Genomic DNA, 114,551 nt, shown 5'->3' with positions numbered 1-114,551 from the left:
CACCATATCAGCCCCGGCCTGCCACTTTTCAATAAGGTGCGGAATAACCTCGATAGGATCCTGCAAGTCGACGTCAATTGGGATAATCGCTTCTCCGGTGGCACGATCAAGACCAGCGAATAGCGCAGGCTCTTTCCCAAAGTTGCGAGTGAACGACAACGGAACCACAAGCGGATCGGCAGTAGCAAGCGCGTTAATAATTGACTCTGTCGCGTCTTTACTGCCGTCATTGATGAAGACTATCTCTACTTCATGCTGCTGAAGCCCTTCAAATTCCCGAACCGTTTTATAAAAAATAGGTATCGCGTCTTCTTCGTTGAAGACAGGAACGACCAGAGAAATTTTCATTTCGCATCCCTAAAGACAATGAACTTTGAATAGATAAATCCGCACACCAGACTGATTGCGGAGAACACGATTAATGTGATGATAGGAGCCATGCCAGACTTATCAGCGCACCATCCAACAATCGCACTCAGTGAGCCCATGAACCCGACGTAAAGCATGTATCTCATGGTGGTTGTGGAGGACTTAAACGTGAACCTGGCGTTTGCAAAGAAGCTGAATGAAACCGCCACGACAAACCCGGCGAAGTTGCCAAGTGCCTGACCTGTATGGAATGCGTAAATGCAAACGGCGAACACCACCCAATGAATGAGCGTGTTGATAACACCTATTGATGTGTACTTGGCGAATAACTTTAACATGATAAAAATCAGTGAATTCGGAAAGGTCTGAAGTGTAGCACCACAAACGCTATTGATCGATACCGCCGATCGATAATACTGTATGCATATACAGTAACTATCGGAGGTGAGTTATGGGATTCCCGAGCCCGGCTGCTGATTACGTTGAGAACCGCCTGTCGCTTGATGAGCGCTTCATCCATAAACCGGCAGCTACGTACTACATGAAAGCGTCAGAGACTATCTACCGCTGCGGCATCATGAAAGATGCGCTGCTGGTAATAGACTCGTCACTAAACCCTTGCGATGGCTCGTTGCTGGTTTGTGAGATAAGGGGTGAGTTCAAGGTGAAGATTTACCGGACATATCCTCAGCCTCACCTTGAGAACGCACTCAACGGACGCAAGGAAAAGTTACCTGGTCACTTTGACGGGATAGAGAGTCCGGTATTTGGGGTAATTACGTACATCATCAATGATGCGCGGACGGGTGAGTTTGATGACTGCCCGGTGATGTGAAGAAAACTACACAGCTATACCTGAGGCATGGCTGTGTACTCTCTGTGTCACAGTTGTGTCATGCATGGATGAATCAGAAGGAAATACGACGGCATGTAATGACACGTTATGACACAAACGCGGTGCGAGCGCGGAAAAACTAATGATATTACAGTGTGTTAAATAGTACTCTACGTTCTTCTAAGCCGTAGGTCGTAGGTTCGAATCCTACAGGGCGTGCCATTAAATTTCACAGATTGCCGCCTGCGCGACGTCCTGCTGATTTTCTCCATGAAATACCCCTCGCGAAAGTAGCGTTAACGCACATTTTTCACAGCACAATTGACTGTTATAACAGTATTTTTCTTACCCTATGGCAATTTTGCTATTCCTCTACCATGCTCATATCACCTCACTCTTACTCGTGGGGCTTTTCGTAGTTGCTGATTAATCTCAAGGAAAAAGGTTATGAAAAAAACGACTGCTATTTTGATGGGCGCTGCATTTCTGTTTACCACCAATACCTTTGCGGCTGAACTGCTGACGAAAAACGAGTTTGAGAAAGTGGAATCACAGTATGAAAAAATCGGTACGGTTAGCACTTCCAATGAAGTCTCGGTAGACGACGCGAAAAAAGAGCTGATCGAGAAAGCCGATAAAGAAGGTGCTGATGTGCTGGTGCTGACTTCCGGCAACACCAACAACAAAATTCACGGTACCGCCGATATTTTCAAGAAAAAATAATGCCTTAGCAACCACCCCTGTTTCGGGGTGGTTGCGCGCCATACCTCCCGCCAGCCTTGTTTCTTGTCTCTTCTCGCTCAGAGATGTCCGTTGACACTTGATTACGCATTCATAATGCGTATAGTTCTCATTTGCATTTCTTTTAATAACTTTTAAGGCCCGACAACGGGTCATTTTTGCGCGCACGTTAAGAGCTCATTATGAACAACACCACAATGCACAAAACGCTGCTGGCGATTGCCATCGGCGCGGTTACACACTCCGCTTTTGCGGCGGATGAGAAAAAAGAGGACACCATCGTGGTCCAGTCCACGGCGGGGAGTGATTTCAAACCCGGTGGTGACCAGCTGCTTCCAGCCTTCCTCGACGGACAGGTGGCGAACGGCGGGCGCATGGGTATGCTCGGTCAGCAGAACGCCATGGACGTGCCGTTCAACATCATCAGCTACACCTCGAAGCTGGTGGAAGATCAGCAGGCAAAAACCATTGCTGACGTGGTTGCCAACGACGCGGGCGTACAATTTGTTCAGGGTTACGGCAACAGCGCTGAAACCTTCCGCATTCGCGGCCTGAAGTTTGACGGCGACGATATGACCTTTGGCGGATTGTCCGGGGTGCTGCCGCGTCAGGTGGTGGATGCCCAGATGGTCGACCGTATCGAGATCTTCAAAGGGGCCAACTCCCTGATGAACGGCGCCGCAAGCTCCGGCGTGGGCGGGATGATCAACCTTGAGCCCAAACACGCGGGCGACACCCCGCAGGCGAAAGTGGGCGTTGACTACACCTCGGATTCCCAGATTGGCACCACGCTGGATGCGGGTCGTCGCTTTGGCGATAACGACCAGTTTGGCGCGCGCGTGAACCTCGTGCATCGCGAAGGGGAAACCGGCGTGCCGAACGACCGCCGCCGCACCACGCTGCTCTCCACCGGCCTGGATTACAAAGGCGACCGCTTCCGCACCTCGCTGGACCTGGGCTACCAGAAAAAAACCTTCCACGGCAGCCCAACCAGCGTCAACATCTCGGCGGTGGACTTTGTGCCTGAGCCGCCGAAGAACGATCGCAACTTCTCGCAGAAGTGGGCCTACAGCGATATCGAAAACGAGTTCGGGATGTGGCGCAGCGAGTATGACATCACCGATAGCTGGACGGCATATACCGGTCTCGGCGCGCAGCACGCGCACGAAGAAGGGATCTACAGCGCGCCGAAGCTCCTCGATAAGAGCGGTAATGCGACGGTCAGCCGCCTTGATACCAACCGCATCAGCGATTCCGTCAGCGGCATGGCGGGCATTCGCGGTAACTTTGACACCGGTTTTGTCTCGCACAAGGTGAACGTCGGGTATTCGGCGATGACCAAAAACGAAAAAATCGCGTGGAAAATGTCGGCGGCGGCAGATAACCCGACCACCAACATCTATCACAACACCGGCGTTGATATGCCGGACAGCACTAACTTCAACGGCTCAGGCGGGAAATACAGCGATCCGCTGACCAGCGGGCGCACCCGTACCCAGGGCTGGCTGCTGAGCGATACGCTGGGCGTACTGGACGACAAGCTGCTGTTCACCGCAGGCGCACGTCATCAGAAAGTTGTCATCCGCGGGTACAACAAAATCACCGGCGCGGAAAACGACGCGGACGGTTTCGACGGCAGCCGCTGGATGCCAACCTACGGCGTAGTCTATAAACCGTGGGAGGAAATTTCCCTCTACGCCAACCACACCGAGGCGTTACAGCCCGGTGAAACTGCGCCGAACACTGCTACTAACTACGGCCAGAGCACCGGTATCGTGCACTCTAAGCAGAACGAAGTGGGCGTAAAGGCGGACTTTGGCCGCGTGGGCGGCTCCCTGGCGCTGTTTGAGATCAAAATGCCGTCGGCGATCCTTGACGACAGCGGTCACTACGGCCTGGATGCAGAACAACGTAACCGCGGCGTGGAGCTGAACGTCTTCGGCGAGCCAATGCTTGGGATGCGCCTGAACGCCAGCGCCACCTGGTTGCAGGCCGAGCTGACCAAAACCAAAAACGGCGTCAATCAGGGCAACGATGCGATCGGTATTCCGAGCTTCTACGCCGTGCTGGGCGCAGAGTACGATATCAAGCCGATTGAAGGCCTGACGGCGACCGCGCGCGTTAACCACTCCGGCACGCAGTATGCCGATCTTGCGAACACCAAAAAGCTGGACAGCTACACCACGCTGGATCTGGGCATGCGCTATCGCTTCGCGGTGAACCACAATGAAAACCAGATGACCGTGCGGGCAGGCATCGACAACGTGACCAACGAGAACTACTGGTCAAGCGTGGACGATTCCGGTACTTACATCACTCAGGGCGAGCCGCGTACCTTTAAGGTCTCGGTTGGCTACGAGTTCTAAGCGTTCCACCTCGTTATCCGGGGCAGGGACGCCCCAATCCCTTCGTTGTCGTGTTATAAAATTGTAATAAAAGCTTCTTACACTGGTCGCCACATCCTTACCTCTTGGCCAATGACAGGAAGCCGCTATGGGCAGACCCCTCAAATCCGTATTTAAAAAAGAACATCGCGACGATATCAGTAACCGCAGCGCTAACCCGGTATTCTCCGAGGTTGCAGAGGTGTTCCTCTCCCGCCGCCGTTTTCTCCAGATGGGGGCCGTAGCGGGGGCCGCCGTATCATTCCCGTATCTGATCACACCCGAAAATGCCATTGCCGCGGTATCGAAGCCTTCCGCGCTGGCAAAAGCGGTTTCCCTGGGCTTTACCAGCATCGACGTCTCCACGGAAGACACGGTCAGGGTGCCAGAAGGCTATATTGCCCGCCCGTTCTATCGCTGGGGTGATCCGACGGGAATCAAAGACAACATGCCGGCATTTAAGCCGGACGCCAGCAATACCACAGACGAACAGGCTGTGCAGGCGGGCATGCACCACGACGGCATGGCGTGGTTTAGCCTGCCGCAGGGGGCGCAAAACCCGGAGCATGGCCTGCTGGCGCTGAACCATGAATACATCGATAACGGGATGCTGTTTACCGACGGTACGGCGAACTGGAGCCTCGATAAAGCCCGCAAGGGGCAGAACGCGATGGGCGTGTCGGTGGTGGAAGTGAAAAAAACGGGCAGCGGCTGGGAGGTGGTGCGTCCGTCTTCCTTCGCCCGGCGTATTACCGTCAATACGCCGATGCAGCTTACCGGCCCGGCGCGGCATCAGGATTTAATGAAAACCGCCGCCGATCTGCAGGGGGAACGCGTTCTGGGCACCATGCAGAACTGCGCCAACGGCCACACGCCTTGGGGCACCTATCTCACCTGCGAGGAGAACTGGTCGGACATTTTTGTGAAAAAAGCCGATCTCAATCCGCTGGAAAAACGCTACGGCATCAGCGACAGCGATGAGTCCTACCGCTGGAACGAGGTGGATGAGCGGTTCAGCGTCGATAAAACCCCTAACGAACCCAACCGTTTCGGCTGGGTGGTGGAGATCGATCCCTACAACCCGACCTCCACCCCGCGCAAGCACACCGCGCTGGGCCGCTTCAAGCATGAGGGGGCCGCCGTCACGCTCGCCGCCGATAATCGCGTGGTGGTCTACATGGGCGACGACCAGAAGTTTGAGTACATCTATAAGTTTGTCTCCGACAAAAAATACGATCCCGCGAACCGGGAAGCCAATATGCAGCTGCTGACGTCCGGCACGCTGTACGTCGCCAGGTTCAACCAGGACGGAAGCGGCGACTGGCTGCCGCTGATCTTCGGGCAAAATGGCCTGGATAAAAGCAACGGGTTTGAAAGCCAGGGCGATCTGCTGATCAAAACCCGCCTGGCGGCCGACGCGGTGGGGGCAACGAAAATGGATCGCCCGGAGTGGATTGCCGTCGATCCGCACGCCAGCGGCAGCGTCTACTGTACGCTCACCAACAACAGCGATCGCGGTAAAGAGGGCAAGGCGCCGGTCGATGCCGCTAACCCGCGCGCCAACAACGTGTTTGGTCACATCATGCACTGGCACGAAGAGGGTGCCGATCCTGCCGCCGCACGCTTTAAGTGGGATATTCTGGTTATGGCCGGGCGTACCGACGGCGACGATCCGAAGGCCAAAGGCTCCATGCAGGGCGCGGCATTCGGCAGTCCGGATGGGTTGTCGTTCGATCACCAGGGCGTCCTGTGGATCCAGACCGACGTCTCCTCCAGCACCATCAATAAGAAAGCGTACGAGGGGATGGGCAATAACCAGATGGTCGCCACCATTCCGGGCACCAACGAGTATCGCCGTTTTCTGACCGGGCCGCGCGGATGTGAAATCACCGGCATTGCGTTTACGCCGGACAACCGCACGCTGTTTATCAACATTCAGCATCCGGGGGAGGGCGGGGATGATATTACCGACCCGGCCAATCCGCGCGCTGTTTCCAACTGGCCAGACGCCAGCCCGAACGGGCGTCCGCGATCGTCAACGGTGGTGATTACCAAAGCGGACGGCGGGATCATCGGGTCGTGACGTTTATCCGCCGGGCGCATGCGCTGGCCCGGCGTTAAGCTTGCTACCACCAGCATGAAGTGTTAAAACGTGCCCCTTCTAAAAAAGAGACAGGGGTAGGGCGTGAAAGACGCGTCATCCGCTTCAGGCCATGGTAGCGCTGAAGCTTCGTCGGATCAGAGTCCGACGCTGCAACGTGGTTTGCAAAATCGACATATTCAGTTAATTGCCCTTGGCGGCGCGATCGGTACCGGGCTGTTTCTCGGCATCGGCCCCGCCATTCAAATGGCTGGCCCGGCGGTTCTGCTGGGTTACGCTATCGCCGGGATTATCGCCTTCCTGATCATGCGCCAGCTCGGCGAGATGGTCGTTGAAGAGCCGGTGTCCGGCTCCTTCGCACACTTTGCCTATAAATACTGGGGGCCGTTCGCAGGCTTCCTCTCCGGCTGGAACTACTGGGTGATGTTCGTGCTGGTGGGCATGGCAGAGCTGACCGCCGCCGGCATCTATATGCAGTACTGGCTCCCGGACGTGCCAACGTGGATTTGGGCCGCGGCCTTCTTCATCATCATTAACGCCGTTAACCTTGTGAACGTGCGCCTGTATGGCGAGACCGAGTTCTGGTTTGCGCTGATCAAGGTGCTGGCGATTATTGGCATGATCGGCTTTGGCCTGTGGCTGCTGTTCTCCGGTCACGGCGGCCAGCGTGCAAGCATCGACAACCTGTGGCAGCACGGCGGCTTTCTGGCGACCGGCTGGAAAGGGCTGATCCTGTCGCTGGCGGTCATTATGTTCTCCTTCGGCGGGCTGGAGCTGATTGGCATCACCGCGGCTGAAGCGCGCGATCCGCACAAAAGCATTCCGAAAGCGGTCAACCAGGTGGTGTACCGTATCCTGCTGTTCTATATCGGCTCGCTGGTGGTGCTGCTGGCGCTCTATCCGTGGGTAGAAGTGAAATCTGACAGTAGCCCGTTCGTGATGATCTTCCACGATTTGAACAGCAACGTGGTGGCTTCGGCGCTCAACTTCGTCATTCTCGTGGCGTCATTGTCGGTTTACAACAGCGGGGTTTACTCCAACAGCCGCATGCTGTTTGGCCTCTCCGTACAGGGCAACGCGCCGAAGTTCCTCACCCGCGTCAGCCGTCGCGGCGTGCCGATCAATTCGCTGTTCCTTTCTGGCGCTATCACCTCGCTGGTGGTGCTGATTAACTATCTGCTGCCGAAAGAGGCGTTTGGCCTGCTGATGGCGCTGGTTGTCGCCACGCTGCTGCTGAACTGGATCATGATCTGCCTGGCGCACCTTCGCTTCCGCGCGGCGATGCGACGCAAGGGGCGCGAGACGCAGTTTAAAGCGCTGCTCTATCCGGCGGGGAACTACCTCTGTATCGCCTTCCTCGGCCTGATTCTGGTGCTGATGTGCACCATGGATGAGATGCGCCTGTCAGCGATGCTGCTGCCGGTGTGGGTGGTGTTCCTGTTTATCGCGTTTAAGCTTTCACGCAAAAAGTAGCGCGGTTTTCTCCCTCTCCCTGTGGGAGAGGGCCGGGGTGAGGGCACCAGACCGCACCAAACCAGACCGCACCCGCCTTCACGCCCGGTGGCGCTGCGCTTACCGGGCCTACATGTTCGGGGACGTTATTTAGTAGGCCGGGTAAGGCGCAGCCGTCACCCGGCACCTCCCCTTCACCTTTATCGTGACTCCCCTCCCAATTCTGTTTTGATCCAGAGGATCTTTGTTTTGTAATCGATTACTTTTCATTTGAACGAATTTGTAATCGATTACTTTTTCCGGGTGAGGCTTATCATGGTGTCAACTGAGAGTAGTGAAAAGGCGATAACGCAGCACCGGCTGCTGGTGCCGCGTCTGTCGCTGATGATGTTTCTGCAATTTTTTATCTGGGGTAGCTGGTCGGTCACGCTTGGCCTGGTGATGACCCGGCACAACATGTCTTTGCTGATTGGCGACGCGTTCTCTGCCGGACCCATCGCTTCCATTCTTTCGCCGTTCGTGCTCGGGATGCTGGTGGACCGCTTCTTCGCCTCGCAGAAGGTGATGGCGGTGATGCACCTCGCGGGCGCGGCGATCCTCTGGTTCGTGCCGGGGGCGTTGATTGCTGAGAACGGCGCGCTGCTGATTGGCCTGCTGTTTGGCTACACGCTCTGCTATATGCCGACGCTGGCGCTGACCAACAACATTGCGTTTCACAGTCTGGCGAACGTGGATAAAACCTTCCCGGTAGTGCGCGTGTTCGGCACCATCGGCTGGATCGCGGCGGGCATTTTCATCGGCGTCACCGGCGTGGCGTCCAGCGTCACCATCTTCCAGGTGGCGGCGGTCAGCTCCGTGTTGCTGGCGATCTACAGCCTGACGCTGCCGCACACGCCCGCCCCGGCGAAAGGCCAGCCGGTAAAGGTGCGGGATCTCTTCTGCGCGGACGCCTTCGCGCTGCTCAAAACCCGCCACTTCTTCGTCTTCTCCGTCTGCGCGATGCTGATCTCCGTCCCGCTCGGCACCTATTACGCCTACACCGCCTCGTATCTGGCGGATGCCGGCATTGCCGACGTCAGCACCGCCATGTCCTTCGGGCAGATGTCTGAGATCGTCTTCATGCTGGTTATTCCTCTGCTGTTCCGCCGCCTGGGCGTGAAATATATGCTGCTGATCGGCATGCTGGCGTGGTTCGTGCGTTATGCCATGTTCGCGCTGGGAGTCAGCGAGGAGGGGCGCATTCTGCTGTATCTCGGCATTCTGCTCCACGGCGTCTGCTACGATTTCTTCTTTGTCGTTGGCTTTATCTACACCGACCGCGTGGCGGGCGAAAAGGTCAAAGGCCAGGCGCAGAGCATGATCGTGATGTTCACCTACGGCATCGGCATGCTGCTCGGCTCGCAGATTTCCGGCGCGCTCTACAACCGTCTGGTGGCAGGACAGACCGTGCCGCAGGCGTGGGTCACATTCTGGTGGATCCCGGCGGTGGCTGCCGCGGCGATCGCGCTGATTTTCCTTCTCACGTTTAAGTATGACGATGACAAGGCGTAACGTTCAGGAGGTGGTATGAGGACAATGAAAGGACCGGGCATTTTTCTGTCGCAGTTTATTGGCGGGGAAGCGCCCTTCAACACGCTCGACGGGCTGGCAGGATGGGCGGCGGGGAAGGGTTACAAAGCGGTGCAGATCCCCTGCAACCATCCGCATATTTTTGATGTGGAGAAAGCCGCAGAGAGTCAGGCCTACTGCGACGACATCACCGCCAGGCTGGCCGCGCATGGGCTGGTCATCAGCGAGCTGTCGACCCATCTGGAAGGGCAGCTTGTTGCGGTAAACCCGGTTTACAGCGAGGCGTTTGACCACTTCGCCCCTGCTTCCGTGCGGGGTAACGAGGCGGCGCGTCAGGCGTGGGCGACGGAAAAGCTGAAGCAGGCGGCGGTCGCCTCGGCCCGATTAGGCCTGAAAGCACACGCCACCTTCTCCGGATCGCTGGCCTGGCCGTTTTTCTACCCGTGGCCGCCGCACAACGAGCAGCGTTTTCAGGATGCATTCGGGGAGCTGGCAGCCCGCTGGCGGCCGATTCTGGATACCTTCGACGAGCAGGGCGTGGACGTCTGCTTTGAGCTGCATCCGGGGGAAGATCTGCACGACGGCGTCACCTTCGAGCGTTTTCTGGCGCTGGTCGATAACCATCCGCGCTGTAATATTCTCTACGATCCAAGCCATATGCTGCTCCAGCAGATGGATTACCTGACCTTTATTGATATCTACCATGCGCGCATTAAAGCGTTCCACGTGAAGGACGCCGAGTTCCGCCCCAGCGGGCGCAGCGGCGTCTACGGCGGCTACCAGCCGTGGATCAACCGCGCCGGACGCTTCCGCTCGCCCGGCGACGGACAGATCGACTTTAAGGGCATTTTCAGCAAGCTGACCCAGTACGACTACGACGGCTGGGCGGTGCTGGAGTGGGAGTGCTGCCTGAAGGATGGCGATACCGGCGCGAGTGAGGGCAGTGAATTTATCCGCCGTCATATCATCCCGGTTTCCGGACGGGCGTTTGATGATTTCGCCGCAGGGGGCTGCCATGATTAACGTCGGGATTATCGGCAGCGGGTTTATTGGCCCGGCGCATATCGAGGCGCTCAGGCGTCTCGGGTTTGTGCAGGTGGTCGCGCTCTGTGACGGCTCGCTCGTTAAGGCGCAGGAAAAGGCGCACCAGCTCAATGTGCCGCACGCCTGTGCCAGCGTGGAGGAACTGCTCGCGCTCCCTAATCTGCACGCGGTGCACAACTGCACGCCGAACCACCTGCACGCGGAGATTAACTGCCAGATCCTGCGTGCGGGCAAGCACGTGTTTTCCGAAAAGCCGCTGTGCATGACGCCGGACGAGGCGCGCGAGCTGGTGGCGCTGGCGGAGCAGGCAGGCGTGGTGCATGGCGTGAGTTTTGTCTATCGCCAGTTTGCGATGGTGCGCCAGGCGGCGAGCATGATGCGTGCGGGCAGCCTCGGGCGGCTGTTTGCCTCGCACGGCAGCTATTTACAGGACTGGATGCTGCTGGAAACCGACTACAACTGGCGGGTGGATGCCGCGCTCGGTGGCGCGTCGCGGGCGGTGGCGGATATCGGCTCCCACTGGTGCGATACGGTACAGTATGTGACCGGCAGGCGTATTACCGGGGTGATGGCTGATTTATCCACCGTCTGGCCGACGCGCAAGGCCAGCGCGGGCGGTCATCAGACCTTCTCCCATGACGAGCAGGCGGAGTATGAAGACAAACCGGTCACCACCGAAGACTTTGGCTCGGTGCTGTTCCGCTTTGACGACGGCAGCAAGGGCAGCTTTAGCGTCTCGCAGGTGAGCGCGGGGCGAAAAAATCGCCTGACCTTTGAAATTAACGGCAGCGAGCAGTCGGTGGCGTGGGATCAGGAAATCCCGCAGCAGCTGTGGGTCGGCCATCGCGCCAGGGCAAACCAGATACTCTGCGACGATCCGGGCCTGATGAACCGTGACGTGGCCGACAGCGCCCACTTCCCCGGCGGGCACATTGAAGGCTGGCCGGATGCCTTTAAAAATATGATGGCGCAGTTTTACCGTGCCGTGCAGGCGGGCGCGATGCCGGATAATCCGCAGTTTGCCACCTTCCACGATGGCGCCTGTGTGATGTATATCATTGATGCGATTATGAAAAGTCATCAGCAGCAGCGCTGGGTGCGCGTGGAATACTGACGCATTGCCCGGTTCGCCGGGCAATCAATTTATGGTAGCCTGCACAAAACGCTAACCGCAGGATGTATCGTCGCTATGTCAATTCAGAAAATCGCTCAACTGGCCGGGGTATCCGTGGCAACGGTCTCCCGCGTACTGAATAACAGCGATACCGTGAAGGCGAAAAACCGCGAGCGCGTTTTGCAGGCGATCCAGGAGAGTAACTATCAGCCCAATCTGCTGGCGCGTCAGCTGCGCACTGCCCGCAGCTATATGATCCTGGTGATGGTCTCGAACATCGCCAACCCGTTCTGCGCCGAAGTGGTGAAGGGCATTGAAGCCGAGGCAGAAAAGAACGGCTATCGCATTCTGCTGTGCAACTCCGGCTCGGATATTGAGCGCTCCCGCTCGGGCTTAAGCCTGCTCTCCGGCAAAATCGTCGACGGCATTATCACCATGGATGCATTCTCGAAACTGCCGGAGCTGGCCGCGCTGATTGGCAACGCGCCGTGGGTGCAGTGCGCTGAATACGCCGATGCGGGCGCGGTCTCCTGCGTGGGGATTAATGATGTTGATGCCTCCCAGCACGTTGTCAGCCAGCTTGCCGACGGGGGACGCAAACGCATTGCGCTCATCAACCACGACCTCAGCTACAAATATGCCCGTCTGCGCGAGCGCGGCTATAAGAGCGTCATACACCTGCGGGATCTGGATTATCAGGCGGTGGAGTACGCCAGTGAGCTCAGCTCTGGTGCGGGCATGGCGGCGATGCAAAACCTGTTAAAAGCAAACCCGCCGGATGCGGTGTTTGCCGTTTCCGATACGCTGGCGGCGGGGGCGCTGCGCGCCATTCAGCAGGCAGGGCTGCGGGTGCCAGAAGATATCGCGGTGGTAGGCTTTGACGGCACTGAGCTGGCGGAGATGATTTCACTCACCACTATTGAACAGCCGTCGCGGGATATCGGGCGCAAGGCGGTCAATCTGCTGTTAAATAAGATCGACAACCCGGATGCGCCCACGGAAAGGGTCATGATGGACTGGCGCTTTATTTCCCGCGCCAGCTCCTGATTATCTGGCGATGACGCCAGCCAGCGAGCGAATATCGTTTCCGGTTGGCGACTGGTGAATACGCAGGCCAAATTCATCTACCACCGCGAAAATATGATCGAAGATGTCGGCCTGAATATCTTCGTATTCCGCCCAGATCACCGTGTTGGTAAAGGCATATATTTCAATTGGCAGCCCGTTGGCATCCGGCGCGAGCTGGCGCACCATCAGCGTCATATCTTTGCGAATGCGCGGGTGGTTACGCAGATATTCATTCAGGTAGGCACGGAAGGTGCCGATATTGGTCATCTTGCGCAGGTTTAATACCGATTCCCCTTCGCCGTTCTGCTGATTCCACAGGTTAATTTCCTCATGACGCGCCGCCAGATACGGCTTCAGCAGTTTCGCCTGAATCAGTTTCTGCTGCTCCTGCTCGTCGAGGAAATGAATGCTGGTGGTATCGATATTCAGGCTACGCTTGATGCGGCGGCCACCGGAGGCGGACATGCCGCTCCAGTTGATGAACGCATCGGACACCAGCGCCCAGGTCGGGATGGTGGTGATGGTGTTATCGAAGTTGCGCACTTTAACGGTGGTCAGGCCGATGTCGGTCACCGTGCCGTTGGCGCCGTACTTCGGCATCTCCAGCCAGTCGCCGAGCTTGAGCATGTCGTTGGCGGAGAGCTGAATGCCCGCCACTAAGCCCAGTATCGGGTCTTTAAAGACCAGCATCAGAACGGCAGCCATCGCACCCAGGCCGCTTATCAGAATGGCGGGTGACTGACCGATCAGCAGGGAGATAATCAGTATCCCCACCAGAATGGCACTCACCAGCTTAACGCCCTGGAATATCCCCTTCAGCGGCAGCTGCGAGGCGGTAGCCATTTTCTGCGACAGATTGAAAATCACGTCCAGCAACGAGAAGAAGGAGAGCAGGGCATAAACCATCACCCACAATTTCGCGCAGGTGGTGAGTAATTCCGCCGCTTCGCTGCCTTTTTGCAGCCACAGAACCGCCTGAACGTTGACGATTATCCCCTGGAGGGTAAACGCCAGACGGTGAAATAATTTGTTCTGCGTAATGATCTGCAACCATAAATGGCTGCTGGCCTGGGCGCGTTTCTCGAATGCGCGCAGCACCACTTTGTGCAGAATAAAATGAACAATAATGGCTGTAAGAAAAATAATACCAAAGATAATCACTAAAGAGGTGGTGTGATTAATTTCAATCCCTAACTCTTCAACCTGAGCAATTAATTCCTGCATAACGTCTCCTGTATTGATGCAGCCCCATAATGGCGGCTGCGGATCTATTATGCAAATTCAAGCAGTTTTATTTTGTCGCCGGACAAGCCTTGACGACCGGTAAACACAGACGATGACGCATACGCAGCGTGACCAGCGCCAGCACCACCATCATGGCCGTTTCCACCATCAGGAAGACGTTGACCGCCTGGGTATAATCTCCGTGATGATTTTGCAGCCCGTGCAGCAAAATCGCGCCGAAAATGGCCGGGCCAAGCCCCAGCGCAGCCTGTTGCAGCGTGCTTAAAATCGCGCTCGCGGCCCCCGCGTCGTCAGGCTGAATATCGCGCATCCCGATACGGTAGAAGCTGTTTACAATCAGCGCCTGCCCGTAACCCACCAGCCCGGTGGCCGGGGCCAGCGTCAGCGCGGTATTCTGCATTCCCCAGTGACGGAACGTGGCGATCAGCGCCACCAGGCCGACAAGCTGAATCGCAAGCCCGGTCAGCAGGATGGCGCTGGTGCTGTAGCGGGCAATCAGGCGTGGGGCGAACCAGGCAGAAATAAAATAGGTGACGCCAAGCGCGATAAAGCTGTTCCCGGACTGCCATGGCGCCATCCCCAGACCGCTTTGCATGGTCAGCGCCATACAGAACATGAACCCGGACCAGACGCTGAAAAAGAGTATCCCAATCAGTACGCCAAAGCGGATGCTGCGCAGCTGCAACAGGCGCGGGGCGATGAGCGGGTGGGCATTCTCACGCTCTTTTTTGCGCGAGTTCAGCACCATCAAACAGGCCAGCGGCACAATCGCCAGCAGTGCGGCCTTCAGCGGCCACGACCAGTGCCACTGCGGGCCGAGCGCCATCGGGAACAGCAGACAGCACAGTATTGCCGTCAGCAGGACAGTCCCGGTCCAGTCAATGCGCGACGGCGTGTCGCGGCGGGTTTCCGGCACGTAGCGACGGCTCAGCGCCAGCACCACCAGACAAATCGGCACGTTGATAAAGAAGGCGTTGCGCCAGCCCAGCCCGGCGATGTCCGCCGACACCAGCCAGCCGCCACCCATCTGGCCGACGATAAACGCAATTCCGCCGATACCCCCGAACAGGCTGATCGCTCTGGCGTGTGCCGTTCCTTTTAACGTCACATGCAACGTCGCGAGAATTTGCGGCATGATCAGCGCGGCGCCCGCGCCCTGAAGAATGCGCGCGCCAAGCAACTGTTCGATATTGCCCGCCATGCCGCACAGCAGTGAGGCCAGGCCAAAACACGCCACGCCCCACATAAACAGGCGACGGCGGCCAAGGTTATCGCCCAGCTTGCTGCCGGGGGTCAGGCAGACGGCAAAGGCCACGCCGTAGAGGGCGACGATCAGCTCCAGTTCGGTGGCGGTGGCGTGTAACGAATGGGTGATGGAATCCAGCGCCACGTTGGTGATTGAGGTATCAATCAGCGGCAGCATCTGGCCGGTTAACAGCAATATCAGGCCCGCACGACCCGGTGAAACAACTGACGTATTCATGGTGACTCCATTGCGTCAAACAGCGTAGAGTCGTAGCATCAACCATCTGATAAACGGGTACCAGTTCTTGCTTATACTGGTACTGACACTACCATGCAGGAGATGTTATGGCGCTGATGTCTGAACCTGTCACCTCTCTCCAGGATGACACCCGAAAGCAGCTGGGCGCGTTTTTGCGTGCCCGGCGCGAAAGCCTCGATCCGCAGCGGCTCGGCTTACCGCGCAGCGGCCGCCGCCGCACGCCGGGCCTGCGGCGAGAGGAGGTGGCGATGCTCGCGGATGTCGGCGTGACCTGGTACACCTGGCTGGAACAGGGCCGGGACGTCAATCCGTCCAGCGCGGTGATGGCCGCCATCGCAAAAGCGCTGCAATGCACCCCGACCGAAGCCCGACATCTTTTTGTGCTCGCCGGTTTGCCGCCGGGCGAAGCCCCGCAGGCGGTGTGCTGCGAGGGGATCAGCGAAGGCACGCGTCGCCTGCTGGATACCCTGATGCCGAAACCTGCCAGTATTCAGAAACCGAATTTCGATATCGTGGCGTGGAACGACAGCTTCGGCCACCTGATGGGCGTCGATTTCAACGCCATCCCGCCGGAAGATCGCAACTGTATTTACCTGTTCCTCACCCATCCGGCGTGGCGCGCGCGGCTCGGCAAACGTGACGACGTGCTGCCGATTTTCGTCTCCTACTTCCGCGCGGCCATGGCTGAGCACCGTGGCGACCCGCTCTGGGAAGCGAAGCTGGCGCGTTTTTTTGCGGTGTCCGAAGAGTTCAAAACCCTGTGGCACCAGCGTAACGACGTGCGCGGCGTGGAGAACCAGCTCAAGCTGTTTACCCATCCCGAGCTGGGGGATTTTCATCTCCAGCAGATGTACTGGTACTCTGCGCCGCGAAACGGATCGCGGCTGCTGGTCTATTTACCCGTGGATGAGGCAGGGGAGAGGGCGATGGCGTGGCTGGAGGAGCAGGGGAAGTAAGTGTTTTGCGAGGGGCTTTGAGGGAATCAACGCGGATCCGGTCCTGCCAGGAATAAGCTGGTAAGGTGAATCACGAAAGGCAAAATTAGCCTTTAATGCAAATTGCCTTACATGCTAATATTATCAGGGATGAAATACAGTGTTCAGACTTATCGTTCATGCGGCAGTCAGGGAGGAGATCCTCTCATTGCCTGCGGGAGTACAGGCGAAGCTGATTCGCCAGCTTGATAAATTACGCAACAACCCGACAGTATTGCGTGAACCTGACAGCAAACCCTTACCCAATGGTTTGTTCGAAATCCGAACCGTCGGGCTGATCCATACTCGTGGGATCTACGTTTATCAGCGGGAAAGAACCATTTTTCTGCTGCGGGTGTTTATCAAGAAGACGCAAAAAACGCCCTCTGCTGAACTCCGTCTGGCACTGAAACGACAACAGGAGATGTTGGATGAGCAAAAAGATTATTGACTGGGACGAACTCAGAGCTGAACTGTTAAGCGATTCAGAAGTTCAGGCTTCCTTTGATGCAGAAGAGCGCAAGGAGCGTCTGCGGGAGATGCTGGCGCAATGGCGCAATCATGCTGGTCTGACGCGCGCCCAGGTGGCGGAGCGGATGGGCGTCAGCGCCCCGACGGTATCACGAATGGAAGCAAATATTACCCGGGCGAGTCTCGATACATTAACGCGTTATGCGCTGGTGTGCGGGGTAAAGCATCCGCAGATAACGCTTTACTGAAAACGGGCACGCCGATAGCCGGCGTGCCAGAAGCGCTTAGCATTCAGTCACAATCGTGCTCAGCGGCAGGCGAGATTTCGGCAGCGTGGCGTTGAAATCTTCCACGCTGTGATGCCCGACCGGGACCACCACCAGGCTGGTGAAGCCTTTCTCTTTCAGGCCAAACTCTTCGTCGAGGATCGCGGCGTCAAACCCTTCGATGGGTACCGCATCCAGGCCCATAGCGGCCACGCCCAGCAGGAAGTTGCCGACGTTCAGGTAAACCTGCTTCGCCATCCACTGGTCGTCATCTTTCAGATCCACGCGGTGCATGTCGGCAAAATAGCAGCGGCCTTTGTGGTTCGCGGCTTTTGCTTCTGGCGTGGCGAAACGGCCGTCAGCCTCTTCCTGATCGACAACGCGCTCAAGCCAGGCATCGTCCATCGCGGTTTTCGCGCAGAACACCACCACGTGAGAGGCATCCAGCATTTTGCGTTCGTTAAACACATAGGTGCCCGCCGCGGATTTTGCCACGCGCGCTTTACCCTCTTCAGTGCTGGCAACAATAAAGTGCCACGGCTGGGAGTTGGTGCTGGACGGGCTGTATTGCAGCAGCGTTTTGATTTTTTCCGCTTCTTCTGCGGTCAGTTTTTTGGCTGGGTCGAACGCCTTGGTAGAGTGGCGTTTCAGGGCGACAGAAATAATATCCATAACAACTCCTGGTGATGAAATTAGCCCGCGGGCGGGCGTGAAAGGAAAGCAGATTACCGCGCGAAGCGGGAAAAGATAAGTGCGATTCGAGCGCTTATTCTGTTCGTCTCAGACGAACAATCAGGCTGGCCGGATCCACTTCTGATCTTTTTTCGGCAGTTTATCAACGACCAGATTCCACGAATCCGTAATCAGGTCGGTGACCAGTTCAGGCGTGATGTCGTCCGTGCCATAAAGTGAGATCCAGTGTTTTTTATTCAGATGGTAACCGGGCTCCACGCCACGGTAGATCTGCTGATTGAGCAGCGATTTTTCCGGATCGGATTTCAGGCTGACGTGGGCCCGACCGTGTGCGGTCGCCATCAGCATAAAAATTTTCCCGCCTACCTTAAACACGTCATACTCCGGGCCAAACGGCCAGCAATGTTCGGTAAAAGGCATCTCCAGCGCGACGCATCTGGCATGTTCCTGCAAGGATTTACTGTCCATGGTTATCTTCCTCAGCAAGCCCGCGCCACATGGCTTCAAAGCCCAGCGCTTTAAAATCGACGGCACGGGACGGATCGCGCGCGGCAAACTCCATGGTGGTTTCAGCCAGCGATAAGAACATTGCATCACCGAAGGTCTTAAACTCGTCAGACATAAACACCGGGCGGATCGAACGACGACACAGTTCATGCAGCTCCGGGAACATGTCTTTCACCGCCTGCTCGGTTTCGGCGTTCAGCTTTTCACTGACGCCAATCTGGCGGATAGCCGCATGCGCCAGGGGGTTACGAATGCCCCAGTCTACATAGCTGTTCCAGATATTGCGGGTATGCTCTTTTGGCTCGGTGATGGTGCGATCGAGATTCGCCAGCATGGTCTGGCAGAAATCCTGCTTCAGATGCAGGTAGAGGGCATTCAGCAGATCGTCTTTGGTAGCAAAGTAGCGAAACAGTGTCCCTTCAGCGACGCCCGCATTACGGGCAATTAACGCCGTTGAGGCGGCAATACCTGACTGCGCAAACGCAGCCGTTGCTGCTTCCAGTAAGGCCTGTTTTTTATCTTCACTCTTCGGACGTGCCACTAAATTTTTCCTCCCGTCAATTGTAAAAGCCCTGATTGAAACACGAGCCTTGATACGCTGCAACGCGGAATGTCAAAGAACGAAAACCTTCTTGACGGCGTAATCATCCTATCTATAATGAGTGCTTACTCACTCATAATCAAGTGTCACCCGCGCAAACCATCGGATGGGGCGCGTAGGCGGGTCAGGAAATGAAAAAGCCTCTATTCATCTGCGTGGTGTTAGTCATGATTATTGCTTCAGCTGCCAGTTTACCGTTTGTACTGAATGCCGGATTTGGCCAGCCACCGCAGGGTGCGCAGCTCTCTGAAGTGGAAGCCTCTCCGCACTATCGCGACGGGCAATTCCATAACACGCTCCCTACGCCGGGCTTTACCGGGCAACAAAATATGCTGGTGGCGTGGTGGCAGTTCCTTACCCGTAAAACCGAAAACGCCCGTCCTGCGCAGCCGCTGCCGCTGGTGAAAACCGATCTGGCGAGCCTGTCGCCTGAACAGGACACGCTGGTGTGGCTCGGCCACTCCTCCTGGTATATGCAGCTGGCGGGGAAACGCATCCTGATCGATCCGGTTCTGAGTAGCTACGCCGCACCGTTCTCCTTCCTCAATAAAGCGTTTGCGGGGGAGTACCCGTGGCGTGCGGAGAGCATGCCGGAGATCGACCTGCTGATTATCTCCCACGATCACTATGACCATCTGGATTACGCCACCATCAAGGCGCTGCTGCCGAAGGTTAAGCGCGTGGTCACCCCGCTGGGCGTGGGGTCGCATCTGCGCTACTGGGGGATGAACCCTGAGATTATCGACGAGCGGGACTGGAACCAGTCGGTGCATATCAGCGATACGCTGACCGTACACGTTCTGCCGGCGCGCCATTTTTCCGGGCGCGGCATTAAGCGTAACCAGACCCTGTGGGGCAGCTTTATGTTTGTCACCCCAGAGCGAAAGGTCTACTACAGCGGAGACTCCGGTTACGGCCCGCATTTCAAAGCGATTGGCGAGCAGTTTGGCGGAGTAGACTTAGCCATCATGGAAAACGGCCAGTACGACCAGGACTGGAAGTACATCCATATGCACCCGGCAGAAACGGCGCAGGCCTCGGCAGATCTCAATGCCAAAGCGGTCGTACCGGGACATAACGGGCGTTTTGTGCTGGCGAAACATACCTGGAACGATCCACTGATCCAGCTGGCGAAAGCCAGTAAGGATAAAAACTACCGGCTGCTGACGCCGGAGCTGGGCGAGCCCGTGCGGGTGAGTGATACCACGCAACAATTTCGCGAGTGGTGGGAATAATGTTTAAGCGAGAAGCAGAGGGGGAGAGCAGTATGACGATTTCCGCTCAGGTCATTGATACGATTGTCGAATGGATTGATGACAATCTACACCAGCCGTTACGCATCGAAGAGATTGCCCGCCATGCGGGTTACTCAAAATGGCATTTACAGCGGCTGTTTATGCAGTACAAAGGCGAAAGTCTGGGGCGCTACATCCGCGAACGCAAGCTGCTGATGGCGGCGCGCGATCTGCGTGAGTCAGACGAGCGCGTGTACGATATCTGCCTGCGCTACGGGTTTGACTCGCAGCAGACGTTTACCCGCATCTTTACCCGCACCTTCAACCAGCCGCCCGGGGCGTATCGCAAAGAAAACCACGGTCGGGCGCACTGAAAAACATCCCCTCACCCTAACCCTCTCCCCAAAGGGGAGAGGGGACGATTACACCCTCGCCCCTTTGGGGAGAGGGCCGGGGTGAGGGGATCAGACAGCACCATGCTTACCAGCTGTAATTCACCGTCGCCGTCACCGTCCGGCCAATCCCGTAGAAGCACGCCGTATCGCTTGCGCATGACGCCACATACTTCGTGTCTGCCACGTTATTGACGTTGAACTGCACGCTTGCCCCTTTCAGGCTGCGGTTCATCTCGCCCAGATCGTAGCGCAGCATCGCGTCATATAGATCCACCGATGGCACCTTGAAGGTGTTCTTCGCATCGCCGTAGCTGGTGCCGATGTAGCGCATCCCCACGCCAGCGGTCAGGCTCTTCAGCGCTCCGCCCGGAACGGTATAGCTGGCGAACGCCGATGCCATATGCGCTGGAATGCGCGCAGGCGTTTTGCCTTCAGTTCCCGCCACCGTGGTGCTTTTGGTTTTCGCATCGGTGTAGGTGTAGGAGCCAATCAGGTTGATGTTATCCATCAGCGTGGCGTGGATTTCCGCTTCGGCGCCTTTCGAACGCACCTTGCCCGCATTTTCGAACCAGCCTTCAGCGCTGTTATAGGTCGCGACGTTGTCCTGAGTTAAATCGTATAGCGCGAGGGTCATCAGCGTGGTGTCGACCGGCTGATATTTCACGCCAATCTCGGTCTGCTCCCCGGTAGTAGGCCTGAATGGCGCAACGCCCGGCGCACGGTTGGTTTGCAGGTTCGGTTCAAACGAGGTGCTGTAGCTGATGTACGGCGACAGGCCAGAATCAAACGCGTACAGCAGGCCAGTGCGCCAGGTAAATTTGTTGTCGTTCTGCTGGGTTAAGCTGTTATCGGTGAAGTCGTTGGTACGCACTTCGCTCCAGTCGTAGCGCCCGGAAACCAGCCACTCCCAGTTGTTCCAGCTCATCTGATCCTGAAGATACAGGCCCATCTGGTCGAGATTTTGCTGCTCGTCGGTGGCCGTTTTGAAGGTACTTTCATCCACGTTCACGCCGTAAACCGGGTTTGTCCAGTCGAGGTCATACTGTGAGCCGCTCCCGCGCGCCAGCAGCTGTTTATCCTTACTGGTCTTGTAATCAAACCCGCCGAGCAGGGTGTGGTTGACGCTTCCGGTCTCCAGCAGATATTCCAGCTGGTTATCAAGGCCAAATTCGTTGGTCGTGCGCTCTTCACGCTGGGCGCGACGGGTCAACACCGTGCTGTTGGCCGCGCTGTTGGCGTAAACCAGATAACGATATTTCTGCTTGATGGTGGCGTAACGGGCGTTCTGGCGGAAGGTGAGGTTGTCGGCGAACTGGTGTTCCAGCTCGTAGCCAATCATCGTCTGCTCGCGCCAGGATTGATTGTAATTCGGATCGCTGACGTTAAAGTCGCGCGGGATGTACTTCCCGTCGGCGCTTTTCACCGTGCCATACGCGGGCAGGAAGTTGCGGTATCCGGCATCCGGATCTTTCTGGTAGCTGGTCAGCAGCGTAAAGCGGGTCTGATCGTTCGGGTACCAGGTGATCGCCGGGGCGATCGCCATCCGCGTCTCTTTATAATCGTCCACCTGATTATGCTGCGTACGGGCGATACCGTTCACGCGATACAGCACGCGGCCGTCGTCGCTCAGCTTGCCGCCGAAATCAAACGCACCTTCGGCGAGATCGTTATTGCCGGTGCGGAACTGCACGTTGTGAATGGCCTCCGCCGTCGGGCGCTTGCTGGTCATGCTGATTAATCCGCCCGGATTCACCTGTCCAAACAGCACCGACGCCGGGCCGCGCACCAGCTCCACGCGCTCCAGCAGCCACGGGTCAACTGTGCCCGTCTGTGAGGAAGCCGTTGCGCCAAAGCTTAAGCCGTCGAGGAATTTCGGCACGTAGCTAAAGCCGCGCACAAACACCTCGTCGTTACGGTTAGACGAGCCCCGGTACTCGGTAAACACGCCCGCCGAGTAGCGCAGCGCCTGCGAAACGGAGGTGACGTCCTGCATGTTCATCTGATCGCGGGTGATCACCGATACCGACTGCGGCGTCTTCACGATCTCCGCGCTGGTCTTGGTGGCGGAGAGCGTTTTCGTCGCCACAATGCCTTTTACGGGCGCAGTGGGCTCTTCACTCACGCCCTGCGTCACCGTAATCGTTTCTTCTTTCGTTTCTGCCTGAGCCGCGACGCTGGTCGTCGCCAGACTCAGCAGCCAGAGCTGCATTATCTTATTATTTTTAAACATTTTTATTGAACGTCCTTGGTTGCTATCGCCATAAAAACACCGGTAAAACGCCGTTGATGATATTGCAAATTATTACCATTTGCATTAGCGTTGTTAACAAATTTCGTTGGGGAACAAGCGGTAATGAAGAGGGTATGGAGTGGGTTGCTGCTGGGGATCGGCGCGCTGCCCGCCGTGGCGGCAACGTGCGAGCAGTCGTCCCGGCAGGGCGATGTTCAGGGAAAGTTTGATGCCAGCGGCGAAGTCTGCTTCTCCCTGCCCGAGCTGGATGAAAATTACGTTTCCGCCACGCTGCATGGCGTGACGGATGCGCGCCTGCTGGATGGGCAAAACCGCCGCATCCGTACGCTGATCGAAAACGGTCCTGCGGACGGGGAACACACGCTGCTGTTTGCCCTGCCGGTGAAACAGAACACCTCGCTGGTGCTACACGGCGAAGCCGGCAAGCCGTGGCGTTTTCAGTGGCGGATGAAAGAGACCTCTCCGTTACCACGCGTGCAGATGATGGCGCCAGAAAGCCCGACGCTGAAGGCGCTGGCAAACGTCATTTCTGCCGGTGGAAGTACCGAGGCGTTCTGGCAGGCGCAGCGTCGACAGGGAACGCCGATGGTGGAGCCGGTAGATGCGAGCCATAAGCGGGTGACCTTTCTGTGGCGCGGCGCGCGGGATAACGTCTTCATTCTCGGCTCTCCGGCGGGGGATCACGATCCGCTGTTCCGTCTGGGCAACAGCGACGTCTGGTTCCGCAGCTACGTGGTCCCCGCTGATACGGTGATGCAGTACAAGCTCGCCCCCGATGTGCCGATCGTTGAAGGCTCTGCCCGCGATCAACGCCGCGCCATCCTGGTAAGCGCGCAGGCCGATCCGCTTAACCCGAATAGCTTTGGGGAGCAGAAGACCGATCGCTGGAATCGCTATTCTCTGCTCGATCTCAGCCCGGCGCGCTACTGCTCCGTTCGGGCTACGGCACAGCCGCTGTTACACGGGACGTTGAGCCGCCAGAGGCTGAGCAGCAACATCCTCGGCAATGCCCGCGACGTGATGATCTACCAACCGCGCGGCGCACAGCCTGCACGCTGGACGCTCATCCTTTTCGACGGACAGGTTTATCAGGACGAATACCATTTTGCCAACGTGCTGGACGGTCTGATTGCCCGACATCACCTGCCTCCGATTAACGTGGTGTTTATCGACAGCCTCGATCACGCCCGTCGCGGCAACGAGCTGCCGCCGAACCCGGATTTTGCTGACTTTATGGCGCACGAGCTGCTGCCGTGGCTGCGGGGGAAGGGCATCGGCATGCAGCGGCAGAAAACCGTACTGGCAGGATCAAGCTACGGGGGAATTGCCTCTTCATGGGTGGCGCTGCGCTATCCGCGCCTGTTTGGCAACGTGCTGAGCCTTTCCGGTTCTTACTGGTGGGCGCCGGAAGGTGACGCTCCCGGCTGGCTGACGCGCCAGTACCAACAGTCTCCACCGTATCCGGTGCGTTTCTGGTTACAGGCCGGGAAGTTTGAAACCACGGGACCGGGCGGCGGCATCTATCGCACCACGCAGGATTTTGAACAGGTGCTGAGGAATAAAGGCTATCGCGTCAGCTTCCACCCCTCATCCAGCGGCCACGACTACGCGGCCTGGTGTGAAGCGCTGATCCACGGGATGCGCGATCTCACTGGCTTACGACGCCAGTGAAAACCAGCGGCGCCAGATGAAACGCAGGATAAAGAATTCGATGGCGCCGAGCACCAAAAACCACAGACAGAACAGAATGGTGTACAGCTGATTCAGATCGACCATATGAAAGGTCTGAACCAGCTTCTGCGCCAGCACCAGACCCAGCGACGGCGCGGGTAACAGCAGGCAGGAGAGCAGGGCCATCAGCAAAATGCCCCCTGCGGTGAGCAGCGATTCTAACGGGTGTTTCATCGTAATGTTAATCGTCAGTTAAAAATGTCATTGTCCGGCATCCTGAAACGTAAAGCAATATCATCCCCGCTGGCAAAATTGGGTAAAAGGCCACCGTTATTCTGCGAATTAATAACAGAAAATAGATAATATTTTCGGGGCGATTAAATTAATATCGCGTTATGTAAATAAACGTCTTTCTCACGAAAATAATTTTACAAAGCTATAGGTGCTATATCCAATTAACGTCGCAATAACAATGGCTGCGACAATGTATAACGCCAGACGCCGTCCGCGATAAATACCAAACATGCTTCCTCCTCGTTTAGTGTTGGTTTAGAAATATTTTGTAAAAATCAACGCGTCGAAATAATTTTAATCAGTTTTGAATAACCGGGTAGTCAATATATTGCGGTAGATCAATTTAACCCGCAAGACTTAAAAATGAATTATTTAAAGCCAGAAAGGAATTCCGGCTTCCGTCCACCGGATATTGAAGGAAAAATACCATGACCAAAAAAAATTTCTCGCAGAATATGCCACCCGCAGGCGGGCTGGCGTACCAGCAGACCGTAGAGCAGGTGCTTGCTCAGGCGCAGAGCCAGGCTAATGGCCTGGACCGTGCCGAGGCGCAGGCGCGTTTACAGAAGCATGGCCCGAACGCGCTGCCGGAGAAAAAAGGCAAGCCGGGCTGGCTGCGTTTTCTCGCGCATTTTAACGATGTCCTGATTTACGTCCTGCTGGCAGCCGCCGTATTAACGGCAGTAATGGGACACTGGGTTGATACGCTGGTTATTCTGGGCGTGGCGGTAATCAATGCCTTAATTGGCCACATTCAGGAAAGTAACGCGGAAAAATCCCTGAAGAGTATTCGCAATATGCTCTCCAGCGAGGCGCGCGTTATTCGTAACGGCAACCATGAAACTATCCCGACGACGGAAATCGTCCCGGGCGATATTATTGTGTTGCGCGCAGGAGATCGTATACCGGCGGATATGCGCTTAATCGAAGCGCATAATTTACGCGTGGAAGAGGCAATTCTGACCGGTGAATCCACCGTGGTGGATAAACACACGAGCCCGCTGAACGGCGAATTACCGCTGGGCGACCGCACGAACCTGGTCTTTTCCGGTACGACGGTAAGCGCGGGCGGCGGCGTTGGCGTGGTCATTGCCACGGGCCAGGAGACCGAACTCGGCCACATCAACCAGATGATGGCGGGCATTGAAAAACACCGCACCCCGCTGCTGGTGCAGATGGACAAGCTGGGCAAAGCGATCTTCGCCATCATTCTGGCGATGATGGCCGCGCTGTTTGTCTTCAGCCTGGTGTTCCGCGAGATCCCGATGGGCGAGCTGCTGCTCTCCCTGATTAGCCTGGCGGTAGCCTCCGTACCGGAAGGTCTGCCAGCGATTATCTCCATTATCCTCTCCCTGGGCGTGCAGGCGATGGCGCGCAAGCGGGCGATTATCCGCAAGCTGCCGACGGTTGAAACCCTGGGCGCGATGACCGTGGTCTGCTCGGATAAAACCGGCACCCTGACCATGAACGAAATGACGGTGAAAGCCATCATCACCGCCGACACCTGCTATCGCGTGGACGGCAACAGCTACGAGCCGGTGGGCAACATCTACCTCGAAGGCAGCGACGAGCCGGTGCAGATCCAGCCGGGCACCGTGCTGGAGCAGTACCTGCGCACCATCGACCTGTGTAACGACAGCCAGCTGATTCAGGACGAGCGTGGCCTGTGGGGCATCACCGGCGGGCCAACCGAGGGCGCGCTGAAGGTGCTGGCGGCCAAGGCCCACCTCGAGCCGGTCGTGACCACGCTGGTTAACAAGATCCCGTTCGACTCTCAGTACAAGTACATGAGCACCCACTACCAGATTGGCAGTGAGGAGCAGATTTTGATTACCGGCGCGCCGGACGTGATTTTCGCCCTGTGTGAGCAGCAGCAGACCCGCAACGGTGCGCAAGCCTTTGACCGCGCGTACTGGGAAACGGAGATGGAGCGCTATGCGCGTCAGGGGCTGCGCATGGTCGCCGCGGCGTTCAAGCCAGCGAACGGCGAGCAGGCATTAACTCACGACGACCTGAGCCACGGTCTGATCTTCCTCGGCATTGCCGGGATGATGGATCCGCCGCGTCCGGAAGCGATTGAGGCGATTAACGCCTGCCAGCAGGCGGGGATCCGCGTGAAGATGATCACCGGGGATCACCCACAGACGGCGATGAGCATCGGCCAGATGCTGGGGATCACCAACAGCGAGCAGGCGGTTACCGGCTACCAGCTGGAGAAGATGGACGACGCCGAGCTGGCGGAAGCGGCGGTGAAGTATGACATCTTCGCCCGTACCAGCCCGGAGCATAAGCTGCGCCTGGTGAAAGCGTTGCAGGACAAAGGCGAAATCGTCGGCATGACCGGTGACGGCGTGAACGATGCCCCGGCGCTGCGCCAGGCGGACGTGGGTATCGCGATGGGCATCAAAGGCACGGAAGTGACCAAAGAGGCGGCGGACATGGTCCTGACGGACGATAACTTCGCCACCATCGCCAGCGCGGTAAAAGAGGGGCGTCGCGTTTACGACAACCTGAAGAAGACCATCCTGTTCATCATGCCGACCAACCTGGCGCAGGGGCTATTGATTGTGATTGCGCTGCTGGCGGGGAACATCATTCCGCTGACGCCAGTGCTGATCCTGTGGATGAACATGGCGACCTCCGCCACGCTCTCCTTCGGCCTGGCCTTCGAGGCCGCCGAGCGCAACATTATGCGCCGCCCGCCGCGTCAGACCGGGCAGCACGTGATGGACGCCTACGCCGTCTGGCGCGTGGCCTTCGTCGGCACCATGATTGCCATCGCCGCCTTTGCGCTGGAAGCCTGGCTGGCCCCGCGCGGCCACAGCGCGGAGTTCATCCGCACCGTGCTGTTGCAGATGCTGGTCTGCGCCCAGTGGGTATACATGATTAACTGCCGCAACACCGACGGGTTCTCCCTGAACCGCGGCCTGCTGGCGAACAAAGGGATCTGGCTGGTAACGGGCGTACTGTTCCTGCTCCAGGCGGCGATTATCTACCTGCCGTTTATGCAGATGCTGTTCGGCACCGAAGCGCTGCCGCTGCGCTACTGGTTCGTGACGCTGGCGGTGGCGGGCGTGATGTTCTTCGTCGTCGAAATCGAGAAGCGACTGACCCGCAGGTTCCGTAAGGCTGCATAACCTTTTGCCCTCACCCTAACCCTCTCCCACAGGGAGAGGGAACTCTGACCGCCCTCTCCCTGTGGGAGAGGGCCGGGGTGAGGGAAAACAACGCCGAGGTACTCCCATGAAATTCCCACTCCTGTTCGCGCTCCTCGCCTGCACCCTGCCACCCGCATTCGCCGCGGCCATTCCCGTGCGTGTCGCCACCGTGGAGCAGACCGCCCACGCCGCCGAGCGTCAGATCCCGGGTCGCATTGAAGCTATCCACACCGTTGAACTGCGCGCCCGCACGGAAGGCGTCATCACCAGAATCCACTTCCGCGACGGGCAGTACGTGAAAAAAGGCGACGTGTTGTTCGAACTGGACGACGCCGAGCCGCGCGCCGCCCTGCGTCTGGCGCAGGCCGAAGTGAGAAGCGCCAAAGCCACGCTGCGTCAGGCGCAGCAGCAGCTGTCACGCTTCGAAAGCCTGGGCAGCAGCAACGCCATCAGCCGCCACGACGTGGACAACGCCCGCATGCAGCGCGACGTAGCGAGCGCCGCGCTGGAGCAGGCGAAAGCCCGGCTCGACACCCGCAGCGTCACCCTGAACTACACGCGCATTGCCTCGCCGATTGACGGACGCATAGGGCACAGCAACTTTCACGTCGGCAGCCTGGTGAATCCTGCCAGCGGTGTGCTGGTGGAAGTGGTGCAGCTCGATCCCATCCGCATTGCCTTTGCGCTGGAAGAGGGCACGCTTGCCACTAAAGCCGGACAGCATGCGGATATCAGCGCCATGAAGCAGGCCTGGCAGGCGCTGATTGACAGCAACGGCCAGCGCATCAGCGGGGAACTCACTTCCGTGGACAACCGCATCGACCCGCGCACCGCCAGCGTGATGCTGCGCGCCGAGTTCGCCAACCCGCGCCATCAGCTGCTGCCCGGCGGCAACGTGAACGTCTACCTGCGTCCGTCAAGTGAGCAACCAGTGCTGACTCTGCCCGCCGCTGCCGTACAGCAGAATGGCCACGGGTTCTTCGCATGGGTGGTTAACGCCGAGAATAAAGCCGAAATGCGTCCGCTGAAGGTCGCCGGACAGATCGGCCAGCAGTTCCAGATTGCCTCCGGCCTGAAGCCCGGTGAGCGAGCGATTACTGACGGTGCGCAGCGTGTGCAGCCAGGCGTTGCCGTCCAGATACTGAATTAAGGAGCCATCATGCTGACGTTTTTCATCAAACGCCCGCGCTTTGCGATGGTGATTGCGCTGGTCATCACCCTGCTGGGGGCCATCGCGCTGAGGATTATTCCGGTGGAGCAGTACCCGCAGATCACCCCGCCGGTCGTGAATGTGTCAGCGTCATGGCCGGGCGCCAGCTCGGCTGACGTGGCGGAGGCCATCGCCACGCCGCTGGAAACCCAGCTGAACGGGGTGGATCATATGCTCTATATGGAGTCCACCAGTTCGGACGAGGGTAGCTATAGCCTGAACATTACCTTTGCGGCAGGCACCGACCCGGATCTCGCCGCCATCGACGTGCAGAACCGCGTGGCGCAGGCCGTGGCGCAACTGCCGACCGAGGCACAGCAAAACGGCGTGCAGGTGCGCAAGCGCGCCACCAACCTGATGATGGGGGTAAGCCTTTACTCACCGAACAACACCCACACGCCGCTGTTCGTCAGCAACTACGCCAGCACCCAGGTGCGCGAGGCGCTGTCGCGTCTGCCGGGCGTCGGGCAGGTACAGATGTTTGGCGCACGGGACTACAGCATGCGCATCTGGCTGCGCCCGGACCGCATGAACGCCCTGAACGTGACCAGCGATGACGTGGCGCAAGCGCTGCGCGAGCAGAACGTGCAGGGGGCGGCAGGCCAGGTCGGCACGCCGCCGGTGTTTAACGGCCAGCAGCAGACCCTGACCATTAACGGGCTGGGGCGCTTAAATCAGGCCGACGACTTTGCCAACATCATTATCCGCGCCGGGGATATGGGGCAACTGGTGCGCCTGAAGGACGTCGCCACCATCGAGCTTGGCTCGCGCAGCTACAGCTCTGGCGCGCAGCTGAACGGGCACGACTCCGCCTACCTCGGCATCTACCCGACGCCGTCCGCTAACGCCCTGCGCGTGGCCGATGCGGTGCGCGCGGAGCTGGAACGGTTATCCACGCGCTTCCCGGACGATCTGGTCTATGAAGTCAAATTCGACACCACCTCGTTTGTGGCCGCCACCATCAAAGAGATTGGCGTCTCGCTGGCGCTGACGATGCTGGCGGTGGTGGTCGTGGTGTCCCTGTTCCTGCAAAGCTGGCGCGCGACGCTGATTGTTGCCCTTGCCATTCCGGTGTCGCTGGTGGGCACCTTCGCGGTGCTCTATACGCTCGGCTACTCCGCCAATACGCTGAGCCTGTTCGCTATCATTCTGGCGCTGACCATGGTGGTGGATGACGCCATCGTAGTGGTGGAGAGCGTCGAAACGCTGATGGCGGAAGGGCAGAGCCGGACGGCGGCGACCGCGCTGGCGCTGCGCCAGATTGCCGGGCCAGTGATTGCCACCACGCTGGTGCTGCTGGCGGTGTTTGTGCCGGTGGCGCTCCTGCCGGGGATTGTGGGCGAGCTGTACCGCCAGTTCGCGGTGACGCTCTCGACTGCCGTCACGCTCTCAAGCCTGGTGGCGTTGACCCTGACGCCCGCGCTCTGCGCGATGCTGCTGCGCCCGCGTCCGGTACAGCCCGCCGCGATCTTCCGTGGGTTTAACCGCGGGCTGGACGCCACGCGCACGCTTTACACCCGGATCGTGAGCGTGCTCAACCTCCGTCCGTGGCTGGCGCTGCTGGCCACCGCAGGCGCGGCGGCGGTGGTGGTATTCAGCTTTATGTCGATGCCAAAGGGCTTCCTGCCGCAGGAGGATCAGGGCTACTTCTTCGCCAGCGTCCAGTTGCCGGAGGCAGCCTCGCTGGAGCGCACCGAAGCGGTGATGACCACCGCGCGCGAGCTGATCGCTAACAACCCGGCGGTAGAAGACGTGATTCAGGTCTCCGGGTTTAACATCCTCAACGGCACCAGCGCATCGAACGGCGGGTTTATCTCCATCATGCTCAAAGACTGGAGCGAGCGTCCGCCGCTGGATGAGGTGATGGGCACCCTTCAGCGCCAGTTGCTGGCCCTGCCGGAAGCCACCATCATGACCTTTGCGCCGCCGACGCTGCCGGGGCTGGGCAACGCCTCCGGCTTCGACCTGCGCATTCAGGCGCAGGCGGGGCAAAGTCCGGCGGAGCTGGAGCGCGTGACGCGTGAGGTGCTGGCGAAAGCCAACCAGCACCCGCAGCTGAGCCGCGTGTTCACCACCTGGAGCAGCAACGTGCCGCAGATGACGCTCACCGTTGACCGCGAGCGCGCGGCCCGCCTCGACGTGCCGGTGTCACGCATCTTCAGCAGCCTGCAAACCGCCTTTGGCGGCACGCGCGCCGGGGATTTCAGCGTCAACAACCGCGTCTACCACGTAGTGATGCAGAACGAGATGCAGTGGCGCGAGCGCGCGGAGCAAATCAGCGAGCTGTTCGTGCGCAGCAACAGCGGCGAGCGGGTGCGTCTGAGCAACCTCATCACCATCACGCCGACCGTCGGCGCGCCATTTATACAGCAGTACAACCAGTTCCCGTCGGTATCGGTGAGCGGCTCGGCAGCGGAAGGGGTGAGCAGCAGCACCGCAATGGCGGCGATGGGCGAGATTCTGGCGGAAAACCTGCCAGCCGGGTACGACTACGCCTGGAGCGGCATGTCGTATCAGGAGCAGCAGACCGGCAATCAGGCGATATGGATCGTGCTGGCGGCGGTGGTGATGGCGTGGCTGTTCCTCGTCGCCCAGTACGAGAGCTGGACGCTGCCGGCGAGCGTGATGCTCTCGGTGCTGTTCGCCATCGGCGGGGCGCTGGTCTGGCTGTGGCTGGCGGGCTACGCCAACGACGTGTATGTGCAGATTGGTCTGGTGCTACTGATAGCCCTCGCCGCCAAGAACGCAATTCTTATCGTGGAGTTTGCCCGCGCCCGGCGCATGGATGGAATGGCGATTGTCGATGCCGCACGGGAGGGGGCATCGCGCCGCTTCCGCGCGGTAATGATGACCGCCGTGTCGTTCATTATCGGCGTCCTGCCGATGATGCTGGCGACCGGGGCGGGTGCCCAGAGCCGCCGCATCATCGGCACTACGGTGTTCAGCGGCATGCTGGTGGCGACCGTGGTGGGGATAGTGTTCATCCCGGCGCTGTTCGTGCTGTTCCAGCGCCTGCGCGAGTGGGGCCACGGCCTTACGGACTCGTCGCCCACAGCTCACAGTGCTTCTGCACCAGAGAAATCAGCGAGCCGCCATCGGCGATAAAGTCCCGCATGCGCTGCGCCTCGCTCTTGCCCTGCTTTAACAGCAGGGCAATCTCATTGATTGCGCTTGTCGCGCCGAGCTTCTCGGCCGACGGCGCAACCTGCTCGAGCAGCCAGGCGATATCTTCCGCCACGGTTTTGTGCTCGCCGGTATGTACGTCCGTCAGAATGCCTTCCAGCCCGTAGCGACAGGCCTGAAAACGGTTAAAGCGATAGAGCAGAAAATCCCGTTCCTGATGCTTATACGGCCGCGCGGTCAGCAGCCAGTGCGACGTCGCCTGAATAAGCCCGGCGATGTTAATGGCGTGGCTGAGCGTTAGCGGCGTATCCATCACCCGCACCTCGACGGTGCCGAAGTGCGGGCTGGGGCGGATGTCCCAGTGCAGATCCTTAATGCTGTCGATCATGCTGGTGGAGCTCAGGCGGCGGAACAGCCCCTCGAACTCCTGCCAGCTGTTGACCCACGGCATCAGACCGTTATCCGGGAAGCCCGAGAAGATGTTGAGACGCGATGAGGCGAACTTCGTGTCCGTGCCCTGCATATACGGTGATGCGGCGGCCAGGGCGATAAAGTGCGGCACAAAGCGCGACAGGCCGTGCAGCAGGTAAATGGCGTCGTCCCCGGTCCGACAGCCGACGTGTACGTGCTGGCCGAACACCGTCGCCTGCAAAATCAGATAGCCAAAGCGCTCCAGCGTGACGTTATAGCGCTCGTCGTCGCACACTTCCTGCCGCTGCCATTTCTGGAACGGATGCGTCCCACCGCCGCAGATCTGGATATGCTGATCTTCCGCCGCGCGCAGGATGCTCTGCTGCATCACTGAAAACTGCGCCGCTGCCTGGTCGATGGTCTGGCACACGCCGGTGGCGATTTCGAGCATGCTTTCGGTGATGTCGTGTTTGACTTCCCCCCCTTTGATGTCGTCTTTGACGGCGGCGATGAGGGCAGAGGAGTCCTGGCTCAGATCGTAACCCGGCGGGTTAACCACCTGGAGTTCGAGCTCAATGCCGAGGGTATAAGGTTCAGAGGATTTGAAGTCGGGTAAAGGCATGGCGCACTCCGTTGTCTGTTATGAGTTGAGTATAGACAATGGGCGTGGCGCGCTCGTCTCAGGGTGGTATAACTGATAGCAGGCTTAGCAAAAGGGGAGTGACCCATGTCTGACTATCCAACCATTGCGCTGACAGGACCCGGTGCGATTGGGACCACCATCGCCGCGGTGCTGCATGAAGCGGGCCGCACGCCGCTGCTGTGTGGGCGCACCGCGCATCCGGAACTGCGCCTGCGTCATGATGAGGGTGAAATTGTGGTGCCCGGTCCGGTACTCACCGATCCCAGCGTCATTATGCGCCCCGTTGACCTCGTTTTTTTGGCGGTCAAAACGACGCAAAATGCCGACAGCGCCGGGTGGCTGCGCGCTCTGTGCGATGAAAACACCGTGGTCTGCGCGCTGCAAAACGGCGTGGAGCAGAAAGCCCAGCTTGCGCCTTTGGTCAATGGCGCAACGGTGCTGCCCTCGGTGGTCTGGTTCCCTGCCCAGCGCGAGCCGGATGCCTCCGTCTGGCTGCGCGCCAAACCGCGCCTGACGCTGCCGGACGTGCCGCAGGCGCAGCGGGTGGTGGAGGCGCTTCGCGGCACGCGCTGTGACGTTGAGCTCTCGACAGATTTCACTACCGTCGCCTGGCGCAAGCTGCTGCAAAACGCGGTCGCCGGGCTGATGGTGCTGGCCAATCGCCGCGCCGGGATGTTCAGGCGCGAGGATATCAGCGAGCTGGCGCTGGGCTACCTGCGCGAGGGGCTTACCGTCGCCCGCGCCGAAGGGGCGAAGCTGGACGATGCGGTGGCCCAGGAGATCCTGGCGAACTTCCAGCGCGCGCCAGTGGATTTAGGCACGTCGATCCTTGCCGACCGTCAGGCGGATCGCCCGATGGAGTGGGACATCCGCAACGGCGTGATCCAGCGCTACGGCTGCAGGCACGGGATTGCGGTGCCCGTCAGCGATGTGGTGGTGCCGCTGCTGGCGGCGGGGAGCGAGGGGCCGGGGTGAGAGATATAGTGGTATTAACGTCTGGGGAATTGGTCTGGGTGAAAACTTCGCATCAGTTCCCCACAAATGCGCTCACCGGCAAACCGAAACGCTTCGCCAGCGCTCGCATATGATCTAGCGTTAACGTGCGCTGTCCGTTAAGGATCCGACTTACCAGAGACTTCTTACCAATCTCGTTCTCGAAATCACTCTGAGTGAGCTGGTACTGATCCATTAGCGTTCGCAGTAACGCAACGCCTGACGGAATGCTGGCAATACGCGCGTTAAATTCTGCAAACTCCGGGGACGCGTTTTCATACTTATCGATTTTGGCAGTGAGCATATCTACCAGCGGGTTATCGGGGTCGTGCTCGATAAGATACTCTACCAGCGCCAGCGCATCCTCGTAGTCTTGCCGCGACGGGCTTGAACCCAGGAAAGGGAGCTCGTTTGTCAGAGCGTTTGCCGCTTTGATGGCTGCTGCATAATTCATTCTTTCGTTCTCCGGTAGTAGTCCGTGAGCTTGTCATAGTCTGCGTGAGTGCTGATGTGTTTGATGAAGATCTTTCCACGCTCAAAATCAGCAAAAAACATCACTCTTAGATGCCCGCCACCCACATCAATGACCCACCATTTTTCCCGGTATTTCATCCGGTCCAGGCTAGGAAAGCGCTTTCGCATCTCGTCTGGTGAGGGGTAGTGTTCCTTTTTTAGTACCCGGTAAAGATCGTCCAGGGCTTGTGCTTGATTGGGATAATGTCTGGCCGCTGTGTCGAAAGGCGCTCTTGAGACTATGTGCATCCTTGCCCCTTGTTTCCAGGTTGGAAATATTATAGATGGTGGTTGGTGGGTTGACAATACGGAAACTTCGATGAAATTGCAGTTTCTACATGATCGTGACAATTGAACTTTGCATTGAGTGCGAGCACTTTAAGTTGGAGTGGTATGTCATTAAAGTGCCAGAAGTATCTCGGCCTGAAGTATTTATGTGATTTGCGAAGCGTATTCAGGAATTGCTTGCTGGGAAGGAGTTCCGTGGAGATAGTTTTGCTAACCAGGTTATTTAGAAGCGTGTGAAAGATGCGTCCGCTATGTGCCATGAGCTGACGCTAATGAGAACATTCTGTGGAAATCAACGGGGTGTAGGTCAATTAGGCTGGACTGACCCCGCCCCGGTAGACGATCCTTGCCTATAGTTGGAGCATGAATTTCTCCCCAAGTATTAATCAAATTGGCGGCGAACCTCGATTTCAACAATGTGGCGAGGTGTTCGCCCAAGCTTAGCATCGCCGTTAGCGACAGCGATGATATCCTCATGCTCGTCGCCAGCCCACAGGCCAACAAGCTCGTGCAGAAAAAACTCCGCGTAGGAGCAACTGGCGTCCCGCACCCGCATCGCCGAAACCGAGGTTTTGCTCGTGTCCAACTGGGTCAAATTCCTAACGAGCCGAGCTGGGGCAACCCAGAGAACCGGGCGAGGAGAGGCCGGAGTCGCGAAAAGATAGTAGGCGTGTTCTGACTGCGTGAGTATGTCCTCGCACTGCTTCAGGTTAATGCCTACCGTCGAACTGAAGGCCTGTCCCGAATTAGTGCCTTTGCGCTTTTTCACCTGCATAAGGGTCGCACGCTGGACCACTGTTTTCCCCTTGTCCACGATACGGCTCAGGAACAGCACGTCTGCTCCCAGCGGAGCACCGGCTTGTGTGTTCGCCCCTTCCTCCCGCTTACTGGGTTGACGCACGTTCACTGTCAGGCTCGGATACGTCGCCCGCGTCGTAGCCGAGAGTTGGCGCAACTGGCTGCTCACGTTGCCAATCGCCTCCTTCGTCATAGTCAGGAGGCGCGCCGTATGGGCCTCCTCGTCCTCTCCCCAAGTCTTCGAATATTCGCGACAAAATTCTTCCTCAATCTGGCTAAGCGCCCTAAAGATGACTTGCTCCACGGAAGGATCGCTCAGCCAAGTTTTAGCTCCTACGCTAGGCAACGCAGTGTCTCCCTCGACCCGGCCTACCGGCCCCTCTAAGTCCAGTGCACCCTGCTTGGACCGCAGTAGTCCCTTGCACCTCAGTTGCAGTTGCCTTACATCAGTGCCGACAAGCCGATTCGCAAACGCCAGATGTTGCTCGTCATCCATCAATCGCAAAAGCACTGGCTCGACTTCGGCAAATGCCGTCTGCTCGAGCCAAAGGCAAGCAAAACTGAGGAGCCCCTGAGCTAATTCAGGTTCCTCATTCGCTTGATCGAACAGATCCTGTCGCCAGGCCTCGCGGGCGGCCGGGCCTAGTTGTGTCCACAGCGTTTTTCGACCACTCGTCAGGGATGGCAATTCTCTGAGACTGGCTACGACGTTTTGCTGGCTAGACCGCACAGGGTCTTCAAACTCGTGCCAAGCCGCCGCAAGCGCGAGGTCAGAGGGTATGGTGTCCACGCACAATGTAGCAAGCTTCGAGAAGGCTTTGGCAACGCCCCCCTTTAAATTGTCTTTCTTCTCTTTATGCGAATAGCTGTGCCAGCGCAGGAACAGATTACGTACATCCTCTGGCAATATCATGCTGCTATGTTGGATTAGCTCAGGAAAGACTGACAGATCTGCTCGTTCCAAAACCTGTTCGCAAGCCCACCGGGACGTCTGCACTGTCTGCGAATTCGCAAAAAGAGAGAAGACGAGCTCAGGCATGCTATAGCTTGGATAGCCCGACGGCTTGTCGATATGTTCTTCCAGGTATGCGCGTACACGCTGCCAATGCTGCTGGACCAGTTGATCGAAAGCCCAATTATTCGCCCCCAGAGGAGGGTCGACTAGTTGAAGTACATAGATGCAATCTTTCTCGGACGTATTGTCCACCAACGCCCTCATAACCTGCTGATCGTCCAAAAAATAACGCTTATAATATGAACGTTCATTTAACAACCAACTCACCCAAGTCGCATGTGGCTCGATTTCCGCCACAATGATTTCACGTAAGCCCGGGGGATCGACCTTAAGTAAGCTATCCCTGAAGGTATCCTGAGCGCGCTGGTAAGAATTTGGCTCCAAGATAGAGGACGAATTCTCAATCCCCGTGGATCCGTGTCCGAGAATTTTTAAGGTCAGCGCTATCTGCCCCTGCTGTGACGCATCTCTGAATTTGCTCATAAAATGCTCACGAGCAGTTAGCAGATCTTGCCAAGCCATAACCCCAAGACTGCGGTCCTCAGTTGATAGGTGGGAGTAGTTCAGACAAAGCATTTCTTTGTCGATGATAAAATACTGTGAGAGTAATTCGACAAGCGGCTGAGCCCAACCTTCTAACGAAATACTGGCAATTCCCTTCTGATCGTCAAAGTCAATATTTATGAACAAGATTCTTTCCCTTTTCCGTAGCTGGCGACGGCGACCTTGCCATGGTGGTCTGCAAAATCTCAATAAATATACCGTAGCCAAATCGCAGGCGGTTCAAGGAACCGCTCCTAGACAACAACAAACATTATAGAATTCCGTTGAAGTTGTTATTACTTCTATTTGAAAAATTTGCATATTACCTATCCACTTTAGCCAGATTATGGTTGACCTGTTCACAGTTGACTCATACATGGCATTGTTAGCAAGTGACCTGCACCCCATTAATTCACGCAGAATGCCGTTCGCAACGTCCGCTTCTCGCTCGCAGCAGACCTTCAGATCTGTTACCTAGTCCGCTTAGTGCCAAAAGCGGAAGTTGCTAGCTCACGCTGGCCGGAGCAGTGTGTTCGTGTTCTACATGAGTAAACGGCCACAAAGGTAGAAAAAAAGGTAAATTCACGGCACTGTAGAGTAGAATAAACGGGTTGATTTTACCTCTAACTGCTTGGAAGCTATCGAATGGACGACCACAATATTCCACTAATCTATCTTTTAAACACTGATGTAGATTCTGACAAAGCACTTCAAGCATCTGGCTTTAATGCACACAGATATAAACTGAATGGTTACGTTCTTCAAGAACAGTCTTATCATGCTAAATCAATTGCTTATCAGCATAGACTTCCTGATAACATACACGAAGCTGAAATTGTAGTTATCGATACCACGCTGAGAAACTTTAGCCATGGGGAAGGAAGAACGTCGTCAGTTCGTGTGTATTTTGAACATACACCTTCTTATGTTGACTTGCTTCCTCTTGATATGTCTGTAATCAGCAATGGAATCTTTTCTACTAAAAAAAAACAAGCAGTTGTTGTTTTTTGCAGTAGTTATACTGACATGTTTTATGCAATGGAAAATGGTCCTGTCAGAAATCCTCAACAATTAAGATATAGTACCTACGATTTTAATGATAGTTATCTTGGTGTTACTGATAGAACAGGTAATCGTTTTAAGAAACCGGATAATGTGATTGCTAAAGATTTGACAGACTTGATATTCAAATATTCACGCAACAGCCATTACAATGTTATTTTTAAAGGCATTGATGGACAGGATATAATTTTGGCTGAAAATGAAGGTGGAGAGGTTATTTCTTTTATAAGAATAATAAAAGAGAAAACCTTTATCTTTCTACCAGCGATTAATAACAAAAATGAATTCTTAAATGAGTTATTTAGCAGTGTCTTACCTGACATACCTCATTTTGAGGATTACTTTCCAAATAATGGTGGTTTTCAATGGATTAATAGCGATTTATATCTTTCTTATGAAGAAAAAACAAAATCCAATGAGATTGAAGAACTAAAATCTGAGTACGAAAAAAATAATTTAAAACTTCAAAGTGAGCTAATTGATTTATCTAACAAAGATGAAAATATAAAAACAAAAGCATTGCTCACTGCGACTGATGATGAACTTGTATTTTCGGTAAAGTGGTTCCTTGATTATATTGGTTTTGAAAACGTAATTGTTCCGGATGAAAATGTTGATGAAGAAAATGGTGAGGTTTTTGAAGAAGATTTAAATATAGAAACACCATCTGTAACATATCTCTTTGAAGTCAAAGGAATTGGCGGAACTTCATCTGATGACCAATGTGCTCAGATTTCAAAGATAGTGTATCGTCGTGAAGAGGCTAATCCTGAGCATAATTACAAAGGCGTTTATATAGTAAATCATCAACGCCAGAAAAACCCCAAAGAGAGAAAAAACCCGCCGTTCTTCGAACAGCAGGAGCTTGATGCTGCAATAGCTCGCAGAGGCATGACTTACACATATGAATTATTCCAAGTATATCATATGATTGAGTCAGGCATACTCGATAAAGCTGATGTAAGAGAAGCATTCAACCAGCGCGGCCTTATAAATTTCCGCAAATCATTTAAGCCCCTAACCTGCGACCATACCTTTCGTGACATCAATGTGTACTCTTTTGACCTTACTAGTACACCGGGCACGACTATAAGTGAAAAAGATAGGATTGTGGTGAAGGATGATGACAACCACTGGCATTTACTAACGATTGTCGGGATACAGGTAAACAAAAAACCAATCGAAGAAGCAACGTCAGATAGCGGTGCTAGTGCCGGTGTGAAAGTTGACAGACTGGTAACAGGGGCGAGAGAATTTTTCCTTTTGAAAAAATAAACAAAGAAGCCCTAACGGGCTTCTTTGTTCTATCTTATTTATTTATCATTTATGAGTTGATGTCCGTTTTTCGCTCAAAGCGGCCATATCAAATGTATGCAGGACAGGACAGGCTAGCAGCAAGAAGAAGACGGTTGGGCATCTGGCCCACATGAACGGCGGGTCCCTGAACGCAATTTTCGCTCACATGATTGTCGCTTTTGAAATGCAGCGTGAACCACTCGTGGCCTGCCATTGAGTAACTCCTAACTTCAAAAAAACTTTATGAGGTTCGATCTGGCGGAGAGGGCGGAAGGACGTTATGAAAAGTGACTATCTATAAGCTCAGAGTCAGCAGCAGCCAAAAAGTGCTGTGAATGTAATTGATGGGTTATGCCTCATTTCTTAGGGGCAATGCCATCTCCACGCTAGCAGTGTGTTTGCCATTACATGCTTCTCTCGCTACGAAAAGCGATAAGTTACGCGCGTTACTGACGGCAGGAATCGTGTAAAAATCACTTTTGCTGAATGAGAGTCACCGCGAGTCTGCGCTGAGGTCCGTGACGCTTTGATTAATCCGCTCAGTAAGACAGTGACTATTCCTCCGATTCGTCATAAACAAGGAAAGTCCATGTTCGGATTCTTTAAAAAGAAAAAAACTGACGCTGAGACCGGGCAAGGTCCACGACTGACGGCAAACCAGTTTATCGCGCTGACGCTGAGTGATGAAAAGCTGTCGATGCCCGTGTACCTGCCGGGGATCCGCAGTGAGGCCGAATGCGCCGAACTGGGGTTATGGCCGCTCATCTACATCTGGAATGTGGATCGTGCCGCTGGCACCTTCAGCCTATCTGTTAACGGTAAAGCCATTGCCCACCTCCTGGAGCCTTTTGTGCCCCGTGAAGACCCTGCGTACGTTGAAATACGTGATGAGGCGATGAAGGTCATCTCCGAGGCTTCTACGCGGTCAGTGCTGGCGATGGTAGAAAAAACCGGCCTCATGCCCGATGTTTTGTTCGCGTATGACGCTGAGGATGTACAGCAGGAGCAGGGCTGACAGTCGGGGAGTGTCTGAGATTACGTCAGGGATCCTGTTAGTCACTGCTGTCATCGCAACGCTAAATTCTCGTCAAGAAATACTTGAGGTTGCCGAAATATACACTAAGCGTTATTCATGAACATAACCAAAAGGATGGATCCGTATGAAGAAACTCCTGCTTCTTGTTCCGCTCGTGTTTGCTGCACCGGTGCTGGCTTCCGAAGTGACGGTGGGTCAGGTTTGTAGGGCTGCTTCAGCGGCGATGTTCGGCCGTGACCACAAAATCATGCAGCTGGACAAAGTCGAGTCAGGTATTGCTTACGTACATTATATCCGACAGAACGATGGCACCCGCTGGGCCATCAAGTGCAAACTTATCGGCAATCAGGTGATGTGGGCATCTGACAATCCTGACAGCACTGGTCGCTGGCGGGATGATCCTGCAGACAGCACAGTCAAATATGCTGTTGAGGGTAAAAAAATCATTATTACTGAGGTCTACAGCGACGGTTCGAGTAGTTTTAATTCTTATCCGTTGAAGCAACTACAGTGATTTAATCAATACATCGTTACTCGTCGGTGCTTGGCTGATAAGGTTCATTTCATAGGGGAATGATAATATGTTTGGGAGCAGAACAAATTTAGTAACCAAGTGGTTTACAGTTTTCGAAGCAAAGAAAACCCCCGACAGAATTCCTCTTTCTCGCGCCTCCATGCAAGACGCCGACATGTATGAAGTCTATCTACGTAAAGAAGGAAAAGACAATGGCTATTTGTTCGTTAGGAAGGATGGTAACAAGCTTGAGGTGAAAGAATATTGCGAGGAAAGAGATTCATTCTGTATCCCAACTTTCCTTTACCTTTCAGAAATCACGCCTGAACAAGTATATGGTACACATTACTTTCAGGGTTACCGAATTGATTTTAACGATCTAAATCATCTTGAAAAAGTCGCCAGCCGAAAGTTCCTCAATGATATAAGGAAAGACCGCAAGAAGGAAGAGAAGCAACAGAAAAGGTATAACGAGCAAGAACGACGTGTTAACGATCGCATGGATGTGCTCAACGCTGTGATTGAGCTGTATATGAAAGACGGAAGTCACCATGGCCTACCAAAAATTGCAACCCGTATCCATAGTTTCCGCTGGGAACTGCATCCGAGGAAAGGAGAAATGAAACGTGAACTCGAGCTTGTGCTCGAATCCTTTGTATTGGATGGAGAGCTGAAAAAAGGTGAACATGGTGGCTATAAACCGACAGGTAAAGCTTTTACAACACTCGGCGAATACTCAACACAGTCACGAAGGCATGCAGAAATCAGCAAGCTCCAATCTGGTACAGTTAGGGCTACAGCATTAGCTGCGATAGCAGCAATTGCTAGCGCAACGCCTGTCATAATGCTCTACCTGGCAAAACTATTTAATACAATTAAGGCGCTACTTTAATAATTTCATGCCTTTACTATAGTAGATTTGTTTTCAAAACATTAGATGTTACACTTCAGAGAAACAACTCCTGTGACTATAAATACCGCTCTCTCTTGACATACACCATATCTAGCGTTTCGAATCTAATATCATAGTCCTTTCAACTCTATCGCAACTTTTCACTCTGAGTAGAAAGGTTAATAACAACTGGCTTTTATCAGATCATACAGGTTTATACGATGAGTATGAGGCAGAATGGATATCCAAACGGTCCCCTGGTGAGAGCAATATGGGATTGCTGTGATGAGCTGTATGAGCGTTTAGGCCGCGTTCCTGAAAGACAGGAACTCTTGCAGGAGATGAAGCTACGGGAACCCGAAAGGGCAGGTCTAAGTACTTATGGAAGACAGAGAATTGAATGGAAGCTGTACCACGGTTTTGAAAGCACGGAGAAAGCAGATAGTTGCCTTAATATTATACCCGAGGAATTTTTAGAGCCACAGCTACGCCGAGTTGTTTATGCCGTTACACAACTGGGGGAAGTTTCGATTCCACAGGTCATTGAATGGCTTGATTTTAGCAACGCCCCGCTAAAGTTGAATGAAATTCGATCACAATTCCAGGCGCTCACTGTCAATGATAATCAGCGTGCACGATATCGTGCATCCCGTACCAGCATGGTTAGCGATCAGGGGCATTATATGGACAAGCTCTTCCGCACCGGAAAAGGGAGGGCGACCCGCTATGTTCTTTATGATCCAAACATACACGGTGTCTGGGATATTGGCGATGATGGAAAAACGCCAGTAGAGATTGTAAAACCTACTTTCCTTGAGAGGTTAAGGATTTTGCATGAATGTACTGATTGTCCTGAGTTAAAACTGGAGGATATGCGTGCAAGAGTGCTGAGGGAAATTGTGGATCGTGAAGGTCAGCCTATCTTTCGGAAAAGACTACTGGATGCCTACAATCGAGCATGTGCAGTTACCGACTGTGCGATCGCTGAATTACTTGAGGCCGCTCATATAATTCCTTATTCAGGTGCCCAGCATTGTAAGGCCATGCACGGAATACTTCTCAGGACCGATATACACACGCTATTTGACAAAGGGCTGCTTTGGATAGATCAGAACTTTAGGGTTAGCCTCGACCCTGGGTTACTAAACAGTGAGTACGGTCATTTACAGGGTAAATTAATGAGATTGCCGGAGGCACGAATGGATCGCCCACTTAAGGTTCATCTCGCCTATCATCGTGCGCTTTTTGTAAATAAATTATGATGTTATATTGAATGCTCGAAAGCAAGTTTGACCTGCTCCCCGTTGATTGACATACGGCGTGATGTTAGTAATGTCTTAACCAGTTGTGAGAACAATTGCGAACTTCCGCTTCTCGCTCATAAGAGACAACCATACTCAAATCTCCCACATTGCAGGAGATTTGAGTATGAACACGTCACCGTGGAATAAAGACCGTATCATAGGCCAAAAAAGACCACTTCAGATATCTCATATCTGGGGGATCCGAATCCGGCTTGAACTGGAAGGTAAAACGCGTGATTTAGCTCTGTTCAATATGGCCTTAGACAGTAAGCTACGAGGCTGCGATCTGGTGAACCTGAAAGTATCTGATGTTGCATATGGTAGCTCGGTTTCAAGCAGAGCAACGGTGCTGCAACAGAAAACCGGTAGCCCTGTGCAATTTGAGATAACCAAAGGGACAAGAGAAGCTGTTGCTGCATTGATAAAGCTTGGCAATTTGCACAGTAAAGACTTCTTGTTTCGGTCTCGGATCGGAACTAACCGGCACATATCAACCCGACAATACAGCCGAATTTTTCATGGGTGGGTAGAAAAGCTTGGTCTCGAAGCTTCGCTTTACAGCACACATTCCATGAGAAGAACAAAACCTTACCTGATATACAAGAAAACCAAGAATCTCCGGGTGATCCAACTTCTGTTGGGCCATAAGAAACTGGAAAGCACTGTCCGTTATCTAGGCATCGAAGTCGATGATGCGTTAGAGATCTCTGAACCGATTGAAGTCTAAGGTTGTCAGGGCTGCAACAGCAGCCCTGTGTCAATAACAGGCATTGCGGGATATGTATGAGACTGGCCGCCATTCCCGATAGCACAGCTCTGATGCTACACTGTTTTCAGTCCTCATTACCTCATCAAATAAATTTATGACTACCGCTGATTTCAAACGCCCTAAACTAGAACTCCCAAACGGGGCTGATAAACTGCTGCTGCACTCCTGTTGCGCTCCGTGTTCTGGTGAGGTAATGGAGGCGATCCAGGCCTCAGGGATCGACTACACCATCTTCTTCTACAATCCGAACATTCATCCGCAGAAAGAGTATCTGATTCGTAAGGATGAGAATATTCGCTTTGCCGAACAGCACGGCGTACCGTTTATCGATGCGGATTACGATACAGATAACTGGTTTGAGCGCGCCAAAGGCATGGAATGGGAACCCGAGCGCGGCATTCGCTGCACCATGTGTTTTGACATGCGCTTTGAGCGGACTGCGCTTTACGCCGCTGAAAATGGCTTCAACGTGATTAGCAGCTCACTGGGCATCTCTCGCTGGAAAAATATGCAGCAAATCAACGACTGCGGTCAGCGAGCCGCCGCCCACTATCCGGGTATGGTCTATTGGGACTATAACTGGCGGAAACAGGGCGGTTCGTCGCGCATGATTGAAATCAGCAAGCGCGAACAGTTCTACCAGCAGGAATACTGCGGCTGCGTTTATTCACTGCGTGACAGCAACCTGCACCGCAAATCCCAGGGCCGTCCTCTCATTCAGATCGGTAAGCTTTACTACGGTAAAGAAGACGACCAGGCCTGATTTTATGTCACGCCCTCTGTGGCGTGACCGCCTTCCTGTGCATTCCTCTAACAAACCGTCATTCATCAAACAACGTTGTCCTTTGTGTAAGGCCGACTCAGTGAGCCGTTATATAAGGCTCCTTCACAAACTCCGCTAACAACCCAGCAGTTGCTTACAGAGCGTAGAAAATGTCACCGCATCGTCCATTTCCACCAGTACGCTCACGTACGCCGCACAGGTGCCAGCCAGTTCAAAGAGATCCGCAGAATCGGGAAGTTGCAGGTGAAGAAGGTGATGAACAGCGCTTTCTTCAGCGTATACGTATGAAAATCCAGGGGTAGTCGCCATTTAGCATCCTCGTTGTCCAAAAAAATGTCACGTCATGATAACGGGTTCCTACGCCCGGTTACGGATGTGCCGCAACGCAGGCACTTTACGACCGCGGAGAAGGGATGAAAAGGGATGCCCCTGAATTACATAAGGTTGCTTAAAAGTTTGCGAGGCGGCTTCCAAAGGGCATTGCCGGGTGGCGGCTGCGCCTTACCCGGCCTACAAAACCGCCAACAAGCCAACCAACCCGCGACACGAACCGTAGGCCCGCGCAAGCGCAGCGCCGCCGGGCACAGCCACACCGTAGCTACCCCTCGCTCATCATCGCCAGAAATCGCTTCACCGTCCGCGAACGCTCAAAACGCCGCCAGCAGAGCGCGATATCGGTATAAAGCTCCGGTGAGCGCAGCGCATGGTAGGTGACATTCGGCGGAGAAATAGCGGCCATGGATTTCGGCACCAGCGCGAACCCGCCGCCAGCGGAGACCATGCTCAGGGAAGAGGAAAGTTGTGAGGATTGCAGCGTGTGTTGCATATCGATCCCGGCCCGCTCGCAGCTGCCGTAAACGCGGTCATACAGCCCCGGTGCTACCTCCTGGGGGAACAGCACCACCGGCGTATCCCGCAGCTCATCCAGCGCCAGATCGCCACATGCCGCCAGAGGATGATCGCGATGCAGCGCCACCACCATCGGCTCCCGATCGAGGATTTTTAATTCGAACACCTTACTGCTTTCGCACGGCAGGCGCACAAAGGCGATATCCAGCTCACCCTCCGCCAGCATCGTCGTCAGCGACGACATATTGGCTTCCACCTGGTGAACCTGCACAGCCATGTTCTGCACCTGAAACTGGCGAATCAGGGCGAAGATTTTGGGATGAAAAGCATCTGAACTGGTGATGCCAATCGACAGGCTGCCGTTCAGCCCGCGCGCGATGCCCCGGGCTTTCTCCAGCGCGGCGTCGCTCAGCGCCAGGATCTTACAGGCGTCCTCATAGAAGGCCTCTCCCGCTTCGGTCAGCTCCACGCCCCGTGTCAGGCGCCTGAACAGCGGCGTGCCCACTTCCTCTTCGAGCCGTTTGATCTGCTGACTCAGAGGAGGCTGTGAAATACCCAGCGCTTTGGCCGCCCTGGTGAAGTGTCGCTCGCGTGCTACCGCGACAAAATAGCGCAGATAACGAAGTTCCATATCAAAAACGTCTCAAACCAGCATGGATTCTATATTGGAACTCTCTGCTGAATCGGGTCAACATTTATTTAACCTTTATAAATAAAGTTGAAGAGGACGGGCATGATGATGCATTCATCTGCATGCGACTGTGAGGCGAGTTTATGCGAGACCCTGCGTGGGTTCTCGGCTCAGCATCCTGACAGCGTGATCTATCAGACATCGCTAATGAGCGCCCTGCTAAGCGGCGTCTACGAAGGGGAGACGACCATCGCCGACCTGCTGGCACACGGTGATTTTGGTCTCGGTACCTTTAACGAGCTGGACGGTGAAATGATTGCCTTCAGCAGCCAGGTGTACCAGCTGCGCGCCGACGGCAGCGCCCGCGCCGCGAAGCCGGAGCAAAAAACGCCGTTCGCGGTGATGACCTGGTTCCAGCCGCAGTACCGCAAGGCCTTCGACGGGCCGGTCAGCCGTCAGCAGATCCACGACGTGATCGACAAGCAAATCCCCTCCGATAACCTGTTCTGCGCGCTGCGCATCGACGGCAATTTCCGCCACGCGCACACCCGCACCGTACCGCGCCAGACACCGCCGTACCGGGCGATGACCGACGTGCTGGATGACCAGCCGGTGTTCCGCTTTAACCAGCGCGAGGGCGTACTGGTCGGGTTCCGCACCCCGCAGCATATGCAGGGCATTAACGTGGCGGGCTATCACGAACACTTTATCACCGACGACCGTCAGGGCGGGGGCCACCTGCTCGACTATCAGCTGGAGAACGGCGTGCTCACCTTCGGCGAAATCCACAAGCTGATGATTGACCTGCCCGCCGACAGCGCGTTTTTACAGGCCAACCTGCACCCCAGCAACCTTGATGCGGCTATCCGCGCCGTCGAAAACTAACAGGAGAACTACCGTGAACAGTGAGAAACAGTCACGTCAGTGGGCGCACGGCGCCGATATGGTTGTCGGCCAGCTGGAAGCGCAGGGTGTGAAGCAGGTGTTCGGCATACCGGGCGCAAAAATCGACAAGGTCTTTGACTCCCTGCTGGACTCCTCCATCGAGATTATCCCGGTGCGTCACGAGGCGAACGCGGCGTTTATGGCGGCAGCGGTAGGGCGGCTAACCGGCAAGGCCGGGGTCGCGCTGGTCACCTCCGGGCCGGGCTGCTCCAACCTGATCACCGGCATCGCCACCGCCAACAGCGAAGGTGACCCGGTGGTGGCGCTGGGCGGGGCGGTGAAGCGGGCAGATAAAGCGAAACTGGTGCACCAGAGCATGGATACCGTCGCCATGTTCAGCCCGGTCACCAAATACGCCGTCGAAGTTAATTCACCGGACGCGATTGCCGAGGTGGTGTCGAACGCGTTTCGCGCTGCCGAGCAGGGCAGGCCGGGCGGGGCGTTTGTCAGCCTGCCGCAGGATATTGTCGACCAGCCCACCACGGGGGCGATTTTACCCGCCAGCACCGCGGCGCTGATGGGCCCGGCGCCGGAGTCAGCCATCAACGACGTGGCGAAGCTTATCGCGAAGGCCAAAAACCCGGTCATCTTACTCGGCCTGATGGCCAGCCAGCCCGCCAACAGCGCCGCGCTGCATAAGCTGCTGGAGAGAAGCCGTATTCCGGTCACCAGCACCTATCAGGCCGCCGGGGCGGTGAATCAGGAACACTTCACCCGCTTCGCCGGACGCGTCGGCCTCTTTAACAACCAGGCGGGCGACCGGCTGCTGCATCTGGCGGACCTGATTATCTGCATCGGCTACAGCCCGGTGGAGTACGAGCCGTCCATGTGGAACAGCGGCGACGCCACGCTGGTGCACATTGACGTGCTGCCCGCCTATGAGGAGCGCAAGTATGTTCCCGATCTGGAACTGGTCGGGGATATTGCCGCCACGCTGAATCTGCTTGCCAGTCGAATCGAGCACAAACTTGAACTCAGCCAGCGCGCCTCGGAAATTCTTGTCGATCGCCAGCATCAGCGGGACCTCCTCGACCGTCGCGGCGCATCGCTTAACCAGTTTGCTCTGCATCCGCTGCGCATCGTGCGCGCCATGCAGGACATCGTGAACAACGACGTGACGCTCACCGTCGACATGGGCAGCTTCCACATCTGGATCGCCCGCTACCTTTACAGCTTCCGGGCGCGTCAGGTGATGATCTCCAACGGTCAGCAGACCATGGGCGTGGCGCTGCCGTGGGCGATTGGCGCGTGGCTGGTCAACCCGGGGCGCAAGGTGGTCTCGGTCTCCGGGGACGGCGGCTTTTTGCAGTCGAGCATGGAGCTGGAAACCGCCGTACGCCTCAACGCCAATGTGCTGCACATCATCTGGGTGGATAACGCCTACAACATGGTGGCCATCCAGGAAGAGAAAAAATACCAGAGGCTTTCCGGCGTCGAGTTCGGCCCGGTCGATTTCAAAGTCTATGCCGACGCGTTCGGTGCGAAAGGCTTTGCCGTCGAGAGCGCGGATGCGCTCGAACCGACGCTGCGTGCGGCAATGGATGTCGATGGCCCGGCCGTGGTGGCCATTCCCGTCGACTACAGCGATAACCCGCTGCTGATGGGCCAGCTCCATCTCAGCCAGATTTTGTGAATCAATATAAGGACAGAGAAATGCAAAAAGTGGCCCTCGTAACCGGCTCCGGCCAGGGGATTGGCAAAGCGATCGCGCTTCGCCTGGTGAAGGATGGTTTTGCCGTTGCTATTGCGGATTACAACGAAGAGACGGCGAAAGCGGTCGCGGATGAGATCACCCGTAACGGCGGGAAGGCCGTCGCCGTGAAGGTGGACGTCTCTGACCGCGAGCAGGTGTTCGCGGCGGTGGAAAAAGCCCGCACCGCGCTGGGCGGTTTTAACGTCATCGTCAATAACGCCGGGGTGGCGCCGTCCACGCCCATCGAATCCATCACGCCGGAAATTGTCGACAAGGTCTACAACATCAACGTGAAAGGGGTGATCTGGGGCATTCAGGCCGCAATTGACGCGTTTCGTAAAGAGGGGCACGGCGGCAAGATCATCAACGCCTGCTCCCAGGCGGGCCACACCGGTAACCCGGAGCTGGCCGTCTACAGTTCCAGTAAATTCGCGGTGCGCGGCTTAACCCAGACCGCCGCGCGGGATCTCGCGCCGCTGGGGATCACCGTTAACGCCTACTGCCCGGGGATCGTCAAAACGCCGATGTGGGCGGAAATCGACCGTCAGGTCTCCGAGGCGGCGGGTAAACCGCTTGGCTACGGGACGGAAACCTTTGCCAAACGCATCACGCTTGGCCGTTTGTCCGAGCCGGAAGACGTGGCCGCCTGCGTCTCTTACCTCGCCGGGCCGGATTCCGACTACATGACCGGTCAGTCGCTGCTGATTGATGGTGGGATGGTGTTCAACTAAATACACAATACTAAAAAGCTCTGACATGAACTTTCCCCTGCTCCCGTGCAGGGGCTTTTTTTTGTCTCGTCAGCCATTGTGCATTACACTGCGCGCTGCAAAACTTTAGTCTTGAGATCTGACAGGCGGTAACAGCGATGAACGGTACAATCACAACGTGGTTTAAAGATAAAGGCTTTGGATTTATCAAAGATGAAAACGGCGACAACCGCTATTTTCATGTGATTAAGGTCGCCAACCCTGATCTGATTAAAAAAGATGCGGCGGTGACCTTCGAGCCAACCACCAACAGCAAAGGCCTTTCCGCGTATGCGGTGAAGGTGATCCCGGAGAGTAAGCATCTCTATATTGCGGGCGAGCGCGTGAAGCTCACCTCAATCAAATCCTTCGTGGTGTTCAGTGAGGAAGAGCCCGTTGAGACCAAAATCGACAAAGAGAATGCGGTGCTGTCGGTGGGGCTGCTGATGAACAGCATCAAACCCAAAACCGAGAAAAAGCCGGGCGAAATGCGCACGGTGAAGAAGCTGGCGATCACCACCTTCCAGAACACGACGATGATCTTCACTGAAGATGAGATCGACATTGATGCCACGGTGAAGCTGCTGAAGTAACGTTTTGCCGGGTGGCGGCTACGCCTTACCCGGCCTACGAAATGCGTGCGGCACTCGCCGCCGCACGGTTTACCCCATCCTGTGCTCCCCCCGCAACATTGCTTCACGGTCAAATACCCGCTGGATCTTCCCGTGCGCCATAAATGCCGCCCGGTCGGACATATGCGCAATCACGTCCGCATCGTGGCTCACCAGCAGGTAGGTCATGCCGTGCTGCGCCTTCAGGCGGTTGAGCAGGTTCAGGATCTCCGCCTGTACCGACATATCCAGCGCCGAGGTCGGTTCATCCAGCAGCAGAAGCTGCGGGCGCAGCAGCAGCGCGCGGGCAATGGCCACGCGCTGACGCTGTCCGCCGGAAAGCTGATGCGGGTAACGCCTGCCGGCGTCGGCAGCCAGACCCACCTGTTGCAGCGCATCCGCCACCTTTTCGGCAACCTGGGTTTCGCCGTGGATGTTTAACGGCTCCGACAGGGTGCGGGCAATGGTGTGGTTCGGGTGCAAAGACGCCCACGGATCCTGGAACACCATCTGCACGTTACGTCGAAGCGCGCCTTCAAAACGTCGTCCTGGCCGTAAATTTTCCCCGAGGACGGAAATGTGGCCATGCCACTCGCGCAGCAGCCCCGCCAGCACGCGCAGAAGAGTCGATTTGCCGCAGCCGGATTCACCGATCAGGCTGAAGGTTTCGCCTTTTTCGATCGCAAAACTGGCGGCGGAAACCGCCGTTTTTTCACCAAAACTCACCCGGAGCTGGTTAACCTCAACGAGTGCCATTGTCGGCCTCCTTCCACGGTTGCGAACGGTCGAGCGTCGGCAGCATCTGGCCAAACGTCCCGGCGTTCGGGCGGCAGGTCCAGAGCGTGCGCGTGTAGGGATGGGTTGCCTGCGGCAACTGGCTCGCCGCCATTTCATCAACGTTCTCACCCTGATACATCACCAGCACGCGGTCACAGTGTTCCGCGACGAGCGGCAAGTCGTGGCTGATTAACAGCATCGCCATCTGCCGCGCCTCGCACTGCTGTACCAGCAGCTCCAGGATCTGGTTGCGCAGGCGTGCGTCCAGCGCGGAAGTCGGTTCGTCGGCGATCAGCACCTGCGGGTTGTTGACGAGCGCAATGGCGATCATCACGCGCTGGCCCATGCCGCCGGAGAGTTCGCCGGGATAGCGCTGGAGCACGTGCTCGTTCAGCCCCACGGCGCGGATGATATCGTGAATGCGCGCCAGGCGTTCGGCGCGGGGCAGGCGCTGATGGAGGGTCAGCGCCTCATCAAGCTGGGCGGCGACAGTTTTCACCGGGTTTAGCGCGTAGCGCGGATCCTGTAGAACCATCGCAATGCCGTTGCCGCGCAGCGCCTGCCAGCGGCGGCTGTTCAGGGTCAGCAGGTCGTTGCCAAGCACGTTAAGCCGCTTAGCGCTCACGATGCCGGGCTTGCGCACCAGCCCCATCAGGGCGCGGGCAGACATGGACTTGCCGGAGCCGGATTCTCCCACCAGCGCCAGCCGCTCGTTGCCTAACGTAAAGCTCAGGTTGTTGACCACGCGCGCGGCGGGGTAGTCGATATTTAGCGCATCGACGATGACGCGGTGTTCAGTCATGCTGTGGCTCCAGTACGTCGCGCAGGCCATCGCCCAGCAGGTTAAAGGCCAGGCTGGCAAACAGAATCGCCCCGCCTGGAATGGCGGCAATCCACCACTGGTCAAAAATGACCTGCATGCCGTCGGCTATCATCGCGCCCCATTCCGCCATCGGTGGACGTGCGCCCAGGCCAAGGAAGCCCAGCCCGGCGGCGGCCAGAATGATCCCGGCCAGATCCAGCGCCAGCCGCACAATCGCGGAGGGCAGGCACAGGGGCAGAATATGGCCGACCAGCAGGCGCGGGCCGCGAATGCCCATCATCTCCGCGGCGGCCAGATAATCGCTGTGGCGCAGACGCTGGATTTCACTGCGCGCCTGGCGCGCATAGGCAGGCCAGGTCGTTAAGGCCAGCGCCAGCGCGCCGTTCACCAGACCGGGGCCGAGCATCGCGACAAACGCGAAGGCGAGGATCAGGCGCGGCATCGACATCACCACGTCGGTAAAGCGCATCAGGATGCGCTCCATCCAGCCGCCGTAGTAGCCTGACAAAATCCCCACCAGCAGACCGGCGGGGAGGGTAATAACGGTGACTAAGGCCACCAGCCCCAGTGCCGGACGGGTGCCGTAGATTAATCGGGAGAGCAGATCCCGCCCATAGCTGTCGGTACCCAGCCAGTGCTGCGCGTTGGGCGGTTGCAGACGCGCGGCGGCGTCCTGCCAGTTGGGGTCATGCGGCGCAAGCCACGGTGCTAACAGGGCAATAAGCACCAGCAGCGCGATGGCGATCAGCCCGCAAAACGCGGCAGGGGAGCGGCGCAGGCGGCGTAAGAAGAGATAAAACGGCATTAGCGCACCCTGGGATCGGTCGCCCGCACAAGCAGGTCGGTAAGGTTATTGATCAGAACAAAGCAGACGCCAATCAGCAGCGTGCCGCCCATCACGGCGGTGGTGTCACCGGCGAACAGGGCCGTGGTGAGGTAGCGCCCGATGCCCGGCCACGAGAAGACGGTTTCGGTTAATACCGCGCCCTCCAGCATGCTGGTGTAGGCCAGGGCAATCACCGTCAGCAGGGTGCTGCGAATGTTCGGCAGCACGTGACGCAGCAGGATGGTCATCTCTCCGGCGCCTTTGGCGCGGGCGAGCAATATGTACTCTTTGTTCATCTCGCTCAGACAGGCGGAGCGCGTCAGGCGGGTGATACTTGCCAGCGAGTAGTAGGCCAGCAGCAGCACCGGCAGCACCAGGTGGCTGATGGCGTTGCGGAACGCCTCGCGGTCGCCGGAAAGCCAGGTATCAACCAGCGCAAATCCGGTTCGTGGCTCAACGGTGAATTGCCAGATGTCGTCCAGCCTGCCGGGGCCAGCGCTCCACTGTAGTTTCGCGTAGAACAGAGCCAGCATCAGCAGTCCGAGCCAGAATATTGGCACCGAATTGCCGAGCAGGGTGAGCGTTCTGATCGCTAAGTCCAGTGGCGAACCGACGTAGCGGGCGCACAGTACACCCGCAATCACGCCGAGTACCGTGCCGATAATTAGCGCCAGCGTTGCCAGTTCCAGCGTGGCGGGAAAGGCGTGCAGCAGGTCCTGCAATACCGGCTGACCGGTAGCGCTGGCGGTGCCTAAATCCCCGTTAGCGAGGTTTTGCAGGTAGTGCCAGAACTGCACCGGCAGGGGCCGATCCAGCCCAAGCTGGTGGCGAACCTGATCGTAAGTGGACTGGCTGGCGTGATCGCCGACGATCTGCAATACGCGATCGACCGGGGAAAAGGCAGAGAGCGCAAACGTGACCAGCAGTAGCCCGAACAGCGTGAGCAGGAGAGTCAGCAGACCCTGAAGCACGCGGGTGGAAAGATGTGGCATGGGAAAATCGTTATCCTGAAAATATGCACGAACGACCCCCTCTCCCTGTGGGAGAGGGCAGGGGTGAGGGGAAACAGGCGGCTCTGTTGCGCAATGTTGCCCTCACCCCAACCCTCTCCCACGGGAGAGGGGGAAAAGCTACTTCGTAACGCGATCGTACCAGACCATATCCGCGTTCAGCCCCTGCTGATACCCCTTCACGTTATCGCGCACCACGATCTGGGTTTTGCCCTGGTCAACGAACACATACGGCGAGTTATGCTGTAACTGTTCCTGCATCTTCTTATACAGATCCAGACGTTTTGCCGGATCCGGCTCGGCAACCGCCGCCAGCGTAGCGTTGTTCAGCTCCGGAATTTTCCAGCCGTTAAGCCCGGCCACGGTGCTGGATTTCCCGTCATTCCATGCGAAGGCGCTGGCGTTGGAGTGTGCATCGAAGTAGTCCGGGATCCACAGACGTATGGCCGCCTGATGCTGTTTCGCACGCACGCGGGCGTACACCTGGCTACCCGCCGCGGGCAGCAGATCCACCTTCACGCCGCCCTGAGCGAAGCTCGCCTGCATGGATTGCGCGATGGTGATGAACGGCGGTTTATTCTCTACGTCCAGCGTGAAATGCGCGTCTTTGATGCCCGCCCTGGCGAGGATCGCTTTTGCTTTTGCCGGGTCAAACGTGAACGGATTGTCCTCCAGCGCGCCCGGCAGGCCGACCGGCAGGAAGCTCTGATGAACAAAATACTGGCCTTTCAGCAGGTCTTTGGTGATGCCTTCATAATCCACCAGCCAGCGCGAGGCTTCCCAGAACGCTGGATTATTCAGCAGCGGGTTAGCGCTGTTGCCGGTGTTAAACACCAGATAGTTTTGCTCGGCAGAAGGGATGCTAAGCACCCTCACGCCCGGCTTGCCGCTGAGGGCGCTTATCTGGTCTGCACCCAGATCGCGCGCCACGTCCGCATCACCCTGCTGGATCAGCAGGCGGCGGGAAGCGGGATCGGGGACGTTTTTAATGATGATGCTTTTAAGCTTCGGCGCGCCGCCGGGCGCGGATTCGTTGGCTTCCAGCACGATGGCCTGATGCGGCTGGTAAACGCGCATTTTGAACGCGCCGCTGCCCGCAGAGTGCATTTTTAACCACGCGTTGCCGAAGTCGTTATCCTTCACGTTCGCCGCAACCTGCTTTTCATCGACGATGGAGGCAATCGGCGTGGAGAGTATATTCAGCGCTACCGACGGGCTGACGTCCGCCGTCCAGCGAAGCGTGAGGGTATGGTCGTCCACTTTCTTCAGCTGGCTGGCGATGTTGCTGGCGTCCCAGCCCAGTACGTTGAGGATAAACGCCGGGGATTTGTTCAGCGTCACGGCGCGGGTATATGAGAAGATCACATCTTCCGGGCGCAGCGGGTTGCCGGAGGCAAATTTTGCATCGGGCTTAAGTTTGATGGTCAGGGTTTTTGCTGCCGCGTCCGCTTCCCAGCTTTCGGCCAGAACCGGGGTGATTTTCTCCGGGTTATCGCGGTCCGGCTGTACCAGACGATGATACAAACTCGGTACGGTCTGGATGCTGGAAAGTTCGTTGGCTTCGGCCGGGTCAAGGCTCACGATATCATCCAGACCCTGGGCGACAACCAGCGTGTTGGGCGGGGTAGCGGCGTGAGCAGCGCTTGAGAGCGCAGCCAGCACCAGTAACGGCAGCAGTTTTTTAGTCATAGCGATCCCTGAAGAAAATATATTGTGATTGTTTTATGCACCGTTACGGTAGGCTGGCTGAGGATTTCCTCAAAGTCGAAATTCTGCTTTGCTTATGCCCTCCGGGAATAACGCATTCGGTCTGGTTATGAGTCACCTCTCTTTGCGTTCGCTTTTTAACCTGCTATAACAAACTCCTTACCTTTCAGGGAGTCACCGCCGTGCCCGAAATCAATCAACATGGTCAAACCGTTAACGATATTGTCCCGGACTGGAAATGCGCCCGCGCGTTAACCCGTACCCTGCTCACCGGGCAGTATTGCCGCCTGGAGCCGCTGGATGCCGACCGCCATTCGGCTGATTTGTTTGAAGCCTATGCGCTGGGTGACGACAGCGACTGGACGTGGCTTGCCAGCACCCAGCCTGGGAGCGTTGAGGCCACTGCGCACTGGGTGCTCGGAAAGGTGCTGGATGACGACCTGGTGCCCTTTGCCGTCATCGATCTGCGCACCGAAAAGGCGGTAGGGCTGGTCAGCTATATGGCGATAGAACGCTTTCAGGGCTCGGTTGAGATCGGCCACGTCACCTGGTCGCGCAGGATGAAGGGCACCCGCGTGGGTACCGAAGCGGTGTGGCTGCTGCTGAAAAATGCCTTTGAGCATCAATATCGCCGGCTGGAGTGGAAGTGCGATTCGATGAACATCGCCTCACGCAACGCGGCGGAGCGGCTGGGGTTTGTCTGGGAAGGGCGCCTGCGCCAGAAGCTGGTGCGCAAAGGCCGCAACCGCGACAGCGATATGCTCTCGATTATTGACGGCGAATGGCCGCAAAAGGATGCGGCTCTGCGGGCCTGGCTGGCGGCGGAGAATTTTGACGGGGAAGGACGGCAGGTTAAGCGGCTTGAAGCATTTCGGCAATAATTTCCCCTCACCCTAACCCTCTCCCAGAGGGAGAGGGGACGATGACACCCTCTCCCTTTAGTAGAGGGCCGGGGTGAGGGGAGAAGTTCGCACTCAGCGGCGAACCGGCGCCCCATCCGCCACATAATACGCCGCCGTGCTCTTCGCCAGCGGCTCGCGCCCGCGAATGGCGTCGGCAATCTTTTCGCCAATCATGATGGTGGTGGCGTTCAGGTTGCCGGTGATAATCTGCGGCATAATCGACGCATCCACTACGCGTAACCCTTCCAGCCCGTGAACCCGGCCTTCGCCGTCGACCACCGCCATTTCGTCGTAGCCCATCTTGCAGGTGCCGCACGGGTGGAAGGCGGTTTCAGCGTGGTTGCGCACGAACTCGTCCAGCTGTTCGTCGGTCTGGCATTCCACGCCCGGGCTGATTTCACGACCGCGATACTTGTCCAGCGCAGGCTGGTGCATGATCTCGCGGGTGATGCGGATCGCGTCGCGGAACTCCTGCCAGTCCTGCTCGTGGGACATGTAGTTGAACAGGATCGCCGGATGCTGGTGCGGATCGCGCGACTTGATGCGCACGTGGCCGCGGCTCGGCGAGCGCATGGAGCCAACGTGGCACTGGAAGCCATGTTCTTTCACCGCGTTCGAGCCGTTGTAGTTAATCGCCACCGGCAGGAAGTGATACTGAATGTTTGGCCACTCGAACTCCTCGCGGCTGCGGATAAACCCGCCCGCTTCGAAGTGGTTGCTCGCGCCCACGCCTGTGCCGCCAAACAGCCACTCCGCGCCAATCTTCGGCTGGTTCCACCATTGCAGGGCAGGGTAGAGGGAGACCGGCTCCTTACATTCATACTGAAGGTACATCTCCAGGTGATCCTGCAAGTTTTCACCCACCCCGGGTAAATCATGTACCAGCGGGATATCAAACTGCTTCAGCAGTTCAGCGTTGCCCACGCCGGAGCGCTGGAGGATCTGCGGAGACGCGATGGCGCCCGCGCACAGCAGCACCTCTTTCTTCGCCGTCGCTTTTGACGGAATGGTGCTTTCGCCTTCCAGCCACTCGACGCCCACCGCGCGCTTGCCGTCAAAGATAATGTGATCGGTCATGGCGTGGGTGCGGATGGTCAGATTCGGGCGCGGTTTGGCCTGGTCCAGATAGCCGCGCGCGGTGCTGGCGCGTCGGCCCTGCGGCGTGACCGTACGGTCCATCGGGCCAAAGCCTTCCTGCTGATAGCCGTTAAGGTCGTCGGTGCGCGGGTAGCCCGCCTGCACGCCCGCCTCTACCATCGCTTCAAACAGCGGGTTCACGCCCGGCTTAGAGGTGGTGACGCTCACCGGACCGTCGCCGCCGTGGTAGTCGTTCGGCCCCACGTCGCGGGTCTCTGCCTTGCGGTAGTAGGGCAGGCAGTTGAGGTAGCTCCAGTGCTCCAGACCCGATTGTTTCGCCCAGTTGTCCAGATCCATCGCGTTACCGCGCACGTAGCACATGCCGTTGATCAGCGACGAGCCGCCCAGCCCTTTACCCCGTCCGCATTCCATGCGGCGATTGTTCATGAAAGGCTCAGGCTCGGTTTCATACGCCCAGTTGTAGCGCTTGCCCTGCAACGGGAAGGCCAGCGCGGCAGGCATCTGGGTGCGGAAGTCAAAGCGGTAGTCCGGCCCGCCCGCCTCAAGCAGCAGGACGGTGGTGTTCGGATCTTCAGTCAGTCGTGTTGCCAGTACGTTGCCGGCAGAGCCGGCTCCGATAATGATGTAGTCAAATTGCAAATAAACCTCCCGGTTAAAATATGGACTGGAATTTACCCATCTCAACCTGGATGGACTTCACCTGGGTGTAACTCTGTAGCGTCATGACGCCGTTCTCACGGCCAATGCCGGAGTGTTTGTAGCCACCGACCGGCATCTCTGCGGCGGATTCACCCCAGGTGTTGATCCAGCAGATGCCCGCTTCGAGCTGATGAATAGCGCCGTGGGCGCGGTTCAGATCGGCGGTGACGATGCCCGCCGCCAGACCGTAGTCGGTATCATTGGCGCGGCGAATGGCCTCTTCGTCAGTGTCATAGGTAAGAATGGACATCACCGGGCCGAAGATCTCTTCGCGCACGATGGTCATTTCGTCGGTGCAGTCGGTGAACACGGTCGGGGCCACCCACGCGCCGTTGTCAAAGCCGTCACCCTTCAGCACGTCGCCGCCGCACAGCACGCGCGCGCCTTCCTCTTTGCCTTTGGCGATGTAGCGCAGCACGCTGTCGCGGTGCGGGAAGCTGACCATCGGGCCAAAGTTGGTGTTTTCATCGAACAGGTCGCCCGCGCGGATGCGGCCCACGCGCTCAACGATTTTTTGCTCAAACGCGGCTTTGACCTTCGCGGGCACGAACACGCGGGTGCCGTTGGTGCACACCTGACCGGAGCTGAAGAAGTTCGCCATCATGGCGATATCTGCCGCGAGATCCAGATCCGCGTCGTCAAACACTATCAGCGGAGATTTACCGCCCAGCTCCATCGTCACCTCTTTCAGGGACGAGGCCGCCGAGTTCGCCATCACCTTTTTGCCGCTGGCCACGCCACCGGTGAAGGAGACTTTGGCGATGCCCGGATGCTCGGTCAGGAACTGGCCGGTCTCTGCGCCCACGCCCGGCAGGACGTTAAACACGCCGTCCGGCACGCCTGCTTCGGTGTAGATCTCCGCCAGTTTCAGGGCGGTAAGCGGCGTCACTTCGCTCGGCTTGAAGATCATCGCGTTGCCCGCCGCCAGCGCCGGGGCCGATTTCCACAGGGCGATCTGGATCGGGTAGTTCCACGCGCCGATGCCCGCCACCACGCCCAGCGGCTCGCGGCGGGTGTAGACGAACGAGGTGTCGCGCAGCGGGATCTGGCTGCCTTCCAGCGCCGGGATCAGCCCCGCGTAGTACTCCAGCACGTCCGCGCCGGTAACGATGTCGACGGTCGAGGTTTCGGAATACGCTTTACCGGTGTCGAGGGTTTCCAGCGTTGCCAGCTCGTCGTTGCGCTCGCGCAGGATATCGACGGCGCGGCGCAAAATGCGCGAGCGCTCCATGGCGGTCATCGCCGCCCAGATCTTCTGCCCGCGCTGTGCGCTTTCCACGGCGCGGTCCACGTCTTCGCGCCCGGCGGCCTGCACGGTTGCCAGAACTTCACCGTTCGCCGGGTTGATGGTCTCGAAGGTGCGACCGCTGGTGGCCGATGTGTAACCACCATTGATATAAAGCTGCTGTTCTGCCATTCGGGACATAAATTCTCCTCGGTTAATCGGTCGGTAAATGCTGGCTGATAAAGTGGCTGGTGAGCGACTGGGCCAGGGTTTTATCCAGCGGTTTGCCGCTGAGCGCAGCGCGCAGCCATAGCCCGTCAATCAGTGCGGCGAGCCCGTAGCCCGCCTCTTCAGCCTGTTCACGCGGCAGCTCGCGGCGGAACTCGTACACCAGGTTAGAGAGCAATCGGCGGCTGCTGACCTGCTGCAAACGGTAGAGCATCGGCTGATGCATGCTGCTGGCCCAGAAGGCCAGCCAGGCCTTCATCGCCGCGCCGCTGATCTGGGTTTCATCAAAATTGCCGCCGACAATCGCCTGCAATCGCTGCTCTGCGCTGCCGTCCGGCAGGGCGCGTAAACGGCTTAATACCGCGTCGCGCAGCTGACCGGTGATGTCACGCATGGTCGCTTCCAGCAGACCGTTTTTATCTTTGAAATAGTGGCTGATGATCCCCGTGGATACGCCCGCCCGACGGGCGATTTGCGCGATGGTTGCGTCATGCATTCCCACTTCATTAATTGCTTCCAGCGTGGCATCGATTAGCTGCCTGCGCCGGATCGGCTGCATCCCCACTTTGGGCATTTTTGCCACTCCATTCATCAGCGTTGGTTAACTATTAAAGCGGTTTTTGATTGGACGTTCAATATAAAATGTGTCTTAATTGTTGCGGATTTGGATTTCAATAGTTACAAAAACAGTGGGGATACTGGATGACAGACCTTTCACAGGACAGAGAAAAAGACAAAATCAACCCGGTCGTTTTTTATACGTCCGCCGGGCTGATTTTGTTGTTTTCCCTGACGACCATTTTCTTTCGTGATTTTTCTGCCGAGTGGATTGGGCGCACCCTGAACTGGGTGTCGAAGACCTTCGGCTGGTACTATCTGCTGGCGGCGACGCTCTATATTGTCTTCGTGGTCTGCATTGCCTGCTCGCGCTTCGGTTCGGTGAAGCTCGGGCCCGAGCAGTCCAAGCCCGAGTTCAGCCTGCTGAGCTGGGCCGCGATGCTGTTTGCCGCGGGCATCGGCATCGACCTGATGTTCTTCTCCGTGGCGGAACCGGTCACGCAGTATATGCAGCCGCCGGAAGGGGCAGGGCAGACGATGGAGGCCGCGCGCCAGGCGATGGTCTGGACGCTGTTCCACTACGGCCTGACGGGCTGGTCGATGTACGCTCTGATGGGCATGGCGCTCGGATACTTTAGCTATCGTTATAATTTGCCCCTCACCATCCGCTCCGCGCTCTACCCGATCTTCGGTAAAAAGATCAACGGCCCGATAGGCCACAGCGTCGACATTGCGGCGGTGATCGGCACCATCTTTGGTATCGCGACAACGCTCGGAATTGGCGTGGTGCAGCTTAACTACGGGCTGAGCGTGCTGTTTGACATCCCGGATTCGATGGCGGCGAAGGCGGCGCTGATTGCGCTGTCGGTGATTATCGCCACCATCTCGGTGACCTCCGGCGTGGATAAAGGGATTCGCGTGCTCTCCGAGCTGAACGTCGCCCTGGCGCTGGGGCTGATCCTGTTCGTGCTGTTTATGGGCGACACCTCGTTCCTGCTCAATGCCTTAGTGCTGAACGTGGGTGATTACGTGAACCGCTTTATGGGCATGACGCTGAACAGCTTCGCCTTTGACCGTCCGACAGAGTGGATGAACAACTGGACGCTCTTCTTCTGGGCGTGGTGGGTGGCGTGGTCGCCGTTTGTCGGCCTGTTCCTCGCGCGCATTTCGCGTGGGCGCACCATCCGTCAGTTCGTGATGGGCACGCTGATCATCCCTTTCACCTTTACCCTGCTGTGGCTGTCGATTTTCGGCAACAGCGCGCTGCACGAGATCATCCACGGCAATGCGACTTTTGCCCAGGAAGCGATGGCGCACCCGGAGCGCGGCTTCTACAGCCTGCTGGCGCAGTATCCGGCGTTTACCTTTAGCGCGTCCGTAGCGACCATTACCGGCCTGCTGTTCTACGTCACCTCGGCGGACTCCGGCGCGCTGGTGCTGGGGAACTTCACCTCGAAGCTCAAGGACATTAACAGCGATGCGCCGAACTGGCTGCGCATCTTCTGGTCCGTCGCCATCGGCCTGCTGACGCTCGGCATGCTGATGACCAACGGTATCTCGGCGTTGCAGAACACCACGGTGATCATGGGCCTGCCGTTCAGCTTCGTGATCTTCTTCGTGATGGCCGGGCTGTATAAATCGCTTAAGGTGGAAGACTACCGCCGCGTCAGCGCCAGCCGCGACACCGCCCCGCGTCCGCTGGGCGCGCAGGACAGGCTGAGCTGGAAAAAACGTCTCTCGCGTCTGATGAACTACCCCGGCACGCGCTACACCAGCCAGATGATGGAGACGGTCTGCTTCCCGGCGATGGAAGAGGTGGCCCAGGAGCTGAAGCTGCGTGGCGCCTACGTGGAGCTGAAAAACCTGCCCCCGGAAGAGGACGAAAATCTGGGGCACCTGGATCTGCTGGTGCACATGGGCGACGAGCAGAACTTTGTCTATCAGATCTGGCCGCAGCAGTATTCGGTGCCCGGGTTCACCTACCGGGCGCGCAGCGGGAAGTCGACCTACTACCGGCTGGAGACCTTCCTGCTGGAAGGCAGCCAGGGGAATGATTTGATGGATTACAGCAAGGAGCAGGTGATTACGGACATTCTGGACCAGTATGAACGGCACCTGAACTTTATCCATCTGCACAGGGAAGCGCCGGGGAATAGCGTGATGTTCCCGGATGTATAAATGGATTCTTAAAATTTTGCCGACCTGTATATAAATACAGTATTTTGGCGCAATATTACTCAAGGAAGAGTAACAATGTAGCAAGAGCCTGATCCTGATGTATTCAGGCTTTTTGCTGCGATTAGGGAAGGAATTATGGATGAGTCACGCGATAGAGTTTATCGAAACATCACTCTTTACCCGGCAGATTAAAAGCATTGCTACGGATGATGAATTAAAGGATCTGCAAAAGGAACTCATTGCCTGGCCTGATAAAGGCGACCTGATACAACAGACGGGTGGGTTACGTAAAATAAGGATGGCGGCAGGTTCAAAGGGAAAGAGAGGCGGTGCCAGAGTGATTTACTTTTTGGCCACGGAGGAGGTGATCTATTTCATCATGGCCTATCTAAAAAGCACCAGGGACAGCCTGACTGAGACAGAGAAAGCTGAACTTAAAAAACTAACTTCTGTTCTGAAAAATAGTGCTTCCTGTGCCGTAAATGGTAGGTGTACTATGTACCCTATTCAGGCAGGAGGAGGCAGACAATGAGTATATTTGATGAATTAAAATCTTCGCTTGAAGAAGCCGTTGAGATCCACAGCGGAAAGAAAACAGCTTCCAGAGTAACCCGCTATGAAGTTGCAGATGTTCGCGCAATCAGAGAACAGCTCAATATTACCCAATGCGAAATGGCGAAGGCGCTTGGCACGAGCGTTGACACGATAAAAAGCTGGGAGTCCAAACGTCGCAACCCAACCGGGCTGGCGGCGAAGGTACTTAACGTGATTCGGGAGAATCCTGCATTTTATAAGGCCCTTGCCGGGCAGTAGGCAGCCCTCTTGCCGGGTGGCGCTGCGCTTACCCGGCCTACAAATCTGCTTTACCGTAGGCCTGATAAGCGAAGCGTCATCAGGCACGCCCTTCATTGACACAACTTTAATGATAATTATTTTCATTTAAACATAGCCTGTGCTATACCTTATAGCACAGGCTAATTTTGCTTTGAATTTAATCACCTCAGGAGACTTCTGCGATGCATCCACGGCAAGGATTGAAGCGTCTGTTGCTCGGCGCGCTGCTCATGACTGCGACCACGACCGGCGCGCTGGCGGCTGAAAAGTTCCAGGTCATCACCACTTTTACCGTTATTGCTGATATGGCGAAAAACGTGGCGGGGGATGCCGCAGAGGTCACCTCCATCACCAAACCGGGCGCGGAAATTCACGAATACCAGCCCACCCCGGGCGATATCAAACGCGCGCAGAAGGCACAGCTGATCCTGGCGAACGGCATGAATCTGGAGCTGTGGTTCCAGCGCTTTTATCAGCATCTGAACGGCGTGCCGGAGGTGATTGTTACCAAAGGCATCACCCCGATGGGCATCAGCGAAGGGCCCTATAACGGCAAGCCCAATCCGCACGCGTGGATGTCGCCGGATAACGCCCTGATTTACGTCGATAACATCCGCGACGCGCTGGTGAAGTACGATCCGGCCAACGCACAGACCTATCAGCGCAATGCGGAAGCCTACAAGCAGAAGATCACCGCCACTCTCGAACCGCTGCGCAAGCAGGTCGCGGAGATACCTGAAGACAAACGCTGGATGGTAACCAGCGAAGGGGCGTTCTCCTATCTGGCGCGGGATTTGGGCCTGAAGGAGCTTTACCTGTGGCCGATCAACGCCGATCAGCAGGGCACGCCGCAGCAGGTGCGCAAGGTTATCGACATGGTGAAAAAACATCACATTCCGGCGGTGTTTAGCGAAAGTACGGTCTCTGATAAGCCCGCCCGTCAGGTGGCGCGGGAAACCGACACCCACTACGGCGGCGTGCTGTACGTCGACTCTCTGAGCGCGGAAAACGGCCCGGTGCCGACCTATATCGATCTGCTGAACGTCACCACCCGCACGCTGGTGCAGGGCATCCGTGACGGGATGAAGGAGTAACCATGCAGAAGGGGATTGTTGTAACCGACGTGACCGTGACCTACCGCAACGGCCACACGGCGCTGCGCGACGCATCGTTCAGCGTGCCGGGCGGATCGATTGCCGCCCTGGTGGGGGTGAACGGTTCCGGCAAGTCCACGCTGTTTAAGGCGGTGATGGGGTTTGTGCGGGCGGCGAGCGGCACTATCTCCATTCTGGGGCTGCCGCCTCACCGGGCGCTGCGTCAGAACCTGGTCGCCTACGTGCCGCAGTCGGAAGAGGTCGACTGGTCGTTTCCGGTGCTCGTCGAGGACGTGGTGATGATGGGCCGCTATGGGCATATGGGGTTTCTGCGTCGTCCCAAAGAATGCGATAAGCAGATCGTCACCGACGCCCTGAAGCGTGTAGATATGCTCGAGCTGCGCCATCGGCAGATTGGCGAGCTGTCCGGCGGGCAGAAGAAGCGCGTGTTTCTGGCGCGGGCGATTGCCCAGCAGGGCGAGGTGATCCTGCTCGACGAGCCGTTTACCGGCGTGGACGTCAAAACCGAAGCCAGGATCATCAGCCTGCTGCGGGAGCTGCGCGACGAGGGCAAAACGATGCTGGTCTCGACCCATAACCTGGGCTCGGTCACGGAATTCTGCGATTACACGGTGATGGTCAAAGGCACCGTGCTGGCGAGCGGCCCGACGGAAACCACCTTTACCGCCGAGAATCTCGAGCGCGCCTTTAGCGGCGTGCTGCGCCACGTGGTGCTCAGCGGCTCGGAAGATCGCATTATTACCGACGACGAACGCCCCTTCGTCACGCACCGTCAGGAGGCCAAATGAACGTGCTTCTCGAACCCTTCGGCTACGAGTACATGCTCAACGCGATGTGGGTCTCGGCGATGGTGGGCGGGCTATGCGCGTTTCTCTCCTGCTATCTGATGCTCAAAGGCTGGTCGCTGATCGGCGATGCGCTGTCGCACTCCATCGTGCCGGGCGTAGCGGGGGCCTACATGCTCGGGCTGCCGTTCTCGCTGGGGGCGTTTTTATCGGGCGGGCTGGCGGCGGGCAGCATGCTGTTTCTCAACCAGCGCAGCCGCCTGAAGGAGGACGCCATTATCGGGCTGATCTTCTCCTCGTTTTTCGGGCTGGGGCTGTTTATGGTCTCGCTCAACCCGACCTCGGTGAACATTCAGACCATCGTCCTCGGCAATATTCTGGCTATCGCCCCGGAAGATATCGTCCAGCTGGCGATTATCGGCGTGTTGTCGATAGTTATCCTGCTGTTCAAATGGAAAGATCTGATGGTGACCTTTTTTGATGAGAACCACGCCCGCGCCATCGGCCTGCGTCCTGAACGCCTGAAAATTCTCTTCTTCACGCTGCTGGCGGTCTCTACCGTGGCGGCGCTGCAAACCGTCGGCGCATTTCTGGTGATCTGTCTGGTGGTCACGCCCGGCGCGACCGCGTGGCTGCTGACCGACCGCTTCCCGCGCCTGCTGATGATTGCGGTCGCCATTGGCAGCATCACCAGCTTCCTCGGCGCGTGGGCCAGCTATTACCTGGACGGCGCCACCGGCGGCATTATCGTGGTCGCCCAGACGCTGCTGTTCCTGATGGCGTTCGTCTTTGCGCCGAAGCACGGGCTGCTTGCCAGCCGCCGTCGGGCGCGGGAGGCACACCCATGTTGACGCTGCTTCTCGAACCGTTCCAGTTTGCGTTTATGAACAACGCGCTGCTGATTTCACTCATGGTGGCCGTGCCCTGCGCGCTGCTGTCGGTTTTTCTGGTGCTGAAAGGCTGGGCGCTGATGGGCGACGCCATGAGCCACGCGGTGTTTCCCGGCGTCGTGCTGGCCTGGATGATGGGCCTGCCGCTGGCGCTGGGCGCGTTCGTAGCCGGTCTTTTCTGCGCGGTCGCCACCGGATATCTGAAGGATAACAGCCGCATCAAACAGGATACGGTCATGGGGATCGTCTTTTCCGGCATGTTCGGCGCCGGGCTGATCCTCTATATCGCCGTCAAACCTGAGGTGCATCTCGACCACATTCTGTTCGGCGATATGCTGGGTATTAACGGGATGGACATTCTGCAAAGCGGTCTCGTCGCGGGGCTGATTGCGCTGGTGATTGGCCTGAAGTGGCGCGATTTTCTGCTGTTCTGCTTTGACTATCAGCAGGCGCAGGCGAGTGGCCTGCGCACCCGCTGGCTGCACTACGGCTTACTGTGCATGGTTTCGCTGACCATCGTTGCGACGCTGAAAGCGGTGGGGATCATTCTGTCGATTTCCCTGCTGATTGCGCCCGGCGCCGTGGCGGTGCTGATTACCCGACGCTTTCACATGGCGCTGCTGGTGGCGGTCGCCGTTTCAGCGCTGGTGTCGGTAAGCGGCGTTTATGCCTCGTTTTATCTCGACAGCGCGCCTGCGCCGACCATTGTGGTCCTGTTCGCGATGGTGTTTATCGTGACGTTTGTGGTGACCAGCGTGAAGGCTCGTCGCCAGGAGCGTGTGACAGCAGGGTGATGACCTGTTCGCCGTGCTGCTGCCAGTGCAGGCGGAAGGCGGTGCCTTCTTCAAAGCCTGCCAGTTGACGGGTCAACGCCAGCGTGAGCGTCTTGTCGTCGAGCTTGGTAACGCGGGCGCAGTCAAAACCCATCCAGGCCTGTACCTGCGGAAAGAGGGCCTTAAACAGGCTCTCTTTGGCGCTGAAGACCAGCGTCAGGGCGAGGGCGAACGGGTATCCCTGGCGGGAAAGCACAGGTTCTTCCTGCGTATCAATAATGCCGTCTTTGATTTCCCTGGCTTCGTTTTCGAAGAGGATCGTTTCACAATCGATGCCGATAAGCGCCGGGTATTGCGTGACGACGGCTATCGCCTGCGTGCTGCTGTGGGTGATGCTGCCGGAAATACCTTGCGGCCAGAGCGGTTCCCCGCTGGGGCCGATGGCGGGCATGGTGTGGTCAGGTAAGGCGTGCGCGGCGGCGATGCGGCCTGCCAGGTGGTCGGCCTTGCGTTTGCGTCCGGCGTCAGCAAGCTGCGCGTGATGGGGGAGCCAGAGGAGATCGGCGTCGGTAAAGGTGGCGGGGTCGAAAGTGATGCGGTGGAGGGTGTGGCCGGCGAGAGAAAATGTGCTGTGGGTGGTGTGCATGGTTTTCCCTTCAGTATTGTGCGGCCTGATGCCCTCACCCCGGCCCTCTCCCATGGGGAGAGGGGGAAGTCACTGCCTTTATCAGAACCTCGTATTCACGCTCATATACCAGGTACGGCCCGGTTCATTATACGTATACGCGCCCGCACCGTACATATACGCGCCGGTGGTGGTATTACCCGTGGTCTGGGCGTTACCCGCACGCCACTGGCGCTTGTCGAAGACGTTGTCCACGCCGCCGGTCAGGCTGACGTTTTTGGTCACGTCCCAGGTCGCGCTCAGGCCAACGATGCTGTACGGGCTGACTTCGTCTTTTTCAGACCCGGTCACCGGCTGACCTTTGTAGTTGTACTTCTTCGGCTGCTGCTTGCCGTACCAGGTGAAGGTCGACTGGAGCGATACGTCCTGATGCACCTGCCAGCTCAGGGTTGAGTTCAGCGTGTACTCAGGAATGATCGACAGACGATCGCCGGTCTCCTTGTTCTTGCTTTGCAGCATGTAGGTGATGTTATTGGTCCAGTTGATGGTATCGCTGACCGGTACGTTCAGGGAGCCTTCCAGACCTTCTACTACCGCCTTCGGCACGTTTTCCCACTGGTAGATATCGGTGGTGACTTTGCCGGTGGACGTCTGGCCAATCGGCGCGTAGCCCGCTTCAATCTTGTTGCGGTAGTCGTTGCGGAACCAGGTCACGCCCGCCAGCCAGCCGTCGCGTTTCCACTCCAGGCCAATCTCTTTGTTGATGCTGGTTTCCGCTTTCAGATCGTCGTTACCCATCATGTAGCAGCCCACGCCGTCGGAACTGGCGTAGCAGCCCTGGCCTTTACTGTACAGCAGGTAGTTCGGGTTGGTCTGATACAGGCTTGGCGCTTTATAGGCGCGCGCGATGCCCATCTTCAGGGTGAAGTCATCCCCCAGACCCTGCGACAGGTTCAGGGACGGGCTCCAGTTATTACCCACAATGGTGTGGTGGTCGAAGCGCAGGGCAGGGGTCAGCATGGTGCTGTCGGTCAGCTCCATGTTGTTTTCGGCAAACAGGGAGAAGATCTCCGCTGAAGTGTACGGGCTACGGTCTTCGCTCATGCCCGGAATGGTGCCCCCCTGTTGGGTTTGCGTGAAGGAGGTCGAGTCCTTCATGCGCTGCTGGTTCCATTCGGTGCCGAGCGTCAGGTTCTGGTTCACAATGAAATCAATCGGCAGGTTGATTTCGCTGTGCAGCATCACGTCGGCCAGGTCGGTGTCGGTGAATTTATTGCTGTTGAACAATCCTTCCAGACCGCCCGCCAGCCCTTCGCCCAGACGGGAGTTGCGGGTGTGTTCGTACTGCGCCCAGTTGCTGGTGGTAATGCCGTTATCCCAGCCGCCGTTCCAGGTCACCGCGAAGTTCTGACGATAGATACGGTTAGTCTCTTTACCGTAGTTCTTCTTCACCAGCCCGCTTGAGCTGTTGTCGTTGTTGGTATTCTGGGTATCGCCCGCGTAAAGGTTGTTCTGGCGGCTGTATCCCGCCTCAAACTCCAGGGACTGCATCGGCGCAAAGTCCCAGCGCACCACGCCGTTGATGTCTTTATTCTCGACCCCTTCACGGCCTGCCGGCAGCGTGTCGGCATATGCGCCGGTACGGTCAGACTGATGGCCCTGGTTAATGTCCCAGGCGTCGGCCTGGGTTTTATCCAGGTTACCGTACATGCGGAAGCTGAAATCCCCGCCCAGCGGGCCGCTCAGGCTGAAGTTAGTGCGTTTGGTGGAACCTTCGTCTTTATGCTCTGGCGCATTCAGGTAGGTGTTCCAGGAGCCGTGCCACTGGTCGTCAAATTTTTTGGTGATGATGTTCACCACGCCGCCCGCCGCACCGTTACCGTAGCGGGCAGCAGCCGGGCCACGGATCACTTCGATGCGCTCGATCATCTCCGGCGGGACCCAGCCGGTATCGCCGCGGGTATCACGCTCGCCGCGCCAGCCCAGACGGATGGAGTTGCGGCTGGTGACCGGCTTGCCGTCGATCAGGATCAGGGTGTTTTCCGGGCCCATGCCGCGAATGTCAATCTGACGGTTATTCCCGCGCTGGCCGCTGGTGGAGTTGCCGGTCAGGTTAACGCCCGGCATGGTGCGGATGATTTCCGCCACGTCGCGCGCGGGCGGGTTTTTGCGGATCTCGTCGGCGGTGATGGTCGACACGCCCGGCGCCTGCAAATTCTGCTCGGCGGCGGTGATCACCATGGTGTCTTCATGCTGCGCGGAGGCGGTGTTGTCGTCTGCCATGACGGGCAGCGCGACACCATAAATCCCTAAATTGACCAGCAAGGCCAGAGAGTGAATCTTCTTATTCATTGTACGTCCCGCTTTTATGGTTATTTAATGAGCGCGCTTCCCACAGCGCGGGCATTACGCTATTGCAAATGCAAATAGTTATCAATAATATTATCAATAAAATTTGCTCTGAAACAAAAAAGACTGTTAAACATGGGGTTATAAGGGTGACGGCGTTAACAACCGGAAGTGAAGCGTGGTGGCAGGCGAAAGACGGGCCGGAACGGGAACGTCATCAGGAAAACTATCGCGTGACATTCTGGTGGCGGGACCCGGCGGGAACGCAGAAAACGTCGACGGTTAAACGCGTCTGGCTCTACGTCACCGGTGTGACCGATCACCATCAAAATGCCCGTCCGCAGTCCCTTGAACGTATCCCGGATACCGACGTCTGGCAGTGGCAGGGCGAGTTCAGCCCCGAATGGCGCGGCAGCTACTGTTTTATCCCCTCCGACAATGAAAACGATTTTGCCAGCGCAGTGTTTGAAGGCGATCAGCCGGACCGCATGGCGCTGCGCGAAGGCTGGCGCAAACTATTGCCGCACGCGGTGTCCGACCCGCTGAATGCCCAGAGCTGGCGCGGCGGGCGCGGGCACGCCGTCTCGGCGCTGGAGATGCCGGAGGCGCCCGTACAGCCCGGCTGGAACCATCCCGATACCCCTTACAATAAGCCTGTCTGCATTGAGTGGCACAGCGCGCGTCTGAAGAACCGTCGCCGCGTGTGGATTTTTACCACCGGGGATGAAAGCCCCGAGCGCCCGCTGGCGGTGCTGCTCGACGGGCAGTTCTGGGCCGAAAGCATGCCCGTCTGGCCTGCGCTGGCGTCGCTCACCCATGAAGGCAAACTGCCGCCTGCGGTCTATGTCTTAATCGACGTGATTGACACCGCACACCGCAGCCGCGAGCTGCCGTGTAACCCTGATTTCTGGCTGGCGGTGCAGGACGAACTTCTCCCGCAGGTGAAAAGCATGGCCCCGTTCAGCGACCGCGCCGACCATACCGTGGTGGCGGGTCAGAGCTTCGGCGGGCTCTCTTCCCTCTATGCGGGCCTCAACTGGCCGCAGCGTTTTGGCTGCATCCTCAGCCAGTCCGGATCCTACTGGTGGCCGCACCGCGGCGCGCAGCAGGACGGGCTGCTCATCGAACAACTCAAAGCGGGTGACAAAACCGCTCGCGGGCTGCGCATCGTCCTTGAGGCCGGGCGCAACGAGCCGCTTATTTTGCGCGCAAACCAGGCGATCCTCGCCGAACTACACACTCAGCAACCGGTTTTCTGGCGTCAGGTTGACGGCGGACACGATGCGCTTTGCTGGCGCGGTGGGCTGACGCAGGGGCTGATGACCCTCTGGCAGCCGCTTATTCAATAACGGAGTCTGTATGGAATTCAGCAATCCTTTCGATAATCCGCAGGGACAGTTCGCCATTTTGCAAAATGACCAGGGGCAGTACAGCCTGTGGCCGCAGCAGTGCGAGTTGCCCGCGGGCTGGCGCGTGGTCTGCGAACCGCAATCTCAGGAGGCGTGCCAGCAGTGGCTGGCGGAACAGTGGCAGACGCTTGAGCCGTCATGTTTTGCGGGGGAGCGCGCATGAACCGTCTCCCTCTTGTCGCCGCCCAGCCGGGGATCTGGATGGCAGAGCAGCTTTCCTCCCTGCCAAACGCCTGGAGCGTCGCGCACTACACCGAGCTGAAAGGCGCTATCGATGCGCCATTGCTGGCAAAAGCCATCGCTGAAGGCATGATGCAGGCCGACACCCTGCGGATGCGTTTTGCCGAAGATAACGGTGAGGTGTGGCAGTGGATCGATGAGGCCATGCTCCTGCCGGAGCCGTCCATCGTGCGCGTTGACTCCCACGACGCCGCCGTGGCGCTGATGGAGGCCGATCTCAACCAGAACCTGCGCGTCGACAGCGGTCAGCCGCTGGCGTTTCACCAGCTGATCCAGGTGGGAGAAAGCCACTGGTACTGGTATCAGAGGTATCATCATCTGGTGGTAGATGGCTTCAGCTTCCCTGCTATTACCCGTCAGATCGCCGCCATTTACGCTGCGTGGCAGAAAGGTGAATCCACGCCGGCCTCGCCGTTCACCCCGTTCGCCGAGGTGGTGGAGGAGTATCAGCGCTATCGCGACAGCGAGGCGTATCAGCGCGACGGTGCTTTCTGGGCCGCACAACGCAAACAGCTTCCTTCTCCGGTCTCGCTCTCTTCCGCGCCGCTGCCGGGACGCGCCGCCACCACCGATACCCTGCGCCTGAAAATTGCGATGGACGGCCGTGCGTTCAGCCAGCTTGCACAGAAGGCAGGCCAGGCGCAGCGTACCGATCTGGCCCTTGCGCTGGTGGCGCTGTGGCTGGGCCGCCTGACCGGACGGCTGGACTACGCCGCCGGGTTTATCTTTATGCGCCGCATGGGCTCCGCCGCGCTGACCGCGACCGGACCGGTGCTCAACGTCCTGCCGCTGGCGGTGAATATTCGCCCGCAGGAGAGCCTGCCGGAACTGGCGCTGCGCCTGGCGAACCAGCTGAAAAAGATGCGCCGCCATCAGCGTTACGACGCCGAACAGATCGTGCGCGACAGCGGACGTGCCGCAGGCGACGAAGCCCTTTTGGGTCCGGTGCTGAACGTCAAGGTGTTCGATTATCAGCTGAATATCGACGGCGTGGAGGCCATTACCCACACGCTGGCAACCGGCCCGGTGAACGATCTGGAGCTGGCGCTGTTCCCGGACGAGCAGGGCGGACTGAGCATTGAGATCCTCGCCAACGGGCAGCGTTACGACGAGGCGACGCTGAAAGGGCACGCGGCGCGCCTGAACGCAATGCTGACGCAGTTTGCCGCCAATCCGGACCTGCGCTGTGGCGACGTGGAAACCGTATCAGAGCAGGAATACGCCCGGCTGGCGCGCATCAACGATACCGGGCTGGCGCTGCCGTCCACCACGCTGGCGGATCTTGTGGCGGAGCAGGCGAGCAAAACGCCGGACGCCCCCGCGCTGGCGGATGCCCATACTGAACTGAACTACCGCCAGATGCGCGAGCAGGTGGTCGCGCTGGCAAACCTGCTGCGCGCGCGCGGCGTGAAGCCGGGCGACAGCGTGGCGGTGGCGCTCCCGCGCTCGGTGTTCCTGACCCTGGCGCTGCACGGGATTGTTGAAGCAGGCGCCGCCTGGCTGCCGCTGGATACCGGTTACCCGGATGACCGTCTGCGGATGATGCTGGAGGACGCGAAGCCGTCGCTGCTCATTACCACCGACGAGCAGCTTCCGCGCTTTAACGATCTGCCGATCGCCACCTTTAGTTACAACACACTATTACCGGTCACCGATGCTGAACCTCTGCGCCTGGCGAAGCCGGAGCAGACCGCGTACATCATCTTTACCTCCGGTTCGACGGGGCGTCCAAAAGGGGTGATGGTCGGCCATACCGCCATCGTTAACCGCCTGAAGTGGATGCAGGATCATTATCCACTGGCGGCGCATGACGTGGTGGCGCAGAAAACGCCGTGCAGCTTTGACGTGTCGGTGTGGGAGTTCTGGTGGCCGTTTATCGCCGGGGCGAAGCTGGTGATGGCCGAGCCGGACGCGCACCGCGATCCGCAGGCGATGCAGGGCTTCTTCGCAGAATATGGCGTAACCACCACCCACTTCGTGCCGTCGATGCTGGCGGCCTTTGTCGCCTCTCTGACCCCGGAAAACGCTGTGTGCTGCAAAACCCTTAAGCAGGTGTTCTGTAGCGGCGAAGCGCTGCCGACTGCGCTGTGTCGCGAGTGGGAACAGCTCACCCATGCGCCGCTGCACAACCTCTATGGCCCAACCGAAGCGGCGGTGGATGTGAGCTGGTATCCGGCGTTTGGCCCCGAGCTGGCGGCGGTGGAAGGCAACAGCGTGCCGATCGGCTTCCCGGTGTGGAATACGGGGCTGCGCATTCTGGACGCGATGATGCGCCCGGTGCCGTTCGGCGTGGCGGGGGATCTGTATCTCACCGGCATTCAGCTGGCGCAGGGGTATCTGGGACGCCCCGACCTTACCGCCAGCCGCTTTATCGCCGATCCGTTTGCCCCCGGCGAGCGAATGTACCGCACCGGGGACGTTGCCCGCTGGCTGGACAACGGCGCGGTGGAATATCTGGGCCGCAGCGACGATCAGCTGAAAATCCGCGGCCAGCGCATCGAGCTGGGCGAAATCGACCGGGCGATGCTCGCGCTACCGGATGTGGCCCAGGCGGTGGCGCACGCCTGCGTGTTCAACCAGGCGGCTGCCACGGGCGGCGATGCCCGCCAGCTGGTGGGATACGTTGTCTCTGAATCCGGCTTACCGCTGGATCGCGACGCGCTGCTTGCATCACTCAAAGCCCAGCTGCCACCGCATATGGTGCCGGTGGTGCTGCTGCAAATCAGCGCGCTGCCGTTAAGCGCCAACGGCAAGCTGGATCGCAAGGCGCTGCCGCTGCCGGAGCTGACCAGCAAAACTTCCGGTCGCGCGCCCGAGACGCAAACTGAAGTCACCGTGGCGCAGGCGTTTTCTGCCCTGCTGGGCTGCGCGGTGAACGATATCGAGGCCGATTTCTTTGCCCTCGGCGGCCACTCGCTGCTGGCGATGCGCCTTGCGGCTCAGCTCAGCCGTGCGTTCAGCCGCAAGGTCACGCCGGGGCAGATTATGGTCGCCTCGACGGTGAGCAAGCTTAGCGCCCTGCTGGACTCGCAGATGAGCGACGAGCAGGCGCAGCGTCTGGGGTATGAAACCGTTCTCCCGTTGCGTGAAAGCAACGGCCCCACGCTGTTCTGCTTCCATCCGGCGTCCGGCTTTGCCTGGCAGTTTAGCGTCCTGGCGCGCTACCTCAGCCCGCGCTGGTCAATCATCGGCATTCAGTCTCCCCGACCTGAGGGGCCAATGCAGCAGGGTGCGGATCTCGATGCGGTGATCGAGCATCATCTGAACACGTTGCGTAAGCAACAGCCGCAGGGGCCGTATTATCTGTTCGGCTATTCCCTCGGCGGCACGCTGGCGCAGGGCATTGCGGCGCGTCTGCGCGAGCAGGGTGAAGACGTAGCGTTCCTCGGCCTGCTGGATACCTGGCCACCGGAAACCCAGAACTGGGCGGAGAAAGAGGCCAACGGCCTCGATCCGGAGGTGCTGGCGGAAATTGAGCGCGAACGTCAGGCGTTTATTGCCGCCCAGCAGGGGCAGGGCTCCAGCGAGTTGTTTAACGCCATTGAAGGCAACTATGCGGACGCGGTGCGGATGCTCACCACGGCACACAGCGCGCGGTTTGACGGTAAAGCGACGCTGTTTGTCGCCGAGCGAACGCGAACCCTGGATCCGCAGGCCGCGTGGGCGCCGTGGGTGGATGAGCTGGAGGTGTACAGCCAGGACTGCGCCCACGTGGATATTATTTCACCGCAGGCGTTTGAAAAGATTGGGCCGGTACTGAAGGAAATTTTGGGGTAACGTTTAAAGCCCCTCACCCTAACCCTCTCCCACGGGGAGAGGGGATGGTTTGCTCCCTCTCCCTGTGGGAGAGGGCCGGGGTGAGGGCATCAGACCGCACGCTTGCCCAACGGCACCACCAACGGCGTACCCGCCACCGGATCGTCAACAATCATGCAGCGCATGCCGTAGATCCGCGCGATCAGATCCGGCGTCACAATCTCTTTCGGCGCGCCCTGCGCCACAATCTCGCCGTCGCGCAGCGCAATCAAATGCGTAGCGTAGCGGCACGCCTGGTTTAAATCGTGCAGCACCGCTGCCAGGGTGTAGCCCTGCGTGCGGTTCAGTTCGCTCAGCAGCTCCAGCAGGTCAATCTGATGGCTGATATCCAGCCAGGTCGTCGGCTCGTCCAGCAGCATGATGGAGGTCTCCTGCGCCAGCACCATCGCGATCCACGCGCGCTGGCGCTGTCCGCCGGAGAGGGTATCGACGCTTTGCTGGGCCAGATCGGTGATGCCCGTCGCCTGCATCGCGCGCTTCACGGCCTCGTCGTCCTCCTTGCGCCAGCGGGTAAACAGCGGCTGGTGCGGATAGCGTCCGCGCGAGACCAGCTCCTGCACCGTGATATCCCCCGGCGTGGTGGCGTTTTGCGCCAGCAGCCCAATTCGGCGCGCCACCTCTTTGCTGGCGAAGCGCTGGATCTGCTCCCCGTCGAGGAACACGCTGCCCTCGACCGGCGACATCAGGCGGCTCAGCGTGCGCAGCAATGTCGATTTGCCGCAGCCGTTTGGCCCGATAATGGCGGTGAAGTGGCCGTCCGGAATGGCAACGGATAAGTCCCGGGCAATGATTTTTTTACCGTAGCCGAGGGTCAAGTTTTCGCCGCGCAAGCGGGGTGTTGAATCTGTCATTTCTTGCGTGACTCCTGAACGAGCAAGACGATGAGGTAAATCCCGCCGAGGCTGACGGTCACCACGCCCACCGGCAGTTGATAAGGCGTAAACAGCCGCTGAGCGCAGAGATCGGCGGCCAGCAGTAATACTGCGCCGCACAGCGCTGCCTGGGTTAATCCCCAGCGCGCGGTGCCGCTAAGTCGCCGCGCGATATGCGGCGCGACAAGGGCAATAAACGAGATCGGCCCGGCGATGGCGGTAGACGCTGCGGTCAGCAAGACCGCCACCAGCATCAGCATCAGGCGCGAGCGCTCTACGCTCACGCCCAGCGCGCAGGCGCTGTCGTCGCCCATCTCCAGCAGCCGCATGCGCCTGACCAGCAGCAGCGCGCCAATAAACATCAGGATAATCAGCGGCGCGGCGGGCCAGGTTTTTCCCCACGTCAGACCGTTGAGGGAACCGGCGTACCACAGCCCGGCGGAGAGTGCGGTTTCCAGCGACGCCTGTAGCAGAAGCCAGGTGTTAAACGCCATCAGCATCGCGCGGATGCCGATCCCGATGATGATCAGGCGGAAGGTGTCGATGCCGTTGCGCCAGGCCAGGGCCCAGATAAGCAGGGAGGTGAGAATGCCGCCCGCCATCGCCGTAAAGGTAATGGCCATGAGATGCTGCCCGAACAGCACCATCGCCACCAGCACGCCGCTCCACGCGCCAGTATTCAGGCCCATCACGTCCGGGCTGCCGAGGGGGTTACGCATCAGCGACTGGAATATTGCGCCGCTGACGCCGAGCGCCGCGCCAACCAGGATCGCCATCGCCACGCGCGGCAGTCGCCATTCGGTGACCACCATGGTGATGTTACGCGGCGCGCTGCCAGTGAGAGCGTGAAAGACCTGCGCGAAATCAAGCGTTACGGCACCGCTTTGCAGGCTCCAGACCGCCAGCAGCAGACTGGCGACGACCAGCAGGGCGACGCTGGTGAGTAATCGACGGGACGGGGCCATCATGCGCCACCCCCGCGTCTGCGTCGTACCAGGAAGATCAGCACCGGCGCGCCGATAAAGGCGCTGACCACCGAGACGCGCAATTCACCCGGCACCAGCAGGCGGCCCAGTACGTCGGCAAACAGCAGCAGGGCAGGGGTCGCCAGCAGCGTGACCGGCAGCGACCAGCGGTGATCCGCCCCCACCAGCCAGCGCGCCATGTGCGGCATCATCAGGCCGATGAAGGCAATCGGCCCGACGACGGCGGTCGCGCTGCCGCACAGCACGGTGATGACAAGCAGGCCCGTCAGCTGCGTGCGCGCCACGCGGTTGCCGAGGGCGGTCGCGGTGTCGCTGCCGAGGCTCAGGCTGTTGAGCGCCCGGCTTAAACACAGCGCTACGGCGGCAGAGATAAACACCGGGAATGCCACCACTTTCAGGGTATCAAGGGTACGGATATCCAGCGAACCGGCCTGCCAGAAGCGCAGCTGGTCATACACGTCCGGGTTGAGCAGGGCGATGCCGTTCGATAAGCCTTCCAGCACCGCCGCGAGCGCCACGCCCGCCAGTGTCAGACGTACCGGGCTGAGCTGTCCGCCGCCCTGGCTGCCGGTAAAGGCCACCACCAGCGAGGCGGCCAGCGCGCCGCAGAAGGCCATCACCAGCTGTTCAGATGGAGAGGTGAAACCAAACAGCGCCGCGCCGAGCACAATGGCGAAACTGGCACCAGAGTTCACGCCGAGAATGCCAGGGTCCGCCAGCGGGTTGCGGGTGAGGGTTTGCATCAGGGCACCGGCAAGCCCGAGTGCGCCACCGGCCAGCAGGCCGGCAAGGGTGCGGGGCAGGCGGGCGTCGAGCACGATAATGCAGTCGGCGCTCTGGCAGGTACCGGAGAGCGCATCGACAATAACGGACGCGGGCAGCGGCTTCGCGCCAACCAGCAAACTGAGTGCAATCGCAAGGATCAACAGCAGCAATAAAACGGGCACGGCTACGGCGCGCACCGCGGAAGAGGAAAACGACATAGCAACGTCCATGATGTGATAATGATAGTAATTATCGTTATCTATCTTATTTGGCTATGTTAGCATGTGCGCCCATGGAAATGGTAGACCGATACCTCAAGGCCTTGTCATGAATCAAAAATCCTGGCTGCTCAACCTCAGCCTGCTGAAAACGCACCCGGCGTTTCGAGCGGTTTTTATCGCCCGCTTTATCTCCATTTTATCCCTCGGCCTGCTCGGGGTCGCCGTGCCGGTACAGATCCAGACCATGACCCACTCCAGCTGGCTGGTGGGGTTATCCGTCACCTTAACCGGCGGGGCGATGTTTATCGGCCTGATGGTGGGCGGCGTGCTGGCGGACCGCTACGAGCGTAAAAAACTGATCCTGCTGGCGCGCGGCACCTGCGGGGTGGGCTTTGTCGGGCTGTGTCTGAACGCAATGCTGCCGGAGCCGTCGCTGATGGCGATTTATGCCCTGGGCCTGTGGGACGGCTTTTTTGCCTCGTTAGGCGTGACGGCGCTGCTGGCGGCCACGCCCGCGCTGGTCGGGCGCGAGAACCTGATGCAGGCGGGGGCGATCACCATGCTCACCGTGCGTCTGGGATCGGTGATTTCGCCGATGGTCGGCGGCCTGCTGCTGGCGACCGGCAACGTGGCGTGGAACTACGGCCTTGCCGCGGCGGGAACCTTTATCACCACCCTGACGCTGCTGCGTCTGCCGCTCCTGCCACCGCCGCCGCAGCCGCGCGAGCATCCGCTGAAGTCCCTGATGGCCGCGATTCGTTTTCTGTTCAGCAACCCGCTGATTGGCGGCATTGCGCTGCTCGGCGGCCTGCTGACGATGGCGAGCGCCGTGCGCGTGTTGTACCCGGCGCTGGCGGGCGAGTGGCAGATGAGCGCCTCAGAGATTGGCGTGCTGTACGCCGCCATTCCGCTCGGCGCCGCGTGCGGGGCGCTGACCAGCGGAAACCTGGCGCAGAGCGCGAGACCGGGGTTAATCATGCTGGTGGCGACGCTGGCCTCGTTTATCGCGATTGGTTTCTTCAGCCTGATGCCGGTGTGGGCGCTGGGGGTGATGTGTCTGGTGATTTTTGGCTGGCTGAGCGCGGTCAGCTCTCTTTTACAGTACACCCTGATCCAGACCCAGACGCCGGAAGGGATGCTCGGGCGCATTAATGGCCTGTGGACGGCGCAGAACGTCACGGGCGATGCGATTGGCGCAGCGATCCTCGGCGGGCTGGGGGCGATAATGACCCCGGTGGCGTCGGCGAGCAGCAGCGGGTTTGTGTTAGCCGTGGTTGGCGTAATTTTATTGGCGGTTTTGGTGGAGTTGCGTCGGTTCAGGCAGAACCTGTAGGTCGGGTAAGGCGTAGCCGCCACCCGACAAAACGCCCGGTGGCGCTGCGCTTACCGGGCCTACGGGAAACGTGCCACTTATTTAAAAATTGAATTCAAACGCTGCAACACCAACAACGCGCTGTAATAATCCAGGCGGAACGTCTCCGTTCCCAGCGCCCAGACGCGCTTGTTCTTGACCGACGGCAGATGCGCCAGCAGCGGATTGGCGTAAATCGCGTCCACGTCTTTCTGGTCGCCGGCAAACACGAACAGCCCTTCGCCGTTCAGCCCCGTCGCCAGGTTTTCCCCGCCCAGCTGAATAATGTCGTGACGCTTGCCCTGGCTTTGCGAGGTGTGCAATCCATCAGGTAACGCCGCCAGCGTGAAGCCCAGCTGGTGCAGCAGCTTGCCCTGAGCCGAGTCTGTCGTCCACAGGTTCGCCGTGTGCGCCGCGGCGGTGTAGACGATGGCGTTCACCGGCTGCGGCGGCAGCTTCATCTGCTGCTTCACCTGGGCGAGCTGTTTATCGAAGGCAGCGATGCGCTCTGCGGCCTGTGTTTCCTGCCCGGTGATCGTCCCCAGCTGGGTCAGCAGTTCCTGCCAGCTTTTGTCGTCGTAGTTAATGATAAGCGTCGGGGCGATGGCGGAAAGCTGATCGTAGAGCGCCAGCGCGGAATCCCCGCCGGTGGCGCTGATCAAAATCAGGTCCGGCATCTGGGCCGCGACGGCTTCGGCGCTCGGCTCGCCGATGTACAGCCGGGCAACCTTACGCTGTTTCGCGATATCGCCCCACTGACGTAAAAAGCCCTGTGCATCCGCCACGCGGTTGTTTGGCGTGGTGGCTCCGCTGGCAATAACCGGGGCGTCAATGGCCAGCAGGGAGCCGGTTAGGGTCACGCTGGTGGAGACAATGCGCGTCGGTTTGCTCTCAAGCGTATGAACGCCGCGGCTGTCTGTGACCTGACGCGGCCAGTCGGCGGCCGTCGCTGAGGTTAGTCCTAAAACAAAAAGTCCTGTTAAAAGAAAGGCATTACGGCAAACGGCAGGGAGTTTCACAGAGCGGCATCCTGTTTTTGTTGAAGTTAATGCTTCTCATTTTCATGATTGCGGGGAAGGTATGCAAGCGTTAGTCGCACAAGTTGTTTGCTCTGCGGTTGACACCAGGGCGATGTGGGATTAGGTTAGCCGACGAAAATATAAATGATAATCATTATTACTGCTTTTATCATTTTAGGAGGATGATATGGATACGTCATTGGCTGAGGACCTTCAGCACACCGCGACCACGCTGCAATCAGACAGCTTTTTCTTTATGTCGCCCTATCGCAGTTTTACCACGTCAGGCTGTTTTGCCCGTTTTTCTGAACCCGCCGTCGGCGGTGACGATCCGGCGGGCCCCTTTCAGCAGAAATTAGCTCAGGCTTTCCAGAATGCGAAAAACAGCGGCATTGCCCATCCGGTGATGGTAGGGGCGATCCCCTTCGATACCCGCAAACCGTCATCGCTGTTTATTCCGCAACGCTGGCAAACCTTCTCTCGCCCGGCGCGTCAGCAGTCCGCACGCTACGCCTCCGGCGCGCAGACGCTGAACGTGCAACAACGCACCGAGATCCCGCCGCAGCCGGTTTTCGAGGAGATGGTCGCCCGCGCCGCGTCGCTCACCGCCACGCCGCAGGTGAATAAGGTGGTGCTGTCGCGCCTGATTGATATCGCCACCGACAAACAGATTGATAGCAGCGCGCTGATGGAGCGTCTTATCGCCCAGAACCCGGCGAGCTTTAACTTCCACGTACCGCTGGAAGACGGCGGCGTGCTGCTGGGCGCCAGCCCGGAACTGCTGCTGCGTAAAGAGGGCGCGCACTTTAGCTCGCTGCCGCTGGCGGGCTCTGCGCGCCGTCAGCCGGACGATGTGCTGGATCGCGAAGCGGGCACTAAGCTGCTGGCCTCCGAAAAAGACCGTCACGAGCACGACCTGGTAACGCAGGCGATGAAAACCATTCTGGAACCGCGCAGCCATCATCTGACCATGCCGGCTTCCCCGCAGCTCATCACCACCCCGACGCTGTGGCATCTGGCGACGCCGGTAGAAGGTGACGCGCGTGAAAACGAGAACGCCCTGACGCTGGCCTGTCTGCTGCACCCGACGCCAGCGCTGAGCGGCTTTCCGCATCAGGCGGCAAAAGAGCTGATTGCCGAGCTGGAGCCGTTCGATCGTGAGCTGTTCGGCGGCATCGTCGGCTGGTGCGACAGCGAAGGTAACGGCGAGTGGGTGGTAACTATCCGCTGCGCGCGGCTGCATCAAAATACCGTTCGCCTGTTTGCCGGCGCGGGCATTGTGCCTGCTTCCTCTCCGGTAGGCGAGTGGCGCGAGACGGGCGTGAAGCTCTCCACCATGCTCAACGTGTTTGGTTTGCACTAAGGAATACTCATGACCATCCCTTTTACCCGCTGGCCTGAGGAGTTTGCCCGCCGCTACCGTGAAAAAGGCTACTGGCAGGATCGGCCGCTGACCCACATCCTGACGGACCATGCGGACAACGATGCGGTCGCGATAATTGACGGCGATCGCCGCATCACCTACCGCGCGTTTAATCAGGCGGTGACGAATCTGGCGTCTGTCCTTCAGGCGCAGGGGCTGCATCGCGGCGAGACCGCGCTGGTGCAGCTCGGCAACGTGGCCGAGTTCTACATCACCTTCTTCGCGCTGCTGCAAATCGGCGTCGCACCGGTCAACGCGCTCTTTAGCCATCAGCGCAGCGAACTCAACGCCTACGCGGAGCAGATCAAACCCGCCGTGCTGATTGCCGATCGCGACCACGCGCTGTTCGCGGGCGATGATTTTCTCAATACCTTTGTGGATACGCATCGCTCGGTACGCGTCGTGCTGCTGCGCGGCGATAAGGGCGAACACGCGCTGGAGGCGGCGATTGCGCGCCCGGCGGACAATTTCATCCCAAACCCGACGCCCGCCGACGAAGTGGCGTTCTTCCAGCTCTCCGGCGGCAGCACCGGCACGCCGAAGTTGATCCCGCGTACGCACAACGACTACGACTACAGCATCCGTCGCAGCAACGAAATCTGCGGAATCACTGCGCACACCCGCTATCTGAACGCGCTTCCCGCGGCGCATAACTACGCCATGAGCTCGCCGGGATCGTTAGGCGTTTTCACGGCGGGCGGCTGCGTGGTGCTGGCTAACGATCCGAGCGCCACGCTCTGCTTCCCGCTGATTGAGCAGCATCAGATAAACGTCACCTCACTGGTGCCGCCCGCGGTCAGCCTGTGGTTGCAGGCGATTGCCGACGGCGCGGGGAACGCCCAGCTGAAATCCCTCGAACTGCTCCAGGTAGGCGGCGCACGTCTCTCCGCCACGCTTGCGGCACGTATTCCGGCGGAAATTGGCTGCCAGCTTCAGCAGGTGTTTGGCATGGCGGAAGGGCTGGTGAACTACACCGCCCTCGACGATGCGCCGGAGCGCATCATTAATACCCAGGGCCGCCCGATGTGCCCGGACGATGAAGTGTGGGTGGCGGACGAGGACGGCAACCCGCTGCCGCGCGGGGAAGTCGGGCGTCTGATGACGCGCGGCCCTTACACCTTCCGCGGCTATTTCAATAGCCCGGAACACAACGCCAGCGCCTTTGATGCCAACGGTTTCTACTGCTCGGGCGATCTGATCGCCATTGATGAGCAGGGTTACATCACCGTGCAGGGGCGCGAGAAAGATCAGATCAACCGCGGTGGCGAGAAGATCGCCGCCGAAGAGATCGAAAACCTGCTGCTGCGCCACGACGCGGTGATCCACGCCGCGCTGGTGAGCATGGAGGACAGCCTGCTGGGCGAAAAAAGCTGCGCGTACCTGGTGGTGAAACAGCCCCTGCGCGCGGTGGAGGTGCGCCGCTTCCTGCGCGAGCAGGGCGTCGCCGAATTTAAGCTGCCGGACCGCGTGGAGAGCGTGGATGCGCTTCCGCTCACGCCGGTCGGCAAAGTTGATAAGAAACAGTTGCGCCTGTGGCTTGCTGAACGCGCCCGGGGCTGAGGAACAGAGAATGGCCATTCCAAAATTAACCGCATACGCGCTGCCAACCGCCGCCGAACTGCCGACCAGTAAAGTGAACTGGGCGTTTGAACCGGAGCGCGCCGCGCTGCTGATCCACGATATGCAGGAGTACTTCCTGAACTTCTGGGGCGAAAATAGCGACATGATGCGCCAGGTAGTGGCGAACATCGCTAAACTGCGCGCGTACTGCAAAGAGCACAATATTCCGGTGTACTACACCGCGCAGCCGAAAGATCAGAGCGACGAAGACCGCGCCCTGCTGAACGATATGTGGGGGCCGGGCCTGACTCGCTCGCCGGAGCAGCAGCGCATCGTCGCTGAGCTCACCCCGGACGAAGCGGACACCGTGCTGGTGAAGTGGCGCTACAGCGCGTTTCACCGCTCGCCGCTGGAGCAGATGCTGAAAGAGACCGGGCGCAACCAGCTTTTGATCACCGGCGTGTACGCCCACATCGGCTGCATGACCACCGCCACCGACGCCTTTATGCGCGACATCAAACCGTTCTTTATCGCCGACGCGCTGGCGGATTTCACCCGCGACGAGCACCTGATGTCGCTGAAATACGTGGCAGGACGTTCGGGCCGCGTGGTGATGACCGACGAACTGCTGCCGTCCGTTCCGGCAACGAAAGCCGCGCTGCGTGAGCTGATCCTGCCGCTGCTGGACGAGTCCGACGAGCCGATGGATGACGAAAACCTGATCGACTACGGTCTGGATTCAGTGAGGATGATGGCGCTGGCCGCCCGCTGGCGCAAAGTGCACGGCGACATTGATTTCGTGATGCTGGCAAAAAATCCGACCCTCGATGCCTGGTGGGCGCTGCTCTCCCGCGAGGTGAAGTGATGGCTTTTGATTTCACCGGTAAAACGGTCTGGGTGACGGGCGCGGGTAAGGGCATTGGTTATGCGACCGCGCTGGCATTTGTGGAGGCCGGGGCGCAGGTGACCGGGTTCGATCTGGCTTTCCCTCACGGCGAATATCCGTTTGCCACCGAAACGCTGGACGTGGCGGATGCGGCGCAGGCGAGTGACGTCTGCGGGCGTTTGCTCAGCAGCCTTGAGCGGCTCGATGTGCTGGTTAACGCGGCGGGCATTCTGCGTATGGGCGCGACGGATCAGCTCTCGCAGGAGGACTGGCAGCAGACCTTTGCGGTCAACGTCGGCGGCGCGTTCAACCTGTTCCAGCAGACGATGGGCCAGTTCCGTCATCAGCAGGGGGGGGCGATTGTGACGGTGGCCTCTGACGCGGCGCACACGCCGCGCATCGGCATGAGCGCCTACGGCGCGTCGAAAGCGGCGCTGAAAAGCCTGGCGCTGACCGTCGGGCTGGAACTGGCGGGCAGCGGCGTACGCTGTAACCTGGTGTCGCCGGGTTCAACGGATACCGACATGCAGCGCACCCTGTGGACCAGCGATGATGCGGAACAGCGGCGCATTCGCGGCTTTGGTGAGCAGTTCAAGCTCGGCATTCCGCTCGGTAAAATTGCCCGTCCACAGGAGATTGCTGCGACCGTGCTGTTCCTGGCATCCGATGCCGCCAGCCATATCACCTTGCAGGATATCGTGGTGGACGGCGGCTCCACGCTGGGGGCGTAATGATCTGGAAACGTCATTTAACGCTCGAGGAGCTGAACGCCACCAGCCTGAATACGATGGTGGGGCACCTTGGCATCGTCTATACCCGCCTCGGGGACGATACGCTGGAAGCGGAGATGCCGGTGGATGCCCGCACCCACCAGCCGTTTGGCCTGCTGCATGGCGGCGCCTCGGCGGCGCTGGCGGAAACGCTGGGCTCAATGGCCGGTTTTCTGATGACCCGTGACGGGCAGAACGTGGTGGGCACGGAACTGAATGCCACGCACCACCGCGCGGTCTCTCACGGTAAGGTACGCGGCGTGTGTCAGCCGCTGCATCTGGGCCGTTCCAGCCAGAGCTGGGAGATCGTGGTGTTCGACGAGCAGGGGCGGCGGTGCTGTACCTGTCGGTTGAGTACGATGGTGTTGGGGTAAGTCATTCAGCTGAAAGTGATCGGCTTAACACTGTGGTGTAAATCTCTGGTTTGACCACGCATTATTGCGTTTCAAAGTTGTTAAATTTTATCCGTTGTTCTAGAAACAAAATGTAACATCTCACTGTTTCACAACAACGGACAACAACTATGAACAACTCAGGGAAATACCTTACGTGGGCGGTGCTCTCCGTGGTGGGAGCCTTTGCCCTGGGCTATATCGCCCTCAACCGGGGGGAGCAGATCAACGCGCTGTGGATCGTCGTCGCCTCCGTCTGCATTTATCTGATCGCATACCGTTTTTATGGCCGCTATATCGCTAAGACGGTACTGGGCGTAGACGGCACGCGCATGACGCCGGCCGTGCGTCATAACGACGGTCTGGACTACGTGCCGACCGATAAAAAAGTGCTGTTCGGTCACCATTTCGCGGCGATTGCCGGGGCAGGCCCGCTGGTGGGGCCGGTACTGGCCGCGCAGATGGGCTACCTGCCAGGGATGATCTGGATCCTCGCGGGGGTGGTGCTGGCGGGCGCGGTGCAGGACTTCATGGTGCTGTTCGTCTCCACCCGCCGCGACGGTCGTTCGCTGGGTGAGCTGGTGAAAGAGGAGATGGGCGCAACCGCCGGGGTGATTGCGCTGGTGGCGACCTTTATGATCATGGTGATCATCCTCGCGGTGCTGGCGATGATCGTGGTGAAAGCCTTGACCCACAGCCCGTGGGGAACCTATACCGTCGCCTTCACCATTCCGCTGGCGCTGTTTATGGGGATCTATATCCGCTATCTGCGTCCGGGGCGCATTGGTGAAGTTTCAGTTATTGGCCTGGTGTTCCTGGTGTTTGCCATTATCTCCGGCGGCTGGGTAGCGGAAAGCCCGACCTGGGCGCCGTTCTTCGACTTCACCGGCGTGCAGCTGACCTGGATGCTGGTGGGCTATGGCTTTGTGGCGGCGGTGCTGCCGGTGTGGCTGCTGCTGGCCCCGCGTGACTACCTCTCCACCTTCCTGAAAATCGGCACCATCGTCGGGCTGGCGATCGGCATTCTGATTATGCGCCCGACCCTGACCATGCCTGCGCTGACCAAATTTATTGACGGCACCGGCCCGGTCTGGACCGGCAACCTGTTCCCGTTCCTGTTTATCACCATCGCTTGTGGGGCGGTGTCGGGCTTCCACGCGCTGATTGCCTCCGGGACCACGCCGAAGATGCTGGCGAATGAAAATCAGGCCTGCCTGATTGGCTACGGCGGCATGCTGATGGAATCCTTCGTGGCGATTATGGCGCTGGTTTCGGCCTGTATTATTGACCCGGGCGTTTACTTTGCGATGAACAGCCCAATGGCGGTACTGGCCCCGGCCGGCACCGTTGACGTGGTTGCCTCTGCCGCGCAGGTGGTCAGCGGCTGGGGCTTTGCGATTACCCCTGAAACGTTGACGCATATCGCTAATGAGGTCGGCGAGCAGTCAATTATCTCCCGCGCAGGCGGGGCGCCAACGCTGGCGGTGGGCATGGCCTACATTCTGCACGGCGCGCTGGGCGGGCTGATGGATGTCTCGTTCTGGTATCACTTCGCCATTCTGTTCGAGGCGCTGTTTATTCTGACGGCGGTGGATGCCGGTACGCGTGCGGCGCGCTTTATGTTGCAGGATCTGCTGGGGGTGATCTCCCCGAACCTGAAGCGTACCGATTCACTCCCGGCTAACCTGCTGGCGACGGCGCTGTGCGTGCTGGCGTGGGGCTACTTCCTGCATCAGGGCGTGGTCGACCCGCTGGGCGGGATTAACACCCTGTGGCCGCTGTTCGGTATCGCCAACCAGATGCTGGCGGGCATGGCCCTGATGCTCTGCGCGGTAGTTCTGTTCAAGATGAAGCGCCAGCGTTACGCATGGGTGGCGCTGGTGCCAACGGCGTGGCTGCTGATCTGTACCCTGACCGCGGGCTGGCAGAAAGCCTTCAGCCCGGACAATAAGGTGGGCTTCCTGGCGATCGCCAACAAGTTCCAGGCGATGATCGACAGCGGTAAGATCCCGGCACAGTACACCGAATCTCAACTGTCGCAGCTGGTGTTTAACAACCGTCTGGACGCCGGGCTGACCATCTTCTTTATGGTGGTGGTTGTGGTGCTGGCGTTGTATTCTCTGAAAACCGCGCTGGCGGCGTTGAAAGTCGACAAACCGACGGCGAAAGAGACGCCGTATGAGCCAATGCCTGAGAACCTGGACGAGATTGTCACCCAGGCGAAAGGGGCGCATTAACCCGTGTGCCGGGTGGCGGCTTCGCCTTACCCGGCCTACATTTCCTGTGAGATCAGAACTATGTTCGACACCCTTTCCAAAGCAGGTAAATACCTGGGCCAGGCCGCTAAAATGATGATTGGCGTGCCGGATTACGACAACTACGTCGAGCATATGCGCGTCAACCACCCGGACCAGACGCCCATGACCTACGAAGAATTTTTCCGCGACCGTCAGGACGCCCGCTACGGCGGCAAGGGCGGGGCGAAGTGCTGTTAACCCTCTTTTGGTATATAGAGGCTGATCTGCTCCTGTTTACAGCCGTAAATTGCCGCCAGCTTTTCGCGGGTGCGCTTTTGCGGTCGGGAGTCCAGCGCTTCAAGCTGTGACACGGCGGACTGGCTGATGCCAAGCTTCTCCGCCACCTCCTGCTGGGACATGCCGCGTAAAATGCGCCAGGCGGCCTGTAGGCTGACGTTCTCGTTATGCATGACGTCGCACACTTCCCCCGGTAAACCTACGTTATCGTAGATATCTGATTCATAAGGGATATCTTCCCAGTCGCTTTCATCCTCATCGTCATACTCAAGCGTGGCTAAACGCATGCGAAAATATTCACTATAAGGAATGACAACATACTGTTTTTTCCCTTCTTTATCCTTTATGAACTGAACAGTCATATTCCGTATGCTCCTCATGAAGGTAGGTGGTTGTTGTCCGGCGTTTAACCGCCACTACGTAGCAGATATCACCCGGCGGATCCCCGAAGGTGTAAATTACCCTGTAATCACCTAATCGCAGCCTGTAGTGGTTTTCGGGAGATGATAATTTCTTGATATCCGCGACAGGTGATGTTTTATCATCCATCTTCTCCAGCCTGAATTTAATGCGGTTCTGATATCGCGTATCGATTTTAGAAAATTGCTTCTCAGCGGTCTTTGACCAGACAATCTTCATCCGTACCTCCACTGTACGCCCACACAAAATATAAGGAAATAATAAGACTATTAGATAAATTCCGAATTTCTTATGGGTACTGTAGAGCGGAGAAAAACCGCGAGAAAGCGGCAAACCGCGAATCGTCGAGGCGGCTCGAACAGGCCTCTGCCGGGCGACAGAGGCATACAGTAAATTTGCGATCAGGCGTTCAGACCGCCGTCCACGTCCAGACCGGTGCCGGAAATTTGCCCCGCGGCCCCAGCCCACGACTGGCGCCAGTAACCAGCGCCTTTTTACCTGTTAAATCGATCTGCATGATGACCTCGTTGCAGGAGTGGAGAGAATCATCATTAGGTATAGCCCGTTGGCGCGATTAACGGCTGAAGGATTCCACCTTCGCAAACGCGGCGCGCAGCACCTCAGGCGTTAACGTCACCGGCAGATAGTGAATCGACTCCACCGGGCGCAGGGTGTGGGCAATGACCTTATCCAGCTCGTCGCGGTTGTGAATATCGACGTCCAGCTCGCGAAGCGTGGTCGGCAGATTGAAGCGCTGGTACGCCGCCACCAGCTGCGCCAGCACGTCGTCCTGACCGAGCAGGGCGCTCTGCACCAGAATGCCGTAGGCCACCTTGGTGCCGTGCAGGTATTTTTCCGTCTGCGGCAGCACGGTTAAGCCGTTGTGCACCGCGTGCGCCGCCGCCACGCGGGTATAGCGCTCACCCAGACCGCCGACCATTCCGCCTCCGGCAATAATCGCATCCACCACGTCCCGGAACGCCTGCGTCTGTTCGCCGCGCTGCTGATCCGCAAGCGCTTCTTCGCTGCGTTCCAGCAGCACGTCACGGATCGCCAGCGCACCGTTCAGGCCAAGACGCACGGTCAGCGGCAGACTCTCAGGTTGAGGGGCGAGCACCGCCGCTTCGTACCACTTCGCCAGCGTATCGCCGATGCCCGCCAGCAGGTATTCCGCCGGGGCGTTAAGGATGATCTGCGGCTCCACCAGCACCAGAAAGTTGGCGTCGTCAAAAATCTCAAACTGTAGCGCCTGACCGGCATCGTTGTACCAGACGGAGAGCGGGGTCCACGCCGCGCAGGTGGCGGCGATAGTGGGAATGCCTACGAACGGCACGCCCAGACGACGCGCCACGGCCTTGACGGTATCCATTACCGCACCGCCGCCCACGCCAATCACCACGCTGGTTTCACTACCCGACTCGTTCACCAGATGGGTGACGTCACGCTCGCTGCAATGGCCCTTAAACAGCAGATGTTTTGCCCCCGTCGCGTTAAAACTCTGCGGCAGATAAGGGCGTGCGCCCTCGATTGCCCGCTCGCCGTAGATCCACACCGCGCGGGAAAGCTGTTCCGGAGTAAAGAAATCATCCAGGTGGGCAAGGCTTCCCGGATGAGAGAAGTAGTTCGCCGGGCCGGGCACGACGCGGATATCGGTGTTGCTCATGAAGTTGTCCTTTTTTAGCAAGCGCTAACCCGATGTTATGTCTGGACATCCGGATGGCTAATAATATTTTGCTTTAACTTATGCCTTTTACGTCGTTGTCAGTCAACAAGAGCTGTGAAAAATTCGCTAAATCAGAAGAGTAATGAAGGATTTACGCGGATGGTTTCCAGTCGCCTTGAGATGCGCGGTATCAGCCTGGCCTTTTCCGGCTTTCAGGCCCTGTCGCGCGTGGATTTCACCCTGAACGGCGGGTCGGTGCATGCGCTGACCGGCGCCAACGGCGCGGGGAAATCGACGCTGATGGCGGTGCTGTGCGGGACGCACGATCGTTATGAAGGCGAAATCTGCATTAACAACCAGCCGGTAAGTATCCGCGAGCCGCTGGACGCCAAACGGCTGGGTATCCATCTTGTGCAGCAGGAGGTGGATGTGGCGCTCATCCCCGGGTTAAGCATTGCCGAAAACATCATGCTCGACCAGTTGGCGCATCCGGGGCACCGCTACAGCTGGCGCGCGGTTCGTCAGCAGGCGCGGCAGGCGCTGGCGCAGCTGGATGTTTCGCTCGACGTACGCCGCTCCATCGACAGTTGCACGCTGGCTGAAAAACAGCAGATTTTGCTGGCGCGGGCGCTCTCGCACCACTGCCGTTTTCTCATCCTTGATGAGCCCACCGCGCCGCTGGACGCGCACGAGAGTGAGCGTCTGTTTGCGGTAGTAAGACGTCTGCAACAGCAGGGTATCGGCGTGGTGTTTATCTCTCACCGCATTCACGAGCTGAAGGCCATCTGCGACACCCTGACGGTGCTGCGCGACGGCAGGCTGATTGAGTCCGGCCCGATGGCGGATCTGAGCGGCGAAGCGATTGTTGAGAAGATGCTCGGCCACGAGCTGAGCGATATCTATCCGCCCCCGCGCCCGCCGCACGGTGAGGAGACGCTGCTGCGGGTGGAAGGGCTGCACGACGATGCGCTGCTGAAAGATATCTCCCTGCACCTGCGCAAAGGTGAAATCCTCGGCATTGCCGGGCTGGCGGGGGCGGGGAAAACGGAACTCTGCAAGGCGCTGTTTGGCGCCAGCAAAAGCCGCGTAGCGCGCGGCGAGCTGAACCATCAGGCCTGGAAACCGCGCGATCCGGCAGACTCGGTACTGCGCGGTCTGGCGCTGGTGCCGGAGGAGCGGCGCAAAGAGGGCATTTTTATCGACGAGCCGGTGAGCATGAACCTTGCCGTGTGTGCCGATAACAGCTTCTCGCGCTGGAGCCTGTTTGGTCATCGTCAGGCGTGGCGCTGGGCAGAAGAGGTGATCGCCCGCGTCGGTGTGCGCACGCGCGGGCCGGGGCAGGTGCTGCGTCGGCTTTCCGGCGGTAACCAGCAGAAGGTCGCCATCGGCAAATGGCTGCGGAATGACGCCAGCGTGCTGATATTCGACGAGCCGACCAAAGGCGTGGACGTGAAGGCCAAAACCGATCTGTTTCAGCTGATCGACGGCCTGGCGCGCGAGGGCAAAGGTGTCATTTACGCCTCGGGCGAGTTCGCCGAGCTGGTCGGGCTGTGCGACCGCATCTGCGTGCTGTGGGACGGACGCATCGTGGCGGAAATCGCCGGAGCCGAGGCCCGGGAAGAGACACTACTTTATTATTCAACCGGAGGAACGGCGTCGTGAGCAAGGCCCTTTCAGTGAACGCGGCGGCGTCTGGCCGTCAGCAGATTTTCGATTTTCTCTACAGGTGGGGCATGCTGTTGACCGTCGTCGCGCTGGTGGCGGTGTTTGGCCTGGCGTCGGACAGCTTCCTCGATCCGAACAACATCATCAACATTCTGCGCTCGATTGCCATCGTGACGGTGATTGCCATCGGCGTCTCGATTTCGCTGACCGTCGGCGGGTTCGATCTCTCGGTGGGGTCAACCGCGTCGCTGGCGAACGCGCTGGTGATTTCGCTTTTCGTCTGGCACGGCTTCGGCACCACCGAGTCGATTCTGCTGACCCTTGCGCTCTGCACGCTGGTCGGTCTGTTTAACGCCTTTCTGATCGTCATCCTGCGCATTCCGGACATGCTCGCGACCCTTGCCAGCCTGTTTGTCATCCAGGGCGTGGCGATGACCTACAGCTACGGCGGGTCGATTACCGAGAACATGGTGCTGCCGAGCGGCGACATGGCGGAAGGGACCATTCCGGCGGCGTTCAGCCTGCTGGGGCAGGTGCCGACCATTGTGATCGTCATGCTGGTGGTGACGATTCTGGCGCAGCTTGGCCTGTCGCTGACCACCCACGGACGCCGGATGTACGCCATTGGCGGCAACCCGGAAGCCGCGCGTCTCTCCGGTATTCGTACCACGCGCTACAAGGTGGCGGCCTACGTGATCGCCTCGCTGCTGGCGGGACTGGGCGGAATTTTGCTGGCTTCGCGTATCGGTTCATCGCAGGTGAATGCGGGGGGCGGCTACCTGATGGATGCGGTGGCGGCGGCGTGGATCGGGTTCTCGCTGGCCGGGTCCGGCAAGCCGAACGCGCTGGGCACGCTGGTGGGGGCGGTGATCCTCGGCGTGCTGTCGAACGGGCTGGTGATGCTCTCCGTGCCGTATTACGCCATGGACATTATAAAAGGGCTGGTGCTCGCGATGGCACTGGCGATTACTTACATACAAAAACGCTGACAACACAACGGGATAATAAATGAAAAAGATTGCGCTCTCTTTGGTAGCTCTTGGATTACTCACTTCTTTGCCGGGCCTGGCGGCTACCCCCGCGCCGGTTCCGGCCGCCATTGCCAGCCATGACGGCCCCATTCGCATTGCGGTGATCCGCAACCTGGGCTCGGACGACAACACCACGCAGTTTGTTGCCGGGGCGATTCAGGAAGGGAAAAAGCTCGGCTTTAAGGTCAGCACGTTTTTAAGTAACGGGGACGACGCCAGATTCCAGGATTTCGTGAACCAGGCCATCAGCCAGAAATACGACGGGATTATTCTCTCTCAGGGGCGCGATCCGTACTCCACCGCGCTGGTAAAGAAGGCGGTGGATGCCGGGATTAAAGTTTCGGTGTTTGATACCGCCGTGAACGGCGAGATCCCGGGCGTAACCGTTACCCAGCAGGACGATGCCTCCCTGACCAACCTCTCTTTTGGTCAACTGGCGAAAGATTTCAACGGCAAGGCCAATATCGTCAAGCTGTGGGTCGCGGGCTTCCCGCCGATGGAGCGCCGTCAGGCGGCGTATAAAGAACTGCAAAAGCAGTATCCGGAGATTAAAGAGCTGGAGTCCATCGGCGCGGTCTCCTCTGACGTGCAGGGCGACACCGCCAACAAGGTGGGGGCGATCCTCGCGAAATACCCGAAAGGTAAAATCGACGCCATCTGGGGGACCTGGGATGCCTTCAGTCAGGGCGCGTATAAGGCGCTGAAAGAGAACGGCCGCACCGAGATCAAGCTCTACAGCATCGACATCTCCAACCAGGATCTCCAGCTGATGCGCGAGCCGGGTAGCCCGTGGAAGGTGAGCGTGGCGGTAGATCCGAAGCTGATTGGCGCGACCAACGTACGCCTGATCGCCAATAAGATTGCCGGAGAAGCGACGCCTGCTACCTACGATTTCAAGGCGGCGGCTATTCCGCAGGCGCTGCTGACCGCCCAGCCGGGCGCGGTGAACGTGGCGTCTCTGGGGAAAATCATTCCAGGCTGGGGCCAGACGGAAGATTTTATCGCGCCGTGGTTTGCGACGCTTGCCGCTAAAAACAAGTAAACCAAGCCGGGTGGCGGCTGCGCCTTACCCGGCCTACATTTCGCACCCGTAGGCCCGGTAAGCGTAGCGCCACCGGGCGTAAGGAGCATAAGGTGTCTCAATTACCCCCTCCCGAATACAGCCGCAATATGCGGCTGATTGGCCATAGCGACCAGGGCGGTCGTCCGGACGGTGTACAGCTGATGGTGCACCGTGGTTTCGCCTATATCGGTCATATGGTGTCGCAGGGCTTTTCCATTGTCGACGTGCGCGATCCGAAAAAACCAAAAGCCGCAGGTTACGTGCCCGCGCCGCCGGGTACCTGGAACGTACACCTCCAGGCGCACGACGATTTGCTGCTGGTGATTAACGCCCGGGATCTGTTTGCCGATGCGCGTTTTGCCGATGAGAAGGTCTACTACACCCGCCAGGTGGGGGAGACCGTCAGCGACGTGCAGGATAAAGGCTGGAGCGCCGGGCTTCGCGTCTTTGATATCTCCACGCCGGACAGGCCGCGCGAAATCGGCTTTCTGTCGCTGAGTGGCATCGGCATTCACCGCATCTGGTACGTCGGCGGCCGCTGGGCCTACGTTTCAGCGCTGATCGACGGCTTTACCGATTACATCTTTCTGACCATCGATCTTGCGGACCCGCGTAAGCCTGAAGTCGCGGGGCGCTGGTGGCTGCCCGGGATGAACCAGGCCGAAGGTGAGAAGCCGGGCTGGCCGGAAGGCAAACGCTACGCGCTGCACCATGCGATTATTGCCGGCGACACCGCGTATGGCAGTTGGCGTGACGGCGGCCTGACGCTGCTGGACGTGAAGGACCGCACCCGGCCTAAGCTCATTAGCCACCGTAACTGGAGCCCGCCGTTTGGCGGTGGGACGCACACCGCGCTGCCGCTGCCGGATCGCGACCTGCTGGTGGTACTGGACGAGGCGGTGCTGGATAACCAGCAGGACGGCGAAAAGCTGATCTGGCTGTTTGATATCCGCGAGCCGTCGAATCCGGTAAGTATTGCCACCTTCCCGCAGCCGGATGAAACCGACTACGTGGCGAAAGGGGCGCATTTCGGCCCGCACAACCTGCACGAAAACCGGCCGGGGAGCTTCGTCAGCTCAACGCTAATTTTTGCGACGTATCAGAACGCGGGCGTGCGGGCGTACGATATTTCGAACCCGTATCGACCGGTGGAAACGGGGGCGCTGGTGCCCGCCGCGCCGGAGAGAATGATGGACACGCGGCCGAATCGCCCGCAGGTGATCCAGTCGTGCGACGTGTTTGTGGATGCGCAGGGGATTATTTACAGCACGGATTATAACGGCGGGATGTCGGTGATTGAGTATCTGGGGTGAGTGCGGTTTGATGCCCTCACCCCGGCCCTCTCCCACAGGGAGAGGGAGAAAATCAGCTGTACTGCCGCACTCGCGCCACCAGCTCTTCCGCGCTGTCGATGCGGTCGGCAATGACAATCAGCGCTTTACCGAGGGATATTGCATGGCGGAGGCATTCGTGGCGCATGGCTTCATCCTGGATGGTATCGATATCCGCCACGTGTGAAAGCCCGACGCTGCGGCGAATCAGCTCGGTGCCGCAGAACCCGATGGCGTCATGCCAGACCTTTTTCAGGAACGCGGAGGCATAGCCCGGCGCGCTGAGTGCGGCGTCGCGGGCTTTCTCGTTTGCCAGCGCCTGGAAGCGCTCCGCGAAGGTGTTCCACAGTTCCTGAATATCGGTCAGGCGCTGCTCGCGCGCGGCGGCGGCATCGCGAATGCCGAGGTGCCCAGGCAGGCCGCAGAAGTTCAGCAGCAGGTTGCCGATGGCGGTGCCAACGTCAAAGCCAATCGGCCCAAAATAGCCGAACTCAGCGTCGATGGCCTTCAGGCTGCCGTCGGCCACAAAAATCGAACCGCTGTGAATGTCTCCGTGCAGCAGGGCTTCGGCGTGCGAGAAAAAGCGGTGCTTGAGGGAGGCCACGGCGATTTTAAGCTGGGCGTCGTCGCGCAGGGCGGCAACATCGTTTTCCAGCTCGGCCGGGTAGCTGTTGCGCGCGTGGATCTGGTACGGATCGTTAAAGAACAGATCTTCGGTGATCTCGCACATCTCCGGGTTGATGAATTTCGCTACCTGCGCTTTTTTATCGTGCGGATGCAGATAAAAATCGCTGGTGTGAAACAGGGTGTGAGCCAGATATTCCCCCAGCTGACGCGCCGCCTGGGGGTAGTAAATGTTGTTAATCAGCTCGCCGCGCCAGATGCGATGGCTGGAGAGATCTTCCATCACCATCACCGCCAGTTCCGGGTCAAAGTGGTGGATTTTCACCGTGTGCTGCGGGCTGTGCTGGTAATGCTCGACCAGGGTTTGCGCTTCAAGACGGGCACGATCCAGCGTCAGCGGCCAGGATTCGCCGACGCAGCGTACATAGGGCAGCGCCTGCTTAACGACGATGCGGCTCACGCCCGCGCGGTCGAAAATTTTAAAGACCAGGTTGAGGTTGCCGTCGCCGATTTCCTGCGCCTCTACCAGCGATGAAGGATCGTCAAGTCCGCCAAACTGCCTGGCATACTCCACGGCGTCCTGAGCGGTAAAGGTACGGTATTGCGACATGGCCTGCTCCTCAGTTTTGCTAATTAAGACATGTAGACGTCTATACATCTGGATTTCATCCTGACACAATGTGCTACAACAACGCAACAGGGAATTAACGACATGCAGACATTACAGACGACCAGCCTGCGGGTGGCGGATAATCAGCTCTTTATTCTCGACCAGCAGGCGCTTCCACAGGAGAAACGCTGGCTGGATGCCTCGACGGTCGAGGCGCTGGTCGGGCACATACACGCCCTGCGGGTGCGCGGCGCGCCGCTGATTGGTCTCTCTGCAAGCCTGTTGCTGGCGCTGCTAGCGGAAAGCGGCAAAAGCCGCGACGAGCTGGCGGTGGCGCTGGAAACCCTGCGCGCCTCCCGCCCGACGGCGGTGAACCTGATGAACAATCTCGACCGCATGAAGCTGGCGCTGTGGCAGGAAGATTATGTTCCGGCGCTGGTGGCTGAAGCGCTGCGGCTGATTGACGAAGACAAACGGCTCTGTGACGCTATTGCCAGTGCGGGCAGCGCGCTGGTGAAGCGCGGCAGCCGTATGCTGACCCACTGCAACACCGGCGGGCTGGCGACGGCGGGCGTCGGTACCGCGCTGGGGGTGATTGCTCGCGCGCATCAGGAAGGCAAGGTAAGCAACGTCTGGGTGGATGAAACCCGTCCGCTATTGCAGGGCGGCAGGCTGACCGCGTGGGAACTCGGCGAGCTGGGCGTACCGTATCAGCTGATTACCGACTCCATGGCCGCCAGCCTGATGGCAAAAGGGCAGGTGGACGCCGTGTGGGTGGGAGCAGACCGCATTGCCGCCAACGGCGACGTGGCGAACAAAATCGGCACCTATTCCCTGGCGGTGCTGGCGAAGTTTCACGGCATTCCGTTCTACGTCGCTGCCCCGCAAACGACCCTCGACCCGGACTGCCCGAACGGTGACGCAATCCCGATTGAGCAGCGCGCGGCCAGTGAAGTGACGGGCGTGGCGGGGAGCTTTGGCGTGGTGCAGTGGGCGCCGGAAAACGCGCAAGTCTACAACCCGGCGTTTGACGTCACCCCCGCCTCGCTGATTAGCGGCTGGGTGCTGGATACAGGCGTGGTCACGCCGGACGAGGTAGCGAAAGGGAAATTCGTGAGCAGCATGAACTGATGGGCTTCCCCGAAGGGGGGGAAAACGCTGTTCATGTCAAAGACACGTTTTTTTCCTGGTCGCTCTCATCTGACGGAATATGCGTTCACCATTTTTACCAAAATATCTTTCCGGCCATATCACATCCGGTGGAATGTTCAACGCCTGAGCGATAATCAATTCGCCCTTTGGCCACGGGCGCGAGAGTGTGTTTGCTAATGTGGATGAAGAAAGGCCGGCCTTGCGTGACAACGCTGCCAGGCTTGTTCCTTGTTTCTTTAATGCCGCAACAATATCGGCAGGATGCCAGTTTTGACGTTGCATTCTTTACTCCTTACAGGTTTGCGTTACGCACTCAATTAACCTGTTTTGGGATAAAAAGGCAATAGGGGGATATTCGATTTCAGGATATTTGTATGGAATCGGAACAATGGCCTCAGTTTATTCAGAAGAATACCAGCTTGTTATCAATGCGTTGAAGAAAGCTCGTAAAGAGAAGGGGATTACTCAGGCCCAGCTTGCGGAGGCTTTGGGGAAACCCCAATCGTTTATCGCTAAAGTGGAAAGTGGTGAACGCAGGTTAGACGTAGTGGAGTTTGTGCATCTGGCGAGGCTGGTTGGCGCTGATGTGCAGAGGATTATCGCCAGTATTTGATTAATGTCTGAATATGGAACTGACCACCAGAGCCGTATGTTCCCCCTCACCCCAGCCCTCTCCCACAAGGGAGAGGGAGAAAAGATCATGCCAGGCGTGGATACGCATCCGCAATCGCATCCCCGGTAAACTGTGCGACCCAACCCTCCGGGTTATCGAAAATACGAATCGCCGTAAAGTTCGGCTCTGAGCCCATATCAAACCAGTGCGGCGTGCCCGCGGGAACGGAAATCAGGTCGTTTTTCTCGCACAGCACCTGATACACCTCATCGCCGATGTGCAGGCAGAACAATCCCGCCCCTTCCACGAAAAAGCGCACTTCGTCTTCACCGTGAGTGTGTTCGTTCAGAAACTTCGCGCGCAGCGCCTCTTTCTGCGGATTGTCGGCGCGCAGGCTGATCACATCCCAGCTCTGGTAACCTTTCTCTGCCACCAGCTTGTCGATCGCATGCTGATAGGCCGCGATCACGGCTTCTGGTGCGGGATCGTGTCCTAAATCGCGATCCGCAGCCCAGCGTTCAAACCGCACGCCTTTGGCGTTCAGCTGTTGGGCAATCTCGGCGGCGTCGGTGCTGTGCCACTGGTGCTGACTGGCGTCTTTATCGGAATAAATGGTCAATGCGCTCATGAAGGGATCTGCTCCGGATTAATCTCGTCAAACTGGTGGATCTGATGATGATGGCTTGCGCCGTCATCTTCACCGCGAATCAGTTGCAGGGTACGAAAACCCGCCTGCTCAGCCGCGTCCAGCTCCTGATGAATATCCGACAGAAACAGGATCTGCGACGGGGCAATGCCCGTTTGCGCCGCAATATTTTGATAAGACTGCACCTCGCGCTTGGCGCCAATGTGGGTATCAAAATAGCCGCTGAACAGATGAGTAATATCACCTTCGTCGCTGTAGCCAAATAACAGTTTCTGCGCGGTGACGGAGCCAGAGGAATAAACATAGAGATCAATCCCTTGCGCCTTCCATTTTTCCAGCGCGGGCAGTACGTCAGGATAGAGGTGTCCGGTAAAGTCACCGTTGACGTAACCGTCCTGCCAGATGATGCCTTGCAGGGCTTTGAGCGCCGTCGATTTGCGGTCTTCATCCATAAAGGTAAACAGTACGTTGATGAGATCGCTGACGCTGGCATGCGGAGCGCTGATTTCATCGCGCAGGTTGTCCAGAATCGATTTGACCGGCTCGGCGTACTGCTGCGCGGTCACAAAGGCCGCCAGCCGCTCACGCGCGTAGGGGAACAAAACATCATGGACAAAACGGATATCGCTGGTGGTCCCTTCAATATCCGTCACAATCGCGCGAATCATACTCTCTCCCATTGTCGTAAACGCATTTCGCATTCAAATAAGAATTCTAACCCTTCCAGATGACGGCGGGCTTCGGCCACGTCGCGTCCCCAGCAGGTTAAGCCATGACCGCGCAGAAGAAAACCATAATTAAGCGGGCGTTCCTGCGCGTAATGGGCGATGCGCGAGGCGAGGGCGTCGATGTCCTGGTCGTTATCAAACACCGGGATGGCCACCGTATCCTGGTGCGTGGTCTGCCCGGTAAGGGATTTTTGCATCTCGAAACCGGTGATCTTCAGCTCGGCCTCGTTGACCAGACGCGACAGCACCGTGGCATTGACAGTGTGAACGTGCAGGACGGCGTTAGCCTCGGGAAACAGGCGATAGATGAGGGTATGCAGCCCGGTCTCTGCCGACGGTTTACGGCCAGACGGCGCACGGTTGGTGGCGATTTCAACCTGTAGAAAATCGGCGGTGGTCAGGCTGCCTTTATCTTTTCCGGATTCGCTCAGCCAGCACAGGTGTTCATCCTGACGCACGGACATATTGCCGCCGGTAGCGGGCGCCCAGCCTTTAGCGCCAATCCAGCGGCAGGCCTCGACCAGGTGTGTGAGTTGCTGGTTGTCTGTCATTTCCTTTTACCCTCTCGGTCAGGAATATTTATATCGTTTAGACGTCTAAGCGTCTTGATTGCCAAAGACTAACATCGTGTTATAGTGTCAGCAACATAAGTATTACAGGCAGGCACACTACAATGAGCAATAACCCGTTGATCCCGCAGAGTAAACTTCCAAATCTCGGCACGACGATTTTTACCCAGATGAGCGCCCTGGCGCAGCAGCACAACGCCATTAACCTCTCACAAGGTTTTCCGGATTTTGACGGGCCGAAATATTTGCAGGAGCGTCTGGCGTACCACGTGGCGCAGGGAGCCAACCAGTACGCGCCGATGACCGGCGTGCAGGCGTTGCGTGAAGCCATTGCGGATAAAACGGCTGAGCTGTATGGCTATAAACCTGATGCGAACAGCGAGATCACGGTAACCGCAGGGGCGACCGAAGCGCTGTATGCGGCGATAACCGCCCTGGTGCGTACGGGCGATGAGGTGATTTGTTTTGACCCGAGCTACGATAGCTACGCCCCGGCGATTGAACTGGCTGGCGGCGTAGTGAAACGCGTGGCGCTCCAGCCGCCGCATTTTCGTCCGGACTGGCAGGCGTTTGCCGCGCTGCTGAGCGATAAAACCCGGCTGGTGATCCTGAATACGCCGCACAACCCATCGGCGACGGTGTGGCAGAAGAGCGATTTTGCCGCCCTGTGGCAGGCCATCGCCGAACGTGAAATCTATGTTCTGAGCGACGAGGTGTATGAGCATATCTGCTTCGCCGAAGAGGGGCATGCCAGCGTGCTGGCGCATCCGCAGCTTCGTGAGCGTGCAATCGCGGTATCGTCATTTGGCAAAACCTACCATATGACCGGCTGGAAGGTCGGGTACTGCGTGGCGCCCGCCGCCATCAGCGCTGAGCTGCGTAAAGTGCATCAGTATCTGACGTTTGCGGTGAACACACCCGCTCAGCTGGCGCTGGCGGATATGCTGCGCAGCGAACCCGGACACTACCGTGAGCTACCGGATTTCTACCGTGCGCGTCGGGATCGGTTTGTGGCTGCGTTGAGCAAAAGCCGTCTGGAGATTTTACCCTGTGAAGGGACCTATTTCCTGCTGGCCGACTACAGCGCGATTTCCGATCTGGACGACGTGAGTTTCTGCCAGTGGCTGACGAAAGAGGTGGGCGTGGCGGCCATTCCGCTGTCGGTGTTCTGCGCCGATCCCTTCCCGCATAAGCTGATCCGACTTTGCTTTGCGAAGCAGGAATCGACGCTGCTGGCAGCGGCAGCGCGGTTAAACGCGCTCTGACTATTTCACCGTCCAGGCTTCAGAAAAACGACGGTCTGCGAAGAGTTCGAGCAGACCGTTGATTTGTTTGAGGCGCAGCACTTCGTCGCTATCCATCCCAAGCTCCTTGCCTATCTTCTCGTCGTCCCAGCCGAGCTGAACCAGTTCACGAACAATCTCTGACATGGCATTGATTTGATGCCGCCCACGAGCCCGATTGTGGCGAATGGTGGCCGCCATTCGGTTATGTTTGTCCTGTCGCTCCTGGCGCAGGCAAGTGACGGGTAAGTACCCTTTGAGCTGGCGCTTCAAAACCGCCCGGGTTGTGCCAATTTCATGGCGGTGAAAACCGTCCACGATTTCATACTGCTGCTGTTCGCTTTCGGTCACAACGATAGGCTGGGTGAATCCATCAAGTTCCAGTGACTTGCTGAGTAATCGTTTTTCCGGTGGGGCAACGTTATTGGGGTTGTAATCGTTGGCGGTAATCGCGTCCTGCTTAACCCAGAGCACACAGTCTATAGGTTGCTCACGAAAAGGGCTGTTTTTATGTATTGCCTGACGGAAGGCGTTAATGGCATTGATTCGATCCTCTTCGGTAAGTGATTGAAGGTAGATGTCAATTTCGGTGATTATTCGCTGTCGCATAAAATGCCCCACTCCTTGCGTTTTGCCTTCACTCTGTCGCTGTAGCGCTGATAGTGTTTTGGTTTATTTGGGCTAAATGACAGGGCCCTGCACCAGTAATCGTTATTAAGTAAAACCTTACAGATACGTCGCCAGGAGGGGATGTCCTTGGCGCCAATGTCGCCCTCCTGCGTATCGGGAATATCGTTCATGCCTCGCTTTTGATACCAGTGGAGATAAACCGCAATTTTATTGCGGTAATGCTCCGCCGTATTTTGCGGCATGCTGTCGAGTAGCAGCATGGCGTATTCGCGCCAGCCAAGATGGTCTGGTTTCAGGATCTTCCGGTGGCCATAAAAATGGTTATCGTGCCCGGCATAAATACCGCCGCTGCGCACCCCGCAGGCACGCTCACACATCGCCGCCCAGCGTTCGGGTTCAATGACATGATAGAGCCACAAGCCCTGACGCTGTTCCGGGCCAAACGGTTCGCAGATGCGCATATAACGTGGCGGCACCCCCGCCTTGTACATCAGGTCGTATAAGGGGTTATAGCAACATTTTGATTTCGCGAACCACGTCCAGATGTCGGCGGTTTTCCAGTCGTACAGAGGGTAGATATACCAGGAGTGACCACCCGGTGCGACGGTCGTCCAGGGTTTATCGTCAGAAAAGCGCTGCTTACGTGCCGACGCGATCGCCAGAAAACGGTTGTAGGATTCATCGGCGCGGATCCCCACTATGACGGCGGCAGGACGTTTTTGCGCATACCATTCGGCAAACTCTCGCACGAAGACTTCAAACGTCATTCCCTGCTGATAAAAATCGAAATAGTGATAATCGGTAATGGCATCTTCCGGTGGCTGGCGAACCCAGTTTGTCCCGGGTTCCCAGCACTGCCATTCAGGTTGAAACTGTGACAGTGCGTTCTGGGTCGTGAGCGGAAGCGCTACCCACCAGAACTGATGGATAACATCACGATACAGCGTTCTCATCGTGTCAACATGCTGAATGGTTGAGGAGAATTGCGCTTCCCAGTCCAGAAAGATGACATCTATTTTTCGCTTTAATTGCCGTGCTTGCTGGGCAACGAGATGCAGCATCACGGTAGAATCTTTTCCACCGGAAAAGGAAACGCATACCCTGGAGAAATTGTTTAGCGTCCAGTCTATGCGTTCCGCTGAAGCGTCTGAAACATTTTTCTGTAAAGGGATTTTATAGATCGACATAGTTAATCGCATCCTGCGTGTTAAATGTCTGGAAGAAATTAAGACGATATTATGAAATCATTTTTCATTATTTTCACGGAATCATTTTTTTTAGTTTGCAGCTTTTATATTCACCATGTAAATGATTTTACGCAGACGGAGCGGAAAGACAGAGTTTATGCATTTTCTCAATAAACGTTGAAAAAACGCTGCTGTTCAGAGAAGAACGGCTGTAAAGCATATAGACATGTATTTCGGGCAATTCAAAAGGGGCGGCGATTCGTTTTAATTTTAACGTCTCTTTATAGGCTTCATAGATTGATATGGGTATAAAGCCTAACAGATCAGATGAACTGACCATGGAGATAAGCGAGCTGATGGAGTCCGTGCGAAAAGCAATATTTCTTTCCGGGAAAACGTCATTGGCGCGATTCTGGAACTCTTTAACGCCCGGGTGAGCGCTCTGGTAAAAGGTGAATTTCTCCCGGTATAACGCCTCGAGACTGACCGTATCGGTGAGTCTTGGATGGTTTTCCCGGCAGATTAACGTTATTGGCACCGTGGTAAAGTGAACACAAACCACAGAGCGATTTTTTACCGGGGCAATTGTGAAAATCAGGTCGGCTTTACGGTAGGCGAGCAGGTCCTCTGCGGATTCCGGAGAGATAAGCATATCGCGTTGTTCTATCTCGTAATTTTCCTCGGATATTAATAGTTTCATCGGTTCGAGCATATAGCCAGGCGACACCATTTGGGAGCAATAGATAACGAACTTTTTCTTGATGTCCGAGTGATGCATCATGTTGATCGTCTGTTCAATTTGGTTGAGATTCTGTTCAAGATGATGATGGAGGTTGGTGCCCACCGTGGTCGGCGTAATTCCCTTACCTGAACGGATGAACAGGGGGTCATTGAGCTGGCCACGCAGGCGTTGCAGCGACTGGCTCACGGCGGATGGCGTGATATAAAGTGTCTCGGCAGCCTTACTGATACTGAGATGTTGGTAAATGCATTCGAAGATGACTAACAGATTGAGATCGAATTTTTTTAGGTCGTAGAGGTTGGCCATGTTTCGTCCTGAGTGTGCTGTGTTTGCTGTCGTTATCACATCATGGAGTACGACAGAGGAAAGTTACCTTTTTCAATCCGTGTGGGTAACTTGCTTAATTCAAAATTTAAGTGATCTTAATATATCATGGCTTTGGATTATTGAAACACAACTTCAAGGTTTATTAAGATAATTTTATCTTTGAAGTGTGATTGAATTATTTGAATAACAACTGGCATTTATATATAGCGCGAAATTTATAATGAAATTAAATTTATAACGTTTCAGAAGCCTGTTCGGTTCAGCCTATCACAACCATAGGCAGGACTATCCCTCTTATCCATTGCTCAATGCGCGCGCGGGTGCTGTAATCAAACCGCTGTTACGGCCTTGATACAAGGTATGTAGAGCGCAACGCAACGCCAGCTTCGGCTGGCACTGAATGTACCTGCGGGGAATTCAGGTATCAGGGCCGCCCGTTGAGGCGGCCTTTTTACTTTCAGGTTTTCCTTTAAAAGGTTCACCTTGCTGTCTTGTTGCTGTTGTAAGGTTTGGCTGATTGATTTGATAAAGCATACGCATTAGCCCCGATGAACAAAGTTGGTTACCTTACATCTCAACGAAAACACGGAGGAAGTACAGATGTCCTTGATTAACACCAAAATTAAACCTTTCAAAAACCAGGCGTTCAAAAACGGTGAGTTCATCGAAGTAACTGAGAAAGATACCGAAGGCCGCTGGAGCGTGTTCTTCTTCTATCCGGCTGACTTCACCTTCGTTTGCCCGACCGAACTGGGCGACGTGGCAGACCACTACGAAGAACTGCAAAAGCTGGGCGTAGACGTTTACTCTGTTTCTACCGATACCCACTTCACCCACAAAGCGTGGCACAGCAGCTCTGAAACTATCGCGAAAATCAAATACGCGATGATCGGCGACCCGACTGGCGCCCTGACCCGTAACTTCGACAACATGCGTGAAGATGAAGGCCTGGCAGACCGCGCGACCTTCGTTGTTGACCCGCAGGGCATTATCCAGGCTATCGAAGTTACCGCTGAAGGTATCGGCCGTGATGCATCTGACCTGCTGCGCAAAGTGAAAGCGGCTCAGTACGTTGCTTCTCACCCAGGCGAAGTGTGCCCGGCGAAATGGAAAGAAGGCGAAGCGACGCTGGCTCCATCTCTGGACCTGGTCGGCAAGATCTAAGTCTGTAAAGCCTGGCGGCGCTACGCTTGCACAGGCCTACAGTATCGTAGGCCGGGTAAACGAAGTGCCACCCGGCAATCAATGGGCGCTCCCCGCGCCCATTTCATTCCAGCACCATGATGCAAGTTGCATTCAGGCAGCCCGTATAAGGCGGCTTGCATGATGACGTTTTAAGAGAGGGAAGAATAATGCTCGACGCTAACATGAAAACCCAGCTCAAGGCCTACCTTGAGAAACTGACCAAACCTGTTGAGCTGATTGCCACGCTGGACGACAGCGCGAAATCGGCAGAAATCAAAGCGCTGCTGACAGAGATTGCTGAGCTGTCGCCGAAAGTGACCTTCAAAGAAGACAACACGCTGGCAGTACGTAAGCCTTCTTTCCTGATCGCCAACCCAGGGTCTGACCAGGGGCCGCGTTTCGCGGGCTCTCCGCTGGGGCACGAATTTACGTCCCTGGTGCTGGCGCTGCTGTGGACCGGTGGTCATCCGTCAAAAGAAGCGCAGGCGCTGCTGGAGCAGATACGCGATATCGACGGTGATTTTGAGTTTGAAACCTATTACTCACTCTCCTGCCATAACTGTCCGGACGTGGTGCAGGCGCTGAACCTGATGTCAGTCCTCAACCCACGCATTAAGCACACGGCGATTGACGGCGGTACGTTCCAGAACGAAATCACCGAGCGCAACGTGATGGGCGTTCCGGCGGTTTACCTGAATGGTCAGGAGTTCGGCCAGGGGCGTATGACCTTGACCGAAATCGTCGCCAAAGTGGATACCGGCGCAGAAAAACGTGCGGCGGAAGAGTTGAACCAACGCGATGCGTACGACGTACTGATTGTTGGCTCCGGCCCGGCGGGCGCAGCGGCGGCGGTGTACTCCGCACGTAAAGGGATCCGTACCGGTCTGATGGGCGAGCGTTTCGGTGGTCAGGTTCTGGATACCGTTGACATTGAAAACTACATTTCCGTGCCGAAAACCGAAGGCCAGAAGCTGGCCGGGGCGTTGAAAGCGCACGTCAGCGACTACGACGTGGATGTCATTGACAGCCAGAGCGCCAGCAAACTGGTTCCGGCCGCGGTCGAGGGTGGTTTGCACCAGATTGAAACGGCGTCCGGCGCGGTGCTGAAGGCGCGCAGCGTGATCATTGCCACCGGCGCGAAATGGCGCAACATGAACGTCCCGGGCGAAGATCAGTATCGCACCAAAGGCGTGACCTATTGCCCGCACTGTGACGGCCCGCTGTTCAAAGGTAAACGCGTAGCGGTGATCGGCGGCGGTAACTCCGGTGTGGAAGCGGCTATCGATCTGGCGGGAATTGTTGAACACGTTACCCTGCTGGAATTCGCCCCGGAGATGAAAGCGGACCAGGTGTTGCAGGATAAGGTGCGTAGCCTGAATAACGTCGATATTGTGCTCAATGCCCAGACGACAGAAGTGAAAGGCGACGGCAGCAAAGTGACCGGTCTGGAATACCGTGACCGCGTGAGTGGCGATATCCACAGCGTGGCGCTGGCAGGGATCTTTGTTCAGATTGGCCTGCTGCCAAACACCACCTGGCTGGAAGGCGCGATTGAGCGCAACCGCATGGGCGAGATCATCATTGATGCGAAATGCGAAACCAGCGTGAAGGGCGTATTTGCGGCGGGCGACTGCACCACCGTGCCGTACAAACAGATCATCATCGCCACTGGCGAAGGTGCGAAAGCGTCGCTGAGCTCGTTTGATTATCTGATCCGCACCAAAACCGCATAATAAAAGAAAGCAAGACGACACCTGCAATGCCGGAGGCCACCAAAAGGTGGCCTCTTTTTTTATCTCACGACCATCACCGGAATGTGGGTGTGGCGGATCACGCTGGAGGCGTTCGACCCCAGCAGGTGAGTGGTGATGGAAGGGTTACGTGAACCAATCACTACCACGTCGGCATTTAATTCCCCCGCCAGCTCATTAACGGCGTCGCGCACGCTACCGAACCGGACGTGGGTTTTGATGCGGGAAGGATCGATGCTGAAGTGCCCGACCATGGTTTGCAGGCGTGTCTCGGCTTCATGCTGTAAATGCTCTTCAAAACGACGCACATCAGCAGCGAAACGATGCAGGCTCAGGCTGGCAGAGCCCGGTAAAACATGCAGAAGATGAATAACTCCGTCCTGCTGCGCGAGAAATTCCGCGTGACGTACAGCCTTATCACTCAGTTCCATTTCGAAAACATCAACCGGCATAATGATTGTTTGATACATAACCGTTTCTCCTTGTTTATAAACGCTGAAATCATTCAACCACAAAATATAAAAGGTTTCTGTAATCCCGACAGCACTTTTTTATCTCGCCAGGATAAATCTCAAAACAGCCGGATTCCGGGGCAGATCCCGAGAGGTAGCTACCCTTTTATAAGCTTACCCACACCCTTTCGGAGGTTGCATGAAAGCTCTCACCTATCACGGTCCACATCATGTTCGGGTCGATAATGTCCCCGATCCGGGCATCGAACAGCCTGACGATATCATCCTGCGCGTAACGGCCACGGCGATCTGTGGTTCTGATTTGCATCTTTATCGCGGAAAAATTCCCAAGGTCCAGCACGGCGATATCTTTGGTCATGAATTTATGGGCGAGGTGGTGGAGTGCGGGAGCGAAGTGAAAAACGTGCAGAAAGGTGACCGGGTGGTGATCCCGTTTGTGATTGCCTGCGGTGACTGCTTCTTTTGCCAGATGCAACAGTACGCGGCCTGCGAAAACACGAACCGCGGGCAGGGCGCGGCGCTGAACAAAAAGCAAATTCCCGCCCCTGCCGCGCTGTTTGGCTACAGCCATCTTTACGGCGGCGTGCCGGGCGGACAGGCGGAGTATGTGCGCGTCCCGAAAGGCAACGTGGGGCCGTTTAAAGTGCCCCAGCTGCTGTCTGACGACAAAGCGCTTTTCCTGTCAGATATTCTGCCTACCGCCTGGCAGGCGGCAAAAAATGCGCAGATCCAGAAAGGCTCCAGCGTCGCCGTATTCGGGGCCGGGCCGGTGGGGTTACTGACCATTGCCTGCGCGCGGCTTCTCGGCGCAGAGCAGATTTTCGTGGTTGACCATCATCCCTATCGACTGCGGTTTGCCCAGGAGCGCTACGGCGCGATCCCGATTAACTTTGATGACGATAACGACGCGGCGGAGAAAATCATTGAGCAAACGGCCGGACAGCGCGGAGTGGATGCGGTGATTGATGCCGTCGGGTTTGAGGCCAAAGGCAGCACCACGGAAACGATCCTCAGTAACCTGAAAATTGAAGGCAGCAGCGGCAAAGCCCTGCGCCAGTGCATTGCTGCGGTGCGACGCGGCGGCGTGGTCAGCGTGCCGGGCGTGTACGCCGGTTTTATTCACGGCTTCCTGTTTGGCGATGCCTTCGATAAAGGGCTGAGCTTTAAGATGGGGCAGACCCACGTCCATGCCTGGCTGGGAGAGCTGCTGCCGCTCATCGAAAAAGGGCTGCTTACCCCAGAAGATATTGTGACCCACTATCTTCCGCTGGCTGATGCGGAACGCGCCTATAAGATCTTCGAAAAACGGGAGGAGGAGTGCCGCAAGGTGATCCTGGTGCCTGGCGCAGACACCCCGGAGGCTGCTCAGCAGAAAGTGAAGGGACTGGTGAATGCCTTCCCCGGCGGCGTTGTGTGAGGTTCCTCACTCACCAGTGGCGCTCAAGATACAGCACCGCCACGACGAGGATCGCCAGGATGATGAGAAAAACCAGTGTGATAACAAGTATCTCACCCATGACCGTCCCCACGGCACTACAACAGACTAAGCGTGGATTAAGCGGTTTTTGTCCGGTATAGCACAATAGGGTGAATTTGCGGAAAGAGGATGCGGGTGCATCCTCTGTGCAAAGCGGGGTCGCTTGTTCAGAAGGGATTAACGCAGGTAATCGCCAGCGGCTTCGGGCTGGTAGAGCAGCTCAAGCACTTCCAGGTGAGCTGAGGCACCGCCCGGGAGTTCCCAGTGGATGGTATCGCCCGTGCGCAGTCCAAGCAGCGCCGCGCCCACGGGTGCCAGCACCGACAGTTGCGTGCTGCTGTCGGTCATCTGCGCCGGATAGACCAGCGTACGGGTGAGCTCCTCTCCGGTGGTCAGGTTGCGGAACTTCACCTGGCTGTTCATGGTGACCACATCATGCGGCATGGTTTCAGGCGTACACATCTGCGCCCGGTCGAGCTCTTCGTTCAGCGCATCGGCTACCGGCAGCGAGGCGAATTCTGGTTTCTCCAACAGTCGGTCAATACGTTCTGCGTCGAGTTCATTGATGATAATCGTAGGTCTGGACATTTTTACTCCATGTCGTTAATGCTGCGTGTAACGCAGAAACCAATCCAAAAGAAAACCCTCGCCGTCTGGCAGCGAGGGTTTAACTTATCTGATGATACTGTCTGAAACCGTAAGTTTGAAGTGATGAAGGTCACAATCATGCGCCATATGAATTTTTGGCAATAAACCCGGCGTCCCGATTCACGCTGAACGGAAATTTCGTTACGCTGGAAAGACTGAACCCGGGCAATGCGCGTTGCAGCCCCAGCGTAGAGAGAGCGATATGTACTTTTACCAACCGTCTCAGGGGCACGGCCTGCCGCACGACCCGCTGAACGCCATTATCGGTCCACGTCCGATTGGCTGGATCTCATCCTGTGATAAGGCCGGTCAACTGAACCTTGCCCCGTACAGCTTCTTTAACTGCTTTAACTATCGCCCACCGATCATTGGTTTTTCCAGCAACGGCTGGAAGGATAGCGTGCGGAATATTACCGAAACGGGGGAGTTTGTCTGGAACCTCGCAACGCGCGATCTCGCCGAGGCGATGAATGAAACCTCCGCCACGCTCCCTCATGGCGAGGATGAATTTACCTTTGCCGGCCTGACGCCCGTTGCCAGCCAGCTTGTGAGCTCGCCGCGCGTGGCGGAAAGCCCGGTGAATTTCGAGTGTCGATTGTCACAGTGCATTCAGCTTACCGGCGCGGATGGGACACCGATTGATACCTGGCTGGTGCTCGGCGAAGTCGTGGGCGTCCATATCGCCGAGAGTTTGCTGGAAGAGGGGATTTACCAGACCGCGAAAGCGCAGCCCATTCTGCGTGCGGGTGGACCTACAGCCTACTACGCCATCAGTGACAGCCATCGCTTCGACCTGGTACGCCCGGATGCGCGCAGGGGGTGATATGCGCGCAACCCTGTTGCCCGCCGATCAGCAGTTTTTTGCCGATCTGTTGAGCGGCCTGGTGCTCAACCCACAGCAGCTGGGGCGAGTCTGGTTTGCTCAACGTGGCGCGTCTGACGCTGTCGGAAGCGTGAGCCGCGACTGGCCACGGCTTGATGTCGTTCTTCGCGGGGAATATGGCAACAGACTGGTTACCGGGCAGCAGACCCTCTGCCAGGGGGAAATGCTGTTTCTTCCCGCCCAGGCCGCCAGCGTCCCGGTGTTTGAACGACCGGTCATGCTGCTGAGCATTCTTTTTGCGCCGTCGTGGCTGGGGCTGGTGTTTCATGATACCCGTCACGGGCGCTCCGTGCCTGCGCAGCGACACGTTGAGCTTCCTCACCCTGAACGAGGCGAATGTGCTGCGATGCTGATGGCCCTGACGCACCTGAGCGCTTCCCCGCAGGATCAGGCCATTATTCAACCGCTGGTGCTGAGCCTGCTGCACTGGTGCCGGAAAGTGGTGTCGTCGCTGCCTGAACCGGGACTGTCGCGCGGGGATTTCCTCTATCAGAGCATTTGTAACTGGGTGCAGGAAAACTATGCTGAATCCCTGTCGCGGGACAGCGTCGCCGCGCTTTTTAATATTTCGGCTAATCATCTGTCACGCCTGTTCTCCCAACAGGGGACGATGAGTTTTGTGGATTACGTTCGTTGGGTGCGTATGGCGAAGGCGAGAACCATCCTGCAAAAATACCACCTGCCGGTGGGGGAAGTGGCGAAGCGCTGCGGCTATGCCGATAGCGACTATTTTAGCCGTCTGTTCCGGCGCCAGTTTGGCCTGACGCCGGGGGAGTATCGCGCACGCTTTCAGTGACAGTCAGAACGTGATTTCAGCGTTCAGCAGATCCAGGATACTTTGCGGCGTCGTTGCTGCAAACAGCGACTCGCGAAACGTTTTATTGACCAGCTTTCGCGCCAGCTGGGAAAAGACCTTCACGTGATTAATCCCTTCCTGAGCGCCGAGCGTCAGCATGATCACCAGCTCGACGTCGCCCAAATCCGACTCCCAGTCAATCGCCTTGTCCAGGCGGGCAATGCTGATGCTGGAGTGGCGTATCCATTGCGATTTGGTGTGAGGGATCGCCACGCCAAACCCGACGGCGGTGGTGACAATCTCTTCGCGTTGCCAGAGATCTTCTTCAAGCTCCAGCGGGTTTTCGGTCCTGCCATGAATCGCAAGATTTCCGCATAAGAACTGAAACACCTGCTCTTTTGAGGTCAGCGGCTCATTGACCACGATAGTCTCCAGCGCCAGCAATGGACGCGGCGGCGCTTCCGGTGTGAAATCCGCCAGCAGGGCTTCAATCTCCTCTGCGCTGCGGCTGTCGCAGGCCTTTTCCGCCAGCGCCCGGCAGGTTGCCATGTCCAGCTGACGCAGCTGGGTTTTTACCGCAGGGATGCGCGGCCCGCTCATGCTGAACTCATCTAAGCCCAGACCAAGCAGAAGAGGGAGGTAGCGCTGCTCTCCGCCAAGTTCCCCGCAAATGCCGACCCATTTCCCGTGACGATGCGCTGCGGCGACAATCTGGCGAACCATGCGTAAAAAAGACGGTGTGATGGGGTTATACAGCGCCGAAACGCGCGGGTTGTTGCGATCGACAGCGTAGAGATACTGAGTCATATCGTTCGAGCCGATACTGAAGAAATCCACCTCTTCGCAGAAGTGATCGATGATAAAGCAGACTGAAGGCACTTCAACCATGATCCCCAGCGGCAGGTGTGCGGTGTGACGTAACCCCTGTGAGGCCAGGGCGTCACGAACGTTTTGCAGCTCCTGTTTGATCCATAAAATCTGATCGAGACTGTGCACCATCGGGATCATCAACAGCGCATTGCCGCTGGCGCCTGCGCGTAAGATCGCGCGCAGTTGGGTGCGGAAGAGATCGGCAAATTCGGGATAAATACGAACGGCACGATAGCCGAGGAACGGGTTTTCTTCCTGGGGAATGTTCAGGTAAGGGATCTGCTTATCGCCGCCGATGTCCATTGTGCGAAAGATGACCGGCTTGCCCTGCGCGGAGAGCAGCACCTGCTGATAGGCTTCGAATTGCTCCTGCTCGTCCGGCGCGGAGTCTCTGTCCATATACAGCATTTCAGTGCGAAACAGCCCGATACCCTGCGCGCCGCAGGTAAACGCCCCGGGCGCTTCCAGCGCGCTGCCGATGTTGGCGGCAATCTCTACCGGTACGTTGTCGCGGGTGAGTGCTGGAAGACCCGCATCTTTGATCTGCTGCTGGTGGCGTCGGTTGGCAAGGCGCTGCGCCACGCTGTAGTAATCATTCACCGCGTCGTTGGGTTCAACGACCAGCACGCTACAGATGCCGTCCAGAATGACCTCTTTTCCCATCAACGGTGCCAGCGAGGCGACCGTTAAACCACTCAGCACAGGCACGGAGGCCGCGCGTGCCAGGATCAGCGTATGCGACGTCCGGCCTGTTTTTTCAAGCACCATGCCTTTCAGGTACTGCGTGTCGAGGCTGAGAAACTGGCTGGGCGTCAGATCTTCCGCCACCAGAATAGTGGGAGCGCTGAGGGTGAATGCGGAGGTTTGCTGCAACTCCGGCCAGGTAATGTTAAGAAGCTGCTCGCTGATGTCGCGAATATCGCTGACGCGTTCACGCAGGTAGTCGCTGGCGGAGAGCGACAGCTTGTCGCAGATCAGCTCCATGTTACGAATGATCGCCTCCGCAAGGCTTAGCCGCTCCTCGGCGATCAGTCGGCGTATGGTGCCGCCAAACTCCTCATCCTGGATCAGCGAAAGATGCGCGCTGAGAATGGTTTTACTCTCGCCGTCCAGCCCGCGCAGACGGTGGTTGAGCTGTTCAGCCAGTGTCGCCAGGCTGTGTTCCAGGCGGGTAATATCTTCCGGCGAGGCGGGGATCTGACAATAACGTTTGAGGTTATCGCTCTGCCAGCCTCGCAGAGTGCCAGCCCCGATGCCACTGGCGAGCGTAATGCCGTGCTGAAGGTGGGGAGCAAGCCTTACAAGCGAACGGGGCAGGGGATGCGCAACGTGCGGCGCGTCGCCGGAGGGAATACTGTCGCTGTCGATAAACGCGCCGGTGAGATACGCCTCCAGCACGCGTCGGGCCTGCTCCTCGTCGCTGCCGTTAATTTCCAGCACGCAGCTGTCATTAAACAGCGTACCGGTACTGATCAGCGCCAGCGAGCTTTTGGCATCCGCGTGAGTGTTAAGCCGTCTGTTGATAAAACGGATGTCGCTGCGCCATGCGCTGCACTGCTCTTTTAACGCCCAGGCCGGACGCGCATGCAGGCCGTTGGGCAGTGGGCAGAAAAATTCAATTGAAAGCATACTTCCTCCTGGCCGCGTGAGATCAGCATCTGAAGTCCGTCAGATGATCCACGGTCTCACGGTTCATGCCTGCCACAAGCGCGACAAGCAGTTGTTGGGTGTGATGAATGTCTTTTTCGTCGGCAATGGATGCCGCGCAGTGCCCGTGTCGGGTCGGGGGACCAAGCACAAGAGTCGGCACGCCAGTGCCGGAGAGATGGATCGCCCCGCCGTCCGTTCCGCCGTTGCTGAACATGTCTTTTTGCAGCGGGATCCCTTGCGAGCGCGCGATCGTCTCAGCCAGCGCAATCAGTTT

Annotated in this window: 105 protein-coding genes and 1 pseudogene (2 of these 106 only partly in view); 61 read left to right on the top strand and 45 right to left on the bottom strand. The window is 57.7% G+C overall.

From position 1 onward, the window contains the following. On the bottom strand, positions 1-348 hold the start of the coding sequence (locus O1722_RS17210) for a glycosyltransferase family 2 protein (RefSeq protein WP_058686633.1). The gene continues 573 nt to the left of window position 1, outside the view; 348 of the gene's 921 nt are visible here — the first part of the coding sequence; its start codon is at positions 346-348; its stop codon lies beyond the left edge, outside the window. After that, a complete protein-coding gene (locus O1722_RS17205; RefSeq protein WP_058686634.1) occupies positions 345-707 on the bottom strand; it encodes a GtrA family protein in 363 nt (120 codons plus the stop codon). The genes O1722_RS17210 and O1722_RS17205 overlap by 4 nt, the downstream gene beginning before the upstream one ends. Positions 708-820: 113 nt before the next feature. Between O1722_RS17205 and O1722_RS17200 the strand changes: the two genes are divergently transcribed. The 9 genes from O1722_RS17200 to O1722_RS17160 all read left to right on the top strand — a co-directional run bounded on the left by O1722_RS17200 (position 821) and on the right by O1722_RS17160 (position 12,656). Beyond that, positions 821-1,204 carry a HumD family translesion DNA polymerase gene (locus O1722_RS17200; protein ID WP_058686635.1) on the top strand — a complete coding sequence of 128 codons (384 nt, stop codon included), beginning with the start codon at positions 821-823 and terminating at the stop codon, positions 1,202-1,204. 447 nt (positions 1,205-1,651) lie between these two features. Continuing rightward, positions 1,652-1,927, top strand: a complete 276-nt coding sequence (gene yahO, locus O1722_RS17195; protein WP_015571217.1) for a DUF1471 family periplasmic protein YahO — start codon at positions 1,652-1,654, stop codon at positions 1,925-1,927. Between the two features lie 200 nt (positions 1,928-2,127). Then, a complete protein-coding gene (locus O1722_RS17190; protein ID WP_033486547.1) occupies positions 2,128-4,311 on the top strand; it encodes a TonB-dependent receptor in 2,184 nt (727 codons plus the stop codon). A gap of 127 nt (positions 4,312-4,438) precedes the next feature. Continuing rightward, entirely contained in the window at positions 4,439-6,412 is a 1,974-nt protein-coding gene (locus O1722_RS17185; RefSeq protein WP_033486546.1) for a PhoX family protein, read from the top strand. A gap of 102 nt (positions 6,413-6,514) precedes the next feature. Continuing rightward, complete coding sequence (gene pheP / locus O1722_RS17180; RefSeq protein WP_033486545.1) at positions 6,515-7,903, top strand: phenylalanine transporter; 1,389 nt, start codon at positions 6,515-6,517, stop codon at positions 7,901-7,903. A gap of 294 nt (positions 7,904-8,197) precedes the next feature. Then, on the top strand, positions 8,198-9,433 hold the full coding sequence (locus tag O1722_RS17175; protein ID WP_033486544.1) for an MFS transporter: 1,236 nt from the start codon (positions 8,198-8,200) through the stop codon (positions 9,431-9,433). A gap of 15 nt (positions 9,434-9,448) precedes the next feature. Then, on the top strand, positions 9,449-10,474 hold the full coding sequence (locus O1722_RS17170) for a sugar phosphate isomerase/epimerase family protein (protein WP_033486543.1): 1,026 nt from the start codon (positions 9,449-9,451) through the stop codon (positions 10,472-10,474). Then, positions 10,467-11,609: a Gfo/Idh/MocA family protein gene (locus O1722_RS17165; RefSeq protein WP_032652872.1), complete on the top strand. Its 1,143-nt coding sequence runs from the start codon at positions 10,467-10,469 to the stop codon at positions 11,607-11,609. The genes O1722_RS17170 and O1722_RS17165 overlap by 8 nt, the downstream gene beginning before the upstream one ends. A 75-nt stretch (positions 11,610-11,684) precedes the next feature. Continuing rightward, positions 11,685-12,656: a LacI family DNA-binding transcriptional regulator gene (locus O1722_RS17160; protein WP_015571213.1), complete on the top strand. Its 972-nt coding sequence runs from the start codon at positions 11,685-11,687 to the stop codon at positions 12,654-12,656. Here the strand turns inward: O1722_RS17160 and O1722_RS17155 are convergent, their stop codons facing one another. Both O1722_RS17155 and O1722_RS17150 read right to left on the bottom strand, forming a co-directional pair. Next, positions 12,657-13,901: a mechanosensitive ion channel family protein gene (locus tag O1722_RS17155; RefSeq protein WP_015571212.1), complete on the bottom strand. Its 1,245-nt coding sequence runs from the start codon at positions 13,899-13,901 to the stop codon at positions 12,657-12,659. Positions 13,902-13,968: 67 nt separating this feature from the next. Continuing rightward, on the bottom strand, positions 13,969-15,405 hold the full coding sequence (locus O1722_RS17150) for an MFS transporter (protein ID WP_033486542.1): 1,437 nt from the start codon (positions 15,403-15,405) through the stop codon (positions 13,969-13,971). 107 nt (positions 15,406-15,512) lie between these two features. On the opposite strand from O1722_RS17150, the gene O1722_RS17145 reads away from it, so the two are divergent. The 3 genes from O1722_RS17145 to O1722_RS17135 all read left to right on the top strand — a co-directional run bounded on the left by O1722_RS17145 (position 15,513) and on the right by O1722_RS17135 (position 17,119). Continuing rightward, positions 15,513-16,382, top strand: coding sequence for a helix-turn-helix transcriptional regulator (locus O1722_RS17145; RefSeq protein ID WP_033486540.1), 870 nt, complete (start codon positions 15,513-15,515; stop codon positions 16,380-16,382). 139 nt (positions 16,383-16,521) lie between these two features. After that, positions 16,522-16,851, top strand: a complete 330-nt coding sequence (locus O1722_RS17140; RefSeq protein ID WP_017382553.1) for a type II toxin-antitoxin system RelE/ParE family toxin — start codon at positions 16,522-16,524, stop codon at positions 16,849-16,851. Next, positions 16,832-17,119 (top strand): helix-turn-helix domain-containing protein, encoded by a 288-nt coding sequence (locus O1722_RS17135; RefSeq protein ID WP_015571209.1) that lies wholly within the window; start codon positions 16,832-16,834, stop codon positions 17,117-17,119. The genes O1722_RS17140 and O1722_RS17135 overlap by 20 nt, the downstream gene beginning before the upstream one ends. A gap of 36 nt (positions 17,120-17,155) precedes the next feature. Here O1722_RS17135 and nfsB read toward each other — a convergent pair whose 3' ends face one another. The 3 genes from nfsB to O1722_RS17120 all read right to left on the bottom strand — a co-directional run bounded on the left by nfsB (position 17,156) and on the right by O1722_RS17120 (position 18,878). Continuing rightward, on the bottom strand, positions 17,156-17,809 hold the full coding sequence (nfsB, locus tag O1722_RS17130) for an oxygen-insensitive NAD(P)H nitroreductase (RefSeq protein WP_003858884.1): 654 nt from the start codon (positions 17,807-17,809) through the stop codon (positions 17,156-17,158). 120 nt (positions 17,810-17,929) lie between these two features. Further along, positions 17,930-18,298, bottom strand: coding sequence for an MmcQ/YjbR family DNA-binding protein (locus tag O1722_RS17125; protein WP_033486537.1), 369 nt, complete (start codon positions 18,296-18,298; stop codon positions 17,930-17,932). Further along, positions 18,288-18,878, bottom strand: a complete 591-nt coding sequence (locus O1722_RS17120) for a TetR/AcrR family transcriptional regulator (protein ID WP_479954360.1) — start codon at positions 18,876-18,878, stop codon at positions 18,288-18,290. The genes O1722_RS17125 and O1722_RS17120 overlap by 11 nt, the downstream gene beginning before the upstream one ends. A 191-nt stretch (positions 18,879-19,069) precedes the next feature. Here O1722_RS17120 and O1722_RS17115 point away from each other — a divergent pair, with 191 nt between their 5' ends. After that, entirely contained in the window at positions 19,070-20,173 is a 1,104-nt protein-coding gene (locus O1722_RS17115; RefSeq protein ID WP_017382551.1) for a RomA family MBL fold metallo-hydrolase, read from the top strand. A 32-nt stretch (positions 20,174-20,205) separates the two neighbouring features. Further along, positions 20,206-20,547, top strand: a complete 342-nt coding sequence (locus O1722_RS17110) for a RamA family antibiotic efflux transcriptional regulator (protein WP_003858880.1) — start codon at positions 20,206-20,208, stop codon at positions 20,545-20,547. A gap of 106 nt (positions 20,548-20,653) precedes the next feature. On the opposite strand, the gene O1722_RS17105 is transcribed toward O1722_RS17110, so the two are convergent. Next, positions 20,654-22,798: a TonB-dependent siderophore receptor gene (locus O1722_RS17105; RefSeq protein WP_033486535.1), complete on the bottom strand. Its 2,145-nt coding sequence runs from the start codon at positions 22,796-22,798 to the stop codon at positions 20,654-20,656. A 123-nt stretch (positions 22,799-22,921) separates the two neighbouring features. Here O1722_RS17105 and O1722_RS17100 point away from each other — a divergent pair, with 123 nt between their 5' ends. Next, a complete protein-coding gene (locus tag O1722_RS17100; protein ID WP_033486533.1) occupies positions 22,922-24,490 on the top strand; it encodes an alpha/beta hydrolase-fold protein in 1,569 nt (522 codons plus the stop codon). Here the strand turns inward: O1722_RS17100 and O1722_RS17095 are convergent. After that, the gene (locus O1722_RS17095) at positions 24,476-24,724 is read right to left on the bottom strand and encodes a DUF1158 domain-containing protein (protein WP_003858875.1); all 249 of its coding nucleotides are present in this window, start codon (positions 24,722-24,724) and stop codon (positions 24,476-24,478) included. The genes O1722_RS17100 and O1722_RS17095 overlap by 15 nt on opposite strands. 488 nt (positions 24,725-25,212) lie before the next feature. Between O1722_RS17095 and O1722_RS17090 the strand changes: the two genes are divergently transcribed. The 3 genes from O1722_RS17090 (at position 25,213) to O1722_RS17080 (ending at position 32,257) form a co-directional block, all read left to right on the top strand. Continuing rightward, positions 25,213-27,921 (top strand): cation-transporting P-type ATPase, encoded by a 2,709-nt coding sequence (locus O1722_RS17090; protein WP_033486532.1) that lies wholly within the window; start codon positions 25,213-25,215, stop codon positions 27,919-27,921. A 106-nt stretch (positions 27,922-28,027) separates the two neighbouring features. Continuing rightward, positions 28,028-29,092 carry an efflux RND transporter periplasmic adaptor subunit gene (locus O1722_RS17085; RefSeq protein WP_033486531.1) on the top strand — a complete coding sequence of 355 codons (1,065 nt, stop codon included), beginning with the start codon at positions 28,028-28,030 and terminating at the stop codon, positions 29,090-29,092. Positions 29,093-29,101: 9 nt separating this feature from the next. Beyond that, complete coding sequence (locus O1722_RS17080) at positions 29,102-32,257, top strand: efflux RND transporter permease subunit (protein ID WP_033486530.1); 3,156 nt, start codon at positions 29,102-29,104, stop codon at positions 32,255-32,257. On the opposite strand, the gene O1722_RS17075 is transcribed toward O1722_RS17080, so the two are convergent. Continuing rightward, a complete protein-coding gene (locus O1722_RS17075; protein ID WP_032670426.1) occupies positions 32,187-33,308 on the bottom strand; it encodes a YbdK family carboxylate-amine ligase in 1,122 nt (373 codons plus the stop codon). The two genes, O1722_RS17080 and O1722_RS17075, sit on opposite strands and share 71 nt — an antisense overlap. A 105-nt stretch (positions 33,309-33,413) precedes the next feature. Here O1722_RS17075 and O1722_RS17070 point away from each other — a divergent pair, with 105 nt between their 5' ends. Continuing rightward, complete coding sequence (locus O1722_RS17070) at positions 33,414-34,304, top strand: oxidoreductase (RefSeq protein WP_033486528.1); 891 nt, start codon at positions 33,414-33,416, stop codon at positions 34,302-34,304. A gap of 52 nt (positions 34,305-34,356) precedes the next feature. On the opposite strand, the gene O1722_RS17065 is transcribed toward O1722_RS17070, so the two are convergent. The 3 genes from O1722_RS17065 to O1722_RS17055 all read right to left on the bottom strand — a co-directional run bounded on the left by O1722_RS17065 (position 34,357) and on the right by O1722_RS17055 (position 37,626). After that, on the bottom strand, positions 34,357-34,776 hold the full coding sequence (locus O1722_RS17065) for a helix-turn-helix domain-containing protein (RefSeq protein ID WP_045349893.1): 420 nt from the start codon (positions 34,774-34,776) through the stop codon (positions 34,357-34,359). Then, positions 34,773-35,084 (bottom strand): type II toxin-antitoxin system HigB family toxin, encoded by a 312-nt coding sequence (locus O1722_RS17060; protein ID WP_033486526.1) that lies wholly within the window; start codon positions 35,082-35,084, stop codon positions 34,773-34,775. Before O1722_RS17060 ends, O1722_RS17065 begins: the two co-directional genes overlap by 4 nt. A gap of 421 nt (positions 35,085-35,505) precedes the next feature. Continuing rightward, positions 35,506-37,626 carry a hypothetical protein gene (locus tag O1722_RS17055; protein ID WP_033486523.1) on the bottom strand — a complete coding sequence of 707 codons (2,121 nt, stop codon included), beginning with the start codon at positions 37,624-37,626 and terminating at the stop codon, positions 35,506-35,508. A 498-nt stretch (positions 37,627-38,124) separates the two neighbouring features. On the opposite strand from O1722_RS17055, the gene O1722_RS17050 reads away from it, so the two are divergent. The 7 genes from O1722_RS17050 to O1722_RS17020 all read left to right on the top strand — a co-directional run bounded on the left by O1722_RS17050 (position 38,125) and on the right by O1722_RS17020 (position 45,115). Continuing rightward, entirely contained in the window at positions 38,125-39,816 is a 1,692-nt protein-coding gene (locus O1722_RS17050; RefSeq protein ID WP_033486522.1) for a hypothetical protein, read from the top strand. A gap of 610 nt (positions 39,817-40,426) precedes the next feature. After that, the gene (locus O1722_RS17045) at positions 40,427-40,852 is read left to right on the top strand and encodes a hypothetical protein (protein WP_033486520.1); all 426 of its coding nucleotides are present in this window, start codon (positions 40,427-40,429) and stop codon (positions 40,850-40,852) included. A gap of 145 nt (positions 40,853-40,997) precedes the next feature. Then, positions 40,998-41,387 carry a hypothetical protein gene (locus O1722_RS17040; protein ID WP_000735025.1) on the top strand — a complete coding sequence of 130 codons (390 nt, stop codon included), beginning with the start codon at positions 40,998-41,000 and terminating at the stop codon, positions 41,385-41,387. Positions 41,388-41,454: 67 nt separating this feature from the next. Next, positions 41,455-42,279, top strand: coding sequence for a hypothetical protein (locus tag O1722_RS17035; protein WP_033486518.1), 825 nt, complete (start codon positions 41,455-41,457; stop codon positions 42,277-42,279). Positions 42,280-42,500: 221 nt separating this feature from the next. Beyond that, positions 42,501-43,541, top strand: a complete 1,041-nt coding sequence (locus tag O1722_RS17030) for an HNH endonuclease (protein WP_058686636.1) — start codon at positions 42,501-42,503, stop codon at positions 43,539-43,541. 166 nt (positions 43,542-43,707) lie between these two features. Then, the gene (locus O1722_RS17025; RefSeq protein WP_058686637.1) at positions 43,708-44,310 is read left to right on the top strand and encodes a site-specific integrase; all 603 of its coding nucleotides are present in this window, start codon (positions 43,708-43,710) and stop codon (positions 44,308-44,310) included. 136 nt (positions 44,311-44,446) lie between these two features. Then, positions 44,447-45,115 (top strand): epoxyqueuosine reductase QueH, encoded by a 669-nt coding sequence (locus O1722_RS17020; protein WP_023296073.1) that lies wholly within the window; start codon positions 44,447-44,449, stop codon positions 45,113-45,115. A gap of 135 nt (positions 45,116-45,250) precedes the next feature. Here O1722_RS17020 and O1722_RS17015 read toward each other — a convergent pair whose 3' ends face one another. Together O1722_RS17015 and O1722_RS17010 are read right to left on the bottom strand one after the other, a co-directional pair. Further along, positions 45,251-45,445: a hypothetical protein gene (locus O1722_RS17015; protein ID WP_223230141.1), complete on the bottom strand. Its 195-nt coding sequence runs from the start codon at positions 45,443-45,445 to the stop codon at positions 45,251-45,253. A 289-nt stretch (positions 45,446-45,734) separates the two neighbouring features. Next, a complete protein-coding gene (locus O1722_RS17010; protein ID WP_003858850.1) occupies positions 45,735-46,616 on the bottom strand; it encodes a LysR family transcriptional regulator in 882 nt (293 codons plus the stop codon). A gap of 105 nt (positions 46,617-46,721) precedes the next feature. On the opposite strand from O1722_RS17010, the gene budA reads away from it, so the two are divergent. From budA to O1722_RS16990, 4 genes are all read left to right on the top strand, one after another. Next, entirely contained in the window at positions 46,722-47,501 is a 780-nt protein-coding gene (gene budA / locus O1722_RS17005; protein ID WP_026094386.1) for an acetolactate decarboxylase, read from the top strand. A gap of 13 nt (positions 47,502-47,514) precedes the next feature. Then, positions 47,515-49,194 carry an acetolactate synthase AlsS gene (alsS, locus tag O1722_RS17000; protein WP_023296074.1) on the top strand — a complete coding sequence of 560 codons (1,680 nt, stop codon included), beginning with the start codon at positions 47,515-47,517 and terminating at the stop codon, positions 49,192-49,194. A 20-nt stretch (positions 49,195-49,214) separates the two neighbouring features. Next, on the top strand, positions 49,215-49,985 hold the full coding sequence (locus O1722_RS16995) for a (S)-acetoin forming diacetyl reductase (protein WP_003858846.1): 771 nt from the start codon (positions 49,215-49,217) through the stop codon (positions 49,983-49,985). Between the two features lie 137 nt (positions 49,986-50,122). Next, positions 50,123-50,596 (top strand): cold-shock protein, encoded by a 474-nt coding sequence (locus tag O1722_RS16990; protein ID WP_017382537.1) that lies wholly within the window; start codon positions 50,123-50,125, stop codon positions 50,594-50,596. 69 nt (positions 50,597-50,665) lie between these two features. Here O1722_RS16990 and O1722_RS16985 read toward each other — a convergent pair whose 3' ends face one another. The 5 genes from O1722_RS16985 to O1722_RS16965 form a co-directional block, all read right to left on the bottom strand. Next, positions 50,666-51,370 (bottom strand): ABC transporter ATP-binding protein, encoded by a 705-nt coding sequence (locus O1722_RS16985; RefSeq protein WP_033486435.1) that lies wholly within the window; start codon positions 51,368-51,370, stop codon positions 50,666-50,668. Beyond that, positions 51,357-52,193 (bottom strand): ABC transporter ATP-binding protein, encoded by an 837-nt coding sequence (locus tag O1722_RS16980; RefSeq protein WP_033486434.1) that lies wholly within the window; start codon positions 52,191-52,193, stop codon positions 51,357-51,359. The genes O1722_RS16985 and O1722_RS16980 overlap by 14 nt, the downstream gene beginning before the upstream one ends. After that, positions 52,186-53,019 (bottom strand): ABC transporter permease, encoded by an 834-nt coding sequence (locus O1722_RS16975; RefSeq protein WP_023296077.1) that lies wholly within the window; start codon positions 53,017-53,019, stop codon positions 52,186-52,188. The genes O1722_RS16980 and O1722_RS16975 overlap by 8 nt, the downstream gene beginning before the upstream one ends. Beyond that, positions 53,019-54,032 (bottom strand): ABC transporter permease, encoded by a 1,014-nt coding sequence (locus tag O1722_RS16970; protein ID WP_032670417.1) that lies wholly within the window; start codon positions 54,030-54,032, stop codon positions 53,019-53,021. The genes O1722_RS16975 and O1722_RS16970 overlap by 1 nt, the downstream gene beginning before the upstream one ends. Before the next feature lie 138 nt (positions 54,033-54,170). Continuing rightward, positions 54,171-55,739 (bottom strand): ABC transporter substrate-binding protein, encoded by a 1,569-nt coding sequence (locus O1722_RS16965; RefSeq protein WP_033486433.1) that lies wholly within the window; start codon positions 55,737-55,739, stop codon positions 54,171-54,173. Between the two features lie 200 nt (positions 55,740-55,939). On the opposite strand from O1722_RS16965, the gene O1722_RS16960 reads away from it, so the two are divergent. Next, a complete protein-coding gene (locus tag O1722_RS16960; RefSeq protein ID WP_033486432.1) occupies positions 55,940-56,638 on the top strand; it encodes a GNAT family N-acetyltransferase in 699 nt (232 codons plus the stop codon). Positions 56,639-56,731: 93 nt separating this feature from the next. Here O1722_RS16960 and betA read toward each other — a convergent pair whose 3' ends face one another. From betA to betI, 3 genes are read right to left on the bottom strand one after another with little or no spacing between them, the layout of a single operon-like run. Next, complete coding sequence (betA, locus tag O1722_RS16955) at positions 56,732-58,396, bottom strand: choline dehydrogenase (RefSeq protein WP_023296081.1); 1,665 nt, start codon at positions 58,394-58,396, stop codon at positions 56,732-56,734. A gap of 13 nt (positions 58,397-58,409) precedes the next feature. Beyond that, the gene (gene betB, locus O1722_RS16950) at positions 58,410-59,882 is read right to left on the bottom strand and encodes a betaine-aldehyde dehydrogenase (protein ID WP_017694352.1); all 1,473 of its coding nucleotides are present in this window, start codon (positions 59,880-59,882) and stop codon (positions 58,410-58,412) included. A gap of 13 nt (positions 59,883-59,895) precedes the next feature. Next, entirely contained in the window at positions 59,896-60,483 is a 588-nt protein-coding gene (gene betI / locus O1722_RS16945) for a transcriptional regulator BetI (protein WP_017382531.1), read from the bottom strand. Positions 60,484-60,611: 128 nt separating this feature from the next. Between betI and betT the strand changes: the two genes are divergently transcribed. The 7 genes and pseudogenes from betT (at position 60,612) to O1722_RS16910 (ending at position 67,063) form a co-directional block, all read left to right on the top strand. After that, the gene (gene betT, locus O1722_RS16940; RefSeq protein WP_032670411.1) at positions 60,612-62,645 is read left to right on the top strand and encodes a choline BCCT transporter BetT; all 2,034 of its coding nucleotides are present in this window, start codon (positions 60,612-60,614) and stop codon (positions 62,643-62,645) included. A gap of 139 nt (positions 62,646-62,784) precedes the next feature. Then, positions 62,785-63,108 (top strand): annotated as a pseudogene (locus O1722_RS16935) (type II toxin-antitoxin system RelE/ParE family toxin); the annotation flags it as partial. A 65-nt stretch (positions 63,109-63,173) separates the two neighbouring features. After that, on the top strand, positions 63,174-63,458 hold the full coding sequence (gene nadS, locus O1722_RS16930; protein ID WP_032670406.1) for a NadS family protein: 285 nt from the start codon (positions 63,174-63,176) through the stop codon (positions 63,456-63,458). A 203-nt stretch (positions 63,459-63,661) separates the two neighbouring features. Further along, on the top strand, positions 63,662-64,573 hold the full coding sequence (locus O1722_RS16925) for a metal ABC transporter substrate-binding protein (protein WP_032652915.1): 912 nt from the start codon (positions 63,662-63,664) through the stop codon (positions 64,571-64,573). A 2-nt stretch (positions 64,574-64,575) separates the two neighbouring features. Continuing rightward, positions 64,576-65,382, top strand: a complete 807-nt coding sequence (gene sitB / locus O1722_RS16920) for an iron/manganese ABC transporter ATP-binding protein SitB (protein ID WP_032647626.1) — start codon at positions 64,576-64,578, stop codon at positions 65,380-65,382. After that, entirely contained in the window at positions 65,379-66,230 is an 852-nt protein-coding gene (gene sitC, locus O1722_RS16915) for an iron/manganese ABC transporter permease subunit SitC (RefSeq protein WP_033486429.1), read from the top strand. Before sitB ends, sitC begins: the two co-directional genes overlap by 4 nt. Continuing rightward, a complete protein-coding gene (locus tag O1722_RS16910; RefSeq protein ID WP_023303259.1) occupies positions 66,224-67,063 on the top strand; it encodes a metal ABC transporter permease in 840 nt (279 codons plus the stop codon). Before sitC ends, O1722_RS16910 begins: the two co-directional genes overlap by 7 nt. On the opposite strand, the gene entD is transcribed toward O1722_RS16910, so the two are convergent. Together entD and O1722_RS16900 are read right to left on the bottom strand one after the other, a co-directional pair. Continuing rightward, entirely contained in the window at positions 66,999-67,688 is a 690-nt protein-coding gene (gene entD, locus O1722_RS16905; protein ID WP_033486428.1) for an enterobactin synthase subunit EntD, read from the bottom strand. The genes O1722_RS16910 and entD overlap by 65 nt on opposite strands. Before the next feature lie 81 nt (positions 67,689-67,769). Further along, positions 67,770-70,019 carry a TonB-dependent siderophore receptor gene (locus O1722_RS16900; protein WP_017382520.1) on the bottom strand — a complete coding sequence of 750 codons (2,250 nt, stop codon included), beginning with the start codon at positions 70,017-70,019 and terminating at the stop codon, positions 67,770-67,772. A gap of 146 nt (positions 70,020-70,165) precedes the next feature. Between O1722_RS16900 and fes the strand changes: the two genes are divergently transcribed. Genes fes through entF form a run of 3 tightly spaced genes read left to right on the top strand, consistent with a single transcriptional unit; the run spans position 70,166 to position 75,442 of the window. Then, a complete protein-coding gene (fes, locus tag O1722_RS16895) occupies positions 70,166-71,365 on the top strand; it encodes an enterochelin esterase (protein ID WP_032671333.1) in 1,200 nt (399 codons plus the stop codon). Positions 71,366-71,375: 10 nt separating this feature from the next. After that, complete coding sequence (locus O1722_RS16890; protein WP_015571182.1) at positions 71,376-71,588, top strand: MbtH family protein; 213 nt, start codon at positions 71,376-71,378, stop codon at positions 71,586-71,588. Further along, positions 71,585-75,442: an enterobactin non-ribosomal peptide synthetase EntF gene (gene entF, locus O1722_RS16885; RefSeq protein WP_033486427.1), complete on the top strand. Its 3,858-nt coding sequence runs from the start codon at positions 71,585-71,587 to the stop codon at positions 75,440-75,442. The genes O1722_RS16890 and entF overlap by 4 nt, the downstream gene beginning before the upstream one ends. 89 nt (positions 75,443-75,531) lie before the next feature. Here entF and fepC read toward each other — a convergent pair whose 3' ends face one another. From fepC to fepD, 3 genes are read right to left on the bottom strand one after another with little or no spacing between them, the layout of a single operon-like run. Beyond that, positions 75,532-76,332: an iron-enterobactin ABC transporter ATP-binding protein gene (fepC, locus tag O1722_RS16880; protein ID WP_033486426.1), complete on the bottom strand. Its 801-nt coding sequence runs from the start codon at positions 76,330-76,332 to the stop codon at positions 75,532-75,534. Beyond that, complete coding sequence (fepG, locus tag O1722_RS16875) at positions 76,329-77,318, bottom strand: iron-enterobactin ABC transporter permease (RefSeq protein WP_026094382.1); 990 nt, start codon at positions 77,316-77,318, stop codon at positions 76,329-76,331. Before fepG ends, fepC begins: the two co-directional genes overlap by 4 nt. Continuing rightward, positions 77,318-78,322 carry a Fe(3+)-siderophore ABC transporter permease gene (gene fepD / locus O1722_RS16870; protein ID WP_017382515.1) on the bottom strand — a complete coding sequence of 335 codons (1,005 nt, stop codon included), beginning with the start codon at positions 78,320-78,322 and terminating at the stop codon, positions 77,318-77,320. The genes fepG and fepD overlap by 1 nt, the downstream gene beginning before the upstream one ends. Before the next feature lie 109 nt (positions 78,323-78,431). Between fepD and entS the strand changes: the two genes are divergently transcribed. Beyond that, positions 78,432-79,658 (top strand): enterobactin transporter EntS, encoded by a 1,227-nt coding sequence (entS, locus tag O1722_RS16865; RefSeq protein WP_017382514.1) that lies wholly within the window; start codon positions 78,432-78,434, stop codon positions 79,656-79,658. A gap of 77 nt (positions 79,659-79,735) precedes the next feature. Here entS and fepB read toward each other — a convergent pair whose 3' ends face one another. Next, entirely contained in the window at positions 79,736-80,695 is a 960-nt protein-coding gene (gene fepB, locus O1722_RS16860) for a Fe2+-enterobactin ABC transporter substrate-binding protein (protein ID WP_032103091.1), read from the bottom strand. A 187-nt stretch (positions 80,696-80,882) separates the two neighbouring features. Here fepB and entC point away from each other — a divergent pair, with 187 nt between their 5' ends. From entC to O1722_RS16825, 7 genes are all read left to right on the top strand, one after another. Further along, positions 80,883-82,058, top strand: a complete 1,176-nt coding sequence (gene entC, locus O1722_RS16855; protein ID WP_017382512.1) for an isochorismate synthase EntC — start codon at positions 80,883-80,885, stop codon at positions 82,056-82,058. Positions 82,059-82,067: 9 nt separating this feature from the next. After that, positions 82,068-83,678, top strand: coding sequence for a (2,3-dihydroxybenzoyl)adenylate synthase EntE (gene entE / locus O1722_RS16850; RefSeq protein WP_033486425.1), 1,611 nt, complete (start codon positions 82,068-82,070; stop codon positions 83,676-83,678). Positions 83,679-83,688: 10 nt separating this feature from the next. Continuing rightward, the gene (locus O1722_RS16845; RefSeq protein ID WP_033486424.1) at positions 83,689-84,543 is read left to right on the top strand and encodes an isochorismatase; all 855 of its coding nucleotides are present in this window, start codon (positions 83,689-83,691) and stop codon (positions 84,541-84,543) included. Continuing rightward, positions 84,543-85,295 carry a 2,3-dihydro-2,3-dihydroxybenzoate dehydrogenase EntA gene (entA, locus tag O1722_RS16840; RefSeq protein WP_015571174.1) on the top strand — a complete coding sequence of 251 codons (753 nt, stop codon included), beginning with the start codon at positions 84,543-84,545 and terminating at the stop codon, positions 85,293-85,295. The genes O1722_RS16845 and entA overlap by 1 nt, the downstream gene beginning before the upstream one ends. Continuing rightward, the gene (entH, locus tag O1722_RS16835; protein ID WP_015571173.1) at positions 85,295-85,708 is read left to right on the top strand and encodes a proofreading thioesterase EntH; all 414 of its coding nucleotides are present in this window, start codon (positions 85,295-85,297) and stop codon (positions 85,706-85,708) included. The genes entA and entH overlap by 1 nt, the downstream gene beginning before the upstream one ends. Before the next feature lie 149 nt (positions 85,709-85,857). Next, entirely contained in the window at positions 85,858-87,963 is a 2,106-nt protein-coding gene (gene cstA / locus O1722_RS16830) for a pyruvate/proton symporter CstA (protein ID WP_015571172.1), read from the top strand. 60 nt (positions 87,964-88,023) lie between these two features. Next, complete coding sequence (locus tag O1722_RS16825; protein ID WP_006809671.1) at positions 88,024-88,221, top strand: YbdD/YjiX family protein; 198 nt, start codon at positions 88,024-88,026, stop codon at positions 88,219-88,221. Here the strand turns inward: O1722_RS16825 and O1722_RS16820 are convergent. The 3 genes from O1722_RS16820 to O1722_RS16810 all read right to left on the bottom strand — a co-directional run bounded on the left by O1722_RS16820 (position 88,218) and on the right by O1722_RS16810 (position 90,343). Beyond that, positions 88,218-88,622: a helix-turn-helix domain-containing protein gene (locus O1722_RS16820; protein WP_033486423.1), complete on the bottom strand. Its 405-nt coding sequence runs from the start codon at positions 88,620-88,622 to the stop codon at positions 88,218-88,220. The two genes, O1722_RS16825 and O1722_RS16820, sit on opposite strands and share 4 nt — an antisense overlap. Continuing rightward, on the bottom strand, positions 88,597-88,899 hold the full coding sequence (locus O1722_RS16815) for a type II toxin-antitoxin system RelE family toxin (RefSeq protein WP_015571170.1): 303 nt from the start codon (positions 88,897-88,899) through the stop codon (positions 88,597-88,599). Before O1722_RS16815 ends, O1722_RS16820 begins: the two co-directional genes overlap by 26 nt. A gap of 355 nt (positions 88,900-89,254) precedes the next feature. Beyond that, a complete protein-coding gene (locus tag O1722_RS16810; RefSeq protein ID WP_033486422.1) occupies positions 89,255-90,343 on the bottom strand; it encodes an oxidoreductase in 1,089 nt (362 codons plus the stop codon). A gap of 159 nt (positions 90,344-90,502) precedes the next feature. Here O1722_RS16810 and O1722_RS16805 point away from each other — a divergent pair, with 159 nt between their 5' ends. The 4 genes from O1722_RS16805 to O1722_RS16790 all read left to right on the top strand — a co-directional run bounded on the left by O1722_RS16805 (position 90,503) and on the right by O1722_RS16790 (position 95,415). Beyond that, positions 90,503-92,005, top strand: coding sequence for a sugar ABC transporter ATP-binding protein (locus O1722_RS16805; RefSeq protein ID WP_023296101.1), 1,503 nt, complete (start codon positions 90,503-90,505; stop codon positions 92,003-92,005). After that, positions 92,002-92,997: an ABC transporter permease gene (locus O1722_RS16800; protein WP_032103096.1), complete on the top strand. Its 996-nt coding sequence runs from the start codon at positions 92,002-92,004 to the stop codon at positions 92,995-92,997. Before O1722_RS16805 ends, O1722_RS16800 begins: the two co-directional genes overlap by 4 nt. A gap of 19 nt (positions 92,998-93,016) precedes the next feature. Continuing rightward, complete coding sequence (locus tag O1722_RS16795; protein ID WP_015571167.1) at positions 93,017-94,081, top strand: sugar ABC transporter substrate-binding protein; 1,065 nt, start codon at positions 93,017-93,019, stop codon at positions 94,079-94,081. 92 nt (positions 94,082-94,173) lie between these two features. Continuing rightward, the gene (locus tag O1722_RS16790) at positions 94,174-95,415 is read left to right on the top strand and encodes an LVIVD repeat-containing protein (protein ID WP_017382503.1); all 1,242 of its coding nucleotides are present in this window, start codon (positions 94,174-94,176) and stop codon (positions 95,413-95,415) included. Between the two features lie 52 nt (positions 95,416-95,467). Here O1722_RS16790 and mtnK read toward each other — a convergent pair whose 3' ends face one another. Then, positions 95,468-96,667 (bottom strand): S-methyl-5-thioribose kinase, encoded by a 1,200-nt coding sequence (gene mtnK / locus O1722_RS16785; RefSeq protein ID WP_017694331.1) that lies wholly within the window; start codon positions 96,665-96,667, stop codon positions 95,468-95,470. Between the two features lie 102 nt (positions 96,668-96,769). On the opposite strand from mtnK, the gene mtnA reads away from it, so the two are divergent. After that, positions 96,770-97,798, top strand: a complete 1,029-nt coding sequence (gene mtnA / locus O1722_RS16780) for an S-methyl-5-thioribose-1-phosphate isomerase (protein WP_033486420.1) — start codon at positions 96,770-96,772, stop codon at positions 97,796-97,798. 36 nt (positions 97,799-97,834) lie between these two features. Here the strand turns inward: mtnA and O1722_RS16775 are convergent, their stop codons facing one another. Beyond that, positions 97,835-98,101 (bottom strand): helix-turn-helix domain-containing protein, encoded by a 267-nt coding sequence (locus tag O1722_RS16775; RefSeq protein ID WP_032652939.1) that lies wholly within the window; start codon positions 98,099-98,101, stop codon positions 97,835-97,837. Positions 98,102-98,207: 106 nt separating this feature from the next. On the opposite strand from O1722_RS16775, the gene O1722_RS16770 reads away from it, so the two are divergent. Then, complete coding sequence (locus O1722_RS16770) at positions 98,208-98,432, top strand: helix-turn-helix transcriptional regulator (RefSeq protein WP_032652941.1); 225 nt, start codon at positions 98,208-98,210, stop codon at positions 98,430-98,432. A gap of 85 nt (positions 98,433-98,517) precedes the next feature. Here O1722_RS16770 and O1722_RS16765 read toward each other — a convergent pair whose 3' ends face one another. Genes O1722_RS16765 through O1722_RS16755 form a run of 3 tightly spaced genes read right to left on the bottom strand, consistent with a single transcriptional unit; the run spans position 98,518 to position 100,357 of the window. Further along, a complete protein-coding gene (locus O1722_RS16765; protein ID WP_023315605.1) occupies positions 98,518-99,060 on the bottom strand; it encodes a 1,2-dihydroxy-3-keto-5-methylthiopentene dioxygenase in 543 nt (180 codons plus the stop codon). Further along, on the bottom strand, positions 99,057-99,746 hold the full coding sequence (gene mtnC, locus O1722_RS16760) for an acireductone synthase (RefSeq protein WP_032647663.1): 690 nt from the start codon (positions 99,744-99,746) through the stop codon (positions 99,057-99,059). Before mtnC ends, O1722_RS16765 begins: the two co-directional genes overlap by 4 nt. Next, entirely contained in the window at positions 99,743-100,357 is a 615-nt protein-coding gene (locus O1722_RS16755) for a methylthioribulose 1-phosphate dehydratase (RefSeq protein WP_033486419.1), read from the bottom strand. Before O1722_RS16755 ends, mtnC begins: the two co-directional genes overlap by 4 nt. Positions 100,358-100,479: 122 nt before the next feature. Between O1722_RS16755 and O1722_RS16750 the strand changes: the two genes are divergently transcribed. Beyond that, positions 100,480-101,640 carry a pyridoxal phosphate-dependent aminotransferase gene (locus O1722_RS16750; RefSeq protein WP_032652943.1) on the top strand — a complete coding sequence of 387 codons (1,161 nt, stop codon included), beginning with the start codon at positions 100,480-100,482 and terminating at the stop codon, positions 101,638-101,640. On the opposite strand, the gene O1722_RS16745 is transcribed toward O1722_RS16750, so the two are convergent. The 3 genes from O1722_RS16745 to citR form a co-directional block, all read right to left on the bottom strand. Further along, positions 101,641-102,267, bottom strand: coding sequence for an IbrB-like domain-containing protein (locus O1722_RS16745; RefSeq protein WP_032671323.1), 627 nt, complete (start codon positions 102,265-102,267; stop codon positions 101,641-101,643). Then, positions 102,252-103,475 (bottom strand): phosphoadenosine phosphosulfate reductase, encoded by a 1,224-nt coding sequence (locus O1722_RS16740; RefSeq protein ID WP_033486418.1) that lies wholly within the window; start codon positions 103,473-103,475, stop codon positions 102,252-102,254. Before O1722_RS16740 ends, O1722_RS16745 begins: the two co-directional genes overlap by 16 nt. 127 nt (positions 103,476-103,602) lie before the next feature. Next, positions 103,603-104,523: a DNA-binding transcriptional repressor CitR gene (gene citR, locus O1722_RS16735; RefSeq protein WP_032671321.1), complete on the bottom strand. Its 921-nt coding sequence runs from the start codon at positions 104,521-104,523 to the stop codon at positions 103,603-103,605. 621 nt (positions 104,524-105,144) lie between these two features. On the opposite strand from citR, the gene ahpC reads away from it, so the two are divergent. Further along, the gene (ahpC, locus tag O1722_RS16730) at positions 105,145-105,708 is read left to right on the top strand and encodes an alkyl hydroperoxide reductase subunit C (RefSeq protein ID WP_014882974.1); all 564 of its coding nucleotides are present in this window, start codon (positions 105,145-105,147) and stop codon (positions 105,706-105,708) included. A 188-nt stretch (positions 105,709-105,896) separates the two neighbouring features. After that, positions 105,897-107,462, top strand: a complete 1,566-nt coding sequence (ahpF, locus tag O1722_RS16725; RefSeq protein ID WP_017382489.1) for an alkyl hydroperoxide reductase subunit F — start codon at positions 105,897-105,899, stop codon at positions 107,460-107,462. Positions 107,463-107,521: 59 nt separating this feature from the next. Here the strand turns inward: ahpF and uspG are convergent, their stop codons facing one another. Further along, positions 107,522-107,950: a universal stress protein UspG gene (uspG, locus tag O1722_RS16720; RefSeq protein ID WP_006809652.1), complete on the bottom strand. Its 429-nt coding sequence runs from the start codon at positions 107,948-107,950 to the stop codon at positions 107,522-107,524. Positions 107,951-108,131: 181 nt separating this feature from the next. On the opposite strand from uspG, the gene O1722_RS16715 reads away from it, so the two are divergent. After that, the gene (locus O1722_RS16715; RefSeq protein WP_015571156.1) at positions 108,132-109,370 is read left to right on the top strand and encodes a zinc-dependent alcohol dehydrogenase; all 1,239 of its coding nucleotides are present in this window, start codon (positions 108,132-108,134) and stop codon (positions 109,368-109,370) included. 10 nt (positions 109,371-109,380) lie between these two features. Here O1722_RS16715 and yldA read toward each other — a convergent pair whose 3' ends face one another. Together yldA and rnk are read right to left on the bottom strand one after the other, a co-directional pair. Beyond that, the gene (gene yldA, locus O1722_RS16710) at positions 109,381-109,470 is read right to left on the bottom strand and encodes a small membrane protein YldA (protein ID WP_015571155.1); all 90 of its coding nucleotides are present in this window, start codon (positions 109,468-109,470) and stop codon (positions 109,381-109,383) included. Between the two features lie 137 nt (positions 109,471-109,607). Continuing rightward, positions 109,608-110,018 carry a nucleoside diphosphate kinase regulator gene (gene rnk / locus O1722_RS16705; protein WP_006809650.1) on the bottom strand — a complete coding sequence of 137 codons (411 nt, stop codon included), beginning with the start codon at positions 110,016-110,018 and terminating at the stop codon, positions 109,608-109,610. Positions 110,019-110,280: 262 nt separating this feature from the next. Here rnk and O1722_RS16700 point away from each other — a divergent pair, with 262 nt between their 5' ends. Both O1722_RS16700 and O1722_RS16695 read left to right on the top strand, forming a co-directional pair. Continuing rightward, positions 110,281-110,901: a flavin reductase family protein gene (locus O1722_RS16700; protein ID WP_003858756.1), complete on the top strand. Its 621-nt coding sequence runs from the start codon at positions 110,281-110,283 to the stop codon at positions 110,899-110,901. A 1-nt stretch (position 110,902) separates the two neighbouring features. Then, entirely contained in the window at positions 110,903-111,757 is an 855-nt protein-coding gene (locus O1722_RS16695; RefSeq protein WP_026094381.1) for a helix-turn-helix domain-containing protein, read from the top strand. Between the two features lie 3 nt (positions 111,758-111,760). Here O1722_RS16695 and ptsP read toward each other — a convergent pair whose 3' ends face one another. Together ptsP and ypdE are read right to left on the bottom strand one after the other, a co-directional pair. Beyond that, entirely contained in the window at positions 111,761-114,256 is a 2,496-nt protein-coding gene (gene ptsP, locus O1722_RS16690) for a phosphoenolpyruvate--protein phosphotransferase (protein WP_033486417.1), read from the bottom strand. 22 nt (positions 114,257-114,278) lie between these two features. Then, on the bottom strand, positions 114,279-114,551 hold the final stretch of the coding sequence (gene ypdE, locus O1722_RS16685; RefSeq protein WP_033486416.1) for an aminopeptidase. 768 nt of this gene lie beyond the right edge of the window; only the last 273 of its 1,041 coding nucleotides appear in the window; the start codon falls outside the window, past its right edge — the gene reads right to left on this strand; its stop codon occupies positions 114,279-114,281.

Source organism: Enterobacter cloacae complex sp. HYC003_NIDB (assembly GCF_056673375.1).
This window is presented reverse-complemented; position numbering and strand designations above follow the sequence as displayed.

Bases quoted from the DNA above. Each gene is read 5' to 3' on its own strand.
- O1722_RS17205 (WP_058686634.1), bottom strand. From the start codon at position 707: ATGTTAAAGTTATTCGCCAAGTACACATCAATAGGTGTTATCAACACG.
- O1722_RS17200 (WP_058686635.1), top strand. From the start codon at position 821: ATGGGATTCCCGAGCCCGGCTGCTGATTACGTTGAGAACCGCCTGTCG.
- yahO (WP_015571217.1), top strand. From the start codon at position 1,652: ATGAAAAAAACGACTGCTATTTTGATGGGCGCTGCATTTCTGTTTACC.
- O1722_RS17190 (WP_033486547.1), top strand. From the start codon at position 2,128: ATGAACAACACCACAATGCACAAAACGCTGCTGGCGATTGCCATCGGC.
- O1722_RS17185 (WP_033486546.1), top strand. From the start codon at position 4,439: ATGGGCAGACCCCTCAAATCCGTATTTAAAAAAGAACATCGCGACGAT.
- O1722_RS17175 (WP_033486544.1), top strand. From the start codon at position 8,198: ATGGTGTCAACTGAGAGTAGTGAAAAGGCGATAACGCAGCACCGGCTG.
- O1722_RS17170 (WP_033486543.1), top strand. From the start codon at position 9,449: ATGAGGACAATGAAAGGACCGGGCATTTTTCTGTCGCAGTTTATTGGC.
- O1722_RS17165 (WP_032652872.1), top strand. From the start codon at position 10,467: ATGATTAACGTCGGGATTATCGGCAGCGGGTTTATTGGCCCGGCGCAT.
- O1722_RS17160 (WP_015571213.1), top strand. From the start codon at position 11,685: ATGTCAATTCAGAAAATCGCTCAACTGGCCGGGGTATCCGTGGCAACG.
- O1722_RS17155 (WP_015571212.1), bottom strand. From the start codon at position 13,901: ATGCAGGAATTAATTGCTCAGGTTGAAGAGTTAGGGATTGAAATTAAT.
- O1722_RS17150 (WP_033486542.1), bottom strand. From the start codon at position 15,405: ATGAATACGTCAGTTGTTTCACCGGGTCGTGCGGGCCTGATATTGCTG.
- O1722_RS17145 (WP_033486540.1), top strand. From the start codon at position 15,513: ATGGCGCTGATGTCTGAACCTGTCACCTCTCTCCAGGATGACACCCGA.
- O1722_RS17135 (WP_015571209.1), top strand. From the start codon at position 16,832: ATGAGCAAAAAGATTATTGACTGGGACGAACTCAGAGCTGAACTGTTA.
- nfsB (WP_003858884.1), bottom strand. From the start codon at position 17,809: ATGGATATTATTTCTGTCGCCCTGAAACGCCACTCTACCAAGGCGTTC.
- O1722_RS17125 (WP_033486537.1), bottom strand. From the start codon at position 18,298: ATGGACAGTAAATCCTTGCAGGAACATGCCAGATGCGTCGCGCTGGAG.
- O1722_RS17115 (WP_017382551.1), top strand. From the start codon at position 19,070: ATGAAAAAGCCTCTATTCATCTGCGTGGTGTTAGTCATGATTATTGCT.
- O1722_RS17110 (WP_003858880.1), top strand. From the start codon at position 20,206: ATGACGATTTCCGCTCAGGTCATTGATACGATTGTCGAATGGATTGAT.
- O1722_RS17105 (WP_033486535.1), bottom strand. From the start codon at position 22,798: ATGTTTAAAAATAATAAGATAATGCAGCTCTGGCTGCTGAGTCTGGCG.
- O1722_RS17100 (WP_033486533.1), top strand. From the start codon at position 22,922: ATGAAGAGGGTATGGAGTGGGTTGCTGCTGGGGATCGGCGCGCTGCCC.
- O1722_RS17095 (WP_003858875.1), bottom strand. From the start codon at position 24,724: ATGAAACACCCGTTAGAATCGCTGCTCACCGCAGGGGGCATTTTGCTG.
- O1722_RS17090 (WP_033486532.1), top strand. From the start codon at position 25,213: ATGACCAAAAAAAATTTCTCGCAGAATATGCCACCCGCAGGCGGGCTG.
- O1722_RS17085 (WP_033486531.1), top strand. From the start codon at position 28,028: ATGAAATTCCCACTCCTGTTCGCGCTCCTCGCCTGCACCCTGCCACCC.
- O1722_RS17080 (WP_033486530.1), top strand. From the start codon at position 29,102: ATGCTGACGTTTTTCATCAAACGCCCGCGCTTTGCGATGGTGATTGCG.
- O1722_RS17075 (WP_032670426.1), bottom strand. From the start codon at position 33,308: ATGCCTTTACCCGACTTCAAATCCTCTGAACCTTATACCCTCGGCATT.
- O1722_RS17070 (WP_033486528.1), top strand. From the start codon at position 33,414: ATGTCTGACTATCCAACCATTGCGCTGACAGGACCCGGTGCGATTGGG.
- O1722_RS17065 (WP_045349893.1), bottom strand. From the start codon at position 34,776: ATGAATTATGCAGCAGCCATCAAAGCGGCAAACGCTCTGACAAACGAG.
- O1722_RS17060 (WP_033486526.1), bottom strand. From the start codon at position 35,084: ATGCACATAGTCTCAAGAGCGCCTTTCGACACAGCGGCCAGACATTAT.
- O1722_RS17050 (WP_033486522.1), top strand. From the start codon at position 38,125: ATGGACGACCACAATATTCCACTAATCTATCTTTTAAACACTGATGTA.
- O1722_RS17045 (WP_033486520.1), top strand. From the start codon at position 40,427: ATGTTCGGATTCTTTAAAAAGAAAAAAACTGACGCTGAGACCGGGCAA.
- O1722_RS17040 (WP_000735025.1), top strand. From the start codon at position 40,998: ATGAAGAAACTCCTGCTTCTTGTTCCGCTCGTGTTTGCTGCACCGGTG.
- O1722_RS17035 (WP_033486518.1), top strand. From the start codon at position 41,455: ATGTTTGGGAGCAGAACAAATTTAGTAACCAAGTGGTTTACAGTTTTC.
- O1722_RS17030 (WP_058686636.1), top strand. From the start codon at position 42,501: ATGAGTATGAGGCAGAATGGATATCCAAACGGTCCCCTGGTGAGAGCA.
- O1722_RS17025 (WP_058686637.1), top strand. From the start codon at position 43,708: ATGAACACGTCACCGTGGAATAAAGACCGTATCATAGGCCAAAAAAGA.
- O1722_RS17020 (WP_023296073.1), top strand. From the start codon at position 44,447: ATGACTACCGCTGATTTCAAACGCCCTAAACTAGAACTCCCAAACGGG.
- O1722_RS17015 (WP_223230141.1), bottom strand. From the start codon at position 45,445: ATGGCGACTACCCCTGGATTTTCATACGTATACGCTGAAGAAAGCGCT.
- O1722_RS17010 (WP_003858850.1), bottom strand. From the start codon at position 46,616: ATGGAACTTCGTTATCTGCGCTATTTTGTCGCGGTAGCACGCGAGCGA.
- budA (WP_026094386.1), top strand. From the start codon at position 46,722: ATGATGCATTCATCTGCATGCGACTGTGAGGCGAGTTTATGCGAGACC.
- O1722_RS16995 (WP_003858846.1), top strand. From the start codon at position 49,215: ATGCAAAAAGTGGCCCTCGTAACCGGCTCCGGCCAGGGGATTGGCAAA.
- O1722_RS16990 (WP_017382537.1), top strand. From the start codon at position 50,123: ATGAACGGTACAATCACAACGTGGTTTAAAGATAAAGGCTTTGGATTT.
- O1722_RS16985 (WP_033486435.1), bottom strand. From the start codon at position 51,370: ATGGCACTCGTTGAGGTTAACCAGCTCCGGGTGAGTTTTGGTGAAAAA.
- O1722_RS16980 (WP_033486434.1), bottom strand. From the start codon at position 52,193: ATGACTGAACACCGCGTCATCGTCGATGCGCTAAATATCGACTACCCC.
- O1722_RS16975 (WP_023296077.1), bottom strand. From the start codon at position 53,019: ATGCCGTTTTATCTCTTCTTACGCCGCCTGCGCCGCTCCCCTGCCGCG.
- O1722_RS16970 (WP_032670417.1), bottom strand. From the start codon at position 54,032: ATGCCACATCTTTCCACCCGCGTGCTTCAGGGTCTGCTGACTCTCCTG.
- O1722_RS16965 (WP_033486433.1), bottom strand. From the start codon at position 55,739: ATGACTAAAAAACTGCTGCCGTTACTGGTGCTGGCTGCGCTCTCAAGC.
- betB (WP_017694352.1), bottom strand. From the start codon at position 59,882: ATGTCCCGAATGGCAGAACAGCAGCTTTATATCAATGGTGGTTACACA.
- betI (WP_017382531.1), bottom strand. From the start codon at position 60,483: ATGCCCAAAGTGGGGATGCAGCCGATCCGGCGCAGGCAGCTAATCGAT.
- betT (WP_032670411.1), top strand. From the start codon at position 60,612: ATGACAGACCTTTCACAGGACAGAGAAAAAGACAAAATCAACCCGGTC.
- nadS (WP_032670406.1), top strand. From the start codon at position 63,174: ATGAGTATATTTGATGAATTAAAATCTTCGCTTGAAGAAGCCGTTGAG.
- O1722_RS16925 (WP_032652915.1), top strand. From the start codon at position 63,662: ATGCATCCACGGCAAGGATTGAAGCGTCTGTTGCTCGGCGCGCTGCTC.
- sitB (WP_032647626.1), top strand. From the start codon at position 64,576: ATGCAGAAGGGGATTGTTGTAACCGACGTGACCGTGACCTACCGCAAC.
- sitC (WP_033486429.1), top strand. From the start codon at position 65,379: ATGAACGTGCTTCTCGAACCCTTCGGCTACGAGTACATGCTCAACGCG.
- O1722_RS16910 (WP_023303259.1), top strand. From the start codon at position 66,224: ATGTTGACGCTGCTTCTCGAACCGTTCCAGTTTGCGTTTATGAACAAC.
- entD (WP_033486428.1), bottom strand. From the start codon at position 67,688: ATGCACACCACCCACAGCACATTTTCTCTCGCCGGCCACACCCTCCAC.
- O1722_RS16900 (WP_017382520.1), bottom strand. From the start codon at position 70,019: ATGAATAAGAAGATTCACTCTCTGGCCTTGCTGGTCAATTTAGGGATT.
- O1722_RS16890 (WP_015571182.1), top strand. From the start codon at position 71,376: ATGGAATTCAGCAATCCTTTCGATAATCCGCAGGGACAGTTCGCCATT.
- entF (WP_033486427.1), top strand. From the start codon at position 71,585: ATGAACCGTCTCCCTCTTGTCGCCGCCCAGCCGGGGATCTGGATGGCA.
- fepC (WP_033486426.1), bottom strand. From the start codon at position 76,332: ATGACAGATTCAACACCCCGCTTGCGCGGCGAAAACTTGACCCTCGGC.
- fepG (WP_026094382.1), bottom strand. From the start codon at position 77,318: ATGGCCCCGTCCCGTCGATTACTCACCAGCGTCGCCCTGCTGGTCGTC.
- fepD (WP_017382515.1), bottom strand. From the start codon at position 78,322: ATGTCGTTTTCCTCTTCCGCGGTGCGCGCCGTAGCCGTGCCCGTTTTA.
- entS (WP_017382514.1), top strand. From the start codon at position 78,432: ATGAATCAAAAATCCTGGCTGCTCAACCTCAGCCTGCTGAAAACGCAC.
- entC (WP_017382512.1), top strand. From the start codon at position 80,883: ATGGATACGTCATTGGCTGAGGACCTTCAGCACACCGCGACCACGCTG.
- entE (WP_033486425.1), top strand. From the start codon at position 82,068: ATGACCATCCCTTTTACCCGCTGGCCTGAGGAGTTTGCCCGCCGCTAC.
- O1722_RS16845 (WP_033486424.1), top strand. From the start codon at position 83,689: ATGGCCATTCCAAAATTAACCGCATACGCGCTGCCAACCGCCGCCGAA.
- entA (WP_015571174.1), top strand. From the start codon at position 84,543: ATGGCTTTTGATTTCACCGGTAAAACGGTCTGGGTGACGGGCGCGGGT.
- entH (WP_015571173.1), top strand. From the start codon at position 85,295: ATGATCTGGAAACGTCATTTAACGCTCGAGGAGCTGAACGCCACCAGC.
- cstA (WP_015571172.1), top strand. From the start codon at position 85,858: ATGAACAACTCAGGGAAATACCTTACGTGGGCGGTGCTCTCCGTGGTG.
- O1722_RS16825 (WP_006809671.1), top strand. From the start codon at position 88,024: ATGTTCGACACCCTTTCCAAAGCAGGTAAATACCTGGGCCAGGCCGCT.
- O1722_RS16820 (WP_033486423.1), bottom strand. From the start codon at position 88,622: ATGACTGTTCAGTTCATAAAGGATAAAGAAGGGAAAAAACAGTATGTT.
- O1722_RS16815 (WP_015571170.1), bottom strand. From the start codon at position 88,899: ATGAAGATTGTCTGGTCAAAGACCGCTGAGAAGCAATTTTCTAAAATC.
- O1722_RS16810 (WP_033486422.1), bottom strand. From the start codon at position 90,343: ATGAGCAACACCGATATCCGCGTCGTGCCCGGCCCGGCGAACTACTTC.
- O1722_RS16805 (WP_023296101.1), top strand. From the start codon at position 90,503: ATGGTTTCCAGTCGCCTTGAGATGCGCGGTATCAGCCTGGCCTTTTCC.
- O1722_RS16795 (WP_015571167.1), top strand. From the start codon at position 93,017: ATGAAAAAGATTGCGCTCTCTTTGGTAGCTCTTGGATTACTCACTTCT.
- mtnK (WP_017694331.1), bottom strand. From the start codon at position 96,667: ATGTCGCAATACCGTACCTTTACCGCTCAGGACGCCGTGGAGTATGCC.
- mtnA (WP_033486420.1), top strand. From the start codon at position 96,770: ATGCAGACATTACAGACGACCAGCCTGCGGGTGGCGGATAATCAGCTC.
- O1722_RS16775 (WP_032652939.1), bottom strand. From the start codon at position 98,101: ATGCAACGTCAAAACTGGCATCCTGCCGATATTGTTGCGGCATTAAAG.
- O1722_RS16770 (WP_032652941.1), top strand. From the start codon at position 98,208: ATGGCCTCAGTTTATTCAGAAGAATACCAGCTTGTTATCAATGCGTTG.
- O1722_RS16765 (WP_023315605.1), bottom strand. From the start codon at position 99,060: ATGAGCGCATTGACCATTTATTCCGATAAAGACGCCAGTCAGCACCAG.
- mtnC (WP_032647663.1), bottom strand. From the start codon at position 99,746: ATGATTCGCGCGATTGTGACGGATATTGAAGGGACCACCAGCGATATC.
- O1722_RS16755 (WP_033486419.1), bottom strand. From the start codon at position 100,357: ATGACAGACAACCAGCAACTCACACACCTGGTCGAGGCCTGCCGCTGG.
- O1722_RS16750 (WP_032652943.1), top strand. From the start codon at position 100,480: ATGAGCAATAACCCGTTGATCCCGCAGAGTAAACTTCCAAATCTCGGC.
- O1722_RS16745 (WP_032671323.1), bottom strand. From the start codon at position 102,267: ATGCGACAGCGAATAATCACCGAAATTGACATCTACCTTCAATCACTT.
- O1722_RS16740 (WP_033486418.1), bottom strand. From the start codon at position 103,475: ATGTCGATCTATAAAATCCCTTTACAGAAAAATGTTTCAGACGCTTCA.
- citR (WP_032671321.1), bottom strand. From the start codon at position 104,523: ATGGCCAACCTCTACGACCTAAAAAAATTCGATCTCAATCTGTTAGTC.
- ahpC (WP_014882974.1), top strand. From the start codon at position 105,145: ATGTCCTTGATTAACACCAAAATTAAACCTTTCAAAAACCAGGCGTTC.
- ahpF (WP_017382489.1), top strand. From the start codon at position 105,897: ATGCTCGACGCTAACATGAAAACCCAGCTCAAGGCCTACCTTGAGAAA.
- uspG (WP_006809652.1), bottom strand. From the start codon at position 107,950: ATGTATCAAACAATCATTATGCCGGTTGATGTTTTCGAAATGGAACTG.
- O1722_RS16715 (WP_015571156.1), top strand. From the start codon at position 108,132: ATGAAAGCTCTCACCTATCACGGTCCACATCATGTTCGGGTCGATAAT.
- yldA (WP_015571155.1), bottom strand. From the start codon at position 109,470: ATGGGTGAGATACTTGTTATCACACTGGTTTTTCTCATCATCCTGGCG.
- rnk (WP_006809650.1), bottom strand. From the start codon at position 110,018: ATGTCCAGACCTACGATTATCATCAATGAACTCGACGCAGAACGTATT.
- O1722_RS16700 (WP_003858756.1), top strand. From the start codon at position 110,281: ATGTACTTTTACCAACCGTCTCAGGGGCACGGCCTGCCGCACGACCCG.
- O1722_RS16695 (WP_026094381.1), top strand. From the start codon at position 110,903: ATGCGCGCAACCCTGTTGCCCGCCGATCAGCAGTTTTTTGCCGATCTG.
- ptsP (WP_033486417.1), bottom strand. From the start codon at position 114,256: ATGCTTTCAATTGAATTTTTCTGCCCACTGCCCAACGGCCTGCATGCG.